The following is a 115,343-nucleotide window of genomic DNA, read 5'->3' on the forward strand; positions in this document are numbered from 1 at the left end:
GCGCCTGCGCCAGTTCCTCGTTGACCCGGGTCAATTCCTCATTGACCCGGGTCAGCTCGATGGTGCGCGTCTTGACGCGCTGCTCCAGCGATTCATTGGCGCGCTTCAACGCCAGGTCCTGCTCGACGCGCCCGGAAATGTCGGCATAGGTGGCGACGATGCCGCCGTCCGGCATTGGATTGGAGCGCAGTTCCAGGATGCGGCCGCTGGTCTTCAACTCCATCTGCCAGGGGCTGACAAAGCTGGTCAGCCGGTTGAGCATCGCCACGCGCTGGTCGGCGGGTATGTCGCCGCGCTCGGCCAGGTGCCGCAGGATACGGTCGAGCGAGACGCCGACCTGACCCATCTCGTCGGGCAGGTCGAACAGCGACCGGTATTGCCGGTTCCAGCAGATCAGCCGGAAATCGCGATCGAACACGGTGATGCCCTGTTCCATCTGGTCGAGCGCGATCTGCAGCAGGTCGCGATTGTGCTGCAGCGCCTCGGTGGCGTCGTCGAGCAGGCGAAAGGCGTCACGAGATTCGCGGTCGTGGCGGCGAAACAGCAGCGACAGGATAAGCCGCGCCGAGGAGGAGCCGACGGCGCTCGCCAGCAACTGTTCGGAGAAGCGGATGACGTCCATGCTCGCCGGCTCCTTGCCGTGCAGCGTGGTGGCGCTGGTCTTCTCGAACGACTGGAAGGAGCGCTCGGTGCGCTCGACGCCGAGATAGCGCCCGATCGTGTCCTTGAGGTCGTTGACGGTGATGGCGGTGCGGAAGCGGCGCAGGCTGGGCATCGGGCCGGCGTCCCTGGGCACGAAGATCGATGCCTGGATGCGCTCCAGCGGCACCGATGCGCGCGACAGCGAGCCGAGCACGAAGAACACGGCGTTGATCGACAGGCTCCACAACACGCCATGATTGAGCGGTTCGGCAACGGTGCCGAACAGCGCCTGCGGCCGCAGCGCCTCGAAGCCGAACAGGCCATGCGCGATGATCTCGGTATCCGGCGCCACAAGCGATGGAAGAAGCAGCGTGTAGCCCCACACCAGAATGCCCGCCACCATGCCGAGTGCTGCGCCCCGGCCGTTGGCGCCCCGCCAGATCAGCCCGCCGACCAGCGCCGGCGCGAATTGCGCGATGGCCGCGAACGACATCAGGCCGATCGACGACAGGCGCGCGCTGTTGGTGCTCTCTCGGTAGTAGAGGAAGGCGATGAACAGAAGGATGAAGATCGCCCCGCGCCGCACGTTGAGGATCAGCGTCGACCAGTCTTCGGTTTGCGAGGTCGAGGTCTTGAGCAGGCGGCGCACGAACAGCGGAATGACCAGGTCGTTGGAGATCATGATCGACAGCGCCACGCTTTCGACGATCACCATGGCGGTCGCCGCCGAAAGGCCGCCGATGAAGGCTGCCATCGCCAGCAGATCATGGCCGCTGAACAGCGGCAGCGAAAGCACGTAAAGGTCGCTGCTGGTGCCGGTGCCGACCAGCGACAGCCCGGCAAAGGCGATCGGCAGCACGAACAGGTTGATCGCCACGAGGTAGAGCGGAAACACCCAGGTCGCCGTGCGCAATTCGGCTTCGCCCCGGTTCTCGACGATGGTGACGTAGAACTGCCGCGGCAGCATGATGATGGCGCAGCCGCTGAGGCCGGTCAGCACCAGCCATGTGGCAAGCGAGGTGTTGTAGCCCATCGCCTGCCGGACCTGCCCATTCTGGGCAAGCTTGTCGAACATGTCGCCCGGGCCGCCGAAGATCAGGAAGGTGACCATCAGGCCGATCGCCAGGAAGGCGGCGAGCTTGACCACGGTTTCCACGGCCACCGCCAGCACCAGCCCGTCCTGATGCTCGGTGGCGTCGGCGTGGCGGGTGCCGAACAGCACGGCAAAAAGCGCCAGGAGCATCGCTACGACCAGCGATATGTCGCTGACGAACGGATCGAACGAAGGCGGCGAGCCGGTATAGTGCTCGACCATCAGGCTGACCGAACCGGAGATCGCCTTCAGCTGGAGCGCGATATAGGGCACCGCGCCGATGGTGGCGATCAGCGTGGCGATCGCGGCGACAGTAAAACTCTTGCCGTAGCGGGCGCCGAGGAAGTCGGCGATCGAGGTGATCTTCTCGCTCTTGGCCAGCCGCACGATCCGGTTGAGCAAGGGAAAGCCGAACACGAACACCAGCACCGGGCCGGTATAGATGCCGAGGAATTCCAGCCCGCGCTCGGAGGAAAGGCCGACCGAGCCGAAGAAGGTCCAGGAGGTGCAGTAGATGGCGAGGCTGAGCGCGTAGATGAAGGGCCGTGCGCGGCCGGGCCCTGAAATGGCCGAGCGGCGGTCGCCCAGGCTGGCGATGGCGAACAGCAGCGTCACATAGGCGATCGCGATGAAGACGATGAACAAGCCCTGCACGCCGGCAACATCCTCCCTGTGCCGGATTTCCAACCCGGCTTGGCCGAACGCAACCACAGCTTGGCTGGCGAGTCCATCACGGCTTTGGGCGCATGGAGGCCGTGATTTGCGAAACTTGCCGCTGGGGAAGGATAAACCGGTTGTTTTCCGCTATTTACCCATGTTGCAACCAAAGGTTTTTGTTATGGTGTGCGTGGTCGGTGCCGGAAGGTGGGAACGGCAGTGCGGCCGGTCACGACAAGGAGGGTCTAATGCTGAAAGAATTCCAGGAATTCATTTCCAAGGGCAATGTGATGGACTTGGCCGTCGGCGTCATCATCGGCGCGGCATTCGGCAAGATCGTCGATTCCCTGGTCAACGACATCATCATGCCGATCGTCGGAGCGATCTTCGGCGGACTGGACTTCAACAATTATTTCTTCGGATTGTCCGCCGCGGTGACGGCCACCTCCCTGGCCGACGCCAAGAAGCAGGGCGCCGTGTTCGCCTATGGCAGCTTCATCACCGTGGTGCTGAATTTCCTCATCCTCGCCTTCATCATCTTCCTGATGGTCAAGGCGGTGAACAATCTGCGCAGGCGGCTCGAGGCCGAAAAGCCCGCGCCCGCCGCTGCGCCGCCGCCTGCCGACGTCGCGCTGCTGACCGAAATTCGCGATCTCCTCGCCAGGAAGTAGCCCAGCCGCCATCGCTGGACCAAAACCCCGGCCATTCACGGCCGGGGTTTTCTGTTTTCGCTTCTGATAAAGAGCGGCAACCCCAAGGGAAAACGGATTTGTCCATGAGCCTGATCGAGACCTTGCGCCCCGCGGCCCTGGCTGCACCGGAAAGCGGCATCGTCGCCGTCGTCAACTACGGGCGGCTCCGCGAGGGGTTGGTACCGCTCTGGGCCGGCGAGGGCGACCTTCCGACCCCTGCCTTCATCACCGACGCCGCGTCGAAGGCGCTGGCGGGTGGCGAGACGTTCTACACCTGGCAAAGGGGCATTCCCGATCTCAGGCAGGCGCTTGCCCGCTACTATATCAGGCATTTCGGCAAGACATTCCCCGAAGAGCAGTTCATCGTCACCGGCTCCGGCATGCATGCCATCCAGCTGGCGCTGGCCGCCCTCGCGGGTGCCGGGGACGAGGTCGTCTACCTCTCGCCGGCCTGGCCGAATTTCGATGCGGCCGCAGGTATTTCGGGGGCGGTGCCGGTGGCGGTCACATTGGACCATTCCGGCAACGGCTGGTCCTGCGATGTCGAGAAGATCGCCGCGGCGATCACGCCGCGCACCAGGGCCCTGTTCATCAACACGCCGTCGAACCCCACCGGCTGGACCGCCGACCACGAGACCTTGCAGGCGATCCTCGATCTAGCCCGCTCCCGGAACCTGTGGATCATCGCCGACGAAATCTACTCGCTGTTCCACTACGGCCAGGGCCGTGCGCCGTCCTTCCTTGACATCGCGACAACAGAGGACCGCATCCTGTTCGTCAACTCCTTTTCCAAGAACTGGGCAATGACCGGTTGGCGCGTCGGCTGGATCAAGACGCATCCGAGCCTGCAGCAGGTGTTCGAGAACCTGATCCAGTATTCGAACTCGGGCGTCGCCCAGTTCATGCAGCGTGGCGCGGTCGCTGCCCTTGACGAGGGCGATGCCTTCGTTGCCGAGCAGGTGGAGCGGGCGAGGAAGGCGCGCGACCTCGTCTGCGGCATTCTCGGTGACACCGGTAAAGCGCGTTTCACCGTGCCGCAGGGCGCCTTCTATCTGTTCTTTACGGTCGACGGCATCACCGATTCGCGGGCAGCCGCCTTCGAGATCGTCGACAAGGCCAATGTCGGCCTGGCGCCAGGCACCGCCTTCGGTCCCGGCGGCGAGGCCTTCCTGCGGCTGTGCTTCCACCGCCGCCTCGACCAGCTTGAGGAAGCGGCGAACAGGCTGGCGACGTGGATGAAGACCGTTTGAGTTGACCTGAAGCCGGACGAAAACCCGGTCCGGTGAGTCAACCGCAGCGGAAGGCCGTCGGACCAGAGCGTCAGACGGCTTCAGCCACCCGACTTGGGCACCAGCAGCGGAATGATCCGGTCGCTTTTTGCGACAGCGGGACGCCCGGAGCTTGCATAGGGGATGCCGAGCGCGTCCCAGGTCTCGACCAGGGCGTCCTGCAATTGTGCGATCAGCGCATCGGAATGGAACGGCGTCGGCGTGATGCGCAGCCGCTCGGTGCCGCGCGGCACGGTCGGATAGTTGATCGGCTGGATGTAGATGCCGTGCACCCCGAGCAGGCGGTCGCTGGCCATCTTGCAGAGTTCGGGATCACCGACCAGCACCGGCACAATGTGGGTCGCCGATTCCATGACCGGCAGGCCGGCGGCAGCGAGGATCTGCTTGGTGCGGCTTGCCTGCTGCTGCTGGGCGTCGCGCTCGGCCTGCGAGCGCTTCAGATGGCGGATCGAGGTGGTGGCCGCGGCGGCGATCGCCGGCGGCAGCGCCGTGGTGAAGATGAAGCCCGGCGCGTAGGAGCGGACTGCGTCGATCACCGCGCTGGTTCCGGTGATATAGCCGCCCAGCGTGCCGAACGCCTTGGCGAGCGTGCCTTCGATGATGTCGATGCGATCAGCCAGGCCCTCGCGCTCGGTAATGCCGCCCCCGCGCGGTCCGTACATGCCCACGGCATGGACTTCGTCGATATAGGTCATGGCGTTGTAGCGCTCGGCGAGCTCGACGATCTCCTTGATCGGCGCGATGTCGCCATCCATCGAGTAGACGCTCTCGAAGACGATCAGCTTGGCGCGTTCGCGGCCGGCCGCCTGCAAAAGACTCTCCAGATGCGCGACGTCATTGTGGCGGAAGATCTTCTTCTCGGCGCCCGAGCGGCGCACGCCCTCGATCATCGAGGCGTGGTTGAGCTCGTCCGAGATGATCAGGCAGTTAGGCAGAAGCTTTGCGATGGTCGAGATCGACGCTTCGTTGGAGACGAAGCCGGAGGTGAAGACCAGCGCGGCTTCCTTGCCGTGTAGGTCGGCGAGCTCGCCTTCGAGTTCGACCAGCGGGTTGGAAGTGCCCGAAATGTTGCGGGTGCCGCCGGCGCCCGAGCCCATCTTGCCCGCCGCGTTCTGGAAGGCGGCGATGACGTCGGCGTGCTGGCCCATGCCGAGATAGTCGTTGGAGCACCAGACGGTGATTTCCTCGGCGCGGCCGTTGGCGCGCCAGATGGCGCGCGGAAACTTGCCCGCGATACGCTCGAGATCGGCGAAGACACGATAGCGACGCTCCGCATGGAGCTGGTCGATCGCTTCCTCGAAGAACCGCTGATAGTTCATGTCGGCTTCCCAGTTTTGCGCGGGATAATAATGATTGCCCCAATGGTCGTCCACCGGGCCATTTTGGTCAAAATGCCACGCCCCGCACCTGTTCCTAACGACGGCGTATCATGGCCTATTCCCGTTTCACGACACGCTCTGTGGATCACTTTTGTTTCAGCACGATGCCACATCAAGTGAACGCCGGTTACCGGGTTGTAATGGCCATGATGCGGGCTTTCCAGTAAGGCGGTGGTTGAGACAGTTTCCAATAAATCTTGGGTAAGCGAGGACTTGGGATGACGGTTTTGGTGACAGGTGGCGCTGGCTACATAGGCAGCCATATGGTCTGGGAGCTGCTGGATGCCGGCGAAAGCGTGGTCGTTCTCGACCGCCTGTCCACCGGCTTCGAGTGGGCGGTGGCGCCGGAAGCCAGGCTGGTCGTCGGCGATGTCGCCGACAAGGAATTGGTCGGCTCGATCATCAGGGAGAACAAGGTCGACGCCATCATCCATTTCGCCGGCTCGATCGTGGTGCCGGAATCGGTCGCCGACCCGCTTGCCTATTACGAGAACAACACGTCGAAGACACGCACGCTGATCGAGACCGCGGTGCGCGAAGGCGTGCCGAATTTCATCTTTTCCTCCACCGCCGCCGTCTATGGCGGCGCCGGACTGGAGCCGGTGCGCGAGGATGCGCGGCTGGCGCCGGAATCGCCCTACGGCCTGTCCAAGCTGATGAGCGAATGGATGCTGCGCGACGCCGCGATCGCACACGATATCCGCTACACGGCGCTGCGTTATTTCAATGTCGCCGGCGCCGATCCCAGGGGCCGCACCGGCCAGTCGACGCCCGGCGCCACCCACCTGATCAAGGTTGCCTGCGAGACGGCACTGGGCAAGCGGCCCTTCATGCAGGTGTTCGGCACCGACTATCCCACGCCCGATGGCACCTGCATGCGCGATTACATCCATGTCAGCGATCTGGCGGCGGCGCACCGTCTGGCCCTGGAGCGGCTGCGCGCCGGCGGCGAAAGCCTCGTCGCCAATTGCGGCTACAGCCACGGCTATTCGGTGCTGGAGGTGATCGACAGCGTGCGGCGCGCCTTCGGCCATGATTTCGAGGTCAGGATGGGCGATCGGCGCCCCGGCGATGCCGCCGCGGTGGTCGCCAATTCCGATCTCGCCCGCGCCGAACTGGGCTGGACCCCGCAACGCGACGATCTCGACCAGATCGTCGCCGACGCGCTCGCCTGGGAGCGCATCCTGACCGGCAAGAACTCCGCGCGCGGCTGATCCGGCAAGCTGTTGGGCCAAGGGCTCGTGCGCCTTGCCGGGACACGCTATTGAGGACAGGTCGAAGCGACGCGTGGCGCGGCGCCCGATTTGATCCCTTGGGGGCGGAATGAAGGTATTGGTACTGGGAGCCGGTGTCGTCGGTACGGCGGCTGCTTATTTTCTTGCCAGCGACGGGCACGAGGTGACCGTCATCGAACGCCATGAGGCTGCGGCGCGCGGCACCAGCCAATCGAATGCGGGCCTGGTTTCGCCGGGCGATGCAACCGCATGGGCTTCTCCTTCCGCGCTGAAGACCTTTCTTCGCGGCCTCTGGAATCATGAACTCGGCATCAAGGTCAGGCCGAGCCTCGATCCCTATTTCTATGCCTGGAGCCTGCGCTTCCTGCGTGAGTGCACCGTGGCGCGCATGCGCGCCAACACGCGGGTCAAACTGCGGCTCGCTTTGTATTCGCGCGAGTGCATCAATGCCGTTTCCGAGCAGACCGGCATCCACTACGATGAACGCAAACGCGGCATCATCTATTTCTTTCGCTCGCAGAAGAGCCTCGACTCCGGCACCGACAATTACCGCTTCCTGGCGGAACACGGCCTTCCGATCGAGATCGTTGGGCGCGAGCGTCTGGTTGAGCTCGAGCCGGGCCTTGCCGCCGTGAAGGAAAAAATCGCCGGTGGTATCTATTCGCCGATAGACCAGACCGGCGATTCCAAGCAGTTCGCCGACAAGTTGGCCGCTTACGCCACTGAAAAGCTCGGCGTCAATTTCCTGTTCGGCACAAATGTGACAGGCCTGGACATCGACGGTGACAGGGTTCGCGCCGTGGTGACGTCGGCTGGACCGGTGGCGGCTGATGCCGTTGTCATTTCGATGGGGCCGGAAAGCGGGCTGCTCGGCCGCCGTTACGGCATCGACCTGCCTGTCTATCCGGTGAAGGGCTACACAATGACGGTGCCGCTCGAGGACGAAACCAAGGGACCGACCATGGGCGGGGCGGATGAGGATCAGCTTCTCGCCTATTCGCGCCTCGGCAACCGGCTGCGGATGTCATCGACCGCGGAGTTCACCGGCTTTGACCGCAGCTTCAAGCCGCGCGACTTCAACTCGATCCTGAAAACCGGCAAGGACCTTTTCCCGGGGGCTTTCGACGAGAAAAAGGCGCTTCTCTGGGCGGGCCTGAGGCCGATGATGCCGAATTCGGTGCCTGTCTTCGGCCGGGCGAAATACCGCAACCTCTATCTCGATACCGGCCACGGTCATCTTGGCTGGACGCTGGCTTGCGGTTCCGGCAAGTTGATCACCGACCTCGTCGCCGGCCGCAAGCCGGAGGTTGATCCGCAAGGATTGATCTACAAGGGATAAACGTATCGGATCGCAGATCATGTCGGCTTGCGGAGCGCCGGCATCCTGTGATCAGGCCTGCTCGCGGACCGCTTCGCGCCATGCGCTGACATAGCCGGCCCAGACCGGGTCCGCCGGCGGCTGAATTCGTTCGCCCTCGCTATGCCCCGCGACCTGATCCGTCGCCAGCAATGCGGCGCCGATGCTGGTGCCGGTGGCGGCTTCGGAGGCGATCACCGTGCGCATTGTCGCCGCGGCCAGCATGCCGACGAAGAGCCGGTTGCGGGCAAACGGCCCTTCGACCGTGGTCGGGCCTTCGGCGCCGATCAAGTCGAGGCAAGTGGCGGTCATCAGCGCCAGATAGAAGGAGATGGCGGCGAAGCGCTCGCCTTTGCCGATGCCATCCGCGCCGAGCCATGCGGAGGCATGGTGCGGGAACGGTCCCGAGCCTTGCTGGGTCGACGGCAGCAGCAAGATCTTCCTTGCCAGGACTGCCAGCACTTCGCTTCCGCTGCAGTCCTGTGGTTTATCTGCTGTTAGCAGCGAGAATTCTCGCCCTCCCATGAAGCGTGCCGACGGCACGGGATCGCCGAGCGCATTGACATTGACCAGCGTGTCGCGCGCCGGATCGAGCGCGACCTGTCTGCCGCCGACCGCCATCGACACCACCCAGGTGCCGGTCGAGACGACCGAAAAAGGCGCGACGTCGGACAGGAGGTGCGGCAGCAGCGAGGCGTTGGAATCATGCAGGCCGCAGAGGACCGGCGTCTGCGGATCGAGCCCGGTGCGCGCCGCAAGCGCGGCCCGGATCGGGCCGAGCCGCTCCCTGGCAGGCCGCACCGGCGCCATCAGGCGGCGCCAACCCAGATCGTCGACCATCGGCGAGAAGTCGGATTTCTCCGGCCTCCACAGATCGGTGTGGCAGCCGAGCGAGGTCACCTCGTTGGCCGCGACGCCGGTCAGACGCAGCGCCCAGTATTGCGGATACATGAGCATCGCCTTCGCCCTGGCGAACTCGGCCGGGAACCGCTTCTCAAGCCAGAAGAATTGCGCGCCGAGATTAAGGCCGGCCGGCAGCCGTGGCGTCCCCGTCTCGGCGAATGGCGATCGTACGGCGTCATAGTCCGCGGCCAGGCTGTCAGGCCCGTCGAACTCGTAGTCGAGCACCGGCAGCACCAGTTCGCCTGACGCGTCGACCAGTACCCCCGTCGCGCCATGCGTGGTGATCGAGATGGCGTCGATGCGCTGCTCGCGATTGAGGCTTGCAAGGCTGTTGAGGATGAACGTCCACAGCGCCTCGACATCGTGATGCGGGTAGGGCGCCTGCCGCAACGGGGCGTTGGCCGCGCGGCGCAACGCAACCTCGCTCGACGCGGCGAGATCGACCAGGGCCACCTTGGCGTTGGTCTTCCCGATATCGATCACGGCGATGTGGCGCAGCGTGCTCATTCCATATGGAACACTGTTTCCAGCGGCACGGCCACCGGCTCGTTGTCGGGCCTGGTTTCCATGAGGTCGGCCATGTGGGCCCACCAGCGCCGCATGACCGGATTTCCCGGCAGATCGTCCATGCCGTGGCCGTCGCGCCGCCAAAGCACGCCGAACAGGATGTTGGTCTCCTCGTCGAGATGGATCGAGTAGTCGGACACGCCGGCCTGTTTCAGCAGCGCGACCAGCGATGGCCAGATCTCGTCATGCCGCTTCCTGTATTCGGCCTTCATGCCGGGATTGAGCTTCATCTTGAAGGCGTATTTTTCGGCCATCATCCGTTACCCACGCAGCCGCCGCCAGACGATCGGCAGGGCGATGACGATGATCAGCAGCAGGCCGATGAAGATCGACATGACGATGCCGGGCACATTGAGCAGGCCAAGCCCGAAGGTGACCAGGCCCATGATGAAGGCGGCCAGGACCACGCCAAGGATGCTGCCGGCGCCGCCGAGGATCGAGACCCCGCCCAGCACCACCATGGTGATGGCCTCCAGCTCATAGCCCTGGGCAATCGAAGGCCGGGTCGAGCCGAGCCGCGAGGTGATCAGCACCGAGGCGATGCCGGACATCAGTCCCGTCAGGCAGAACAGGATGAACTTGATGCGGCCGACGCGCACGCCGGAGAATTGCGCCGCCACCGGGTTGTTGCCGATGGCAAAGATGCGCCGGCCGAAACTCGTGCGGTGCAGGAGGAACCAGTAGATGACGGCCGCTACGAGGAACAACACCAGTTCGAACGAAACCACCCACCAGACATAACCCTGGCCGAAAAAGGCGAAGCTCTCCGGATAACCCTTGTAAGCCTGGTCGCCGAGGATGATGAAGGCGATGCCGCGAAACAGGCTCATCGTGCCGATGGTGACCACGATGGAGGGCAGGCCGAGCCGCGTGACCAGCAGCCCGTTGAAAGCGCCGCAGGCCAGCCCCACCGTGACGCCTATCAGCACCAGCACGGGCGTTCCCGCGCCAGCCTGCACCGCCATGCCCATCAGGGTCGAGGCGAGCGCGATGATGGCGGCTACCGACAGGTCGATCTCGCCCGAGATGATCAGCAGCGCCATGGCGAAAGCGATCAGGCCCTTCTCGGTGAAGTTGAAGGTCAGATCCGACAGCGAATAGGGGTCGAGGAAATAGGGCGAGGCGAAGCTGTTGATGGCAAAGATGGCCAGGGCCACGACAACCAGCAAAGCTTCCCAGGAAAAGACCGCCGTGCTCAGGGGCCTGTCGAGCCGATCGGGTATATTGCGTGGAGCAGGGGTATCGGTCATGCCGCCTCGGCTCTCTTCAGGATGATACGGCCTTGCTGGCGCTCGCCGCGCGCGTTGAGCACGACGGCCAGGATGATGGCGCTGCCCGAGATCGCCATCTGCCAGAAGGGCGAGATGTTGATGACCGGCAGCGCGTTGGAGATGATGCCGAGGAACAGCGCGCCGAGTACGGCGCCCCCGACCGAACCGATGCCGCCGGCGATCGAGATGCCGCCGATGACACAGGCGGCGATGATGTTGAGCTCATAGCCGTTGGCGACCTCGACAGACGCGATCACATAGCGCGAGATCCAGAGATAACCGGCCAGGCCGCCGACCATGCCCGAAATACAGAAGACGATGAACTTCGTGCGCCCGACATCGATGCCGGTATAGACCGATGCGGTCGGATTGACGCCGATGGCATAGAACGAGCGGCCGAGCGCGGTGCGCGTCATGACTACGAAAAACAGCGCGATGACCAGGATCGCGATCCAGGACAGCACCGGTATGCCGAGGAAGGCGGCGCGCTGGAAGCCGATGAAATCAGGGCTCATCTTGTCGGCGTTGACCCAGGCGCCCCCGGAGATGACGAAGGTGGCGCCGCGATAGATTGTCAGCGTGCCCAGAGTCACCACGATCGAGGGGATGTTGAGCCGCCACACCAGAAGCCCGTTGATGGCGCCGAGCACCAGGCCGACCAGCAGCGCGATGAGGATCAACAGCGGGATCGGGATCGCCGGATGCGCCGCGTTCAGCATCGCCACCACCATGCCGGTGAAGCACAGATTGGAGGCCATGGACAGGTCGATCGAGCGTGTCAGGATGACCACCATCTGGCCGAGCGCCAGGATCATCAGGATCGAGGTGTCGTTGAACACCTGGCGCAGATTGCCGGGATCGGCGAAGCCCGGGAAGCGTGTCGAGATCAACCCGATCAACACGACGATGGCCGCAAGCAGCCAGAGTTCGCGGTATTTCAGCAAGGCCTTCATGCCGCGATCCCCGCCGCCGTCCTGACCAGCGTTTCGGCGTCCAGTCCCTTGTTGTCGTAAACCGCCGCGACCAGGCCTTCGCGCATGACCACGACCCGGTCGGACATGCCGAGGATTTCGGGCAGTTCCGACGACACCATGATCACCGACAGGCCCTGCGCCACCAGCTCTGCCATGAAGCCGTGCACGGCGGCCTTCGAGCCGATGTCGATGCCCTTGGTCGGTTCGTCGAGGATGATGACCTTGGGTGTGGTCGCCAGCCATTTGGCGATCACCACCTTCTGCTGGTTGCCGCCCGACAGCGTGCCGACATCCTGGCTGAGCGAGGAAGCGCGCAGGTCGAGGCGCTCGGTGTAGGAACGGGCGAGCGAGAATTCTTCCGCCAGCCGCAGCATGCCGGATTTGGAGGTGCGCTTGAGCGAGGGCAGTGAGACGTTCTGGAAGATAGGCAGGCCGATCACCACGCCTTGCTTGCCGCGTTCCTCCGGCACGTAGACGATGCCGGCCTCGATCGAATCCGCGGCCGATTTCGGCGCCAACGCCTTGCCTTCCAGCGTGATCGTGCCGGCCGACGTGCGGGTGATACCCGATATCGCCTGCATCACCTCGGAGCGTCCCGCGCCGACCAGCCCGTAGAAGCCGAGAATCTCGCCCCTGTGCAGCTCGAAGCCGATATTGTTGAATTCGGTCGGATGCGACAGGCCGGAAACCGACAGCACCGGCGCGCCGATCTCGGCCTTGCGCTGCGGGAAGATGTGGTCGACCGAGCGGCCGACCATCATGCGCACGATCTGTCCCTGCGCGGCGTCCTTGATCAGGCCTTCGCCGACCATCTCGCCGTCGCGGAACACGGTGTAGCGGTCGGCGATGCGATAGATCTCGTCGAACTTGTGGCTGATGAACAGGATCGCCTTGCCTTCGCTCTTCAGGAACTCGATCAGCAGGAAGAGCTCCTCGATCTCCTTCATCGACAGGGCTGCCGTCGGCTCGTCCATGATGACGATTTGCGCGTCGATCGACATGGCGCGCGCCACGGCGACAAGGTGTTTGTTAGCGATGCCGAGGTCCTTCAGCCGCGCATCGGCGTCGATATGGCCGGCATGCATTGTGTCGAGCACTTCGCGCGCATTCTTGCGCATGGTGCGCCAGTCGATGGTGCCGAGCCGCGTGCGCGGCGCATGGCCGAGGAAGATGTTTTCGGCGACGCTGAGATCGTCGAACAGCACGGTTTCCTGATGGATGGCGGTGACGCCATGGCCGAAGGCGGCATGCGCGCTGGGCAGGGTGACGGCCTTGCCGTCGATGCTGATGGTTCCGGCATCGGGCTGGTAGATGCCGGTCATGATCTTGACCAGCGTCGACTTGCCGGCGCCGTTCTCGCCGATCAGTGCGGTCACCTGGCCCGGATAAAGCGACAGGCTGACATCGTGCAGCGCGCGCACGCCTGGAAAGGTCTTGGAAATGCCGGAGAGCGTCAGGCGTGGAGCCACTTTACCCTCCCCCTTGTGGGGAGGGTCGCGAACAACGTGAGCGGGGTGGGGGTCTACTAGCATATCAAGGTCCTGGCACATGGAGATGTCGCCACCCCACCCCGTCTCGCCGGTTTTGCTTCGCAAGACCGCCTCGCCGACCCTCCCCACAAGGGGGAGGGTATTGGCGCTCCAGATCAGTAGATCTTGGAGAACTTCTCGATGTTGGTCTTGTCGAACTGGAAGGGAGGCGCCATGGCGGCCGAGTTGGTGTCGTCGAGCGTCACCTTGCCGACGCGGCCGATCGACAGCGTGGCGCCCGGCTTGGCTTCTTCCTTCTTCACCGCCAGGTCGTGGGCGAGATAGATGGCGGAGTAGCCGAGGTCGATCGGGTTCCAGAGCGCGACCGCCTGGCTGGCGCCATTGTCGATGAACTTCTTGAACTCGGACGGCAGAGCGAGGCCGGTGACATTGACCTTGCCGATCAGGTTCTCGTCGGTGACGACCTGCGCGGCGGCGACGACGCCGACGGTGGTCGGCGCGATGATCGCCTTCAGGTTCGGATAGGACTTCAACAGGCCCTTGGCTTCGTCCGTGCTCTTGGCCGAATCGTCATCGCCATAGACGGTGGCGACAAGCTTGATCTTCGGGAATTTCTCCGGCAGCACCTTCTTGGCCGCTTCGATCCAGGCATTCTGGTTGGTCGCGGTCGAGGATGCGGACAGGATGGCGACGTCGCCGCCTTCCGGCAGGTAGTCGGCGGCGAGCTTGATGATGGTCTCGCCGATCAGGCCGGTGTCGGACGGGTTGAGATGAAGCTGGCGGCCTTCCTTTGCCACGCCCGAATCCCACGAAATGACGGTGATGCCGCGCTCCATGGCCTTCTTCAGCACCGGCACCAGCGCGTCGGCGTCATTGGCCGAAACGGCGATCGCGTTGACCTTCTGCGCGATCAGCGAGTTGATCACCTCGATCTGCGCTTCGGCGGTCGCCTTGGTCGGTCCGGTATAGATGACGTCGACATCGCCCAGTTCCTTGGCCGCTTCCTCGGCGCCTTTGTTGGCGGCGTCGAAGAAGCCGTTGCCGAGCGACTTCACCACCAGCGCGATCTTGACGTTCTCGGCATAGGCGGCATTCACGAACATGGCGGCCGAGAACGCGGCCGTCACCATCAGTTTTTTCAAAAAGCTCATCGAATATCCTCCCTTGAGTGTTGCATTCCATCGCCGCTGCGGGCGTGAGGGTGTCTCAGGCCTGCAGTGAAGATTCTTCCTTGGTCGACTTGCGGGCGACGATCAGCGTCACGCCTGCGGTTTCCAGCATCTTTGCCTCGCGGTCCTCGATGCCGTCATCGGTGATGACTGTCGCGATGCGCGACAGCCCGCACAGGATCAGGCTGGAGCGCTTGCGGAACTTCGAGGAGTCGACCAGCACCACCAGTTCGTCTGCCTGGTCGATCAGTTTCTGCTCCGCCTGGATCAGCAGCGGATCGCCTTCCATCAGGCCGAGCGGCCCCAGCCCCTGAGCGCCCATGAACATGCGGCGCGCATAGAAATTGCGGGTCACGTCATTGTCGAAGGGCGACAGGATGATGTTCTGCTCGCGGTAGATCGTGCCTCCCGACAGCATCACCGTGTTTTTCGAATGCTTGAGCAGGTGCTCGGCGATCGGGAACGAATTGGTGAAGATCGGCATGCGGCGGCCGGTGAGGAAATGCACCATCTGGAACGTGGTGGTGCCGCCATTGATGATGATCGGCTCGCCGTCCTTGCACAGCTCCACCGCCTCGCGCGCTATGGCGCGCTTCTGCGCGGCGTTGAGCGTTTCATTGACGGAGAAGGGCCGGCCGGCAAGTCCGATGAACTGCGGCGGCGAGATCGCCTCGGCGCCGCCGCGCACGCGGCGCAGGCGCTTTTGCACGTGAAGAGCCGCGATGTCGCGCCGGATCGTCGCCTCGGAGGACTCCGTCAGATCGACCATCTCCTGAACCGTCACCACAGGTTTTTCCTGGACGGCGGACAGAATGATCCTGTGGCGCTCTTTTTCGTGCATGGTTCCTCCCTGCATGAGTATCTAGGCACCCAAAACAAGCAGTGTCAATCATTTCCGATCACATAATTTCATTGTGCAATGCAATATGATCGATATTGATCGTTTGTGATTGACAACAGATCGGCTTGCGTAGACATTCCGGCCAAACGGACAGCGCCTTTTCCGCGTCCCAGGGAGGATACCTATGCTCGACAAGCGCTCCGGCTCGCGCCTCGCCAATCTGTGGGATGACGCGAAGGCTGAGGGGATGAGCGGTCCTGAACTTCTGGTGTATCGCTCGAACACGCTTGGTTCCGACAAGCGCGTCACCAATTATGGCGGCGGCAACACCTCGTCCAAGGTCTGGCAGAAGGATCCGCTCACCGGTCAGGACGTGGAAGTGCTGTGGGTCAAGGGCTCGGGCGGCGACAGCGCCTCGATAAAGCTCGATGGCTTCGCCACCCTCTACATGGACAAGCTGCAGGCGCTGAAGGGGCTTTATCGCGGCGTCGAGCACGAGGACGAGATGGTGGGTTATCTCCCCCACTGCACCTTCAACCTCAACCCGCGCGCGGCCTCCATCGACACGCCGCTGCATGCTTACGTACCGAGGCCCTTTGTCGATCACATGCACCCCGATGCCATCATCGCCATCGCCGCGGCGAAGGATTCCAGGGCGTTGACCAGGGAGATATTCGGCGATGCCATCGGCTGGCTGCCGTGGAAGCGTCCAGGCTTCGAACTCGGTCTCTGGCTTGAGAAATTCTGCGCCGAGAACCCCGCCGCCAAGGGCGTGATCCTCGAAAGCCACGGCCTGTTCACCTGGGGCGACACGCCGAAGGAATGTTATGAGACGACGATCTCGGTGATCAATCAGGCGATCGAGTGGTTCGAGCGGCGTTCCGAAGGCCTCGCCATTTTCGGCGGCGAGGTGGTCAAGTCGCTCGCCGCCGCCGCCCGCCGCGCCGTCGCGGCCAAGCTGATGCCGAAAATCCGCGGGCTGATTTCGGAAAAGACCCACAAGCTCGGCCATTTCGACGATTCCGCCGCCGTGCTCGAATTCGTCAACTCCAGGGATTTGCGGCCGCTGGCGGCGCTCGGCACATCATGCCCGGACCATTTCTTGCGCACCAAGATCCGGCCGCTGGTCATCGAGTTCGACCCGGCAAAGCCCGACGTCGACGCCGTCATCGCGCGCCTCGCCGATGACATTGCCGACTATCGCGTCGGCTACCAGGCCTATTACGACAGCTGCAAGCATCCGGATTCGCCTGATATCCGCGATCCCAATGCCGTGGTCTACCTGATGCCCGGCGTCGGCATGTTCACCTTCGCCGGCGACAAGGCCACCGCCCGCATCTCCGGCGAATTCTACGTCAACGCCATCAATGTGATGCGCGGCGCCTCGACCGTGTCGTCCTATGTCGGCCTGCCGGCGCAGGAGGCCTTCGACATCGAATACTGGCTGCTTGAGGATTTGAAACTGCAGCGCATGCCGAAGCCGAAGTCGCTGGCCGGCCAGATCGCACTGGTCACCGGCGGCGCCGGCGGCATCGGCCGCGCGACAGCCAACCGCCTGTTGCGTGAAGGCGCCTGCGTCGTGCTGGCCGACATCGATGAAACAGCGCTCGCCAGCGCCAACGAGGAACTGGCGAAAGCCTACGGCAAGGATTTCGTCCGGCCGGTGCTCATCAACGTGACCTCGGAAGAGCAGGTCATCGCCGGCTTTGCCGAGACGGCGGTCGAGTTCGGCGGCATCGACATCCTGGTGTCCAATGCGGGTCTCGCCTCCTCGGCGCCGATCGAGGAGACGACGCTGGCGCTGTGGACCAAGAACATGGACATATTGTCGACCGGCTATTTCCTGGTCTCGCGGGAAGCGTTCCGGCTGTTTCGCGTGCAGAAGATCGGCGGCAATGTCGTCTTCGTCGCTTCCAAGAATGGCCTTGCCGCGTCGCCCAATGCGGCGGCCTACTGCACCGCCAAGGCCGCCGAGATCCACCTTGCCCGTTGCCTTGCTCTGGAGGGCGCCGAGGCGCAGATCAGGGTCAATGTCGTCAATCCGGACGCCGTGCTGCGCGGTTCGAAAATCTGGACCGGAGAGTGGAAGGAACAGCGCGCCGCCGCCTACAAGATGTCGACCGACGACCTCGAGGAGCACTACCGTTCGCGCTCCATGCTCAAGCGTTCGGTCTTTCCCGAGGATATCGCCGAGGCGATCTACTTTCTGGCCTCCGACATGTCGGCCAAATCGACCGGCAACATCATCAACGTCGACGCCGGCAACGCGCAAAGTTTTACGCGGTAGCTATAGTTTTGAGGGCGACGCTGCCCCTCATCCGCCTGCCGGCACCTTCTCCCCGTATAGTGACGGGGAGAAGGGAAGCGCTCCAACGCTGGCGACCCCCTCTCCCCGTTCTTCACGGGGAGAGGGTAAGGGTGAGGGGCAGCGCCGACCGAACGCATACTGGGGAGGAATTGCAGTGTCCGAATTGATCATCTCCGCCGACGTCATCGAACAGGACAACGCCTCCCGCCAGGCCGACCTCGAGCGCGACTACACCTCACTTGGCGAGCGCCTCGACCGGCGCGGCATCGCCATCGATGCGATCCGCGACAAGGTGGAGAAATTCGGCGTGGCGATCCCGTCCTGGGGCGTCGGCACCGGCGGCACGCGCTTTGCCCGCTTTCCCGGTGCCGGCGAGCCGCGCGACGTCTTCGACAAGATCGAGGATTGCGCCGTCATCAGCCAATTGACGCAGGCCACCCCGACCGTCTCGCTCCACATCCCCTGGGACAAGGCCGATCCGAAGCGGCTGAAACAGGCCGCCTCGCGCTTCGGTCTTGGCTTCGACGCGATGAATTCCAACACCTTCTCGGATGCTAAGGACCAGGAACGTTCCTACAAGTTCGGCTCGTTGTCGCATGCCGACGCCGGCACGCGCAGGCAAGCGGTCGAACACAATCTCGAATGCATAGAGATCGGCAAGGCGCTGGGTTCGAAGGCGCTGACGGTGTGGATCGGCGATGGCTCGAACTTCCCCGGCCAGGTCAACTTCGCCAGGGCGTTCGAGCGCTATCTCGATGCCATGAAGCAAGTCTATGACGGACTGCCGGACGGCTGGAAACTGTTCACCGAACACAAGATGTATGAGCCGGCCTTCTATTCCACCGTCGTGCAGGACTGGGGCACCAACTACATGATTGCCAAGGAGCTGGGCGACAAGGCATTCTGCCTGGTCGATCTCGGCCACCATGCGCCCAACGTCAACATCGAGATGATTGTCTCGCGGCTCATCCAGTTCAAGAAGCTCGGCGGCTTCCATTTCAACGATTCCAAATATGGCGACGACGACCTCGATGCCGGCTCGATCGATCCCTACCGGCTGTTCCTGGTCTTCAATGAACTGGTCGACGCCGAACTGTCGGGTGCCGAGGGATTCGATCCCGCTCATATGCTGGACCAGAGCCATAACGTCACCGATCCGATCGAGAGCCTCATGCTGTCGGCGGTCGAGGTGCAGCGCGCCTACGTGCAGGCGCTGCTGGTCGACCGCAAGGTGCTCGAAGGTTTTCAGGAGGCCAACGACGCGCTCATGGCGACGCAGACGCTGAAGGCCGCCTACCGCACCGACGTCGAGCCGATCCTGGCCATGGCGCGCCTGCGCACTGGTGGCGCCATCGATCCGGTCGCGGTCTACCGGGCGGCCGGCTATCGAGCCAAGGTCGCGGAAGAACGTCCGGCGGTCGCCGGCGGCAGTGGCGGCATCGTTTGAGATTAGCCAATCTCCCCCCTTGTGGGGGAGATGTCCGGCAGGACAGAGAGGGGCGCTGTCCCGCCAGCCTTTCAGTCAGTTCCCACAGAAGTTGGATTTCAAAGTATCGAAGGTCGGCGATCCTTGGGGCCCCCCCTCTGCCCTGCCGGGCATTTCCCACGTGGGGGAGATCATCAGCTCCGCGGGCGAACATCAATATGTGCTCGCCCATATTGATGATGGACTCGGCCGCCCCAAGTAGCTCTTCTAGGTACACTGCACCTGGAGCACCGATATGCCCTTGACCCGCCGGACGCTGATTGGCGTCACTCTTTCGCTCGCAATAGCGCTGACGCCATCCGCGGCAGTCTTTGCAGCCTCGCCCGCTCCCGCCAAGGGAGAGCACGGCATGGTGGTGACAGCGCAGCATCTGGCGTCCGAGGTCGGCGTCGAGGTTCTGAAGAAGGGCGGCAATGCCATCGACGCGGCGGTGGCGGTCGGCTACGCGCTTGCCGTCGTCTATCCGAACGCGGGCAATATAGGCGGTGGCGGCTTCATGACGATCCGTTTTGCCGACGGCCGGTCGACCTTCCTCGATTTCCGCGAGCGCGCGCCGCTGGCCGCCACCAAAACCATGTATCTCGACAAGGACGGCAATCCAGTGAAGGGCGCCAGCCTCGACGGCTATCTCGCGGTCGGCGTTCCGGGCTCGGTCGCCGGTTTCGAAATGGCACGCGAGAAATACGGCACCTTGTCCAGGCAGGATCTGATGGCGCCGGCGATTGCCTATGCGCGGGACGGGTTCGTCCTCAACCAGGGTGACGCCGCCTCCTTTGCCGCAAGCGCCGACCGGCTTGCCAAGGACCCGGCAGCGGCCTCGATCTTCCTGAAGCCCGACCACAAGCCCTACGGCATCGGCGAAAAGCTCGCGCAGCCGGACCTTGCGGCCTCGCTGGCGGCGATCTCAGATAAGGGACCGGACGCCTTTTACAAGGGCGCCATCGCCGATGCCATCGTCAAGGCGAGCGGCGCCAAGGGCGGCATCCTGGCCAATCAGGATTTCGAGCAATATGCGGTGCGCGAGTTGAAGCCGGTGACGTGCGACTACCGTGGCTACGAGATCACCTCCTCGCCGCCGCCGAGCTCGGGCGGCGTTATCATCTGCGAAATCCTCAACGTGCTCGAAGGCTATCCCTTGTCCTATCTCGGCGCCGGCTCCGCCGAGACAGTGCATGTCATGGTGGAAGCCATGCGGCACGCCTATGTCGACCGCAATTCGGCTCTGGGCGATCCCGATTTCGTCGACAATCCTGTCTCGAAGCTATTGGACAAGGCCTACGCCAAGGATATCCGCGACAAGATCGATCCGTTCCGTGCGGGCGTCTCGAAGGACCTGATGCCGAAAGGCTTTGGCGAGTCGAAGGAGACCACGCACTATTCGATCATCGACAAGGACGGCAACGCGGTCGCGGTCACCTACACGCTGAACGGGTCGTTCGGCGCGGGCGTCGTCGCCGACGGAACCGGCATCCTGCTCAACAACGAGATGGACGATTTCACCCAGAAGCCGGGCGTGCCCAACCTGTATGGTCTCGTCCAGGGCGAGGCCAATGCCATCCAGCCGAAGAAGACGCCGCTGTCGTCGATGAGCCCGACCATCGTCTCCAGGGACGGAAAGCCGTTCATGGTCATCGGCAGCCCTGGCGGTTCGCGCATCATCACGATTACGCTCGAGGCCATCGTCAATGTCATCGACCACGGAATGAACATCCAGGAAGCGATCGACGCGCCGCGCATCCATCACCAATGGCTGCCCGACACGATCTATGTCGAGCCGTTCGGCCTTTCACCGGACACCGAAAGGCTGTTGGCGGGGATGGGCTATCACCTTGACCTGGGCAACGAGACCTGGGGCCAGGCGGCGGGTATTCTGGTCGGCGGCAAAAGCCTGAGCGAGATCGAGAAGGGCGGCGGCGCGCGTTACAACGGCGCCATCGACAGCCGCGCCGCATCGGGCGAGGCGCTCGGATATTGAGATCGCGATCGGCTCCCGGGCGGGTGCCGGTCCACGGCCCGGCAAGCGGCGTTCAGATCAAAAGAGGCCTTCAGGTCACCAGCGTGATGGTCGATGCGATGAGCATCAGGGCGGCGATGCCGACGAACACCGCGTAGATGCGCGGCCGGTCGAGCAGGAGCGCGTTTCCGGAAATCCAGGCCGATGTGGCGCCGCCCAATGCGAACAGGAAGCCGTTGCGGTGTCCGAACGTCATCGACGCGGCCATCAGGCCGCCAATGATCAGGGCGCCGAACACGATGATCACCGCGACCGCGTATTTCTCGAAATCATTGTTGCCGATTCCCGGCCCGATCGCGTTCAGATTCGGCAAATCGTCCGGATCGAAAGGGTTTGCAGACCCGTATTCGTCTTGACCGATGGATTCTCGCATCACTCGTTCTCCGCTGCCCGGCAACAAACCATCAACACCTGCCGAGTGCAACCCGATCGTAAGTGCTCACCGTAACGGCTGTCATCTTCAACACGTTCCGGCAGCGCTTGTCACCGCTTTTTCGGGCTCCTGGCCAGATCACTTCCGCGATCCAGTGCAGCTCGACCAGATGGCAAGCCGCCATCCATCCATAGGCGATCTATGCGGAGAAAAGATGATGTCGCCGGTCAATTCGGCTTCAGGCGCCCCTGCGCGGCTGCGGCGGGGAGTCGCAGTGCCCGGCACAGGCCGGCCGGATTGCCTGCACTCCGCCGCATCTTAAATGTTGACTATGAAAGTCATGTTTCATAGTCAACCGGGAACGGCCGCTTGAGGCAGTGGTGCGCAGACAGGGACGCGACATTGGAAACACACCGGCAAACTGGTCAGGAAGGGGCACCCGGCCGCTCACGCGTGATGACCCGGCGCGCCGCGCTGGCGCTGTCCGCGTTTTTGCCCCTGGCCGGCGTCATGCCGCGCGCTGCTGGAGCCCGACCGCTGCGCATCGTCTGCCTCGATGACGGGCTGGCCGAGACCTTCCTCATGCTCGATGTCACGCCGGTCGCCGTCGCCGATCGCGAGGTCTGGGAAAAGTGGGTGGTCGAGCCGCCCCTGCCGCCTGAGGTCGCCGATATCGGTACGATCCTGGAACCCAATCTCGAATTCCTGCAGCAGCTCCGCCCCGACATCATCCTCTCGATCCCCTATCTCGACGGCATCAAGCCGCTGCTCGAACGGGTCGCGCCGGTGACGACGATCGGCATCTACACACCTGATGGCCAGCCCTATCAACGCGCGGTCGAGGCGACGCGTCAGCTGGCGGCCCTTGTCGGCAAGGAGAAGGAGGGCGAGGCGCTGATCGCGGCGACGGAGGCGCATTTCTCCGATGTCAGGCGCCAGCTGGCGCCGCTTTCGGCGCGGCCGGTCTACGTCGTCAACTTCCTCGATCCGCGCAATGTGCGCGTCTACGGCCGGATGAGCCTGTTCCAGGACGTGTTCGACCGCATCGGCATCCGCAACGCCTGGACCGGGGAGACCAATTACTGGGGGTTTGCCACTGTCGGCATAGACGGGCTCGCGACGTCGAGCGATGCTCGCCTTGCCTATCTCGAACCCCTGCCGGAAGGGGCGGGCGGCACTCTGACCGAGAGCCCCGTCTGGAACGCCATGCCTTTCGTGCGCAACCGCTCGATCATGCGCCTGCCGCCTGTGCTGATGTTCGGCACGCTGCCCTCGGCAAGCCGGTTTGCCCGTTTGCTGGCGCAAGCATTGATGGCGGAGAGCGCCCGTGGCTGAACAGACAGCGGCCCTGTCCGACGCCGAACGCTCGCCCGCCCAGCATGCATCGCCTAGCCGGTCTGGTGGCTTGCCTTGGGGCGCGACGCTGCTTTGCGTCGTGCTTCTGGCAGGCGCGCTTGCCGCGACCGTCTCCAACCTGCTCGTGCAGCTGCCGCCGGCGCATTGGTCTTCTGCGCTCGCCAGTCCGGATATGGACGACATGCGGCAGGTGCTCGTCCACTACGCCTTCCTGCCCAGGCTTGCCGTCAGCCTCCTGTGCGGCGCGGCGCTGGGACTGGCCGGCACCGTGCTGCAACAGGTCCTGCGCAATCCGCTCGCCTCGCCCGAAACCGTGGGCGTCTCGGCCGGCGCCTATCTGGCGCTGGCGCTGGCAACGCTTCTGGCGCCCTCGCTGCTGGCGTTCGGCCGCGAATGGGTAGCGCTTGCTGGCGCCTTCGCGGCTCTCTGCGCGGTGCTGGCGCTCTCCTGGCACAAGGGTTTGTCGCCGCTTTCGGTCGTCCTCGCGGGGCTCGTCGTCAGCCTCTATGCCGGCGCCATCGGCGCGGCTCTGGTGGTGCTGCGGCATGAATGGCTGGCCAGCCTGTTCATCTGGGGCGCCGGCTCGCTCGGTCAGCAGGACTGGTCGGCGACACTGTGGCTCCTGCCGCGCCTCGGCGCCGCCGCGCTGGCGATCGGCCTCATGGTGAGGCCGCTGACCTTGCTTGGCCTCGACGACGAAGGCGCGCGCAGCCTCGGCGTCCCGCTCGCCGCCTATCGTTTTGGCGGCCTGGCGGCGGCCGTTGCCCTGATCGCCTTTGTCGTCGCCGCTGTCGGCGTTATCGGCTTTGTCGGTCTTGCAGCAGCGACGCTGGCGCGCGTCGGTGGTGCCCGCCGGCTCGGCCAGCAACTGCTGATGGCGCCGCTGATCGGCGCCGCGCTGTTGTGGGCCGCCGACCAGGCTGTGCAGATCGCCACCGGGCCGCAGGGCGACCTGATCCCGACTGGCGCCATCACCGCTCTTCTCGGCGCGCCGCTGCTGCTCTGGCTGCTGCCGCGTCTCGGGCTTGGCGCCGAAACGCCGGCGCTCGGCGCGGAGCGGTTGCGGCGTGTCCATCGTCCCGTTTTTCTGCTCGCGGCAATCGGTGGGCTCCTGCTTGTGATGCTGGCGCTGGCGCTGCTCTATGCGCCCGGACCGGATGGCTGGACATTCGCTTCCGGCGATCAGCTGCAGGCGTTGCTGTCCTGGCGCTTGCCGCGCGTGTCCGCCGCTCTTGCCGCCGGCGCCATGCTGGCGCTGGCCGGATTGATGATGCAAAGGCTGACAGGCAACCCGATGGCCAGTCCCGAAGTGCTCGGCATCAGCGCGGGCGCGGCGCTCGGCATGATGGTGGCGTTGTTTTCGCTGTCGGACGCCACCCGCCCGGTGCAGATCGCCGCCGCCACGATCGGCGCCTTCGCCGCCTTGCTGGTGACGCTGGCAATAGGCCGTCGTGCCGCCTATGCACCGGAACGGCTGCTGCTTGCCGGCGTCGCTCTGACGGCCCTGTTCGACGCGCTGATCCTGGTTCTCACCGCCACCGGCGATCCGCGCGCCATGCTTCTGCTCAACTGGCTGACCGGCTCGACCTATGGTGTCGACGCCGCCTCCGCACTCTTGACGGCGAGTATCGCCTTCGGCCTGTTCCTGGCGGCGCCACTCTTCATGCGCTGGCTGGACATGCTGCCGCTGGGCGCCGTCGCGGTGCAGAGCCTCGGCGTCAATCTCGGCGCAGCCCGCTTGCTGGTGCTGCTGATGGTCGCCGCGCTCACCGCCGCCTCCACCCTCGTCGTGGGGCCGCTGACCTTCATCGGCCTGATGGCCCCGCATCTTGCCCGCCGTCTGGGCCTTGTCCGCGCGCTGCCGCAGGCCATCGGCGCCGTGCTTGTGGGCGCGCTGATCATGGTCTGCGCCGACTGGATCGGCCGCACCGCCATCTTCCCGCGCCAGATCCCGGCCGGCCTCGTCGCCACGCTGATCGGCGGGCCGGTGCTGATGTGGCTGCTGCGCCGCCGCTGAGTTTTTGCTTCCGAGGAGGAAACCGATGCCGAAATCGACGGCGGCACCCGCCCTGATCGCCGACACCACCGTTCATGATCTTGTTTCGAGAGACGGTGGCGACCCCTGGCGGGTCTTCATCCATGTGCCATCCGGGCCGGCGCCCGAAGCCGGCTGGCCGGTGCTCTATATGACCGACGGCAACGCGGTCATCGCCACCGCGGTCGACGCCATGCGCGCGCAGGCCTTCTATCCCTCGGGCACCAATGTCGGCTGGGGCGTCATCGTCGCCATTGGCTATCCCGTCGAAGGTGCCTACGATCCGCTGCGCCGCTCGTGGGACCTCGGCCCGCCGCCGGGCAAGACCTATCCCCCCTTCTACGAGGGCACGCCCGAAGTGAAGACCGGCGGGGCAGGGGACTTTCTGCGCTTCATCGAAGACGAACTGAAGCCATGGGTGGCCGGGCGCGCCAGGATCGATGAGACGCGCCAGGCGCTCTACGGCCACTCCTTCGGCGGCCTGTTCGCGCTCTACGCCCTGTTCACGCGCCCGCTGTCGTTCCGGACCTTCATCGCGGCTAGTCCCGCAATCTATTGGGAGGATCGCGCCATCGACCGCTTTCTCGAAACCTTTGAGGCCGATATCCCCGATGGCCTGACAGTCGATGTGATCCTGTCGGCGGGCGAGTATGAGACGGAGCGGCTGGCGCCGTTCCAGATCGGAGCCGAGGACGAGGAAAAGCGCCTGGCGCAGAAAAAGGTCACGCGCACCGACGAATTCGCCAGGGACATGGCCGAGCGCCTTGACACGGTTCTCGGCATCCATGCGAGCTTCGAATTGCACGCCGGCGAAAACCACATGTCGATCCTGCCGGTGACGGTCAACCGCGCGGTGCAGGCGGCGTTCGCGGTGCGGCAGGACGCCTAGAGCAATTCCAGGAAAAGTGCGTAGCGGTTTTCCGTCCGGAATTGTATCAAACAAAAAGATGGAGCGGTTCGGCGTTTCCGTGAAGCGACGAACCGCGCGCCTAGGCCGCGCGCGCCGGCGGCAACTCATACAGATTGGCCCCGTTCTCCCGGCCATGCTCGACATAACCGATGACGCTGAACCATCGCGCGACATCGGGCCCCTGCAGCCAGCTGCGTGAATGGACGGGAAGGTTGCCGGCGAGCGCCTGGACCTGGCGGATATGCCGCTTGCAGAAACGCACGGTCGAGGCCCGGAAGAAATCCTCCTGCGCGGCAAACAGCGTGTCGGCGGCGTCGCTGTTCTCATGCCAGGCGATGATCGCCACCGCCTTGTCGCCCTCGACCAGCGCGTGTGCCCGGCCTTCCTTCAGGTTCATCATCAGATTGTCGTAGGCGATCTTGCTGTCCTTGCCGGCTGCCGCGTATTCGTCCGACATCCGCTTGGACAGGCCGTGGAATACATCTTCCAAATCCCCGAGCGTCGCTGCACGTGCTCTCATTTCACCTCCTGCAGCCCCTTGGGAAGTTTGCCCCAGGGATGCAGGATCACCAAGCAAATTAAATCCGGATAGGAGGAGATGGGCGCAAAGTCATTTCACCAGTCGAGATGAGGGAGCAATCCTGCCAAACCGACGGAGGCGATCTAAAAAGTGAAATTTGAAGAGAAAAATGGTGCCCAGAGGCGGATTCGAACCACCGACACGCGGATTTTCAGTCCGCTGCTCTACCAACTGAGCTATCTGGGCCTGTTCCGGCTAACGAAAACTCGCGCTCCGGATTTCGGGGGCGCCGTGGGCGTCCCGTGAAAGCGCGTGGGTTATAGCATGGGAATCTTGCCTGTCCAGCGCCTAGGTGTGGATTTCCGGCAGGAAAAGAAATGCCGCCGCGGCAACGCTTTGGCGGCAGGCCATCGGCCTATCTGGCGCCGGGCAGACCCTTGCGAAAATCCGATGGCGTCATGCCGGCCAGCTTGCGGAACGATTTGTTGAAGGCGCTGAGCGAGCCGAACCCGGATTCCATGGCGACGCGCAGCACATTGGCGTCCTGGTGCATCAGCATGGCCTGCGCGTAGCTCAACCGCAGAAGGTTGACATATTCGTTGAGTGTCATGCCGGTCGATTTCTTGAACAGGCTCATGGCGTATTTGGGATGGATGTCGGCGGCCGCCGCGATCGTCACGCTGTCGATGTCGTAGAGAAAATTCTCGGCGATGAAATCACACATGCGCCCGACATTGCGCGATGATTGCTGATCGAAGGGACTGCCGGGCTCCTGTTCGGCGGCGTTTCCAGGCACCATCTGGTAGGGTTCGAACCGCACCCGTTCCAGCCGCAGCAGAAGCTCGTTGACGGCGTGCTCGGCCTTGGCCGGGTCGCCTGAACGGGCGTAACGGTTCCATCGGGCGAAATTGTCGTTGTCGGATTGGTCGGTGGCGCTTGTCACCAGCGTCGCGCCCGTCATCAGCCGGTGCCGCACGTCCGCCGGCAGGTGCAGCCGGAAGAAATGCACCAGCGGCAGATGCGCGCCGGCATAGATGGCATCGTCGGAGAGATCGTCCATCTGGTGCGGCAGGCCGCCCCAGAAGAAACACATCTGGCCGGCCGACAACGAAATCTCGTGCTCGTTCATACGGTAATGCACCGACCCACGGACGATGAAATTCACCTCGACCTGGGCATGCCAGTGCGGCTTGAGCATCACCAGCGGATTGGTGTGAAACATCTGCAACAGCAGCGGCAGGCCTTCCACGCTGCTGGCGCCAGGCTGGTAAAACGGCCGATCAGGCATCTTACTTTCCGCCAATTTCTTATTCCCTTTGTCGGGGACAAGCCTTCCGCGCCGCATAGTCTAGCCGGGCTCGCAGAGAGAGCAAATGAAATGGGAGGATTTCAATGCGCATCACACTGTCCTGCGCCGCGCTCGCGCTTGCCCTGGGCTCAGCCCCGGCCTTCGCGCAATCTGGCGAAATCACCATCTGGAGCTGGAACATCGCGGCTTCCTCGTTGAAGGCCACGGTTGCCGGCTTCAACAAGCTGCATCCCGACATCAAGGTCACGGTCCAGGACCTCGGCAACCAGCCGACCTACGACAAGTCGATCGCCGGCTGCGCCGCCGGCGGCGTCGGCCTGCCCGACATCGTCACCATCGAGAATGGCGAGGCCGAGAACTACTGGAGCCAGTTCCCCGACTGCTTCGTCGACCTGCACACGCTGGGCTACACGGCCGAGGACCAGAAGAAATTCCCCGATTTCAAGCGCACCGAACTGGAAGTCGGCGACAAGGCCTATGCCATGCCGTGGGATTCCGGTCCGGTCGCCGCCTTCTATCGCCGCGACTTCTACGAGAAGGCCGGGGTCGATCCGGCGTCGATCAAGACCTGGGACGACTTCATTGCCGCCGGCAAGAAGATCCAGACCGCCAATCCCGGCGTCTCGATGACCAACGCCGACTTCAACGGCGACACCGAATTCTTCCGAATGATCTCCAACGAGCAGGGTTGCGCCTATTTCGCCGAGGATGGCCAGTCGATCACGGTCAGCCAGCCCAAATGCGTCGACGCCATGACCAAGATCAAGGAGATGAAGGACGCCGGCATCATCTCGTCGGCCGACTGGTCGACCAAGATCACCAACAACACCGCCGGTGTCGTCGCCACCCAGATCTATGGCGGCTGGTATGAAGGCACCATTCGTACCGAATCGGCCGGCGAGAACGGCAAATGGGGCGTCTACCTCATGCCGAGCCTCACATCAGACGGACCGCGCGCGGCCAATCTCGGCGGCTCGTCGCTGGCCATCACCTCGGCTTCGAAGAACAAGGAAGCGGCCTACGAATATATGAAATACACACTCGGCACCAATGAAGGCCAGATCACCATGCTGAAGGATTTCGGCTTGGTGCCGTCGCTGGTCTCGGCGCTCAGCGACCCCTATGTCGGCGAAGGACTGCCCTATTGGGGCGGCCAGGCGGTGTGGAAGGATATTCTCGGCACCTTGCCCAAGGTCGTCCCCAGCCGCGGCACGCAGTTCCAGAGCGATGCCGAAATCATCGTTCGCGCGGTGCAGACCAAATATCTGGGCGGCGGCTATCCCGACGCCAAGGCCGCGCTCGACGACGCGGCCAAGCAGATCGCCGCGGCGACCGGGTTGCCGGTCAAGTGATGGGATGTTGGCGAGGTGGATAATGGGGCATCTTACCGGACCGTCTGCGCTGCCCCTCATCCCCCTGCCGGGACCTTCTCCCCGTATAGCGACGGGGAGAAGGAGCTGGCCGCAACCTAGGCGCCTATTCTGCGACGCAGCTGATTGGCGAAATCGTCGATGATGGCGCCCCTCTCCCCGTCCCTATACGGGGAGAGGATGCCGGCAGGCAGGTGAGGGGCGGCGCTGGCCTCGACAAATGATTGCCGCCAACCGTCAGCCGCATTGATAATCAACCGCCCCTGCGGCGTAGAGCAAAAACGAAAGGAGGCACCCATGCGCTACCGCAACGCCACGGCCTATCGCTTCCTCACGCCCTATCTGTTGATCTTCGCCATCTTCTGGGTGTGGCCGATCATCAGTTCTTTCATGATCTCCTTTCAGGCGACGCGCACCGTGCCGTGGCGCTTCGCCCCCGGTTTCAACTGGGGCCGGCTGATCGGCGACCCGGCCTTCTTCAACGCGTTGAAGAACACGCTGCTGATCCTCGTCATCCAGGTCCCGGTGATGATCGCGCTGGCCATGGTAATGGCGGTGCTTTTGAATTCGCCGCTGCTCAAGGCGCGCGGCCTCTACCGCTTCGCCTTCTTCGCCCCGGTCGTGGTCGGCGAGGTCGCTTACTCGGCCGTCTTCCGGCTGATGTTCAGCCTCGATTTCGGCATCGTCAACAAGCTCCTGAACAGCATTGGCCTGCCCAAGATCGACTGGTTCTCCAACGTCACGCCGGCCATGGCGCTGATCATGATCGCGGTGACCTGGCGGTGGGCGGGCTACAACGCCATCATCCTGCTTGCCGGCATGCAATCCATTCCCGAGGATGTCTATGAGGCGGCGACGCTCGACCGCGTCAGCAAGCTCAAGCAGTTCTTCTACATCACCCTGCCGCTGCTGAAACCGGTCATCGTCTTCTGTGCCGTGCTGTCCATCATCGGCACCATGCAATTGTTCACCGAACCGTTCCTGATCACCGAGCGCGGCGGACCGGGCGGCGGCACGGAGACGCTTGGTCTTTTGCTTTACCGCCAAGGCTTCCGCTCGCTCAACTTCGGCTATGCCTCCGCCGTCGCCTACACGATGGCGGCACTGGCGATCGCCATCACGCTGGTGCAGCTGTGGCTGACGAGGGAACCCAAATGAGTTCGCTTTCTTCCGCAAGGCTGAAACGCAGCATCGCGCTGCACCTCTTCCTCACGCCGCTGGCGCTGATCTGGCTGTTCCCGCTGTGGATGATGGTGGTGTTCTCCACCATGCCCGACAACGGCATCTTCAGCCCCGGCATCGAGCTTCTGCCACACGGCAATTTCGTCGACAATTTCAACAATCTGCAGCGCGACACCGACTTCGTCGGCGCCATCTTCATCTCTGTCTGCGTGGCGGTGACCTACACCGTCCTGTCGGTGCTGCTCACCTCGATGGCCGGCTGGGCGCTGGCGCGCTACCAGTTCTTCGGCAAGAGCGCGGTCGTCGCGATCATCCTGGGCACCATCACGCTGCCCTACGCGGTGGTGCTGATCCCGCAATTCATCATGGTGGCGCGCGACTTCCAGCTTGCCAACACCTGGGTGGCGCTGATCGTGCCGCCGCTGTTCAATTCGCTCGGCGTGCTGTTCATGCGCCAGAGCTTTTCGATGATGCCCGACGACCTGTTCGATGCCGCCCGCGTCGAAGGCGTCAAGGAATGGCGCATCTTCGTCTTCGTGGCATTGCCCCTGGCGCGGCCGATGTTGGCCGCGCTCTGCATCATCCTGTTCCTGGCATCTTGGAACAATTATCTGTGGCCGCTTTTGATCAACAGCCAGCCCGGTTCGATGACCGCGCCCGTGGCGCTGGGCACCCTGATCGGCCTCACCAAGGTGTCGTGGGGCGGCATCATGGCCGGCGCTGTCATGCTGACAGTGCCGATGCTCATCGTCTTCGTGCTGCTGCAGCGCCATTTCATCGCCGGCATCGCCGCCGGTGCGGTCAAGTAGAGGTCGGCATGGCAACCGTCACGCTCAAAAATGTCGTCAAGCGCTTCGGCTCGTTCGAGGTCGTCCACGGCGCCAATATCGACATCAGGGACGGCGAGTTCATCGTCTTTGTCGGCCCGTCGGGCTGCGGCAAATCCACTTTGCTCAGGATGATCGCCGGGCTCGAGGACATCAGCGGCGGCGAGATCGCCATCGGTGGCAAGGTGGTCAACGATGTCGAGCCGGCGGACCGCGGCATCGCCATGGTGTTCCAGTCCTACGCGCTCTATCCGCATATGAGCGTCGAGCAGAACCTCTCCTTCGGGCTGCGCATGACCGGCAACCCCAAGGCCGATACCGAAAGGCGGGTGAAGCGGGCCGCCGAGATTCTTCGCATCTCGGAATTGATGGACCGGCGTCCGAAGAAACTTTCCGGCGGCCAGCGCCAGCGCGTCGCCATCGGCCGCGCCATCGTGCGCGAGCCGCAGGTGTTCCTGTTCGACGAGCCGCTTTCCAATCTCGACGCCGAGCTGCGCGTCCAGATGCGGGTCGAGATCTCCCGGCTGCACAAGGAACTCGGCACCACCATGATCTACGTCACGCACGACCAGACCGAGGCGATGACACTGGCCGACCGTATCGTGGTGCTGCGCGGCGGCCATGTCGAGCAGATCGGCAAGCCGCTCGATCTCTACGACAATCCCGACAATCAGTTCGTAGCCGGTTTCGTCGGCTCGCCGAAGATGAACTTCATCAAGGCGCGCGTCGTCGGGCATGAGGCGCGTGGCGTCGTGGTCGAACTGGCCGGCGAGGAAAAGACCCGCATCGTGCAGCCGCTGGCCGATGCCGCGCCCGAGACCGGAAGCAAGGTCATCGTCGGCGTGCGGCCCGAACACTTCGGACTGGCCGGGGAGGGTGACGCCGATCTCCCTGTCGCCATCGACGTCGTCGAGCATCTCGGCGGCACCAGCTTTCTCTACGCCAGGACGGCCAATGGCGAGGACGTGGTCATCCAGCGCGACGCGACAAGGGTCCCCGACACGCCCGGGATCACCGTGTCGATCCGCAAATCCTATCTGTTCGACGAAAAAGGCTTGCGGCTGCGCTGACCGCCCGCCCCTTCCAGCTTTCAAGGAGAATGACCATGACTGCAACCGCGCCCATCCGCTGGGGCATTCTCGGGCCTGGCGGCATTGCCAAGGCCTTTGCCGGCGGCGTCGCCGGCTCGCGCACTGGAAAGCTGACCGCCATCGGCGCGCGCAATCCCGGCAAGCCGGGCCTGGCGGAAAGCTTTCCCGGCGCCCGCATCGTCGATGGCTACGAAGCCCTGCTTGCGGATCCGGACGTCGACGCGGTCTACATCGCGGTGCCGCATCCCGGCCATGCTCAGTGGGCGATCAGGGCCGCCGAAGCCGGCAAGCATGTGCTGTGCGAGAAGCCGCTTGCGCTGACCGCGTTCGAGGCCGACGCCATGATGCACGCCGCCCGCAAGGCCGGTACGTTTCTCGGCGAAGCCTTCATGTACCGGCTACACCCGCAGACGCTGCGGCTGGTCGAACTGATCAGGTCCGGCATCATCGGCGAGATCAGGATGATCAAATCGAGCTTCGGCTTCGCCATGCCGGACTTTATGCCGGAACATAGGCTCTATGCCAACGATTCCGCCGGTGGCGGCATTCTGGATGTCGGCGGCTATACCGTCTCCATGGTGCGGCTGATCGCTGGGGTGGCCGCGGGCCTCCCCTTTGCCGAGCCCGACAAGGTGGTGGGCACCGCCCATCTTGGCCAGTCCGGCGTCGACGAATGGGCCTCGGCGCTGCTGCATTTTCCCGGCGGCATCGTTGGCGAGGTGTCCTGCAGCATCTCGCTCAACCAGGACAATGTGCTGCGCATCTTCGGCACCAGGGGCCGCATCGAAGTTCCCGATTTCTGGTTTGCCGGCGGCGACCGCGACGTCGGCCTCGGCCGCATCGATGTGATCGCAGCGGACGGCGCGCGCGAAACCATAAGCGTCAACGAGACGCGCCATGTCTATTCCTTCGAGGTCGATGCCGCCGGCGAGGCCATCTTTGGCGGCCGCCAGGAATTCGCCTGGCCGGGCATGTCCTGGGCCGACAGTCTCGGCACCTTGCGTGTCCTCGACAGATGGCGTGCCGCGGCAGGACTGGAATACGGGATCGAGAAGGCCTCGCTGCGAACCAGCACTATCTCCGGCCGGCCGCTGCGCGCGGGCGGCACGGCGATCGGAAAGCGGGCCATTCCAGGCCTGGCGAAACCGGCGTCCGTGGTGGCTCTGGGCTTCGAGGATTTCCGTACCTTCTCCTCGGGTTCGATCCTGCTCGACGCCTTCTTCGAGGCGGGCGGCAATCTCTTCGACACCGGTTATGTCTATGGCGGCGGCTATACCGAGACGCTGCTTGGCCAGTGGCTGAGGAACCGTGGCGTGCGCGAGCAATCGGTGATCATCGCCAAGGGCGCGCATTCGCCGCTCTGCTATCCCGACGTGATCGGCAAGCAGCTTGCGCAGTCGCTCGATCGCCTGCAGACCGATCATGTCGATGTCTACTTCATGCATCGCGACAATCCGGACGTGCCGGTCGGCGAGTTCGTCGACGCCATGGATCGCGAGGCCAAGGCGGGCCGCATCCGTGGGCCGTTCGGCGGTTCGAACTGGACGATGCGGCGCATGGACGAGGCGATTGCCTATGCCGAGCGCACCGGCGCGCAGAAGCCGGGCGCGCTCTCCAACAACTTCTCGCTGGCCGAGATGTTGGAGCCGATCTGGGCCGGCTGCGTGGCCGCCTCCAGTGACGAGTGGAAGGCCTGGCTGACCTCCAGGCAGATGCCGAATTTCGCCTGGTCGAGCCAGGGGCGTGGCTTCTTCACCGATCGTGCCGGGCGCGACAGGCGCGACAATGAGGAATTGGTGCGGGTCTGGTACTCCGAGCGCAATTTCGGCCGCCGCGACCGCGCCATCGAGCTCGCTGCCCGTCTGGGCAAGAGCCCGATCCATATCGCTCTGGCCTACGTGCTCAACCAGCCCTTCCCGTCGGTTCCCCTGATCGGTCCGCGCACGCTTGGCGAACTCGACGACAGCCTGCTGGCCTTGAAGATATCGCTGTCGCCGGCCGAGCTGGCGTGGCTGGACGGCGGCAGCCTGCGCGCGGCATAGTCGAAGCCGCATCAAGCCCTGAACATATGCCGGAGATTGGCGTGGCAAGACATCCCAGGATCACGTTCATCGGCGCCGGCTCGACGGTGTTCATGAAGAACATCGTCGGCGACGTGCTGCAACGGCCGGCGCTGTCCGGCGCGACCATCGCGCTGATGGACATCAACCCGCAGCGGCTGGAAGAGAGCGCGGTCGTCGTCAGCAAGCTGATCGCCACGCTGGGCGTCAAGGCCAAGGCCGAGACCTTCTCGGATCAGCGCAAGGCCTTGGAAGGTGCCGACTTCGTCGTCGTCGCCTTCCAGATCGGCGGCTACGAGCCCTGCACCGTCACCGATTTCGAGGTGCCGAAGAAATACGGCCTGCGCCAGACGATCGCCGACACGCTCGGCGTCGGCGGCATCATGCGTGGCTTGAGGACCGTTCCGCATCTGTGGAAGATCTGCGAGGACATGCTCGCCGTCTGTCCGCGGGCGATCATGCTGCAATATGTCAACCCGATGGCGATCAACACCTGGGCGATATCGGAGAAGTTTCCCGACATCAGGCAGGTCGGCCTCTGTCATTCGGTCCAAGGCACGGCCATGGAACTCGCGCACGATCTCGACCTTCCCTATGACGAGATCCGCTACCGCTCGGCCGGCATCAACCACATGGCCTTCTATCTCAGCTTCGAGCACCGCCAGCCGGACGGTTCCTACCGCGACCTCTATCCCGATCTCGTGCGCGCCTATCGCGAGGGCCGTGCGCCCAAGCCGGGCTGGAATCCGCGCTGCCCCAACAAGGTTCGCTACGAAATGCTGACCCGGCTCGGCTATTTCGTCACCGAAAGCTCGGAGCATTTCGCCGAATACACCCCTTATTTCATCAAGGGCGGCCGCCCGGACCTGATCGAGAAATACGGCATCCCGCTCGATGAATACCCCAAGCGCTGCATCGAGCAGATCGAGCACTGGAAGGGGCAGGCGCAAGCCTACCGGTCGGCGAATCGCATCGAAGTCGAACAGTCCAGCGAATATGCTTCTTCGATCATGAACTCGGTGTGGACCGGCGAACCCTCGGTGATCTACGGCAATGTTCGCAACAATGGCTGCATCACCTCGCTGCCCAGGGAGTGCGCGGCTGAAGTGCCATGCCTGGTCGACGCTTCCGGCATCCAGCCGACTTACATCGGTGACCTGCCGCCGCAACTGACAGCCCTGATGCGCACCAACATCAATGTGCAGGAACTGACCGTGCGCGCGCTGATGAGCGAGAACCGCGAGCACATCTATCATGCGGCGATGATGGATCCGCATACAGCCGCCGAGCTCGATCTCGACCAGATCTGGTCGCTCGTCGACGACCTTCTGGCCGCTCATGGCGACTGGCTGCCGGCCTGGGCGCGCGGGCGGCGCGAGACTGAAGCTGCCTGAGCGTGAGCCCGGTGTCTATTGCGGCTCGTCGGCGTCGGGCTCGTCCTCGTCGTCGCGGGCCGCGATCACATAGGCGCCGCTCAGCCAACGGTTGAGGTCGATGTCCTTGCAGCGCTTCGAGCAGAACGGATAGGTCTCGCGCGCCGACGGCTTGCCGCATTCAGGGCAGGGGCGCTTGGGTCGCAGCGGCGTCACCTTGTCGTCCAGGCTCATGGCCGCGGGGACAGCCAGTTCTGGTGGATCTTGAAGCCTTCACCGGAAAGCAGAGCCACCGTCTCGTAGAGCGGCAGGCCGACGACATTGGTGTAGGAGCCGACGAGCTTCACGACGAAGGAGCCGGCGAGGCCCTGGACGGCGTAGCCGCCGGCCTTGCCGCGCCACTCGCCGGCCGCGACATAGGCGTCGATCTCCTCGCGCGGCAAACGTTTGAAGCGCACCCGCGTCTCGACCAGCCGCTGGCGCAGCTTGCCGCCCGGCGTGATCAGGCAGATGCCGGAATAGACCCGGTGCGAACGGCCCGACAGCAGGCCGAGGCAATTGGCGGCGTCGTCGAGCGTCTCGGCCTTGGGCAGTATGCGCCGCCCGACCGCGACCACCGTGTCGGCGGCCAGCAGGAAGCTCGGTGCATAGTCGGCCTCGGTCTTGAGCGACGCGAACGCCTTCTCGGCCTTTTCCTTCGACAGCCGCTTGGCCAGCGAGCGCGGATGCTCGGCGCGCAGCGGCGTTTCGTCGATATCGGCTGGCAGGATGCGGTCCGGCTCGATACCGGCCTGCTGCAGGAGTTCGATGCGGCGCGGCGAGCCCGAGGCAAGCACCAGCTTTTGCAGAATGCTCATCGCGAACCAGTCACGCCCTGATCTTACTTGAAGCGGTAGGTGATGCGGCCCTTGGTCAGGTCGTATGGCGTCATCTCGACCAGAACCTTGTCACCGGTCAGCACGCGGATGCGGTTCTTGCGCATGCGGCCGGCCGTGTGGGCGATGATCTCGTGTTCGTTTTCGAGCTTTACCCTGAACATCGCGTTGGGCAACAATTCCGTGACGATACCCGGAAACTCGAGGACTTCTTCCTTCGGCATTCTATACCTTTGCTTGGATGGCGGTTCCGGCGCCTAGAGCGTGATGCCGAAAAGTTTGAAACGGCTTTCGGACGACATCATGCTCTACTTCTTTGACCTGGAGGCGGATTCGGATTTCAGGTCGAACAGGCCTGAAATCATCCGACTCCAGCCGGAATTTCGGCGGAACCTATATGATAATCGTCCCTTTGTGAACACGCTTAATCCGTTGCTTTTTCCGCTTCTGGAAGCAAAAAACGTCGGTTTATGCGCAACTTCAGCCGCTCGCGCACGTCACGGTATGCCGCCATGATCTGTTCGCGCGTTCCGCCGGCGTCCGTTGGATCCGGTGTCGGCCAGTATTCGACCTCGACGGCAAGCGAGCGGGTGAGCTCGAGCGCGGCATGATGCGCCTCTGGAGCGAGCGTCACGATCAGGTCGAAATAGTCGTCCTCGAGCTCGTCCAGCGTCCTTGGATGCCGCTCGCCGAGCGAAAGGCCTTCCTCGGCGAGCGCGGCATCGACGAACGGATCGCGCTCGCCGGCACGCACGCCGGCCGAGGCGACGAAGATGGTTGCGGGCAGCATCCGGCGCGTCAGCTGCTCTGCCATCGGCGAGCGCACGGCATTCATGCCGCACAGGAACAGGATCGAGCGGGGCAGGGCGCCGGATACCAGGATCAGCCCCGCCAGTGCAGCACGCAGACCAGCGTGAACAGCCGGCGCGCCGTATCGAAGTCGATGTCGATCTTGCCGGATAGCCGGTCCATCAGTGTCTGCGAGCCCTCATTGTGCAGGCCGCGCCGTCCCATGTCGATCGCCTCGATATGGCTTGGCGTCGAGGAGCGGATGGCGTCGTAATAGCTTTCGCAGATCATGTAGTAATCCTTGACGATGCGCCTGAGCGGCGTCAGCGACAGGATGTGGGTGACGACGGCGCTGCCGTCCTCGCGGGCGACGGCAAAGACCAGGCGCTGCTCGGCCAGCGACAGTTTCAGCCGGTAGGGGCCGCTGCCGCTGTCGTTGACGGGCAGGAAGCTGTTCTCCTCGATCAGGTCGAAGATCGCCACCGCGCGCTCATGCTCGACATCCGGGGTCGAACGGCCGATCGATTCATCGAGTTCGACATCGATCAGTTTTGCGCGGGTTTGATCGGAGCCCGTCATATCAGCCTACATGTTCAGCCGTATGGCGACGGAGCGGCCATGTGCGTCGAGCCCTTCCGCCTGGGCGAGCGCGATCGCGGGCGGCGCCAGCAATCGCAACTGCTCCGGTCCGAGCTTCAGGACTGAGGTGCGCTTGACGAAGTCGAGCACCGACAGGCCGGACGAGAAGCGCGCCGAGCGGGCTGTCGGCAGCACATGGTTGGAACCGCCGACATAGTCGCCGATGGCTTCGGGCGTATGGCGGCCGAGAAAGACGGCACCGGCATTGCGCATCCGCGACAGGAAACCTTCGGCATCGTCGATGGCCAGTTCGACATGTTCGGCGGCAATGCGGTCGACCAGCGGCAGCGATGCCTCGATCGCTCGAACCTCGATCACCGCGCCGAAATCGCGCCAGCTGGCGGCGGCTGTTTCGCCGCGCGGCAAGCTCTCCAACTGGCGCTCCACCGCCTGCTCGACCGCTCTGCCGAAGGCCGGATCGTCGGTGATCAGGATCGACTGCGCCGACACGTCATGCTCGGCCTGGGCAAGCAGGTCGGCGGCGATCCAGTCCGGATTGTTGTTGCCGTCGGCGACCACGAGCACTTCCGAGGGGCCGGCGATCATGTCGATGCCGACGGTGCCGAACACCTGGCGCTTCGCCGCCGCGACATAGGCATTGCCTGGTCCCACGACCTTGGCGACCGGCTTTATCGTCTCGGTGCCATAGGCAAGGGCGGCGATCGCCTGCGCGCCGCCGACGCGGTAAATCTCCGAAACGCCGGCTATGTCGGCGGCCACCAGCACCAGCGGCGGTATGGCGCCGCCGGTGGCGGGCACGCAAATCGCGATGCGTTCGACACCGGCAACCTTGGCCGGTATGGCATTCATCAGCACCGAGCTTGGATAGCTCGCGGTGCCGCCCGGCACATAGAGCCCGACGGCTTCGATCGCCGTCCAGCGCCAGCCAAGTTCGACGCCCGCGGCATCCGTATAGCGATTGTCCCTGGGAAGCTGCTGCTCATGATAGGCGCGGATGCGGTCGCGCGCGAATTCGAGAGCCTTGATCGTCTGCGGATCGGCGCCCTCATAGGCGCGGGCGATCTCCTCCTTCGACACCGCGATGCCGATGCTTTTCAGGTCGGCGCGGTCGAACCGGCTGGAATAGTCGATCAGCGCGGCATCGCCCTCGGCGCGCACCCGCGCGATGATCTCGCGCACCGCGGCCTCGACATCGGCGGATACTTCCCGCTTGGTCGTGAGGAAGGCTGCGAAACGCTGCTCGAAATCGGCGTCGGACTGGCGCAATGTGATGGCCATGGGGCTCAGGCCCTGTGGACCGGGCGCGACGTGGCTTCCCACGCGCCGCCAATATCGGCAAGCCGGGCTTCGACGCACTCGACGTCGAGCATGATCGTGCCGCCCCCCGAAAAGATCAATTCGATGATGCCGGCGGGCTTGCTGATCTCGATGAAGCTGACGGCCAGCAGGGAGAGCACTTCGGCCGGCTTGTCGCGGGCGATGCCGTTGGTCTTGGCGCCGAGCACCCGGTCGAAGTGCAGCACGGCCTGCCGCCGCTCATTGTGCTGGCGAAACAGGCCGGATTTGGCCTCCCAGACGAAACGGTTCATGGTCAGCACGAAACGCTTGGCCGCGGGCAGGTATTCGAGGTCGCTGACTTTCAGGACGGCATCCTGAACATGGGCCGAAACGATGCTCAGATCCTGGTCGTCGAGCGCGATAAGCTTGAGGGCCATGCGGAATTCGTACCTAAGATTGGTTTCAGCCTTCTGTTAGGCGGTCTTGGCGATCCGTGCAACCGTTGGCGAAGCTGCTGATCTCCCCCCGCAAAGGGGGGTGATCAGCCGTCACCGCTGAAGCGCCTAAGCCGAAATCCGCTCGATCACCGCGCCGCAATTGGACAGCTTTTCCTCCAGCCGCTCGAAGCCGCGGTCGAGATGGTAGACGCGGTTGACGGTGGTCTCGCCTTCGGCCGCGAGGCCGGCGATGACCAGCGAGACCGAGGCGCGCAGGTCGGTGGCCATGACGGGCGCGCCCTTCAGCTTCGCCACGCCGTCGACGATCGCCGTCTGGCCCGAAAGCGTGATGTGGGCGCCGAGCCGGGCCAGTTCCTGGACGTGCATGAAGCGGTTTTCGAAGATCGTCTCGGTGATGCGCGACTTGCCCTTGGCCATGGTCATCAGGCCCATGAACTGCGCCTGCAGATCGGTCGGGAACGCCGGGAAGGGGGCCGTCGTCACGTCGACAGGCGAAATGCCGGCGCCGTTGCGCTTCACCCGGATACCGGAATTGGTCTGCGTGATCTCGGCGCCCGTCTGCGCGATCACGTCCAGCGCGGTCTGCAGCAGTTCGGGACGCGCGCCTTCCAGCACGACGTCGCCGCCGGTCATCGCCACCGCCATTGCGTAAGTGCCGGTCTCGATGCGGTCGGGAATGACACGCACGCGGGCGCCCGAAAGCGCCTCGACGCCGTCGATGGTGATGGTGGGCGTTCCGGCGCCCGAAATCCTGGCGCCCATGGCGTTCAGGCATTCGGCGAGGTTGACGATCTCGGGCTCGCAGGCGGCGTTCTCGAGAACGGTTTCGCCCTTGGCCAGCGAAGCCGCCATCATCAGCACGTGTGTGGCGCCGACCGAGACTTTCGGGAAGACATAGCGGTTGCCGACGAGGCGGCCGTTCTTGGTCTTGGCGATGACGTAGCCGGTGTCGACATCGAGATCGGCGCCGAGCGCCTGCAGTCCTTCGAGGAAAAGATCGACCGGGCGCGTGCCGATGGCGCAGCCGCCGGGCAGCGAGACCTTGGCCTCGCCCATGCGGGCCAGCAGTGGTCCGATCACCCAGAACGAGGCGCGCATCTTCGACACAAGCTCGTAGGGCGCCGTCGTGTCGACGATGTTGCGGGCGGAAAAATTGATGGTGCGCGAATAGCCCTCATTCTGCTTCTCGCGGCGCCCGTTGACCGAATAGTCGACGCCGTGATTGCCGAGAATGCGGATCAGCTGCTCGACATCGGCCAGGTGCGGCACGTTTTCCAGGGTCAGCGTGTCATCGGTCAGCAGCGAGGCGATCATCAGCGGCAGGGCGGCGTTTTTCGCACCCGAGATCGGAATGCTCCCGGCGAGCTTGTTGCCGCCGACAATTCTGATGCGATCCATGGAAGAACGTCCCTCTCGGCCGAAAAGGCCGGTTCAATCGTTTGAGTGTCGGCCCGTCTAGACCATTGGGCGATGTGGTTCAAGAAATAGGATTTCGCCCGTCCCGGGCCAAGAGTGGCCGATTTGAGTTAATCTTTCTGCATTTTTTCTGCCACGCCGAGCCCGTCCGCCCGCTGGTCGGCCTCGCCGGTGCGGCGCGAGCGTGACTGCGCCTTGCGCTTCTGCAGATTGGCGCGCAATTGCTCGGCGAGCCTGTTTTTGCGGTCCGTGCCGCCGTTTTTAGGTGATATCGTCTTGTCGCTCATCATCGTGCCCCTGCCGGCGACCGGCCAAACCGCCATTCAGGCATAGCCAACATTATGGCACCGCCATGTCCTGGAAAGCTATCCGGCAAAGGCTTCCACAGAAGCGTCGTTCTTGGCCTTGCGCTTGCCGGTTCGATATGGCAGAAGCCCCGCCATCAGCGGCTGCGGTAGCTCAGTGGTAGAGCACTCCCTTGGTAAGGGAGAGGTCGAGAGTTCAATCCTCTCTCGCAGCACCAGTCTCCTGAAAGCAAAATTCCCTGTCCAGCCGCCAAAGGCTGTAGATTCGGATATCGGAAACAATCAGGAGCGATCTGTACCGCTGTACGCGCAAAATCGATGCCAGGGAATCGGTCCGGCAATACCTCGCGAATCGCGGCTTCCGCTGCATGGTCTGAGACCGGGTCGCCAGGCGGATCATTCCGTTGTGCGCCGGAACGCGAGTCTCCCCGGTAGCGTAAGCATGCTCGTTACTCCGGCACCCGCCAAGCTTGGCATGAAGCGTGTTTGCCGCAAGGAACACGATTCATTAACCAAGATGCTGTTCTTCGTGTTCTGGAATGAATATCTGTGCGCCTGGCCTGGCGGCTGCTTTTGTCGGGTCGGCAGCACCGAAAGGAAGCGTCCTCATCCCGGCGAAGACGTGAAACGGCCCCAAATGAAGACAATGTGCAACGCATGAACCTGATTGAAAGCGAACAGAACGCGCCAGGCGCTTCCCGTCGTTGGACATGGTTGCCGGCTGTCGCGGTAGCGTTGCTATGCATGTGCGCCACCAGCGCGTTGGCCGAGACGCGTGCGCTCAGGATTCAACACCTGCATACGGGCGAGAAGGCGGAGATCGTCTTCAAGCGCAACGGGCGCTACGATCAGGCGGGATTGAAGAAGATCAACTTCATGCTGCGCGACTGGCGCCGCAACGAGCCGACCAGGATGGACCCTCGTCTGCTCGACCTTGTCTGGCAGGCCTACCGCGCCAGCGGCTCGAGCAGCTATATCCAGGTGGTCAGCGCCTACCGGTCGCCGGCGACCAACGCCATGCTGCGCAGCCGCTCCAAGGGCGTCGCCCGCGAAAGCCAGCATATGGTCGGCCGCGCCATGGACTTCTTCCTGCCTGACGTGCCGCTGAAGAAACTGCGCGACATCGGCCTCAGGATGCAGGGCGGCGGCGTCGGCTACTACCCGACATCGGGCTCGCCCTTCATCCATATGGACGTCGGCAATGTCAGGCACTGGCCGGGCATCAGCCGCCAGGAGCTCGCCAGGGTTTTCCCGGACGGCAAGACGCTGCATGTGCCGAGCGACGGCAGGCCGCTGCCCGGCTTCGACCAGGCGCTCGCTGCTTACAAGTCGCGCAAGGCCGCGGGCACGCCCAACATCGAACTGGCAAGCGCCGACAGCGGTCAGCGCAGGCCGGCGCGCGGCTTGCTGGCGACAATTCTGGGCGGTCGCGGCGCGGACGAAGCCGACGACGCCGCTGAAGCGGTGCCTGCGCCACGCAAACCGGCCCGGCCGGTTGAAGCCGGTCCGACACCGAAGATCGCCATCGTGGCGCCGGAAGCGGCCCAGCGCACTGAAATCCCGATGGCTCCGGCCGGCCAGGCGGAAGAACCGCCGGCCACGACGAATACGAACACGCCGGAGGCGATCGTTATGGCGATGGCGCCCGGCGCGGTGCCGCTACCCGCCTTCGCACCGCGCGCCGAGCCCGCCGCCAGCATTCCGACACCGCAAACCGTGCCGTTCGCAGTGGCCAGCGCATCCCCGGCGCGGGCCGAACCAGCGGCCACGCAGCCGGCGGCCAACACCGAAATTCCCGTGGCCAAGGCCGATGCCGCCCTGCCGAGCGTCGCGCCGGAGATGGTGGCGCTCAACGTTCCGTTGCCGACATGGCGGCCCCAAAACCAGGCAAGTGCGCCGCAGCCGGAACAGGCCAAGGCCGGCGAAGCGATTCACGCCTTGCTGGCCATGCGCCCCGCCGACAACGGCGTCGACGCGCTGGCCGGCCAACGTATTGCGGTTCCGGCGCCGAGACCCGAAGATGTCAGGACCAGCGCGAAGGCGGATCGTGTCCAGCCGCGTCTCGATCCCGAAGCCACTGCCGTTGTGGTGCCGGTGTCGGCAGGCCGGCCGCGCGAGACAGCTCGTGGCCTCGCCGGCGGAACTGGATCGACGGCGGCGCCGATCATTGCCGCCAATTATATCCGCACGGCGCCCGAGCAGGTTTATCTCGCCGGGTTCCAGCCGCGAGGACAGTCGGCCGATCACCGCCGCTTCACCGGCTCCGCCGTGAAATTCCTGCCGATCGCCAGCTTCAAATAGGGCGGGCAGCAACCGTCCGATCGGGCATGGAAAATGTGCTGTGCCGTATCGAGGGCGATGCCTGTCGCCCTGTTCCCGGGATGCCGCCCGGTTGCTCTGTAAGATATTTTCCAAATTTGACAAATGTGGGTGAAATTGTAAGGTAATCGTCTTCCCCTGGCGAGAGGCGATGACGATGTCGATCCGCGAAGAACTGGCCAACACGACCTTGGCGTTCACGTCGGCGGAAGAGAAGATCGTCCAGGTCCTGCTCGCCGACTATCCCATGTCGGGATTGGGAACGGCGACCAGGCTGGCGCGCCGCGCCGGGGTCAGCGATCCCAGTGTGACGCGCCTGATGACCAAGCTTGGCTATACCGGTTTCGCCGACTTCCAGGCGCGGCTGCTCGCCGAAGTCGAATCCAGGCTGCATTCGCCGCTCTTGATGATGGAGGCCAAGCGCCCGGGCGGCTCGAGCGAGAGCACGGCCCTTGCCTATTTCCATTCGGTTTCCGACAGCCTGGAGCGCACGCGCACGGCGGTGCCTCTGCAAGCCTATACCCGCGCCGTCAACCTGCTGCTGGAGACGAGGGGCCAGGTCGTGCTGCTGGGCGGCCGGTTCAGCCGCCATATCGCCTCCATGCTCGCCGGCTACCTCCTGCAGTTCCGCTCCGGCGTGCGCGACATCGGCTCGCTCAGCCCGGCCGATTTCGACCTTCTGATCGATCTCGGCAAACGCGATCTTCTGGTCGTCTTCGATTATCGTCGCTACCAGTCGGACGTCGTGCGTTTCGCACAGCAGGCGCATGAGCGCGGCGTCTCCATCCTGCTGTTCACAGATGTGTGGCTGTCGCCGATATCGGAAATCGCCGACCTGACCATGGTCGCGGCGATCGACGCCAATTCGCCGTTCGACACGCTGGCGACCGCTGTCGCGCAGATGGAAACCGTCTTTGCCCACGCATTGGAAGGCCATGGCGCCGGCGTGCGCAAGCGCATCGAGGACATCGAGAAGATCCGCCGCGCCAATGCCGTCACCCTCGATGCGGTCCTGTCGCCGCCGGACTCCGAAAAACCCAGAACCCCCAGGAAATAGCGTCGATAAATCGGGCGCTGCGATGCGAAGGAAGGAACAATCATGCCTGATATCAACACCGTCATCGATGCCGTGCAGGCCGGGATCGAGGCCGACCGCGACTGGCTGATCGGGTTGACCCGCGACATGGTCCGCATCCCTTCGGTCAATCCCAAGTTCGAGGCCAATCCGGCGATCAACCGTGAGGCGGACGTCCAGGCGCTGCTCGAACCGATCCTCAAGCAGGACGGCTTTGTCACGCAACAGTGGGACGCCTTGCCCGGCCGGCCCAATCTGGTCGGCGAATGGGCCGGCGACGAGGCCCGCAGCCTGATCCTGTGCGGACATATCGACGTGGTGCCGGTCGGCGAGGCAAAGGACTGGTCCGTCGATCCGTTCGGCGGCGAGATCACCAATGGGCGCCTCTATGGCCGCGGCGCGGTCGACATGAAGGGCGGCGTGGCGGCCTGCGTCGCCGCCGCGCATGCCATCAGGAAGGCCGGCATCACGCTGCAGGGACGGCTGGCGATCCATTCCGTCGTCGACGAGGAAGCCGGCGGCTTCGGCGCCATCGATGCCGTGAAGAAGGGCAAGCTCGCCAAGGCGGTGCTTGTCGCCGAGCCGACCTGGGGCGATGTCCTGCCGGTCGAGGGCGGACTGGAATGGGCGCGCGTGACGATCCGGGGCCGTAACGCGCATTCGGCGCTGCGCTACAACGAGATCTACCCGCAGCGCCATGACAAGGACCGCCTGAAGCCGGGCGTCAACGCGATCGAGATCGCGGCACGGTTCATCGCCGCGGTCCGTCAGTACGAGCTCGACCGCACGCGTGCCAAATCCCATCCGCTGCTGCCGCTCGGCATGAACACCATCAACATCGGCGTCGTGCATGGCGGAACGGGACTTGGCGAGCATGGCCTGCCGACGGTGATGACCAATCCGGCCATCATCCCCGATGTCGCCGTACTCGACCTCGACATGAAATTCCTGCCGGACGAGAACTCCGCCGACTATCGCCGCGATTTCGAGGCCTTCGTGCATCATTTCGCCCAGACCGATGCCTGGCTGCGCGACAACCCGCCGACCATACAGTGGGAACTCGGCGGTCTTCACTTTCCGCCGATGAACACGCCGGTCGACCATCCGCTGGTGACGTCGCTGATGAAGCGCAAGGCCGCTGTCGGCAAGGCGCCGGAGGCCCGCGGTTTCGTCGCCGTGTGCGATGCCGCCCACTATGCCGGTGCCGGCGTCGACGGCGTCATCTTCGGCCCGTCGGGCGACGGCTTCCATGGCGCCAACGAATATGTCGAAGTCGAGTCCGTTGTGGAAACAGCCAAGGTCATCGCGGCCTCGGTGATCGACTGGTGCGGCGTGCGCTGAAGCAAACCGGAGAGAGTGCGGATTGGGCTCCGCACTCTCATTTTCGGCGATGCTGGATCAGGCCGTGCGTTTGAATTTCCCGGCGGCGGCATCCCATACGGACCGGATCATGCCGGCGAGCCCGCTGGGATAGGCCAGCATCACGCCGATGATCAGCACCGCGGTGATCATCGGCCGCCATGCGCCGAAATCGGCCATCCACTCGGCGAAGATCGTCAGCACGAAGGAGGCGATGATCGCGCCGTAGATCGTGCTGGTGCCACCGAGCAGCACCATCGACAGGATGATGGTCGCGAGGCTCATGCCGAACACGTCGATCGAGGCGTTGCGCTGGTAGGCGGCGTAGAACGCGCCGGCAATGCCGGTGAAGAAGGCGCTTGCGGCAAGCGTCAGCATGCGCTGGCGCACGATCGAGACGCCGCGGCTGATGGCGTATTCCTCATTGTCGCGCAGCGCCACGATGCTGGCTCCGGTGCGTGAGCGCACGAACACGCGCAGGAACAGCGTGCTTGCCGCCAGCAGCGCCAGCGCGATGTAGAAATAGGCAAACTTGCCGTCGCGGACCATGTTGTGGTCGAACCAGTAGAGACCCGGAATGCGCACGATCCCTTGGGTGCCGCCGGTGATGTCGGACTGGCTGAGTATCACCTGCATGACCAGCTGCGCGAAGCCGAACGTGACCAGGATGATGTAGATGCCCTTCAGGCGCAGGATCGGGATGGTCACCAGGATCGCCGCCAGCGTGGCGATGATGCCGCTGGCAAGCAATCCGGCCCATGGGTCGATCCCGGCCAGCTTGGTCAGCAGGCTGTAGGCGTAGACGCCGATGCCGAACAGCGCCAGGTGGCCGAAATTGAAGACGCCGCCGTAGCCGAGGCTGAGATCCCAGTTCGAGGCGACGATGGCATAAATGAAGGCCATGATCAGGATGTGCCGGGCGTAGGTGTCGCCGAAGAGCAGCGGCAGCAGCGCCAGCACGGCGAAACCCAGCACGAAGCCGACGGCCTCGACCTTCCAGGGCGTGCGCCCGGGGGCGGCTTGGTTTGCCGCCCGCGTGCGGATCGGTGCGATCGGCGAGGTGGTGTCGGTCATGCCAGGCCTCGCGAGCGGCTGGAGAAAATGCCCTCGGGACGAACCATCAGGGTCAGGATGAGAACGCCGAACAGCAGCGCGGGCGTCCAGTAGAGGCCGAAATAGTAGCTGCAGGCGGCTTCGAAGAAGCCGATCAGATAGGCGGCGAAGATCGGTCCCGATATGCTCGATATGCCGCCGAAGACGACGACGATCAGCGCCTTGAGCAGCGGGTCGCTGCCCATGACCGGCGACATGAAGCGGTAGCCGCCCATGAAGATGCCGGCCAGGCCGGCCAGCGAGGCGGCGATGGCGAAGGCAAGACCGTAGAGCGCGGTGACGTTGAGGCCGACCAGATGGCTGGCATCCTCGTTCTGCGCCACGGCGCGCAACGCCAGCCCGAGCCGCGTGCGGTTGAGGAACACCCACAGCGCCGCCAGGATCAAGGGGGTGATGACGATGATGGCGATCTGGTGAAGTGAGACGCCGACGCCGCCGATCGTGGTGTTGCCGTCGATGAGCGCCGGGATCTGCTTGGAGCGCGGCCCCCATATGGTAAGCGCCCCGTTCTCGATCAGCGATCCGGCGGCCAGCGTGGTGATGACGACCACCAGCACGATGTTGGGCCGGCCGATGAGCGGCCGCACGACGCTTGCCTGGAGGATCCAGCCGACGCCGGCCATGACGACGACGGCGACCGGAAAGGCGACCGCGGCCGGCAATCCGAGTTCCACCAGCTGCCAGGCGATGTAGGCGCCCAGCATCATGAAGACGCCGTGGCTGAAGTTGAACACGCCGATCGTCGTCCAGACCAGGGCGAGCCCGACCGCCATCATGGCGTAGAGCGAGCCCTGGAACAGGCCGCCGAACAGGATTTCCGCCAATGCGCTCATTTCGAAATCCTAATGACCAAAATACATAGACATGATCTCGCCGTGGTCGAGGCTTTCGCCCGGCTTGATCTCGGTCGCCACCGCGCCGTGATTGACGAGGTAGAGTTGCTGCGTCAGCTCCAGCAGGAACTCGATGTCCTGCTCGACGACGATGAGCGGCACGCCGCCGCGCGAAATCTCCAGGACGGAGGCGCAGAGCTCGTCCTTGATCTTGGGCGCCAGACCGAGCGTCGGCTCGTCGAGGATCAAAAGGCGCGGATGGCTCATCAGCGCCGTGCCGATCGACACCATCTGGCGCTCTCCGCCCGACAGCGTACGCACCCGCTGGCGCCAGCGTTGCGCCAGCTTGGGAAACAGCTTGATGACCTTTTCCCGGTTCTCCGCCTCGTGCGGGCGGGCTCGCGCCGAATAGGCGCCGAGCGCCATGCAGTCGGCGATGGAAAGGTCGGGAAACAGCCGGTTGCCCTGCGGCACGTGGATCAGCCCGGTGCCGACAATGGCGCGCGCGCTCAAACCGGCGATGTCCTGGCCATCGAACCGGATGCTGCCGCCCCTCGGCTTCAGCAGGCCGGAGATCGCCCGCAGCAGCGTCGTCTTGCCATGCCCGTTGGGACCGAACAGGCCGACATTGCCGAAGCGCCCGGCTTCCAGTGAAATGTCGTGCAGCACGGTGACGCGACCATAGCCGGCGGTGACGCCCTCGACGGTAAGAACCGGGCTCATGCCGCCGACCTCCGCGTTCCGAGATAGGCCTCGATGACACGAGGGTCGGCGATGACGACAGCCGGATCCCCGGCTGCCAGAACGCGGCCATTGTTGAGGACCAGCAGATGTTGCGACAGGCTCATCAGGAACGTCAGCACATGCTCGATCAGAAGGATGGTTATGCCGCGTTCCGCAGTGCGGCGTATCAGGCTGATCGACGTCTCGATCTCGGGTTTGGTCAGGCTCGAGGCGGGTTCGTCGAGCAGGAGCATGCGCGGCTTCATGGCAATCGCTGTGGCCAGCATTAGGCATTTGCGCTCGAACACGGAGAGTTCGCCGGCCAGCCGTCCGAAGGAGGCCGATCCCAATCCAACGAACTCCAGGGCTTCCGCAGCCGTGTCACGGGCAACTGTCGCCATCTTTTCCCGCTTGCCGTAGCTGGCGCCGATCAGCGCGTTCTCGAACACGGTTAGGCCGTCGAAGCTGGTTTCCCGCTGAAAGGTGCGGGCAAGGCCCAGCCGCGCGATGGCGTGCCCGGATTTGCCGGCAATGGCGGTCCCGTCGAAGCGGATCTGACCTTTGTCAGGTCCGAACGGGATGCCCGTGATGATGTTGAACAACGTGCTTTTGCCGCTGCCGTTCGGGCCGGCGATGCCGAAGATCTCGCCGGCCTCGACCTTGAACGACACGCCGTCGACGGCCTTCAGCGAACCGAAGGCCTTCGAGACGTCGTCCAGTTCAAGCAGTGCCATTCCTCACTGCATCCAGGGCTGGAGCTTGAAGGCGCCAGTGGCGTACTTGTCCGGCGAGATCAGCGTGCGCTGGCCGTCCCAGATCTGGAAGAAGGTGATCGGGATGTAGTCGTCGCCCTGCGTGGCGAGGTGCGTCGCCGGGTCGAATTTCAGCCTGCCTTCGGCCACCTGCTTGTCTGTCTCCGACAGCGCCTTCATGATCGCCGCGTGGTCCGACGCGCCGCCGACCTTCTTGACGGCGTCGAAATAGACATTCGTCATTTCGTAGAGGCCGACGCCGTAGGTGCCGCTCTCGACGCCATACTTGGCCTTGAACTTGGCCGCCACCTCGTCGGCGCGCGGGTTCTTCGGCGTCGTCAGCGCGCCGCCGAGCAGATTGTAGATGACGCCGTCCGACTTCTTGCCGGTAAGTTCGACGAATTCCGGAACGCTCGGTGCGTATTGCAGGAAGACCAGGCTCTTGGTCGGCTGTTCCAGGAACTGGTTCAGGAAGGATGCCGAATTGCCCGGCAGGTAGTCGGTGTTGATGACGACGTCGGGCACGTCCCCGCGCACCTTGGCCAGGATTGGGCGCCAGTCGGTCACTTCGCCGAACGGCACGATCTCGTCGACGGTGATGGTCCAGCCCTTTTCCTTGAAGGTCTTCTTCATGCCTTCAGAGATGGTCTTGGAATAGGCGTTGTCGGAGGAGATGATCGCCACCTTCTTGGTCGGCAGCTTGATCTTGCCTTCTGCCTCAAGCTTCTCGACGAACAGGGTGACGTCGGTGTTGTAGGCGTCGAAGGATGGCGTCAGCGACCAGCAGCACATGTATTTTTCGGGGTTTGGCGCGATGATGTCCCGGGTCTGCTGCGAGGTCGCGGCCAACATGTAAGGCATCTCGGCCTCGGCCATGTTGTCGATTTCGAAATTGGTCAGGCTGGCATAGCCGGTGAGCATGAACTGCACGCCGGGGTCGCCGAGCAGGCGCTCGACCGCGCTGGTGACGTTGCCGGCGGACTGGTCCTTGACGTCGCCCACCACCAGTTCGAAGGTGTTGCCGGCAACGCCGCCGGCGGCATTCGCCTCGTCGATCGCCATCTGCACGCCGCGCTGGAATTCCTGGCCGTCGGCAGCCGCGGGGCCGGTGATCGGCGCCAGAAGGCCGATCTTGACGACATCGGCGAAGGCAGGCGCGCTTGCCGTGGCGAACGCGCCGATCAGCGCGGTGCTCATCAGCATATGGCGGATTCTGGTCGCGGCGGATTTGGATTTCATCGTGCGGTTCCCTGTTTTCCTCCCGTTCATCGGGAGTTGGATAATTGACAATCTACGCATAATTGTTCTTATTTGAAAAGGATTTTTCAACGCAACCTAACCGGGAAGCGGGTTCCCGCAAAGGTATAGAAGCCGTGGCGCTTTGTTGCGCATCTGCACTGAAACGAGGCAATTCCAGCCGGAGGCACCATGACGATCGCGCAGCATACCCTTGAAACCAGCCACGGCAGGATCGCCGTTCGCGACACCGGCGGCAAAGGCACGCCCGTGCTGCTGATCCACGGAAACTCTTCTTCCGGCGCGGTTTTCCGCAACCAGCTCGAGAGCCCGCTCGGCGAGCGCTACCGGCTCATCGCTCCCGACCTGCCGGGGCACGGGGCTTCCGGCGACGCCATCGATCCGGAGCGTTCCTACAGTATGGAAGGCTACGCCGATGCGATGACCGAAGTGCTGAGGCTGCTCGGCGTTGGCAAGGCGATCGTGTTCGGCTGGTCGCTCGGCGGCCACATCGGCCTGGAGATGATCGACCGCTACCCCGGTCTTCTGGCTCTGATGATCACGGGCACTCCGCCCGTGGCGCCGGAAGAGGTGGGCAATGGCTTCAAGACCAGCCCGCACATGCATCTTGCCGGGCAGGAAACCTTCAGCGCCGCCGATGTCGATGCCTATGCGCGCAGCACCTGCGGCGAGCCGTTCGAGCCTTTCCTCCTCGAGACCGTCGCGCGCACCGATGGACGCGCACGGCGCCTGATGTTCGAGAAGTTCGCAGCCGGCACCGGCCGCAACCAGCGCGAGATCGTCGCCGGCAAGACGCCGCCGATCGCCGTCCTCAACGGCATCGACGAACCGTTCGTCAACACTGACTTCGTCTCGGCCGTGAAGTTTTCCAACCTGTGGGAGGGCAAGGCTCATCTTCTCGACAATTCGGGCCATGCGCCGTTCTGGGATTCGCCGGATCGGTTCAACCCGATCTTCGCCCGCTTCCTGGCAAGCGTCGATAAGGGGTAGGCGGATCACGCTGGCATCTGGACTGCCCCCCGCCAAGAACGCGGCTCGCTTCGGCTCGCCATGCGCCGGCCGTGCTACCTTACCGCAGGTTGCGAGAAAACCTTGCAGAGGCGCAGGCACTGCTTGCCGGATTGCGTTGAGATGCGATCAGCCCGTATAGGCATTTGCGCCGGCGGCCGCTCCTGATCCAAGGCGGTGATGGATTGCCGGCAATCGCCTGAGCAGTTGGAGCGCTGAATGTCTCTTTTCACACGCCGCGGGCTCTTGAAGACCGCCGCCACGTTTGGCGCCGCTGGTGTCGGGTACGGAGCCATCGGCAGGTTTGGCGGCTGGGCCGCCGCAAGCCCGGATCCTGTCGTGCTGCGCACGGCGAAAATCCAGGCCACGCTGATGGATGGCAGCCAGACCAACAATGTGCTGACCTATGGCAGCGCCGGAATGCCGCCGGTGCTCAGGATGAGGAAGGGCGAGCCCTTCGCGGCCCGCCTCGTCAACGCCATAGATGATCCCACGACCATCCATTGGCACGGCATTCGCCTGCCCAACAAGATGGATGGCGTGCCATTCCTGGTGCAGCCCTATGTCTACACCGGCGATCATTTCGACTACGCCTTCACGCCGCCCGACGCCGGCACCTTCTGGTATCATCCGCACTGCAACACGCTGGAGCAGATGGGCCATGGCCTGACCGGCGTGATCGTGGTCGAGAACCCCGGCGATCAGCAATTCGATGCCGAAGTGGTTCTCAATCTGCGCGACTGGCGGCTCGGTGACGACGCCCAGTTCATCGAGCAGTTCCGGCCTCGCGATGCCGCCAGGACCGGAACCTACGGCACGGTGCGCACCGCCAATTGGCTCGACCAGCCGCGGTATGACGCGCCTTCCGGCGGGCTGGTGCGGCTGCGGGTGGCAATTTCAGATGTTACCCGCATCTACGCCTTTCGCGTCGAGGGCGGCGAGGCTGAAGTCATCGCGCTCGACGGCAATCCGGTGCCCCGGCGCTTCTCGCCCGATGCGCTGCTGCTGGGACCGGGCCAGCGCATGGAACTCGCCGTCCGGATGCCCGACGACGAGGGTGCGACCGTCAGCTTGCGCGACGTCAGGGGGACCAAGCCGAAAGTCATCGCGACTCTGCGATCGGTTGGGGCGTCCCTGAAGCGGGATGCTCGCGACGTGGCGCCCCTGGAGCCAAATCCGGTGCCCGAGGTCGACCTCTCCACCGCGCAGCACATCTCATTGGCGTTGAGCGCCACCGCCGAAAATGTTCCGAGCAACGGCATCTGCGGTTCGCTCGGCTACAGTTTCTGGGCCATCAACAAGGTGCCCTGGCCGGGCGATACGCCGGATCCCACCGCGCCGCTGGCCGAATTGAAGCTCGGCAAGAGCTACGTCATCGACATGGAGAACCTGACGCCGCAGTCGCATCCGATCCATCTGCACGGCATGAGCTTCAAGGTGCTGTCGTCCTCGACACGGCAGGTTGAGCCGCTGATTTCTGACACCTACCTCATCCAGGCCAACGAGAAAGTCAGCCTCGGCTTCGTCGCCGACAATCCCGGCGACTGGCTGCTGCATTGCCACATCATCGAGCACCAGAAATCCGGCATGACGAGCTACGTCAGGGTGGTTTGAAGCCCGCTTCGTCCGCGATCTATTTGCGCAGCTGCGCCTCGATCTCGTCGAGCACCTTGTCCTTGCCGATGCCGGTAAGGAAGGCGAGCCCCTTGATGACCGGCTTGGTCACCGAAGCAGAGATCGGCGTGGTGGCGACGATGAAGTCGACGCTGTCGGCCAGCCCGGGCACTTCGGTCGCCTTCGCCTGCTGCGCGTTGAAGGTAAGGCCGCGCTTCTTCATCGCCTCGGTGACGGCGACATTGACGGCCGTCGAGGTGGCTACGCCCGTGCCGCAGGCAAAGAGAATTGTTTTCTGTCTGGACATTTCTTGTTCCTCCTTTTTCAGCCGAGCACGGCGCGCACGTCGTCGAGCGTCCTGGCCGTCCTCAGCCCGTCCAGCGCTTCCGGATTCTGAATGGTGGCCATCACGGATTGCAAGGCTTCAATCTGCTTGTCCTTGTCGTTGATGGCAAGCAGGAAGACGAAGCCGACCGGCAGCTTCTCGTCGGGATCTTCCATGTTGGCGAAGGTCACCGGCTGCTTGAGCGTGCCCATCGCGATGCCGGGCTTCAGCACGTGTTCGGGATCGGTATGCGGGACGGCGACATTGTCGGCGCGCTCCAGCGGCAGTCCCGTCGGAATTGTGTTCTCGCGGCGCACGACGGCGTCGGCATAGGTGCTCTTGACGTAGCCGAGCTTTTCGAGCCGCCCGGCCAGGATGCGGATGATTTCCTCATTGGTCGAGGCGTCGGATCCGAGCACGATCGCGTCGGGATCGAGAAGCTGCATGAGGCCGTCGGACATATTCTACTCCGTCTATAAAGATCGTGCGCCCTCTCGATGAAAGAGATAGGGCGCACGATCATTTCGAAATGAAGGCGCGTCGCGGTTCAGGCGGTGCCTTCCGCCGGCTCGTCCTCGGCGCCCGCTGCCCGCTCCCAGCCCAGCGTGTTGCGGCGGTAGAGAAGGAAGAGTGCCGCGATCACCACCGCGATCACGATGATGCCGACGAGGCCGAGGCCCTGGATCGCTTCGATGATCACATAGGGAACCCACAGGAAGCCGTCGACCACGGAAGTGATCTGCAACGCATCCGCCGGCAGCTTGAAGCCCGAGGCGACGGCGGCACTGGTGAACAGCGGCGCGAGCGCGTTGGCGACATAGAAACCGATGGCCAGCGTGACGGTGCCGATCACCACCATGCGGAACACATTGCCTTTCACCAGCGGCGCTGTCATGGCGACGATGAACGGGATGACCGCCAGGTCGGCGAACAGGATGACGCGGTTGCCGGGCAGGATCACCGACAGGACGATCGCGATCGGCACCAGGATCAGCGACGACGAGATCGCGGCGGGATGGCCGATCAGGATCGCGGAGTCTAGGCCGACGAGAAGCTCGCGGTCGCCGGTACGCTTGCGCACGAATTCCTGCGCGGCGTCGGAAACCGGAAGCAGGCCTTCCATCAGGATCTTCACCATGCGCGGCAGAAGCAGCATCACCGCCGCCAGCGTCATGCCGGTGCCGAGCACCTTGGCGAGCACCGTGCCGAGATCGCCGGCATTGTAGAAGGCGATGGCGCCGAGCACGAGGCCGATGATCAAGCCGAGCACGACGGGCTCACCAAAGACGCCGAAGCGGCGCTCGATGGTTTCGGTGTTGATGTTGATACGGTTGATGCCCGGGATACGGTCCATGATCCAGTTCAGGATGATGGCGATCGGCAGGATCTGCGCCGAGGCCAGATGTGGCACCGAGATGCCGGGCACGCCGTAGAACTGCTGCACGGCACGCGCCGACCAGTCGGCGAACAGCAGCGACAGTGCGGCCACCAGCGCCGCGATGGCGATGCCGTAGGCCAGATTGTCGGTTGCCGCCACCACGAGCGAGCCGACGAAGGCGAAGTGCCAGAAATTCCAGACGTCGACGTTCAGCGTACGCGTCATGCGCGTCAGAAGCAGCACGATGTTGACCAGGATGCCGACCGGGATGACCCAGAGGCCGACCGACGAACCGAAGGCGATCGCAGCCGCCGACGGCCAGCCGACATCGATGATGTCGCGGTGGATGCCGGTGTTGGTCACGATGGCCTTCGCCACGTCGCCGATCGACGTGAACATCAGGCCAAGCACGAGGTTGATACCGATGAAGGCGACGCCGATGGTGACGGCGGCGCGGAAGGCCTTGCTCACCTTGGCGCCCAGGACCACGGCGATGATGAAAATGACGATCGGCAGCAGGATTGTCGCGCCGAGCGTGTCGATGGCCCCTTTGAGGCCAGCGAGAACAGTATCCATTGTTCCTCCCCTGGAGCCCGGGCCCTGCCCGAAGGTGCTCCGTTGATCTCGTCCATGCCTTTGCCACAACTTGGCGCAAAGGCTTCCCCAACCTAACGAGAGGCCGAATGCCCATCCGGAAAGCACCCCGGACTGAACATTTGCCTTTGTTAGCAAACGAATGTTTTATTGGGTCTGTTCACGGCAATGTCAATTGGCAACCCTTTGGGCCAATCCGGCCGGAAAATCCCCCTTTTTTCGACCGGATTTCGTTGGAAATCGCCGCTTGCCGGCGGTTTCGTTGGCACAGCCGGCCCGTCCCTGCTAATCCGGCCCCAAATCAAGAAGCTGTGGACATCCCCCGCATGACCAATGTCGCCCTGACCGGGCTTGCTCGCGATCTTGCGAACCGCGCAGCCGAGGGACGCCCGGTGCGCATCGGCGTCATCGGGTCGGGCGAGATGGGCACCGATCTCGTCACGCAAGGCATGCTGATGCCGGGCATCTCGGTCTGTGCCATCTCGACACGGCGCCCGCACACCGCGCGTGACGCCATCCGCATCGCCTATGGCGACGAGGCGATGGCGGTCGAGGCCGATACCGCCTCGAAAGTCACGGCGGCGATCGAAGCCGGAAAGATCGCCATCACCTCCAACGAGATGCTGGTCATCAACCCGCTGATCGACGTCGTCATCGACGCCACGGGAAAGCCCGGCGTCGCCGCCGATTTCTGCCTGTCGGCGATGGAGCATGGCAAGCATCTGGTAATGATGAATGTCGAGGCCGATGTCACCATCGGCTGCTATCTCAAGCAGCAGGCCGACCGGCTCGGCGTCGTCTATTCGGTAGGGGCCGGCGACGAGCCGTCGAGCTGCATGGAACTGATCGAATTCGCATCCGCGCTCGGGCTGACCATCGTCTCGGCGGGCAAGGGCAAGAACAACCCGCTCAACCGCGACGCCGTGCCCGACGATTATCGCGAGGAAGCCATCCGCCGCAACATGAACCCGCGCATGCTGGTCGAGTTCGTCGATGGGTCAAAGACGATGGTCGAGATGTGCGCGATCGCCAACGCCACCGGGCTTGTGCCCGACGTGCCGGGCATGCATGGCCCGAAGGCCGATCGCGATGATCTGGCCAAGGTCCTGATTCCGCGCGAGGCCGGTGGGCTGCTGTTGAAGAAAGGCGTCGTCGACTACACGATTGGCAAGGGCGTCGCGCCCGGTGTCTTCGTCATCGTCGAGGCCACGCATCCGCGCATCATCGAACGCATGGACGATCTGCATATCGGCCACGGCCCTTACTACAGCCTCTTCCGGCCCTATCACCTGACATCGCTGGAAGTGCCGTTGACGGCGGCCCGCATCATGCTGTCCGGCAAGCCCGACATGGTGCCACTGCCACGCCCGGTCGCCGAGGTCTGCGCCGTCGCCAAGCGCGATCTCGCCGCCGGCGAGACCTTCGATGCGATCGGCGAGACCTGCTATCGCTCCTGGACCATGACCGTCGGCGACGCCCGCACCCAGCGTGCCGTGCCGGTCGGCCTGCTCGAGGGAGGCAAGGTGTTGAAACCGGTCAGGAAAGGCGATTTGCTGACTGCCGACAACGCCGCGCCCGATCCGACGACGAAGCTGTTCGCGTTACGCCGGCTCCAGGACGAGATGCTTTACGGAAAACAGGTCGCTATGGCAGCGTCATGACAAATGCGCTATGTTGTAGTGACAGATGTCGCTGAGGATCGGCCAATGAATCTCCAGATCAGGGATCCGCGTGCGCGTGAACTCGCACGACGGCTTGCCGCCAAGCGCAAGATTTCCATGACCGAGGCGGTTATCGAAGCGCTTGAATCCGAATTGAAGCGGGAAAGCGGACGCATCCCTCTGGCGGAACGGCTTGCTGCCATCGCCAAGGATTTAAAGGCCAAAGCCGGCCAAGGCGGTCGGCCTGTAAGCAAGGACGAGATTGACGACATGTGGGGACATCCCTGATGTTTGTTGACACCTCTGTCGTTGTCGCAATTCTTTCGGAAGAAGGGGATGCCGGCGAATGGAGCAACCGAATCCAGGCGGCACCGCACAAGATCACTTCAGCACTGGTCGTGCTGGAAGCAGCGATGCGGCTTTCCACCATGCTTGCTGTAGAGCCGGTTGTCGTGGAAGCGGCGATAGAGGTATTTCTTCGCGAGGCTGAAATCGAAATTGTGCCGATCGGTGCTGGCGATGCCAAGCTCGCGATCCAGGCGTTTTCAGCCTACGGAAAAGGGCGGGGACATCCCGCCCAACTCAACCTCGCAGATTGTCTTTCTTACGCCTGCGCCAAGAGCCGCGGCTCGGTTCTGCTCTACAAAGGCAACGACTTCTCGCATACGGATCTCGCGTAGCGGCACACTCCGCTTACTTCCCCAACTCGATCGACCGCAGCCGCGCCGCTTCCACAGCCTGGGTGAGTAGATCGGTCAGCCGGTCCTCGCCCATCAGCACGCCAAGCGCCGCCGCCGTCGTGCCATTGGGGCTGGTGACCTGCTGGCGCAGCACGCCAGGGTCTTCCTTGCTCTCGGCGGCGAGCGAGGCGGCACCGTAGACCGTCTGCATGGCGAGCAGCCTGGCGGTCGCCGCTGGCAGGCCCGCTTTCTCGGCGGCCACCGTCAGCGCTTCGATGAAGTGGAAGATATAGGCCGGTCCCGATCCTGACACGGCGGTAACCGCATCCATCAGGCTCTCGTCGTCGATGGTCGCCACTTCGCCGCTGGCCGACAACAGATCGGTGACGAAACGCTTGGTGTCGTCGGAGACGAGCTTGTTGGAGAACACCACCATCATGCCTTTGCCGATGGCCGCCGGCGTGTTGGGCATGCAACGCACGACGGGCGCATGGCTGCCGAGGATCTCCTCGAAGGTGGCGGCGGGCGTGCCGGCGGCGATGCTGACGAAAGTCGTGCGGCCATCGCCGAAGCGCTTGTAGGCGGCGGTGACGTCGCGGATCACCTGTGGCTTCACCGCGATGACGACGAGACTGGGCACGGCATCGGCCGGGATCGCACCGGCATCGGCCGCGCTTGCGCAACCGAGCGCCGCCGCGCGATTGCGCAGATCGGCATTGGGCTCGACCACGAAGACCGCCGATGGCGCGAGCTTGCCGGATTTCAGCCAGCCCGAGAGCATGGCGTAACCCATATTGCCGCAGCCGGCGAGAACAAGCCTGATCGTCATTGAGAGCCCTCCAGAGGTAGGCCCTTCCCATAGACGTTCAGGTTCAGCCGTGGAAGCCCTGTCAGGTGGGGCGGGAAGCGCCACGCACCGGGATCGGTCGCAGCGATACTTGCCTCAAGCCAAGCACGCCGAGCACGAAGAACAGCCAGACCGGGTCGCCGCGATGGAAGAAGAAGCTTTCGAGGAAAGCATTGAGCGCGGTGAACAGCACCACCATCATGAAGAAATCGCCGAGAAAGATGTTTTCCCTGCGCAGCGGAATGCGCATGTAGTCGCGCAGCGGCGCGATGAGGAAGGTGTAGACCGCCACGCAAAGGGCGGGAATGCCCATCAGCACGGCGATGTCGAGATAGCCGTCATGGCCGTGCACGATGGTCCTGATATCCCAGGGGCGGTCGAAAGGCTGGTCCTGGTTGAGCAGCAGCGGCGTGCCCCAGAAGCTCTCATAGCCGTAACCGGTCCATGGCTTCTTCGCCAGCATCGAGCCGGCGAACTCCCACAGCGTCGTGCGGCCGGTATAGGTCATGTCGGGAAAATAGATTGCCGCCAGATGTTTGACCGGCGGCAGGAAGACGATGCCCAGCGTTCCGACCGCTGTCGCGATGATGGCCAGCGCAAACAGGATCGGCGTGCCAAGCCGCATGCCCATCAGGCTCGGGAACATCACGATCAGGATCGAGAATGGCACCAGGCCGGCGGTGGTCTTGGAGCCGGTGTGCAGCATGAAGATCATCGCCGCGCAGAAGATGCCCGCGCCCCACCAGCGCTGCCCGCGCCTGTAGAGATAGAGACCGGCGAAGCTGAAGCAGGCCATGATCGGGCCGGCGATGTTCTTGTGGGTGAACACGCCGCGCCACAGGCCCGCATGTTCGGGTTCCTGCGAGTCGGCCGTGTGCAAGGCCTCGTGCGGAAAGACGATCAGGCCGGCATAGGACAGACCCATCACCACAACGGCGGTGAAGATGATGACTTTCGAGAACGATTCGGCATCGCGCGGCAACGCCAGGATGGTCGCCATGGTCAGAATGCCGATCATGGTGAAGGACGCGGCGCGCATGGCTGACGGCGGGTCGGTGGCCATCACCACCGACAGGAAGAAGAAGCCCAGCATCAACACCCAGGACGGACTGAGCAGCGAGCGCACGATGCGTGGATCGGCGAAGGCCATCAGCGAGAAGATGGAAATGGCGCCAAGCGAGCTGAAGCCGAGCTGATTGACGATGTCGCCGCCGTCGCCGGTGAGCTCGGCGCCCGCCGGCTGGAACGGACGGAACGACACCATGATGACGGTGAACAGCAGCGCGGCGATCGCCGTCGCCACGCCGTCGCGCGTGAACGCGGCGCTGAGCGGGGCGCGCTCAGTTTTTCTCAGGCTGGCGGTATTGCTCATTGGCATATCCGAATTCGGCCAGCACACGGCCGAGCGCGACATGGAGGGGATAGACCGCGATCGCCGGTGATCCTGTCCGCGCCAGCCGGATCAGGCCGCGCAACGGCGATGCCGCCAGCAGCGCCAGGCTCTTGGCGAACACCCTGGCGCCGGCCAGCGGTGCGCCGTCGCGCTTCTTCTTCTCGACCAGGGTCGAGATGACGCCGTTGCGCAAGGATCGGGAGCGGATCCAGTCGGCCTCGACACGCCGGGCCGGAACGGTTTCGCGCACCATGGCCTGCGCGCACCAGCCAAGCACGAAGCCGCGCTGCGCGGACCGGCTGAGAAAGTCGGAATCGCCGCCGCCCATGAAGTTGAATCTGAGATCGAGGAAAGGCGGCCCCATGGCGGTCAGCACATTGCGCCCGACCAGGAGATTGCCTGATGAATAGAGCGCCGGCACACGCCCCGTCTGCCGATAGGGAGGTGCGAACACCGGATGGTCGGCCCATTTCGCATGGGTGGCGTCGGCAAAGACAGGCACCTGCGGGCCGCCGACAATATCGGCGCCGAGCGTTTCGGCAGCCATGCACATGCGTTCCAGCCAATCCGGATCGGCGATCTCGTCATCGTCGATCACCAGCAGGTACCTGAAGTTCGGAAAATGCAGGATCGCCGTTTGCCAACCGGCATTGTAGGCGCTGCAATTGCCGCGCTCATGCGCGATGATGACCATGCCCTGGATTTCGCCGCGCTCGAACAGCGGCAGCACCGCCTTGGCGCCCTCACGCGCCTCGGCTTCGTTCTCCATGACGATGATCGCAAAGCGCCGGCCGGTCCGCTGCGCGCTGAGCGACGCCAGCGTGTCCAGCACCTGTTTGGGCCGTTTGAAAGTCGGCAGGGTGACGACCGCCTCGACGGCCTCCACGTCCAGCCGGGGAGACCGCCCAACGATCGATACCGAACCGTCCGATGGCAAAGGGATCATCCGTCTCCAGCCGCGTCGCGAGATGGGTTCTGGTAGCACCACGGTTGATAAGGTTTCGTTAATCACCTTGCACGGAGAAGCCTGCCAGGCATCGGCTTTAGGCCATAGATCGTGCTCGCTTAATCAAGGGTTCACCGCGCTTTGCTACCGGCTACACCACTGGATAGGTGAGATGCATCTGCTGTTCGCCACATCGATCGTGCCCGATGGCGCTCTCGCCTCGGGCTACGAGATCGCCAACGCGGCCATCATCGCCGCCCTGCGGCGTGCCGGCGCGCGCGTCACCGTCATCGGCTTCACCTGGCCTGGGAAGGCCGCGGCCGATCCGCAAGACACCATCGTGCTGGGCGCCATCGACGTGCGTACCGAAAGCGCGTCGCCGCTGCAAAAGCTCGCCTGGGCGGGCAGGGCAATCCTTTCAGGCCTCACTTTCGCGTCGGTCAAGCTGCGCACGGTCTCCGATCAAGCCATCCGGGCCGCCATCGAACAAGACGGTCCGTTCGACGCCTATGTCATGAACTCCGTGCAGTTCGCCGGCGCCTTCGAAAACCTTTTCACCGATCGGCCTTCGATTTTCGTCGCCCACAATGTCGAGCATCTCTCGGCGCGCGAGAATGCGGCCGCCGCCAGCGGTATTTTCCAGCGCTTCCTGTTCCGACGCGAGGCCAGGCTGCTGAAGCTCATGGAAGAGCGTCTGTGCCGCCGGGCGCGCTTCGTCTTTACATTGGCCGAGGAAGATCGTGCGGCCCTCGGTGTCGCCTCCGGCGAGCGTTCGGCGGCGCTGCCGCTGGTGACCGGCGCCCGGGCGCAAACCCGCGAAGGTTCGCGCAGGATCGATTGCGACGCCGCTCTTATCGGCACCTGGACCTGGCAGCCAAACCGCATCGGCCTCGACTGGTTCCTGGGCAAGGTCGCGCCGCATCTGCGGCCTGATTTCCGCATCCGCATCGCGGGTCACATGCCTTCCGGCATAACCTCCACTCATCCGGGTGTGGAATTTGTGGGACGCGTTCCCGACGCCAGCGCTTTCGTACGCGGCGCCGCCGTCATCCCGCTGATCAGCACGGCGGGCAGCGGCGTACAGTTGAAGACCATCGAAACCTTCGAGCTTGGCCTGCCTTCGGTGGCCACCAGCCGCTCCTTGCGCGGGATCGATCATCGTCCCGCCAATTGCGTCGTCGCCGACGATCCGGCCGCCTTCGCCAGGGCGCTCGAGGCTGCCGCGGCCGACATCCATGACGTCGACGGCGCCGCGTTCCATCGCCAGCAGCTCAAGGCGCTCGATGCCGCCATTCGGCTCGGCCTGGCAAAGCTCGGTCCCGTCAGGCAGGAGGCGTTTGCATGAACATGCACACAGCCCGCGCCGCGTTCGGATTTGACAGTTTCAAGGCGATCCTCGGCATCCCAGTGCTCGCCATCCGCTGGAATGACGCGATTGCCCTGCTGAACCGCCTGATTGCCGAGAAACGCTTCACCAAGGTGAGTTTTCTCAACGCGCACAATGCCAACATCGCCTACACCGATCCGGTCTTCGCCGAGGCGCTTGACGACTTCCTCATCCTGCCCGACGGCATCGGGGTCGATCTCGCCGCCAAGCTCCTCTACGGCGCACCGTTTCCCGACAATCTCAACGGCACCGATTTCGTGCCGGCCTTCCTGCAGGCCTCGACGAGGCCGCTCACCGTGGGGCTTCTTGGCGCAACCCGCGTCAATGCCGAGGCGGCGTCGGTCCGACTGGCCGCCCTTGCCCTGCAGCACAACTTCGTCGTCATCCACGATGGCTATTTCTCGGCCGCGCAGGAGCCGGAGATCATCGGCCGGATCGCGGCGCTGCGGCCTGACATGCTGCTGGTCGCCATGGGCGTCCCGCGCCAGGAATTGTGGATCGCGCGCCACATCGATGAACGCCACTGCACCTTGCCGGTCGCAGTCGGCGCGCTGCTCGATTTCCTGAGCGGCTCGGTGCCGCGCGCGCCGCTGTGGATGCGCCGCCTGCGCCTGGAATGGCTGTTCCGGCTGGCGGTCGAGCCGGGCCGGCTCTGGCGCCGCTACGTGGTCGGCAATCCGATGTTTCTGTGGCGCGTCGTCAAGCAGAAATGGTCGCGCGACCGTGACGCCGTTGGAAACGCCCCCGGAGAGCTCCGTTGAACAAGCGGTTCGTTCCAGACGCTCTTGCCGGTTCGAACCTGTTGCCGCGCACGCCGGCGGCCGCGGTGGTGACGGCCAGCTATGCGCCGGACTTCGAGCGCTGCCGCCTGCTGTGCGAGACGCTCGACCGGCACGTTTCAGGCGTCGCTCGCCACTACATCCTGGTCGAACACCGCGATGTCGCGCTTTTCCGTCAGTTGGAGACCAGCCGTCGCACCGTCGTCGATGAGCGCGACCTGCTGCCGCGCTGGCTGCACGCGGTCGATGATCCGCTGAGCCTGTTTCGCCGGCGTGTCTGGCTCAGCTTCAGGACACAGCCGCTGCGCGGCTGGCATGTGCAGCAGCTGCGCCGCATCGCCATCGCGGCGCATGCCCGGGAAGACGTGCTGGTGTTCTGCGATTCCGACGTCGCGTTCGTGAAACCCTTCGACTGCGGCGCCTTCTGGCGCGACGGCATGACGAGGTTGTTCCGCCGCGACGGCGTGCTTGCCGATGACGGCCATGACGAGCACCGCGTCTGGTCGCGCAACGCCGGCGCGGCACTCGGCATCGAGCCGTCCATGGCATCGGTCCACGACTATATCTCGACGCTGATTGCCTGGCGCCGCGACACGGTGCTGGCCATGTGCGGCCGGATCGAGACCGTGCACGGTCGCGACTGGGTCGAGGCGGTCGGCAGGGCGCGCCAGTTCTCCGAATGCATGATCTACGGCCGCTATGTCGATGACGTTCTCGACGGCGCCGGCCACTTCCACGGCTCGGAAGAATTCTGCCGCGTCCATTGGACAGGCGAGGCGCTGTCCGACGACGAATTCCGCCGCTTCGTCGCCGGCATGGCGCCGGAACAGGTGGCGATCGGCATGCAGTCCTTCATCGGCACCGACATCGGCCGCATCCGCCGCCTGATCGGCCTCGACCGCGCCTGATCTCCGGTCAGATCGCCTTGGCCGGCCGGCGTAGCGCCGAGTAGGTGAGCAGCATCGACGCGAGATAGAGCAGCAGGAAGACGATGTTGAGCGACAGCACCAGCGTCGACGTGTCGGAAATCGTGGTCAACACATAGGTCAGCAGCAGCGCCTTCAGGCCGGCGAGCAGGCCGAGATTGAGTGCCCTAACCAGCGTCTGGCCGCGCGCGAAAAGCAGCTCGGCTTGGTATTCGACGAGGTTGCGCAGCCCCGGCACGCAGATCGCCAGTGCAACGAGGGGCGCGGCCTCCGAGACATTCTTGCCGAGCGCATTGGGAAAGAAATGCAGCACGACGCCAAGCGTCAGCAGGGCCAGCGTCGAGACCGCGAACACGCCACCCTCGATGCCGCTCTTCACCGCCAGCCGCGAGAGCAGTTCGGGCGCCCGCATCATGCGTTGCACCAGCATCATGGAGAAGGTGCGGATCGGGATCGCGGTCAGGTCGACCAGCCGCATGATGATGGCGTAGATACCGGCCAGATGCGGTCCGCCGATCGCCAGCACCAGAAGCTTGTCGAACTCCATCTGCAGGTAGAACAACACCTCGGCGCCCGCGACATAGACGGAATCGGCGAGCCGCCGCAGGTAAAGCTCGGTGCGCAGCCGCAGCCGCTGGCGTGGATAGAACCAGCCGAAGGCGAGCAGCAGCGAGGCTGCGTTGGCGCCGATATAGAACCATGACCACGCCGCGACGCTGTGCTGCGCCGAAACCATGAACAGCACTGCGCCGAGAGCGCGCAGCGCAGTCGCCACGATGGCGAGAAGTGCTGCCCGGCCGAACTTGCCGAGACCGTTGTTGACGATCAGCGCTACCTCCACGGGCCGCCATAGCAGCGCCTCGGCGAACACGATCGCGGCAAACACCGACAACGGCACGGTGCTGGCAAAGAAGATCAGATAGACCGCGTAGGAAGCCGCGGCCAGAAATGGCAGCGAAGCGGCGCCGAGCAGCAGGAAGCCGGCGGTGAAGGTGCCGATCAGGTTGGGCCGGATGGTGGCGGTGCGGTAGAGCGCAGAGATGAAGCCGAAGGCCAGGATTCGCGACAGCATCACGCCCGCCGCCGAGGCGGTGGCAAACATGCCGAATTCGGCGATGGACAGGGTGTTGGCGAGTGCGATGAAATAGGCGAGCGAAAAGACGAGCCGTCCTCCGGCGCCGCTGATTGCCGAAAAATAATCGCGAACCAGCCCCCGTCGCTCGGCCACGAAAGTGCCGATCCGGGCGAAAGTCCGCCTTTGCGGTATGCCGCGAGCCTCGCTCATGTGCCGTCAAGCCATAGGCAGGAAAGCTTAACGTGCCGTTCTGGCGCCCGAAGTGGCCGAAATACCCGCGTTTGAGGTTATGAAAAGCTTGCGCGCCCGCCGCCAAAATTAACCTTTTGTTTCCTATGCCTGTTTAGCTTGGCTTAACAAATGGCCGACCGCCGCTGCCAAGCGGCCAAGAGTGAAGCTCCACGACAATGGTCGACAGGGAAAACCGTGAGGACTGGAGGCGCGAGCGTTCGCTGCTGGCGCTCGGCCAGGCCATGCGCGGTGAGGATGACCCGTCGCTCGTCTCGATAGGGGACCGGGCGGATTCGTCATGGCGTGAGGATGCCGCCGAGCGCCACCGTCTGGCCCGCTCACGGCGCGAGGCCCGCGCGGAGCCGTCTTCGGCCGCCGGGACAGATCGGACTTTGCCTGAGAGTGAGCCTGAGGCGGCCTCGCGGCGGGACGCCTGGCGCGGGCAGGCGGACGTCGATATCGGCGATCCGCCGCCGGCCATGCCGCGCGAAAGCGCTGCCCGTGATGAAGAGGCCTCCGCCGGCGCTCGCGTCGCTGAAACGCCGGCAGCGTACACTGATGGCGAGGCAAGATCGTCTTTCCCCGGTCGCGACGATGACCAGCAGTGGAAGCCATTGATCGACCCGATGCAGGTGGTGCGCGGGGTCGCCAGGTCGAAGCTGCTCATCATCACCACGACGCTGATCGGCGCCGGGCTCGGCATTGCCATCGCGCTGTCGACGCCGAAGAAATATGAATCGATGACCGAATTGGTCGTCGATCCGCGCGACCTGAAACTTTCGGACCGTGATCTCACCCAGATGGCGGTTGTTCCTGACGCGACACTTGTCAACGTCGAGAACCAGATCAGATTGCTGACCTCGGGCACGGTGCTGGGCAAGGTCGTCAACAAGCTCAATCTCGCCGACGACCCGGAGTTCAATGGCGAAGGCACGGGCGGCCTGGGCGTCATGTCACTGATCCGCTCGATCCTGTTGCGCCATGACGGACCGGGCGGTGGCGATGAATCGCGTCGCCTTTCGCTTGCCGTCGGCAACCTGGCCGAAAGGCTTTCGGTCGAGCGCGCGGGCAAGACCTCCACGATCGTGATCGGCGTGACCACGCAGAACGCACAGAAATCGGCGCTCATCGCAGAAACGATGACGGATGTCTTTCTGCAGACATCGGGTGAATTTCAATCCCTCACCGCCGGCCGGGCCAACAACGAATTGACGGCGAAACTCGAAGAGATGCGCAAAAGCGTCGAGACGGCCGAGCGCAAGGTCGAGGATTTCAGAGCCACGCACGACCTTGTCGATGCGCAGGGCCACCTGATCAGCGATGATCAGATGCTCAAGGTCAACGAGCAACTGTCCGTTGCTCGTGCCCGTACTGCGGAGCTGAACGCCCGCGCTGCCTCCGCCCGCTCGATCAATGTCAATTCGGTGCTCGGCGGTACGTTGCCGGAAGAAATCAATTCCAACACAATGAGCGATCTGCGCGCGCAATATGCCACGCTCAAGCAGGAGGCTGATCGCGCGGCGGTTCGGCTGGGTCCGCGTCATCCCGAACTCCAGGCGCTCAACGCGCAGCTTGCCGGGGCGCGAGATCGCATCGCCACCGAACTCAGCCGCATTGCCTCGTCACTGCAGGTTGACCTGAAGCGCTCGATCCAGGTCCAGCAGGACCTTGCGTCCCAACTGGCGCAGATGAAGGTCCGTAGCGGTGACGTCAACAGCGACCTCGTCTCGATGCGCGAACTGGAGCGTGACGCCGCAGCCAAGCGTTCCGTCTATGAACAATATCTGTTGCGCGCCAAGGAGATTGGCGAGCAGAAGGGTATCAACACCGCCAATATGACCGTCATCTCGCCGCCCTCCGTTCCGCTCGAGCCGAACGGTCCGTCGCGGGTCGTGATGGCGCTTGCCGGCCTGCTCCTGGGCTTTGCCTCCGGTGTCGGCCTCGGCGCCATGCGCGGCGCCTATGAGAGCCTGCGTGAGACCGCGACATCGCGGTCGCGCCGCGACCGCAAGGCGCCTTTCGAGGGCCAGGCCTTCAGGGCGCCGCCGCCCGCGCCACCGATGCCGGCAACGCCAGTGCCGCCGGCGCCGCCCCCCGCGCCTCCGCCTCCCGCGCCGCCGCCTATGGAGGCCGAAGCGATCCCGGTCGAGCGCCCCGGAAGAGTAGCCGGACTGATGGCCCGAATGTACGAGGCGCTCTGGCGCAGGCCGTCGATCGAGGCGGACGACGACGTTTCCAGCGCGTTCCCCGAATTCGCCGCAAGCACGCATCCGGCGGATGCAGGCACTGCGGGCGCTTCTCCGCAGGGATCCGGTTTCACGCCTCGGCCAGAGATGCCGGAATATCCCCGTCCGCCTTTCCCGCCCGCCTTCGATGCCCATTATCAGGGAGCGATGGGCCTGCCCTCACGGTCGCCCCTGATGCCGCAGCCGATCTATCCGGCTCCGCCGCCCTATCCCCCGCAACAGGCTGGCTATCCCCAGGTACAGCCTTGGCAGGCGCCGTCGCCGGCCGCTTACCCCTACGCACAGCCATCCTATGACGGGCATGTGCCATACCCATCGCAGCCTGTTGCGCCGCAGCAGCAGGCGTACCCTGACCGGCCGATGGCGCAGCCCGTTCCTCCCATCGAAGAGAACGTCGAACAGGCGCCGATCGAGGAAATCCGCGCCAGCCTGCGCGAGTTTCGCGAGGCGGTCCGCGAACTCACCGAGAGCCGTGCGCGCCGCCGCTACTTCTGAGCCATCAAATACGTCGTCGAGGCCGAACAAAACCATTATGGTTTTCGCGTAAACGGCATGGAACGGCGTTCTGACGGGATTGCGTGCTGGAATTTTCGTGACAATGCCGCGCTGCATGCTGCCGGGGTGGCTGCTTTGTCTTTGCAGACAACGGCATAGGCAAAAAACGGTGTTGAGGATGGTCCATGGCCGAAGTGATTGACGGAAAAAGCGTTGCTGAAGACGTGGTGCGGACGGTCAAGGCACTGACCGCCGAACTGGTTGCCAAGGGCAAAGCCAAGCCCGGCCTGGCCGTTGTCATCGTCGGCGAGGATCCGGCGAGCCAGGTCTATGTCGCCTCCAAATCCCGGACCGCAAAGGAATGCGGCTTTCATTCGGTCCAGCACACGCTGCCGGCGGAAACTTCCGAGCAGGCCTTGCTGAAGATCATCGCCGACCTCAACGCCGATCCTGCCATCAACGGCATCCTGGTGCAGCTGCCGCTGCCCGGCCATATCGATGCCGGCAAGATCATCCAGGCCATCGCGCCGGAAAAGGATGTCGACGGCTTCCACTTCATCAATGTCGGCAAGCTCGGCACCGGCGAACTCGACACCGCCTTCGTGCCTTGCACGCCGGCCGGCTCGATGCTCCTGATCGAGCGCGCGCGCGGCAAGGACCTGTCCGGACTTGCGGTGGTCGTTGTCGGACGCTCCAATATCGTCGGCAAGCCGATAGCCAACCTTTTGCTAGCTGCCAACTGCACCGTCACCATCGCCCACAGCCGTACGAAGGACCTGCCGGCGCTGGCCCGCACGGCCGACATTCTTGTCGCCGCCGTCGGCCGGCCGGAAATGATCAAGGGCGATTGGGTCAAGCCCGGCGCCACCGTCATCGATGTCGGGATCAATCGCATTCCGGCGCCCGAGAAGGGTGAGGGCAAGTTCCGCCTCGTTGGCGATGTCGCCTATGCCGAGGCGGCCAAGGTCGCGGGCGCCATCACGCCGGTGCCTGGCGGTGTCGGGCCCATGACCATTGCCATGCTGATGGCCAATACGTTAGCTTCGGCCTACCTTGCGGCCGGATTGAAACGGCCCTCTTTCTGAGAGCGCCAGCTTTGCCGAACACCTCTGTTTCCCAGGAACGGCCGGTCACCAATGATCCCGTTCAGGGCGGGCGGCAGTTCGCCTTCCTGCTGGTCGACAAGTTTTCCATGTTCTCGCTGGCCGCCGCGATCGACACGTTCCGGTCCGCGAACCGCCTGCTGGGCCGCGATTTCTACGGCTGGACCACGGTATCGGCCGACGGCGACCCGGTGATGGCGTCCAACGGCCTGCCGTTGAAGATCGACTACAGTGTCGCAGACCTGCCGCCGGTCGACATTCTTTTCGTGTCGGTTGGCCTTACCACGGAATTTCCCGGCAAGAGCAAGGTTCTGGCGGCGCTGCGCAGCTGGGGGCGGCGCGGCAACGCGCTCGGTGCCCTGTCTGTCGGGTCATACCTTTTGGCCGAGGCCGGACAGCTCGACGGCTATCGCTGCACCATCCACTGGGAAAACCGCGCCGGTTTCATGGAGCGTTTCCCCGATATCAACTGCACCGGCAATGTCTTCGAGATCGATCGCAAGCGCTACACCTGCGCCGGCGGCACCACATCGATCGACCTGATGCTGGAGATCGTGCGTGGCGACTTCGGCTCGAACCTCGCCAATGGCGTCGCCAACCAGTTCCAGCACGAGCGCATCCGCTCGGCCGGCGATCGCCAGCGCGTCGGGCCCGAGCGCGACCTGACCGGCAAGTCGGAAAAGCTCAGGCGCATCGTCGAACTGATGGCCGACCATCTCGACGAGCCGCTCTCGGCGGTGCAGCTTGCCAAGTCGGCCGGTCTCTCGGTCCGCCAGGTGGAGCGCCTGTTCCTGCGCCACCTCAACGTCACGCCGGGCCGCTACTACATGCGGCTGCGGCTAGAGCGGGCGCGCGAACTGCTGCGGCAGACCAACATGCCGATCCTCGACGTGGCGATCGCGACCGGCTTCACCTCGCATTCCTATTTTGCCCAGAGCTACCGGCTGCAGTTCGGCCGCCCGCCTTCCGAAGAACGCCGCACCACCTACTGACCAACTTCGAGGGCAGTCCGCCTTTGCCGGCCCGTTTTTCCGCGGGCCCCTTTTTCGCCGGCCCCCCCCTTTTTCGCTGGGTTGAAAACCCCGGCAGGCCAAGCGATGCTTCCCGCCGGCATTGGCCGTCGGTGGCATCGGAGCTCTGTTGTCGATGGCGATGCTAGCGCGGCCTGGTGTTGGAGGGCACCAGGCGAATACGGGCAGATACGGGCGTTAGGGGACAAGTGGGACAGGCCTTGGCAAGCAAACGCGACCGCCGTCTTCGCGACTGGAAGGAAATCGCCGCGTTCTTCGGGCGCGACGAACGCACGGTGCGCCGTTGGGAACAACAGCGGGGGCTGCCGGTGCATCGGATTTCCGGCGGCGCCAGGAGCCTGGTCTTCGCCTATACCGACGAGCTCGAGGCGTGGCTGCGCGGCGGAGAGCCGGCGCAACAGGACGAGGCCGCCCCGCCGCCGGCCGAACTCGTTGCAGCGCCACCGGCCATGCCCGAAACGGTCGCTATGGCCGCGGCCCCGAAGTCGGTGGGATCGCGGCGGGTGCTGGTCTTCGGGGCGATTGCCATGCTGCTGGCGGCGCTGGCTGGCGCCCTCGTCACGCGTGATGTGGTCGCGCCGCCGCAGCGCATGATCTACCGGCCTGAGTCCCGGGTCCAGGACCTCTATCTGGATGCCGTCTATCATCTGGGCACAAGGCAGGCAGACGGCTTCACCCACGCGATCCAACTGCTGACCGAGGCCACGACCCTCGACCCGCACTATGCCGATGCCTACGTCAAGCTGGCCGAAGCCTACAACACCATCAGCCAGTTCACGCTGATGCCGGCGAACGAGGCCTATCCGCGCGCAGTCGCTGCCGCCGAACGGGCGATCACGCTCGATCCCGACAATGCCGGGGCCTATGCAGCCCTTGCCTTCACCACCTTCTACTGGACGAAGGACTTTCCCAGATCGCGGGAGCTGTTCGAGCGGGCCATCCGTCTCGACCCGAACGCGGCGCAGACACACCACTGGTATGCTTTGACATTGATGGTGTCGGGCGAGGTCGGTACGCCATTGGCCGAGATCAGCAGGGCGCAGGAGCTCAATCCGGAATCACGCGCTATCGTCGCCAACAAGGCGTTGATCCTGTTCTATGCCGGGCGCGTCGACGACGCCGTGATGATCCTCCAGCAACTGGCCAAGGCCGAGCCGAATTTGCGGTCTCCACCGGAGTATCTGGCTACCATCTATCTCGATCAGGGCCGCTTCACCGATTTCCTGCGCGAGTACCGGCGTGCCGCCGAGATCGCCAACAATGCTGCCCGCCTGGCCATTGCCGACGCCGCCGAGAAAGGTCTGCGCGAGGCCGGAGGCGAGGGCTTGCTGTCGGCCATGTATGCCGAGCAGATCCGCCAGTTCGAAAGGAACCTGGAGCCGGCCTACAAGGTGGCCGGCACGGCGGCCATGCTGGGGCGCAAGGACGAGGCCATCGGCTACATCCAGGAAGCGGTGCGGCGCAAGGAGGAGGACATGCTCGGTATCCGCATCGAGCCTCCGTTCAGGGCGTTGTGGTCCGACGCCCGCTATCGCGCCATCGTCGAACAGCAAGGTTTCAGGCCTGTCCAGGTGCCTGGCGCCTGAACGAGATCGCTACACGCTGGGCTTGTATCCCGGCGCGACGTCAAATAGCTTCCCGCTGCGGATGAGGGGGCTAACTCAGGAGATTTCGATGGCGGTACTGTCACGGAGCGTTGCTGCGGCGATCCTCCTGTTTTTCATGACGTCGGTCGGCTTCGCCGCCAACCGCGTCATCATCATTCTCGACGCTTCCGGCTCGATGTGGGCGCAGATCGACGGCAAGCCAAAGCTCGAAATCGCCCGCGAATCGCTCAGGACCGTTCTGCAGTCGGTGCCTGCCGACGACGAAGTCGGCTTCATGGCCTATGGCCATCGAGAAAAGGGCAGTTGCCAGGACATCCAGCTGATCGTACCGCCCCAGTCAGGTTCCGCCAGCGCCATCACCGCTGCCGCCGACAGTTTGAAATTCCTCGGCAAGACGCCGCTGACGGCGGCCGTCAAGCAGGCGGCGGAAGCGCTGAAATACACGGAGGACAAGGCGACGGTCGTCCTCATCACCGACGGGCTCGAGACCTGCGGTGGTGACCCCTGCGCGCTCGGCAAGGAACTGAAAGCCGCGGGCGTCGACTTCACTGCCGATGTCGTCGGCTTCGGCCTCACCGCCGATGAGGGCAAGCAGATCGCGTGCCTCGCCGAAAACACCGGCGGCAAATACATCCAGGCTTCGGACGAGAAGGCCTTGCAGGAAGCGTTGGTTGAAACCGTCGCCGCGCCGGCGCCGGCTCCCGCGCCAGCCCCGGCCCCCGAACCGGCCCCGGCTCCCGCACCCAAGGCCGCCGAGGTCGACTACAATCTCATCCCGCAAGCGTTCCTGAAGGAGGGCGGCGAGGCGCCGAAGACCGACGTCTATTATGAAATCTTCAAGGACGATGCCCAGGGAACGGGCGGCAAGAACGTCGATTACGGCTATAACGCCGTCAAGTTCCACCTCGCCGCCGGCAATTACATCGTCGTCGCCAGCAGCGGTGCGGCCAAGGCCGAGCAGAAGGTCTCGCTGACGGCCGAAAAAGCCACGGAGATAGCGCTGAACCTCAACGCCGCGGAACTTTCCATTCACGCACGGCCGTCGCCAGGCGCCGATGTCGACCGCAATGCCCAGATCAGCATCGCCTATCCCGGCGGCACCTCGGATGCGAACTACGGCGAGGTCAAGTTCGTCGTTCCGGCCGGCGAGACCAAGGTCACCGTGAAGCTGGGGGCCGGCGAATCGAGCGAGACCTTGCAGCTTGCCGCCGGCCAGGTCGTCGACAAGGACATGATCGTCGGGGTCGGCAAGGCCAAGGCCAACGCCTTCTATACCCAGGGCGGCGAGAAGGCCGAAACCGATGTGAGCTGGAAGGTCTACAAGGCGGCCAAGAAACTCGACGGCACCCGTGATCAGGTCACCTACGCCTACGGTGCCGACAGCCAGTTCGACCTGCCCCCGGGCGACTATGTGATGGGGGTCGATGTGCAGGCGGTTTCCACCGAACAGCCGTTCAGCGTCACGGTCGGCCAGATGACCGATGTCAATGTGACGCTGAATGCCGGTGTCCTGGCCGTGGATGCGCCGGGCGCCGATGGCTTCAAGATCTATGAGGCCAAGAAGAATATCCAGGGCGAGCGCAAGCAGGTGACCTACGCCTATGGAGAGAAGATGCAGACTACGCTGGCGGCGGGCGACTACGTGCTCGTCACCAACTTCACCACCGACAAGGCCGACAAGGAGACGCCGTTCACGGTCAAGGCCGGCGAGCGCAACGAGCTGAAGGTCGAGTAAATCCAGGTCCAGCAACGCAAAAAGGGCGCCCGATGGCGCCCTTTTTTGTTGGAAGATATCATCAGAGGTCAGGCGGTTCCGAATGCGCTGGCGCCGTGATCGGCACGGCCCACCAGCTGGCGCAGCCCGGCGAACAACTCGCGGCCGAAGCCGAACTCGTTACCGATGAGGTCGGCGTCGGCGGTGCGGCGCAACGCGAATTCCGCCGCAGGCACCAGCACTTCCAGCGTGCCGGCATCGGCGTCCAGCCGGATGACGTCGCCATCGTGGATCCTGGCGATCGGTCCTTCCTCGACCGCTTCCGGCGTCACATGGATCGCCGCCGGCACCTTGCCGGAGGCGCCCGACATGCGCCCGTCGGTAACCAGCGCCACGCGCTGGCCGCGGTCCTGCAGGATGCCGAGCACGGTGGTCAGCTTGTGCAGTTCCGGCATGCCGTTGGCCTTGGGACCCTGGAAGCGGATGACGGCGATGAAGTCGCCGGTCAGCGTTCCCGCCTTGAAGGCGTCGTTCAGGCCCTGCTGGCTGTCGAAGACCCTGGCGGGTGCTTCGATGATGCGCCGTTCCGGCTTGACGGCCGAGGTCTTGATGACGGCATGGCCAAGATTGCCTGCCAGGACCTTCAGGCCTCCGGTTGGCTGGAACGCCTTTTTGAATGGCGCCAGCACCTTCTCGTCGCCGCTCGCGCGCGGCGAGGCCTCGCGCATCACGTTGCCATCTTCGCCGAGCCTGGCCTCGACCGCATAGGAACGCAGGCCTTCGCCCCACACCGTCTGGACGTCGTCATGCAGGACACCCTCGTCGAGCAGTTCGCGGATGAGGAAACCGAGCCCGCCGGCGGCATGGAAATGGTTCACGTCGGCAAGGCCGTTCGGATAGACGCGTGCCAGCAACGGCACGGCTTCCGAAAGATCTGAAATATCCTGCCAGGTAAGGGTTATGCCGGCCGCCGCCGCCATGGCGATCAGATGGATGGTGTGGTTGGTCGAGCCGCCGGTGGCATGCAGGCCAACAACGCCGTTGACGAAGGAGCGCTCGTCGATCATCCGCCCGACCGGCGTATAGGCGTTGCCGAGCGCGGTGATGGCCAGTGCCCGCTTCGTCGCCTCGCGAGTCAAGGCGTCGCGCAACGGCGTGCCGGGATTGACGAAGGATGCGCCAGGCGTGTGCAGGCCCATGATCTCCATCAGCATCTGGTTGGAGTTCGCGGTGCCGTAGAAGGTGCAGGTGCCCGGCCCGTGATAGGATCTGGACTCCGCCTCCAGGAGCTCGGCGCGGCCCACCTTGCCCTCCGCATAGAGCTGGCGGACTTTGGCCTTCTCGTCGTTGGCGAGGCCCGTGGTCATCGGACCGGCCGGAATGAACACCGCCGGCAGATGGCCGAACGTCAGCGCTGCGATGACCAGGCCGGGCACGATCTTGTCGCAGACGCCGAGATAGACGGCGGCGTCGAACATGTTGTGCGACAGGCCGATGGCCGCCGCCATGGCGATCACATCGCGCGAAAACAGCGAAAGCTCCATGCCGGGCTGGCCTTGCGTGACGCCATCGCACATGGCGGGTACGCCCCCGGCCACCTGGGCGATGCCGCCGGCCTCGCGCGCGGCTTCCTTGATCAGGGCGGGATAGGTCTCGAACGGCTGATGCGCCGACAGCATGTCGTTATAGGAGGTGATGATGCCGAGATTGGCGACCTTGTCGGCGCCGAGCGCCAGCTTCTCGGACGGGCTGCAGACGGCAAAGCCATGGGCGAGGTTGCCGCAGCCCAGCACCGACCGGTTGGCAACCTGGCTCGATGCGCCGGCGATACGGCCGAGATAGGCTTCGCGGCCTGCCTTCGAGCGTTGGCGGATGCGCTGCGTTATGGCTTCGATATCGCGTCTTGCGGTCATGGCATCAGGTCCTTTCAGGCGAGGTCCCGGAAACATCCTCCCGCCGTTGCCGGGACCACGGTAAAGTTGAGATCAGGGCGCCCAGAAAACCTCTACGGCTCGGGGAGCGGCGTCGAGCACGGCGCGGATCGGCTTTTGCGGCCCGGGCGCGACCGCGCCGTCAAAGGCGGTTCGCTTGTCCTCGCCTTCTATGTGCAGCGCGATGAAGCCGGCATGGATGATGCGCGCCAGCGATAGGGTCAGCCGCGGCTCGCCGGCGCTTGCCGCATGAACCGGCAGGATGATCCTGTCCGAGGCCGGATCGAGCAGTCGCGGCAGGTCGTCGGCATCGGGAAAGAAGGAGGCGGTGTGGCCGTCCGGGCCCATGCCGAGCACCACGACGTCGAGCGGCCAGGGCAGCGACCGCAGCGCCGCATCGTCGGATGTCGCCGCATCCTCGATGCCGCCAGCGGTCTCATGGTACAGTGGCACGAAGCGCGCCGCCTTGGCCGCGTTCTGCAACAGATTGGCAGCCACAAGCCCGGCATTGGAGCGGGGCGAGGAAGCCGGCACGAAACGTTCGTCGACCAGTGTCACGATCACCTTGTTCCAGGCGATGGGGAGCGCGGAGAGTGCGGCGAAGAACTTGGCCGGCGTGGTGCCGCCGGAGACGGCCAGCAACGCCGTGCCGCGCTCAGCGATCGCCTTGGTCAGGCGCTCGGCGACGCGGCCTGCCAGGGCCGCCGCCAGCGCCGGCCGGTCGGGGAAGGCGTTCCAGTCGTAGCTGGCGCTGCTCAATTGCTCTCGTGCCATGTCCGTCCGTCGCGTTCGATCAGCGCTATCGAGGCCGAAGGCCCCCAGGTGCCCGCCGTGTAGCCTTGCGCTTCCTGCTTGGCGGCTTCCCAGGCGTTCTGGATCGGGTCGATCCACTTCCAGGCGGCCTCGACCTCGTCGCGGCGCATGAACAGCGTCTGGTTGCCGCGGATGACGTCCATGATCAGCCGCTCATAAGCGTCCGGCGCGCGGCCATCGAAGGACTGCGCGAAGCTCATGTCGAGCGAGATCTGGCGCAGCCGCATGCCGCCGGGGCCGGGATCCTTGATCATGATGAACTGCTTGACGCCTTCGTCGGGCTGCAGCCGGATAACGAGCTGGTTGGCGAAGATCGGTCCGGCGCTGTCACCGAAGATCGAGTGCGGGATCGGCTTGAACTCGATGACGATTTCCGAAACCCGGGTCGCGAGCCGCTTGCCGGTCCTGAGATAGAACGGAACGCCGGCCCAGCGCCAGGTGCCGATCTCGGCCTTGATGGCGATGAAGGTCTCGGTGTTGCTGTCCTTGCCGAGTTCCTCGACATAGCCCTTCACCGGGCCGCCGGCCGACGCACCGGCACGATATTGACCGCGCACGGTGTGTTTGGGGGCTTCGTTGCCGTTGATGCGCTTCAGCGCCCGCAGCACCTTCAGCTTCTCGTCGCGTACGGCGTCGGCGTCCATCGACGAGGGCGCCTCCATGGCAACCAGGCACAGGAGCTGCAGCATGTGGTTCTGCACCATGTCGCGCAGCGCGCCGGCCTTGTCGTAATAGGTGACGCGGTCTTCCAGGCCGACCGTCTCGGCGACGGTGATCTGCACGTGGTCGATATGGGCGGAGTTCCAAAGCGGCTCATAAAGCGCGTTGGCGAAGCGCAGCGCCATCAGGTTCTGCACCGTCTCCTTGCCCAGATAGTGGTCGATACGGAAGATCTGGCTTTCATGGAAGTCGTCGCCGACCAGGTCGTTGAGCGACTGCGCGGAGGCAAGGTCGCGGCCGATCGGCTTTTCCAGCACGATCCGCGAATTCGGCGTGATCAGATCGTGTTCCTTGAGCTTGTGCGAGATGTCGCCGAAAAGCGCCGGCGCCACGGCGAGATAGAAGGCGCGGATGCGGTCGCTCTCGCCGATCGCCTTCTTCAGCTTGTCGAAACCGGCGCCGCTGGTCGCATCGGCCGAGACATAGGAGAGCCGGGCGAGGAACGTCTTCAGCTCCTTGGCGTCAATATCGGCCGGCTTGACGTGGTCCGAAATCGCCTGCTTGGCGAAGGCCTGGAATTCCTCGTCGCTCATCTTCGAGCGCGACGTGCCGATGATGCGCGTCGGCTCGGAGAATTGATGGTCGCGCTGGCGGTAGTAGAGCGACGGGAGGAGCTTGCGTTCCGAAAGGTCGCCGGTGCCGCCGAAAATGATGAAGTCGAAAGGATCGACGGGGATGATCTGGCTGGTCATGGTCTGTCCGCTCTGACGCCGGTCACGAGTACGCGGCTGATATATTCTAATCGATTTAAATTTTCCAGTGCCATGGTGTCACATCGAGGACCAATCTCTGGCTGAAGCCTGGGTCCACGCGCGCGCTTGACACTGTCGCCGGCCGGAGGCTTGTCGGTGACGAGAGACTCCGGAAGCTTTCGCAGCCGCAGCATAGAACGCGAATGTGACGAAAGCTAAGGGAGAAATCGGCACGCCATTCGAGGAGCGGGAATCATGCGTCTGGAAAACAAGGTAGCCGTCATCACCGGCGCGGCATCGGGCTTTGGCGAAGGCATGGCCAGACGCTTCGCCGAGGAGGGCGCGCGGGTGGTCGTGGCCGATCTCAACGCCAAGGGCGCGGAGCGCGTTGCCGATGAAATAGGCAAGGCCGCGATCTGGACGCAGACCGATGTTTCCCTGCGCTCCGAATTCGACGAGATGATCTATGCCGCCAAAAGCGCCTTCGGCCGCATCGACATCATGGTCAACAATGCCGGATTCACCCACCGCAACGGCGACATGCTCAAGGTTGACGAGGAAACCTTCGACCTCATCACAGCCGTCAACATGAAGGCGATCTATCACGCCGCCCTCGCGGTCGTGCCGATCATGGACCGGCAGGGCGGTGGCGTCATCCTGACCACGGCATCGACCGCCGGTCTCCGGCCTCGGCCCGGTCTCACCTGGTACAACGCCTCCAAGGGTTGGGCGATCACCGCCACCAAGTCGATGGCGGTGGAACTCGCGCCGAAGAACATACGCGTCAACTGCCTTTGCCCGGTCGCGGGCGAGACCGGCATGCTGGAGAAATTCATGGGTGCCGACACGCCTGAAATCCGGGACCAATTCCGCGCTTCCATCCCACTCGGCCGGCTGTCGACACCGCTCGATATCGCCAATGCGGCGCTCTGGCTGGCCTCGGATGAAGCCGCCTTCATCACCGGCGTGGCGTTGGAGGTCGATGGCGGGCGTTGCATCTGAGCCGTGCCTGAGACAATGCTGATGTGACCGAGAGGCGCAAGTCGACAGGGTATTTGCAATGGCAGGCGTGGGAGCGAAGCTGCGGAAGATTCGCCAAACCGCGAGGCGCCGGTTATGGATCTCCCGCGCCAGGCAAGCGCGCGCGCAAAGTAAGGCGACTTTCATTGGCGTGACCGGGAGCTCCGGCAAATCGACTTGCGTCACTCTTCTGGCGCATTTGCTGGCAGCGCAAGCATCCGTCCACACCCAGGTGTTCACCAATTCCATCGACGCGCTTGTCTTCTCGCTGCGCAAACGTATCAAAGGCGGCAAGTTCGACTATGTCGTCTCCGAGGTCGGGGCGCGTGGCGAGGGCTCGATAGAGCCGATGGCCAAGCTGCTGCGACCCCATGTTGCCGTGGTCACCATGGTTCGGCTGGAGCATTTCAGCAGTTTCAGGACACTCGAGAACGTGGCGCAGGAAAAGCGCGCCCTCGTCTACGCGTTGCCCGCCAACGGGCTCGCCATTCTCAATGCGGACGACCCACATGTGAAGACCATGGCGGTGGGAGCCAGGTGCCGCGTCGTGACGTTCGGCATGTCTGATGACGCCGACTATCGCATCAGCGATGTGCGCGCCGGCTACCCCGATGCCCTGACATTCAAGATGCACTGGAAACGGAACAGCCTTCAGTTGAAGGCCCCGTTTCCCGCCGGCTATTTCTGGTTGCCGCTGGCCGCGGCAGCGGCCACGGCGCTCGAACTCGGCGTCCCGCCCGAGATCGTGGCTTCGCGGCTGGCCACATTCCTGCCTCGTCAAAACAGATGCGAACTTTTCGTCACCGGTGCCGGCCCGGAATTCATCATCGATACGGTAAAGGCGCCCTGGCACTCGATCGACCTGGCGATCGACATGATGTCGAAAGCTGTTGCCCCGCGAAAGCGCATCGTCCTCGGACAGATTTCGGACTATGCGGGTTCAAACCGCAAATACGCTAGAGCCTATAAATCGGCGCGGGAGGCTGCCGACCAGGTTATCTATGTTGGCGACAATGCCCATCGTTCCAGAGCCGGCGAGGACGATCGCAAGAGTGGCCGCTTCCAGGAGATCAGAAGCGTGCAGGACGTCTCCGATTTCATCAAGCGGACGGCCTTGCCGGGCGAACTCATACTGCTCAAGAGTTCGGCCAACCTTCACCTGGAGAGGGTTGCCTTGTCCTGGGCCCATGATGTCCGTTGCTGGGAAAGCGCGTGTGGCAAGGAACAGGGATGCCGTGCTTGCGGATTGTACGAGGTGCCCTTCGAGCAGCACAACGACTACATCCTCAGGCGAAGGCGCGCCAGGGTCTGGCGGTTTCTCCATCGGCTCGTGGGCGGCCGTCCATCGTCCTGATCCTGCAAGGCAGGAATCCGGTCCAATCCTGCATTCGGATGAAATGCGTCAGGCGCCGGGCTTGATGTAGCTCTTGTAGATCCAGCCGGTCTTGCCGTTGTAGACGATCTGGCACCATTGCTTGCAGCTCATCACCTGCACCGAGGTTCTGGCGGGCACGGTGCCGATCGCCGCCGCCCCCTTCTTCGGTCCGCTGCGCATCGTCACGGCTCTGAGGATACGTCCTGTGCCGACCGCTGCCACCTTGTGGGATTTGGCCTTCGGCTTGCCGCCATCATCCTCGGCGGCGGGCTGCTGGTCGGGTGTCTGCGGCTGTACCTCGGGGATGGCGGCGGTTGGTGCGCCATCGGGGTTGCCGCCCGCCGCCGGAGCCGCGACCTTGGCAAGTTCGTCCGTCGCATCGGTGTCGGCCGCTGGTTGCGTGAAAGCCGCCGCTTCCGCCGGTTTGTCCTGTGGCTGCTCGGCCTGGGCGACCCCTTGGACTGATGAAGCCGAAGCAGCAGTCGGCTTGGCCTGTGATCCGGTCCAGCGAGGATCATTGGCGGCCAGCGCCGGAATGGCGGCTTTGGCGACCGCCATGGTCGGCGTGACCTTGCTGGACTTGCGCTCGACCTGAGGTGCGGCTGCGGCGGCCGCTGTCGTCCCCGAGGAAGAAATCTTCGTCGTCTTCACCGGAATGGTTGGAATGCTCTGTTCCGTGCTGGCTGCGGCCTGCCGCTCATTGGTCGGCAACGCCAGCCATAGCGCCACTCCGGCCACGCCGAGCAACGCGGCTGTGCCGACCGCGGCGATCACCAGGTGCGAGTTCGACCGCACTTCCTGCCAGAAAGACGGGCGCATGTCATAGCCGAACTGCATGGCAAAGCGCCGACGTTCCGGAGCACCGAAACTGAAGGGCTCTATCACTCTAGCCACCTCCATAAGCGGGCCGATGTTCTTTCGATCGTGCCGGTCTTGCGGCATGTGATCGGCATCGGTCCCGAAAATCAACGCGGGTGGGCCCGCAAACAAATCCCCGACCAATCGCCCAGATGCGGACCTTTCGCCCGCGATTGTGGCATCACTACGCCATTATAAGGGATTCTGCGCCTTTACAGGCATTTTCGCAACGGATCGGCTGGGCAATAAATGTTACACGAATATTACAATATTACATTTATCCGTGATCGCATGAGAGCGCTGATACCGGTCAAAGCGCGCCCTGTCGGGACGAATTCATGCCCAGCGTTCCTGCCCTTTGTCGTCCCCAACCGAGATCGAGTTCAGCCGACAAGATCTAAGTCCCCGATGACTTATATCCTGTCGCGAAGCGCGAACCAGTTGAGGGCCAGGAACAGCAGCGGCGTGCGGAATCGCCGGCCGCCGGGGAACGGCGGGATTTTCAGCGCCTCGATCAGTTTCAGCCGGTCACGGTTTCCCGCGACGGTCTCGGCATAGAGCTTGCCGAAGTAGTTCGAAAGCATGACGCCATGGCCGGAATAGCCGCCGGCCGAGATCACATTCGGCATGACTTCGCGCACGAACGGCTTTCTCGGCACCGTGATGCCGACATAACCGCCCCAGCCATGGGTGATCTCGACATCCCTGAGGTCGGGATAGAGCTCCACGATCTGGCGGCGGATGTGAATGTGGATGTCCTTGGGGTCGTTGACGCCATAGACTTCGCGTCCGCCGAACAGCAGCCGGCCGTCTATGGACTTGCGGAAGTAGCGCACGACGAAGCGGGAATCGTCGACCGCCTCACCGCCCGGCAGCACTTTCGAAGCCGCTCCCAGCGGCACCGTCGCGCCGATGAAGGAGCCGATCGGCATGATGTGCGCCGCGCTTACCGGCTCGAGCCTTCCACCATAGGCATTGACGGCGATCAGGCACTTCTGCGCCGTCACCGTGCCCCTGGGCGTGGAAACCTTCACCTTGCCGCCATGGGAGACGATGCCGGTCGATGGTGTCCCTTCGAAAAGCTGAGCACCGGCCTGCGCCGCCACCCGCGCCGTGCCGATCACCAGCTTCATGGGATGGATGTGCCCGGTGCCGGTGTCCCGCGTGCCGCCGAAATAGGCTGTCGAGCCCAGCCGTTCCGCGGTCTCCTTCGCATCCATGAAGGAGATGTGCGGATAGGAGAAGCGGTTGGCCATGATCTCGGCATGGGCTTTGTAGTCGTCGACATAGCGCTGCTTGTGCGCGACCGAAAGCTGGCCCGGGGCGTAGTCGATGTCGATCTGATTGGCGGCGGCGAAATCAAGCAGGTGGGCTTTGGCTTCCTCCGCCATGTCAAAAAGCGCCCTGGCACGCGACAGGCCGTATTCGGTTTCAAGATCCTCCGCCCAGGCACGCTGCCCCGTGCCAAGCTGTCCCCCGTTGCGGCCCGAAGCGCCATCGCCGAAGCGGTAGGATTCGAGCAGCACGACATTGGTCCCTGCCTTGGCGAGATGCGTTGCCGCCGACAGGCCAGTGAAGCCGCCGCCTATGATGACGACGTCGCACGTGCGGTCGCCGTCCAGCGCCGGATATTCAGGGCGGGAGCCGGCGCTGTCCTCGTACCAGGATCGGCCGGGGGAGATTGGGGATTGGTAGGGCATGGTATGGTGGAGGCTCGATGTTCGAAGTGCGGTGCGGCCAATAGCGAGTAGGAAGTAGTGAGCAGGCGAGTGGCGAATCTGCTCACTACTGCCTACTCACTACTCACTCAATTATCAGACGTTGAGCAGCAGATACTCCCGCTCCCACGGGCTGATCACTTCCATGAAGGTCTCGAATTCCGCCCTTTTGATCGCCGCATAGGTCGCGGCGAAGGATTTGCCCAGGAGCGCGCCGAGTTCCTCGTCGCCCTCGAAGAGATCGACGGCCTCGAGCAGGCTGCGCGGCAAATCGATCTCGTCGGCATTCGCGGTCGTCAGCACCGGCGGCTCGGCCTTGATCTTGTTGGTGATGCCGATCAGCCCGCAGGCGAGCGACGCCGCAAGCGCCAGGTAAGGATTGGCATCCGAGGAAGGAATGCGGTTTTCGACGCGCCGCGCCGCCGGGTCGGAGCGTGGAACACGGAACGCCGTGGTGCGGTTGTCATAGCCCCATTTGTTGTTGACGGGCGCCGAGGCGGCCTGCGTCAACCGGCGATATGAGTTCACATAGGGCGCGAACATAACCAGCGCGTTCGGCACATGCTTCTGCATGCCGCCGATGAAATGGAAGAAGTCCTCGGTCTCCGAACCGTCCTCGGCCGAGAAGATGTTCTTGCCCGTCTTCTTGTCGATGATCGACTGATGGATATGCATGGCGGACCCAGGCTGACCCTGGATCGGCTTGGCCATGAAGGTCGCGTAGATCTCGTGTTTCAGCGCCGCCTCTCGAATGGTGCGCTTGAACATGAATACCTGGTCGGCAAGCTCGATCGGATTGCCGTGGCGCAGGTTGATCTCGAGCTGGCCCGCGCCTTCCTCGTGGATCAGCGTGTCGATCTCCAGGCCCTGACGTTCAGAGAAATGATAGATGTCGTCGATCAGCTCATCGAATTCGTTGACGCCGGCGATCGAATAGCCGGCTCCGCCGCCGATGGCACGGCCCGACCGGCCGACGGGTGGCGTCAGCGGATAGTCCGGATCCGGGTTCTTGCGCACGAGGTAGAACTCGATCTCGGGCGCCACGACAGGCTTCAGCCCGCGCTTGTCGTAGGCGGCAAGCACGCGCTTCAGCACGTTGCGCGGTGTGAACTCGACCGAGCGGCCATCCTGATGCACGAGATCGCAGATCACGGCGGCCGTCGGGTCTTCTTCCCAAGGCACCACGGTCAGCGTCGAAAGATCCGGCATCAGCTTGAGGTCGCCGTCGTCCTCGGGATAGTGGAAACCGTTGCCGTCCTCGGGATAGCCGCCTGATATCGTCGTCATGAAGACGGCCGAAGGCAGCGCCAGCGAGGTGTTGGAGGTGAATTTCTTCGACGGCATCATCTTGCCGCGCGCCACGCCTGCCTGGTCGGGCGTGATGCATTCGATGTCCTCGATGCCGCGCCATTCCAGCCAGGCGCTGACTTCCTTCCAATCTTTGACACCACGTTGGTTTTTGACGAAGGCAGGCGTGCGGACGCGTCCTCCGCGGCTCGACGGACGGACTTCCTTTTTTGCAGGCGGCATCATTCACCAGATGGAGTTTCAGATTTCCCAGTATAGCCGTGCCCCGCGATGGAAGGGAAGGGGAGCCGACCACGGCATTTGCCGCGAGGTTGAAAATCGCGCCCCGCTCAGCTTAGGTTCGGCTTGTCCTTTTTCGGGAAGCCGGCGATGCGAACCAGCAGTGAACTGACCACGATCGGCTTCGACGCCGACGACACACTTTGGCAGAACGAACAGTTCTTCCGCATGACGGAGAAGCGCTTCGCGGCAATGCTTGCCGACCATGGCGAGGAGAAACAGATTTCGGCGCGATTGCTCGAGGCTGAGCGGCGCAACCTTGCCGTCTATGGTTTCGGCATCAAGGGGTTCACGCTCTCGATGATCGAGACGGCGATAGAAGTCACCGACGGGCGCGTGCCCGCGTCGGTGATATCGCGGATTCTCGATGCCGGCCGCGAGATGCTGAGCCATCCGGTCGAACCCTTGCCGCACGCGCGTGAGACGGTGGAGAAACTCGCCGGCCTCTTCCGCCTCGTGCTGATCACCAAGGGCGACCTCTTCGATCAGGAGCGTAAATTGGCGGCATCCGGCCTCGGCGAGCTGTTCGACGCGGTCGAGATCGTGAGCGACAAGAATGCCGCGACCTATGCGCGTCTTTTCAGCCGCCACGGCGACGGTCCGGCAAAAAGCATGATGGTCGGCAATTCGTTGAAGTCCGACGTGGTGCCGGCAATCGAAGCCGGTGGCTGGGGCGTCCATGTGCCGCACGAACTGACCTGGGTGCTCGAGCATGTCGAGGCGCCGGTCACCGAGCCCAGGTTTCGCCAGATCTCCGATCTCGGGCAATTGCCCGAGCTGGTGCTAGGCATCGCGAGCGGGGGTTGACCGCGACCTCCGCTTATCCGCTTTCTCCCGATTTCGACTGGAAGCCCTGTTTCCTGAAATTGCGCCAGAGCCGGGTGATTTCGGGTCAGATCGAAATCTGAATCATGCCCTAGCGGCGGACCAGGCGGTCGATCACCGGCTGCAGGCGCTCGGGCGTAATCGGCTTGGCCACCACCACGTCGACGACGCTCGACAGGCCAAGGCTCTCCGGCGTGCCAGTCTTGGTTGAAAGCAGGATCACGGGCGGCAGCGATTTTCCTGAAGTCCGGCGCAGTGTTTCGATGCCGGGCATGAGATTGTCGCAGTCCCTGTTGTCGGGGCCGCCGTCCAGCACGATTGCCCCGGGGACCAGCGACCGCAAGGTTCTCGCCGCCATGTCGGGAGATTCCGAGATTGGCCTTAGTCCTGAACGCTCTACGATCTTCGATACCACCACGCGGTTGATCGGCGATTTCCCCACGACAAGCACGTGCGAGGGATCATGGATCGTCTCGGTGCTTGAACTCCGGATCCCCAGATTCAGATGGTTCGCGGTCTCGCCTTCACGGCTCACAGGGCACCCAAGTCGGACAAGAAAGTTCGCCCCTATTTCAATGCAGAGTTGAATCTGGCGCCAATTGGCGTGAGATCGCAGCCCATGTCAAGTTGAAATAAAAAATCCTCCGATATACCTGCCGCGACAGTGGATGCAAGCAACAGTACTGTACTGCTCTGTCCACGGTTCGGTTGCATGAAAATAAAATTCACCTGCGCAGATGTCTGCGCAGGTGAAGGGTACGGCTGCGACGATTTCGGGTCAGCCGTGGCTCTGCTGGGTGACGATCACCGGGATCAGAAGGTCGCCCCAGTTGCCGTCGCCGCCATGGTGTCTGGCCGAACGCACCAGCTCGACCGAGACGCCCGCCTCGACCGCCTTCATCACCGACTGGTTGAGCCGGTGCAGGTCGTTGGCCAGCATGCGGATCGTCGCCTGCTGGTCGACGCTCATCGCGCTCGACTGTTCTTCTGCCCGTTCCTTGACGCGGCTTATCGATGCCATTGGTCTTCTCCTGTGTCTGCGGCCCTGTTGGGCGTTTCCTCGGTGTTTCCCGCTCCGCTATTCGGCGGCGGGTTTGAACTGCGCGTGCTCGGTCGATTCATGCATGGCGGTCGTGGACGACTGGCCGCCGGTGATTGCCATCGACACGGCGTCGAAATAGCCGGTGCCGACCTCGCGCTGGTGCTTGGTGGCGGTGTAGCCGTTGGCCTCGGCGGCGAACTCGGCCTCCTGCAATTCGGAATAGGCCGCCATCTGTCGTGCCTTGTAGCCGCGGGCGAGCTCGAACATGCCGTAGTTGAGTTGGTGGAAGCCGGCGAGCGTGATGAACTGGAACTTGTAGCCCATAGCGCCGAGCTCCTTCTGGAACCGGGCGATCGTGGCGTCGTCGAGATTCTTCTTCCAGTTGAACGACGGCGAGCAATTATAGGCCAGCAGCTTGTCCGGGTGATGCCTGCGCACCCCCTCCGCGAACCTCCTGGCCTGCGCCAGGTCGGGCTTCGAGGTCTCGCACCAGATCAGGTCGGCGTGCGGCGCATAGGCGATCGCGCGGGCGATGCAGGGCTCGATGCCGTTCCTGACATGATAGAAGCCTTCGACGGTGCGGCCGGCGTCGTAGTCGACGAAGGGCTGGTCGCGCTCGTCGATGTCGGACGTCAGGAGTTTGGCGGCTTCCGCGTCGGTGCGCGCCACCACCAGGGTCGGCGTGCCCATCACGTCGGCGGCCAGCCGCGCGGCGTTGAGGTTGCGGATATGCGCCGCGGTCGGGATCAGCACCTTGCCGCCGAGATGGCCGCACTTCTTCTCCGACGCCAGTTGGTCCTCGTAATGGACGCCGGCCGCGCCCGCCTCGATGAACGCCTTCATGATCTCGAAGGCGTTGAGCGGGCCGCCGAAGCCGGCTTCGGCGTCGGCGACGATCGGCGCGAACCAGGTCTCGACCGAAAGCCCCTTGCCTTCGGAGGTTTCGATCTGGTCGGCGCGCTGCAGCGTGCGGTTGATCCGCTTGACGAGTTCCGGCGCGGCGTTGGCCGGGTAAAGCGACTGGTCCGGATACATTGCGGACGCCGTGTTGGCATCGGCCGCGACCTGCCAGCCCGACAGGTATATCGCCTTCAGCCCGGCGCGCACCTGCTGCATCGCCTGGTTGCCGGACATGGCGCCGAGCGCGTTGACGAAGTCCTCCTCATGGATGAGCTTCCACAACCGGTTGGCACCCATCTCGGCCAGACTCTGGCGGATCTGCACCGAACCGCGCAGCCGCTTCACATCGTCGGGCGAGTAGGGGCGTTCGATGCCGTCGAAGCGACCTTCAGGCGCCGAGGGAACAAGATTGTAAAAGTCGGTCATGGGTCACTCCGGGAGATTTCAGTTCGATTTCCAGGCGGCACATTTCTCTCCGCTGGAATGTGACTGAATTTACATTGCGGCGCGAAAGAGGACAGGGAAATCAACGCAAACGGCCAGAGATAAGGGAAAACTTGTATTGCGCTTGACAGGCTGGTACCGTAAATTTGTAATTATTGTAAAAGCCGGATCTGCAGGAGCGCAGCGGCGGCTGATGTAAATCTTGTCAAGGATCGCCGGGATGGCCGACCAGAAGATTTTCGCCGGACCGCGTATCCGCCGCATCCGCAATGCCAAGGGCCTGACGCAGACCGCCATGGCCGAAGGGCTGGGCATCTCGCCCTCTTATCTCAACCTGATCGAGCGCAACCAGCGGCCGCTCACGGTGCAATTGATTCTCAAGCTGGCGTCCGCCTACAAGGTCGATCCGCATGAACTGCAAGGCGAGGCAAGGGGGTCGGTCGCGGCCTTGAAGGAAGTGTTCGCCGATCCGCTGCTCGTCGGCGAATTGCCGGGCGACCAGGAACTGATCGAGCTGGCGGAGGCGGCGCCCAATGCGTCCGCCGCTGTGATAAAATTGTTCAGGGCCTATCGCGAGCAGGCCGAGCGGCTATCCGATCTCAGCGAGCTTCTGGCGCGGGAAGGCCGGGCGACCGCGCTGTCCGGCGCCCGCCTGCCGGTCGACGAGGTGCACGAGACTTTCGAGCGGCGGCCGAACCATTTCCCGGCCCTTGAGGGGGAGGCCGAGGCCTTCACCGCCGTGCTCGACCCTGGCGACGATCTGCTCGGCGCGCTGAAGGCGTGGCTGAGGCGCGAATACGGCATCGTGGTCAAGGTGCTGCCGGTCGCCACCATGCCGAACTGGCGCCGCCGCTACGATCGCCATTCGCAGCGCCTGTTCCTGTCTGAACGCCTGTCGCCGTTCGACCAGTTGCGCGAAGTCGCGATGGAGGCATGCCTGATCCGCATGACGGTCGCGGTCGCCGGCGAGATACAAGCCCTCAGACTGGGCACCGACGAAGCGCGCCGCCTTGCCCGCTTCGAACTCGGCCGCTACGCCGCGCACGCGCTGATGATGCCCTATCAGGCTTTTCACGCGGCGGCCCTGCGTTCGCGCTACGACATCGACGTGCTGCGCTCGCGCTTCGGCGTTTCCTTCGAACAAGCGGCAAACCGGTTGACGATGCTGCAAAGGCCGGGCGCTGCGGGCGTGCCCTTCTTCATGTTGGAGGTCGACAATGCCGGCAACCGCTTCCGCAGGGCCGGCAGCCAGGGTTTTCCGCACAGCCGCTTTGGCGGAAGCTGCCCAAAACTTCCCGTGCATGTCGCTTTCACCCAGCCCGGCCAGATCTTCGTCGAGGCTGTCGAAATGCCCGACGGGGCCGAATTCCTGTGCATTGCCCGCACGCTGGAGGGGCCGCAGGGCGCATTCGCGGAGCGGCCGCGCCGCACCGCGCTGCTGCTCGGCTGCGACATCGGCTTCCGCGACGATATCGTCTACGGCGCGGCTTTGCCCGCGACCGCCACTGCCGGAAAGCCGGCCGCGGTCGCGGCGACGCCCGTCGGGCCCGCATGCCGGCTTTGCGAGCGCGCCGGCTGCCTGGCGCGCGCCGAGCCGCCCGTGACGCGCCCGCTTGGCCTGGACGAGATGGTGACAGGCCTCAGCGCCTTCGATTTCCAGTAGCGCGGTGAAGTTCGCCGGATAGCGGCAGGTTGCCACAATTGTCGGCGGCCTCTGGATCACGCCCGGCCGACGGGTTTGCGTTTCGCGAACAGAGCAGTTTTTTGTCGCCCCTTGCGCATCGTCCCGTCCACAAAAGCTCGACAGTCGCGCTCATGACAGACGCAGCATCATCGCCGGGCCTTGTTGCATCCACCGCTCCGCAACGCGACGAGCGCCTCGGCATGCTCCTGGTGTTCCTGTCGGGGCTGATGTGGAGTTTCGGCGGCACCATTGCCCGCTTCATCACCGTCGGCGACAGTTGGACGGTTATCTTCTGGCGCTCGGCCTGGGCGGCCGCCTTCCTGATTTCCTTCATGGTCTGGCGCGACGGCTGGCGGGGCATGGTGAGAATGTTCCGTGACATGGGCCTGCCCGGCCTTGCCGTCGGCTTCTGCTTTGCCATCGCATCGACGGCCTTCGTCGTTGCGCTTGCCTACACCACTGTCGCCAACATCCTGTTGATGCAGGCTGGCGTGCCGCTTCTGGCGGCGCTGTTTTCCTGGCTGCTGTTTCGCGAGAAGGTCAGCATCGTGACCTGGGTGGCGATCGCCGCCGTCATTGCCGGTGTCGCCATCATGGTGTCGGAATCGCTCGATGGCGCGGTCTCGCCAATCGGCGACGGTCTGGCGCTGCTGATCGCGTTCATGTTCTCGATCGCCACCGTCATCACACGGCGCTTCGCCAATGTGCGCATGACGCCCGCGACCTGTCTCGGCACGATCCTGGCGGCGGGCTTCGCCGCATCGCAGGCATCGACCTTCACAGTGTCGGCTTCTGACATGGGCTTTCTTTTCGCCTTCGGCGTGGTCAATCTCGGCGTTGGACTTGCCTTCTTCGCCACCGGCGCGCGCCTGATCCCGGCGGCGATCGCGGCACTGCTCGGCACATTCGAGCCGATTCTGGGGCCGATATGGGTCTGGCTCATCCACTCGGAAGTCCCGTCCGGGCGCACCATCATTGGTGGTGCCGTCGTGGTAACGGCGCTGCTCGTTCATATCGGGCTCGAATTCAAGCGCCAGGCGCGGCCGCAACGCGCGGGAGTAACCGGGGTGCCGTCGCCTAATTGATGCGGCGCAGAAGCTTTGCCATTGACAACATCGCTGCCGCCCGGGCAGGCTGGGAACACGGCAACAACAAGACAGGCGTATCTTGCCAAGTCTCCCCGGCGGCCCGATCGAGACCGGACCATATTTCTGTACTTCTGTCCGCGCGGCGGCGAAAGCTTCTGACGGCGCCGTGATTCCTTCCAGCCCGGGACAGCCACGCGGCCGCAAAGGGGTTGCTGGCAAGCGGTTGTTGTCCCCTGGAAGGCTCAATAGTCTGAAGCAAACGCACGGCCGCGCGCAGCGCGCGACGAGCCGGCGATGGAACACTCACCAAAGGAGAATAGCATGATCCGCAAAGCGCTCTGGCTTTCGGCGACCTCGGTATTCCTGACGCTCTTCACGCCCGCCGGGCATGCCGAGGACCGCGTCGTCAACGTCTTCAACTGGTCGGATTACATCGACAGCTCGATCATCGACGATTTCACCAAGAAGACCGGCATCAAGGTCGTCTACGACACGTTCGATTCCAACGAGATCCTGGAGACCAAGCTGCTCGCCGGCGGCAGCGGCTATGACGTCGTCGTGCCGAGCGGCAACTTCCTGGCTCGCCAGATCCAGGCGGGGGTGTTCCAGAAACTCGACAAGTCGAAGCTGCCGAACCTCTCCAACATGTGGGACACGGTCTCTGAGCGAACCGCGAAATACGATCCGGGTAACGAATACTCGGTCAACTACATGTGGGGCACTGTCGGCATCGGCTACAACACCAAGAAAGTGCAAGCCGCCCTCGGCACCGACAAGATCGACAGCTGGGATGTGTTCTTCAATCCGGACAGCCTGGCCAAGTTGAAGGATTGCGGTGTCTATGTGTTGGACTCGCCGGCAGATATCATACCGGCCGCCCTGAAATATCTCGGCCTCGATCCCAACAGCACCTCGCCCGACGACATCTCCAAGGCCGAGGAAGCTCTCCTCAAGGTTCGCCCCTACATCCGGAAGTTCCACTCGTCCGAATACATCAACGCGCTTGCCAATGGCGACATCTGCCTGGCGGTCGGCTGGTCGGGCGACGTGTTCCAGGCCCGCAACCGCGCGGTCGAAGCCAAGCAAGGCGTCGAAATCGGCTATTCCGTGCCGAAGGAAGGTGCCCAGATGTGGTTCGATCAGATGGCGATCCCCGCCGATGCGCCGCATGTCCCCGAGGCACTTGAATTCATCAACTACATGATGACGCCGGAAGTGATCGCCAAATCGTCGAACTATGTCCTTTATGCCAACGGCAACAAGGCATCGCAGCAGTTCGTAGACAAGGCTCTTCTGGACGACCCGTCGGTTTATCCTGACGCGGCGACGCTGCAGAAGCTCTACACCGTCCAGCCATACGATCCCAAGACCCAGCGCATCATCACGCGCAGCTGGACCAAGATCGTCACCGGCCAATAAGCGGTTCGGCGCGACCCCGGCAGCCAACTGCCGGGGTCGATTTTTATTTTGGGGAATTCATTAAGCACGGAGTGGGGATATGAAATCGCTTGGCAGCATCCGCAGAGATTTTGCGCCATGGAACGACCCGAACGCCAAGCCATACATCCAGTTCGACAACGTCACCAAGAAGTTCGGTGACTTCACGGCCGTCAACAACCTGTCGCTGACCATATTCGAGCGTGAATTCTTCGCGCTGCTGGGAGCGTCCGGTTGCGGAAAGTCGACGCTGCTCAGGATGCTTGCCGGCTTCGAGGAGCCGACATCGGGCCGTATCCTGCTCGACGGCCAGGACCTGCGTGGCATCCCGCCCCATCGCCGGCCGGTCAACATGATGTTCCAGTCCTATGCGCTGTTCCCGCACATGACGGTGGAGAACAACATCGCCTTCGGCCTCAAGCAGGAAGGCATGCCCAAGCCCGATATCGAAAAGCGCGTCGCCGAGATGCTCAAGCTGGTCAAGCTCGAGCAGTTCGCCAAGCGCAAGCCGCACCAGCTCTCGGGCGGCCAGCGCCAGCGCGTGGCGCTCGCCCGCTCGGTCGCCAAGCGCCCGAAGGTGCTGTTGCTCGACGAGCCGCTGGGCGCCCTCGACAAGAAACTGCGCGAAGAGACCCAGTTCGAACTGATGGATCTGCAGCAGGAGCTTGGCCTCACCTTCGTCGTCGTCACGCACGATCAGGAGGAAGCCATGACCATGGCCGACCGCATCGCCATCATGGACAAGGGCGAAGTCATGCAGGTCGCGACGCCCGCCGAAGTCTACGAGGCTCCGACGTCGCGTTTCGTGGCCCATTTTGTCGGCAATGTGAACATGTTCGAGGGCAAGGTCGCCGAGCGGACGGCGAACACGACGCGCATCAAAGGCGCGACCGGGGCGGAGATCGTCGTCGACAATGCCGCCGAAAGCAGCAAGGGCGCCGACATCGTCTTCGCCATCCGGCCCGAGAAGATCAAAGTATCGTCCAAGAGGCCGGCCGACACGGTCAACGCCCTCGAAGGCGAGGTCTATGACGTGGCCTATCTCGGAGACATGACTGTCTATCACATCAAGCTCGACGATGGTCAGATCGTGCGGGCGAGCGCGCTGAACGCCTCGCGCATCACCGAGGACCCGCTGACCTGGAACGACCGTGCTTGGGTCTCCTTCCGGCCCGATGCCGGCGTCGTGCTGACAAGGTAGGAGGGGGATATGTCCAACATCGCCATCTCCGCCGCCGCCGCGCCGTCGGCCGCCTCCAAGCCGTTCCTGACGCGGCTTGGGACCGGCTTCGTCAACCGGCTCGTCATCATCGTGCCCTATGTCTGGCTGCTGTTTTTCTTCCTCGTCCCCTTTATCATCGTCTTCAAGATATCGCTGTCGCAGACGGCGATCGCCATGCCGCCCTACACGCCGGTGCTCGATTTCAGTGACGGCATTTCCGGCTTCTTCGCCGGGTTCCGCGAGCTCAACTTCGACAATTACGTCTGGCTGACCCAGGACGCGCTCTACTTCAAGGCCTATGTGACCAGCGTGGTCATCGCCGCCATTTCGACCGTGCTGACGCTGATCGTCGGCTATCCCATCGCCTATGGCATGGCGCGCGCGCCGGCCACCGTGCGCCCGACATTGCTGATGCTCGTCATCCTGCCGTTCTGGACGTCGTTTCTGATCCGCGTCTATGCCTGGATCGGCATCCTCAAGCCCGAGGGACTGCTCAACCAACTGCTTTTGTCGCTGCACATCATCAACCAGCCCCTGGTCATCCTCAACACCTACACGGCGATCTTCATCGGCATTGTCTATTCCTACCTGCCCTTCATGGTGCTGCCGCTCTATTCATCGCTGGAGAAGATGGACTATTCGCTGATCGAGGCGGCCAAGGATCTTGGCTGTCCGCCGACCGCAGCCTTCTGGAAAATCACCTTCCCGTTGTCGCTGCCGGGCGTCATCGCCGGCTGCCTGCTGGTGTTCATCCCGGCCGTTGGCGAGTTCGTCATCCCCGACCTTCTCGGCGGGTCGCAGACGCTGATGATCGGCAAGACCTTGTGGAACGAATTCTTCGCCAACCGCGACTGGCCGGTGTCGTCGGCGGTCGCCGTCATTCTGCTCTTGCTGCTGACCGTGCCCATCATGCTCTTCCAGCAGGCACAGGCGAAGGCACAGGAGCAGGGCAAATGAACACCACCTGGAGCCGTTTCAACGTCACCTCGATCGTGCTTGGCTTTGCCTTCCTCTATCTGCCGATCGTGCTGCTCATCGTCTTCTCCTTCAACGAATCCAAGCTCGTCACCGTCTGGGGCGGCTTCTCGACCAAATGGTACGTGTCGCTGTTTCACAATCAGGGCCTGATGGACGCCACCTGGGTAACCGCGCGCGTCGGCGTCATTTCGGCGACCGTGGCGACCGTGCTCGGCACGCTGGCTGCCCTTACCCTGACCCGCTACACGCGGTTCAGGGGCAGGGTGCTCTTTTCCGGTATGGTCTTCGCGCCGCTGGTCATGCCGGAAGTCATCACCGGCCTGTCGTTGCTCCTGCTCTTCGTTGCCGTGGGCCTCGACCGTGGGTTCTTCACCGTGACGCTGGCCCACATCACGCTGACCATGTGCTTCGTGGCTGTCGTCGTGCAGTCGCGCCTGGTGTCCTTCGACCGTTCCCTGGAGGAAGCGGCGATGGATCTCGGCGCAACGCCGGCAAAGACCTTCTTCCAGATTACGCTCCCGGTCATCATGCCGGCGATCGTGTCTGGCTGGATGCTGGCCTTCACCCTGTCGCTCGACGATCTGGTCATCGCCAGCTTCACCTCGGGGCCGGGCGCCACCACGCTGCCGATGAAGATCTACAGCCAGGTCCGCCTTGGCGTGACGCCGGAGATCAACGCCGCTTGCACCATCCTGATCGCGGTCGTTGCGGTCGGCGTCATCATCGCTTCGATCGCCAACAAGCGCCGCGAGGTGCAGCGCCAACTCGACGAGCAGGCGGCACAGCGCGGCTGAAAAGGAGCCGAGCCCGGGATCAAGGCGTTCCATCGTCTCATCAGACGGTGGAACGCAATTCCTGGTATGGCGCTATTCCCCCGACACGCCCCGGCTGATCGGTGAAATGAACGGCGTGCTCCACGTCCCGCCGACAAAGAAGGACGACTGGTTGGGGCCTTGCTGGCCGGCCTTTTGCGCGGCGGCCTGGTCCGGCTGGATCACACCGCCCGACAGCGCCAGCCCGCGTCCGGCATAGGAGGCGATGCCCGAAAGCCAGATCTTGTACTTGGCCGAATTGGCTTCGGCCTTGTCCAGCCTTGCCACGCCCCTGGAGATGGTTGCCTTCACTTCGGCGCCATCGATCGGCAGCGTTCCATCCGAAACGTCGTCGAGCGCGAAGAAGCCGCCCTGTTCGGTGTGCTTGAGGAACGCCGGCAGATTGAATTTGCTGAGCGCGCCGGGGCCGAAGGTCGCCGAGACCGAGCCGTCGGCGTTCTCGAAGATCGAATCCCAGGTTCTGCCGGGTCCCTTGAGGATCACCGAGACGGTCCCCGTGCCGACGGGCACCAGCCGGGTCATGCCGGCCGCCGTGCCGAACGCGCCGCCATCGACATCGGAAGCCAGGAGCCGGATTTCGACCTGCGTGCCTTCCGGCTTGCGGTCGAAGCGAAGGCTGGTCTGGAGATTGCCGCCGAAGGCCGAGGCGTCGGAGATATCGAAGACGGAAAGGCCGTCCTTGACCTGCGCGGTCGCGGCGACATCGGCGAGCTGGATCGGACCTGCCGTGGCGTGCGCCGCCGACAGCCTGAGATCGAGGTTGATCCGGTCGGCGAAACTCGTGTCGACCTCAGGTCCTGAACCGCTGGCCGGCCCCAGCGGGGTAAAGGCGGACAGAAACGACCTGAGGTCGAGCGTATCGAAAGCGAGCGTGCCCGAGATCACCGGCTGCGCGTCGCCCAGCGAGACGTCCAGCGCGCCCATGCCCGGATTGTTGTCCAGCGCCAAGGCCGTGTTCTCGAACTTGACGCGTCCGGCAGACGCCGTGACCTTGCTCGAAATGCTGACCGAACCGATCGCGGCGCTCGGTGCGATGCCGGCTTGCGACCATTCCAGGACCCGGCGCAGCGAGGGTGCGGCGAACTTCACCTGGCCGTCGAAGTAACCATTGTTGGACATGCTGGCCGTGCCATCGAACGAGAAGGTGGCTGGTGCCGCCTTGAACGACAGAGTGAGCGGTGCCATGCCGCCGGCAAACAGCACCAGCGGCTTGGCCGAAGTGGCGTCCACGGTCACGCTTTCGCCGCGCCATATTCCGGTCGCCGACAGCGTTGCGTCGCTGTTCATCGCCGCCCAGGTCGCCTTGCCGTTGAGGCTGCTCAGGATTTCCACGTCTTTGCCGTTGACGGAAGCGACCATTCGGCCGTCCCTGAACTCCACCGTGCCGAAGGCATCGGCCGGCAGCTTGGCGAGATCCGGCTTGGCGGGGTCGGCATTGACCACGCCGCGGGCCGTGTCGATGGAGCGCGCGATGCGGCCGCCCGTCGGGGCCGTGGGCAGGAACAGGCCGTCCGTGGTGCGCTGAACGCGGATCGTCGGCCGCACCAGCCGCGCTGTCGAAAACACCACATCGCCTTGCAGCGCCGCCATTGCCGAGAGGTCGACTTCGACCCGTTCGGCCTCGACCACCGGCGGCGCGTCGCCGTCCGTCCACTTCGACAGCGTCACATCGGTCAGGATGGCGCGGAACTTGGGCCAGACCTCGATGCGCGGCGAACCGTCGATGGCGACCCGAAAACCGCTCCAGGCGCTCATCTCCCAGGCGATCCGGTCACGCACGATCCGCGTCGAAGCGATCAGCGGCAGGGCGGCGACCACCAGGGCAATAACGATCACGGCAGCGCCGATCGCCCATATTCCACGGCGGATCAAGGATGATGGCATATCGCCCCGTATGCTTCCATTCCGGCAAAAATCGTCCGGCGAGTGTAATCCCCCGGTCGTCACTACGACCTTGGGCCGAGGCATTTCAAGTCTTTATGGCCCGGCGATGGCATTTGCGCACATCTCACCACATCGGCTGAACAAAATCTTGCTCTGCTGCGCTGCAATATGCATAAGCGGTGACGACCTGGGAGGATCGATCATGGCTGCTGAAGTACCGCTCTGGACCCCCTCGCAAGACCAGATTGACGCCGCGCCGCTCACCGCTTTCATCAAGTCCGCGCAGGCGGCTACTGGTACGGCATTCCCCTCCTACAGCGATCTCCACCGCTGGTCGGTCGAGAACCGCGAGGCGTTCTGGAGCCTCGTCTGGGATTTCTGCGGCATCGCGGGTGACAGGGGCGAGCATGTTCTTACCGATGGCGACAGGATGCCCGGCGCTGCGTTCTTCCCCGATGCGACCCTGAATTTCGCCGAGAACCTCCTGAAAAAGACCGGTACCGGCGAGGCGATCGTGTTTCGCGGCGAGGACAAGGTCGAGCGCCGGCTGTCCTGGAGCGAACTGCATGGCCTGGTGTCGCGTCTGCAGCAGCTTTTCGTCTCGCTCAAGGTCAAGAAGGGCGACCGCATCGCCGCCATGATGCCCAATATGCCCGAAAGCGTCGCAGCCATGCTGGCGGCGGCGTCCATCGGCGCGGTGTGGTCATCCTGCTCCCCCGATTTCGGCGAGCAGGGCGTGCTCGACCGCTTCGGCCAGATCGAACCCGTCATCTTCATCGCGCCCGACGGCTATTGGTACAATGGCAAGGCGATCGAGGTCGCCGACAAGGTGGCGGCGGTCGCGGCCAAGCTTGGCCGCGTCCGCAAGGTGCTGCTCGTCGACTATCTCGGCACCTCGACGGACGTGGCCGATACCATCGACAAGGCCGTGGCGATGGAGGAGGCGCTGTCGCCCTTCGCCGTCAAGCCAGTCACTTTCGAGCGGCTGCCGTTCTCGCATCCGCTCTACATTCTGTTTTCGTCGGGAACCACAGGCATTCCCAAATGCATCGTGCATTCGGCTGGCGGAACGCTGATCCAGCATGTCAAGGAACACCGCCTGCATGCCGGTCTCTGCGATGGCGACCGCTTCTTTTATTTCACGACCTGCGGCTGGATGATGTGGAACTGGCTGGTGTCGGGCCTCGCCTCCGGCGCCACCTTGCTGCTCTACGACGGCTCGCCTTTCTATCCCGACGGCAACGCGCTGTTCGATTTCGCCGATGCCGAGAAGATGACCTTCTTCGGCACGTCGGCCAAGTTCATCGATTCCGTGCGCAAGGCAGGCCTCAAGCCGATCCGCAGCCATGACCTGTCCACGGTGCGCGCCATCTCCTCGACGGGCTCGCCGCTGTCGCCGGAAGACTTCCGCTTCGTTTATGACGGCATCAAGCAGGACGTGCACCTGGCCTCCGTATCCGGCGGCACCGATATCGTCTCGTGCTTCGTGCTCGGCGTTCCGATCGAGCCCGTCTGGACCGGAGAAATCCAGGGACCCGGCCTTGGCCTCGCGGTCGATGTCTGGGACGATGACGGCAAGCCGATCAGGCAGGAGAAGGGTGAACTGGTCTGCACCAGGGCATTCCCGTCGATGCCGATCGGCTTCTGGAACGATCCCGACGGCAAGAAATATCGGGCCGCTTATTTCGAACGCTTCGACAACATCTGGTGCCATGGCGATTTCGCCGAATGGACCGGGCATGGCGGCATGATCATCCATGGCCGTTCGGACGCAACGCTCAATCCGGGCGGCGTGCGTATCGGCACGGCCGAGATCTACAACCAGGTCGAGCAGATGCCGGAAATCCTGGAAGCATTGTGCATCGGCCAGGATTTCGAAAACGACGTACGCGTCGTGCTGTTCGTGCGGCTGGCCGCGGGCGTCAAACTGGACGAGGATCTGGAAAAACGCATCCGCGCCAAGATCCGGACAGGCGCCAGCCCGCGCCATGTGCCGGCGAGGATCGTCGCGGTGTCGGACATTCCGCGCACCAAGTCTGGCAAGATCACGGAGCTTGCCGTGCGTGACGTGGTTCATGGCCGCGCCATAAAGAACAAGGAGGCGCTCGCCAACCCGGAGGCGCTGGAACTGTTCAGAAACCTGCCGCAGCTTGCGCAATGACGCCGCAGGCATGGTTAATGAAATCTGTCGCGCGAATTTACCTAGATTTCACGAGTGGTACACATTCGTAAATTTTCCGGCGGCCCGGTAAGGAGTTGTTAAGGCCCGACGCCGATAGTCGCACATAACTTGAGGGAGAAATCCCGTTCCTCAGCCCCCGGAGGATCTGAATTCGCTCAAGCCCCCGTTGTGACAGCAATCCCATCTCTTAAGGCGTCCGTTTGGACGCCTTTTCTTTGTCTGGGCGGCTGCTTTTGAAGCTGCGGCCTACTCCGCCAGCACCCGGGTGGATGGGAAGGCAACCTCCACCAACGTGCCTTCGCCGGGCGTCGAACTGATGGTGAAACGGGCGCGGTTCGCCTCCACCATCGCCTTGGTCAGCGGCAGGCCGAGGCCGGTGCCGTCGCCGCGTCCGCGCTTCAGCGCGTTGATCTGCTTGAACGGCTTCAGCGCCTGCTCGATCTCGGCGTGGCTCATGCCGATCCCGGTGTCGCGCACCCGCATGACGACGTCGCCCGAGCTCTCATAGGCGGTCGAGACGATCACCTGGCCGCCGGCCTGGGTGTAGCGGATGGCGTTCGACAGGATGTTGAGCGCGATCTGGCGCACGCTGCGCAGATCCGCCACCACTTCGGGCAGCCGCGAGGCGAAGCTGGAGCGGATGATGACACGTTCGCGGTTGGCCTGCGGCTGCATCATCGCAACGGTCTCGGCCAGCGTGTCGTTGAGCGACACCGCTTCATAGGCCATTTCCTGCTGCCCGGCCTCGATCTTGGAGATGTCGAGCAGGTCGTTGACCAGGTCGAGCACATGGTTGCCCGAGCGGTTGATGTCTCTGAGATAGTCGCGGTAGCGGTCATTGGCCACCGGACCGAACTTCTCGTCGACCATCAGTTCGGAAAAGCCGATGATGGCGTTGAGCGGCGTGCGAATCTCGTGGCTGATGCGGGCGAGGAAATCGGTCTTCTGCGAGGACGCGCGCTCGGCCACCGCGCGCGCCTGGGTCAGATCCTCCTCGGCCCGCTTCCATTGCGTGATGTCGCGCACCACGGCGCAGAAGCCGCTGTCGTTCGGCAGCCGGCCGATGGTCATGAACAGCGGGATGAAACGCCCTTGCGCTTCGCGGCCGATGACCTCGCGGCCGTCATTCAGCACGCTTGCCACGCCGGGTTCCGAGAGGCCGCTGAGATAGTCGCGCGCCGCGCGCTGGCTTTCGATGGCAAACAGCGAGGCGAACGGCTTGCCGGTCACCTCGTCGCTGTCGAAACCAAACAGCGCTTCGGCCGGACGGCTGATCGAGCGGATGGCGCCGTCACTGCCGATCAGCACGACGCCATCGGTGGCGGTGTCGATGATGGTGCGCATCTCGGCGATGCGTGCCTTAAGGTCTGAGATATCGGGCTGCGTCTGCTCCTCGCCCACGGCGTGCAAGGCGACAGGCGCTTCGTCCTCGCCGGAACGGCGCACCACCAGCATCAGCGCCTTGCCGTCGCGCCAGGGCACGGACCGCAGGATGGCGTCGATCGGGAATTCCTGTCCGTCGTGTGTCCTCAGCCGCAATGCCCGGTCGCTGCCATCGGATGCGCTGTCATCGGCATAGGGATCGGCAAACAAGGCGCCAAGGCCGCCGGCATCCTCCAGATCCTCGAGCGTGTCGTAACCGGTCAGGTCGAGGAATTCCTCATTGGCATAGTGCAACTGGTCGCCCGAATGGATGAGCAGCGGCACCGGCAGCTTGCCGAGCAGCGAGGTATCGGGAGCCTTGTTCTCGTCGCCGACGGAAAAAGCCGACGGCACGAAGCCTTCGGTCCTGAGCGGCGGCACTTGCAGGCGCGGGCGTTGTATCGCGGCCGCGTCGCTCGTCGTTACAGTCTCCGTGGCAGCGACGGCCGACGGCGCAGCCTGGCTGTGTGTCTCAGCCCCACTGGGCGTCGCTTCGGTGCCTTCGGCCCAATCCTCGCTGTCCTCGGCATCGCGGAAGTCGGCCGAGGTCATGCTGTCATCGTCATTGGCGGCCGCATGGCCATCTTCCGAGGATGCCGGTTCGCCGTCCATCGCGGCCGGTTCGGTACTGGCGGCCTCCGTGCCTGTCGGTTCGGAGGCCGTCGGCGTGCCCGCGCTCGAATTGGGTTCGTCGTGGCGATCGGCGTAGCTGAGCAGTGAGCCACTGGCCGCGGACGGTATCTCCGTCTGCTCCCCATGGGCCACGTCATCGGGATGGGCGCCGTCGAGCCGTGCAAGATCCGCTTCGTCCTGGGCATCGGCATCGGATGCCTCGGGCGGCATCGCGTCGTCCTCGGGCCGCGACGGGGAGCTCTCGTTGTCCTGTGCTCGCGGGCTGGCCTCGGGCGTCGCCGCAACCACGCCGACGGGTTCGACCGGCGCTTCCGCCTTCGTTGCCGGCGCCTCTGCCACGGTTTCGGCCATCGGCTCGGCTGTTGCATGAACCACCGATTCCGGGGCGCCTTCGACGGCCGGCGCCTCAGCCTTCGGCGGCTCGGCCGGAGGATTGTCCTTCTTCAGCCGCTCGCCGATCTCCCGGAAGGCGCTGCGCTCCAGCGTCGACAATCCCTTGTCGTTGGCCGGTTGCCGGTGCTCTGCCAGCCGGATCACCTTGTCGGCAAAGCGGCGCTCCGGTTTCGGAACGATGGTCAGCGCCGGCACCTCGCCTTTGAACGGATCGTCCGCCTTCGGCTCCAAGGTCTTGGGCGGCTCTTCCCCGGCCGGTTCAAGCTTGGGTTCGTCGGCCTTCGGCTGCTCGGCTGCCGGTCCGGCGTCCTGCGTCGCCGCCACCTCGCCATTGGGCACCAGCGCCATGCCGATCGCTTCCGGATCCACCACGGCATCGCCGCTGCGGGCAACGCCAAAACCACGGAATCCCTCGAAGGCGCGGCTGCGGCCATAGACGGGCAGGGCGGCCAGGTCGACCGGTATCTTCATGTCGGTGCCGACGACCGGCCACAGCACGGAACGGCCCGACCAGGTGTCGCGCCGTTCCAGAAGGCCGGCGATCTCGCCCGACGCATCGAGGCCGAAAGCGGCCGCGACATCCCTGAAACGCCGGCCGATCACATCGGCGGCCGGTTTGCCGACGATGTCGGCAAATTCCGGCGACAGGGCGCTGAATTTACCCTCGGCGTCGGTGCGCCAGACAAAGCGCAATGGCGCCGCATTGCGGTCTATCGTCCTGGCCGTCGGTGTTGCGGCTGGCGCAGGCACGGCGGGTTCATCCTGTTTCGCGCTTTCGGTCGGAGTGTGGGAACCGGTCGCTTCGGCCACGCTTTCCGTGTCTGGGGCGACTGGCTCGGGACGCGCATCGTCTTCGCCGGAATTGAAGTACCAATGATCGTGCTGCGCCGGCGTGACATCCGTAATCCGCTGGTCATCCACGGCGGCGACCTGCGCCGGCTCGGGCTGCTCCTCGATCTTGTGCGCTGCTGTCTCCGGCGCGTCCTCGGCCGCCGGCTCGGAGGGGGCGGGTGCTTGCTCGGCCTCGGCGACAGGAGGCGACTGCTCCATCGGCTCCGCCCGTGGCGCCTCCGCTGCCGGCTGGTTGTCTTGCCGGGGGCCGGGGTCCGCGAGGGCCTCTTCGGTCGCCGCTGCCGCGTCATCGATCCTGTCGGCGGGGCCTGCCGCGACGGTCAAAGGGCCATTCTCCGGCGGCATTGGCGCCGTGGCATTGTCTTCGAGCTGATCTTCATCGATCACGACCAGCAGATGCCGCTCCGGCGTCAGCTGCGCCAGTCCAGCCGGGTATGATGTCTTGCCACCCGGAACCAGGCGCTTGACGATCCGCTCGCCTTCGGCGGCCACGTCGGCCACCAGCGCGGCCAGCGTCGCCGGCTGGATGCCGAGTGCCGGAAATCCGTCGGAGGCCGCCTCGACATTGCCCCTGGCGTCGACAAAGGCGATGAAGTGGCCGTCCTCGGTAAAGCCGCTGATCGCCTTGGCGGCGATTTCGGCCGCGCTTCGCGAGCCGGTCTGCGCCGCGGGCACGGCCAGCATGATCGCCTTCTCGCCATCGGGCAGGGTCACGGCACTTGCCAGGAAGCCGACGGCGCGGCTGGTCATGCCGGTCGCAAGCCGGACGGTGATGGCGCGGTCGCTGCCGATCTCGGGAAAACCGCTGGTCGCCGTGATCTGGCGGCGGGCGATCAAAGGCAGCCGCGCCGAGGCGCCGATGATCGCTTCGATATCGGGGTAGCCGAACACGGCGGCTCCCGGCCCGTTGGCCCAGATCACCTGCTCGAGGTCCACCGACAGAATCGCGATCGCGTCGCCAGCGGCAAAGCGCTGGCGGACCGCGTCAAGCACGGCGACGTCAAGGAAGGAGTATTCGGACGGCATGCGCTTGGCGAATCCTCACGGGCAGCGAATTTGCAGTTAACGCTTTGTTAATAAAAGCCTCGGCCGCGAAGGTCCACAAGCCAGAACGTGCAAAGCCTGGAATTTGGGCTTTTGGTTAACGCTGGGAAAGATTCTTTTTGTGCACTGCAACAAAGATATTGCAATGCACAAAATTTGCCTTTATATTGCCACCATACATGAACGAGACGGCTTTCTGTCAAAGCCGCTGCCGCTGAAAAGGATGGAAAATGTCCAGGACCAAGACTGCCGAGACGATCGAAAACGTTGAATTCCCGAGCTTCGACGCTTCCAAGGCCACCGACCAGATCCGCGCTTTCGCCGAAAAGGGCGTTGAGCAGTCGAAAGAGGCCTACGCCAAGCTCAAGACCGGCGCCGAGGAGACCCAGAAGGCTCTGGAGTCGACCTACGAGACCGCCAAGACTGTTTCCAGCGACCTGTCGCTCAAGACCATTGCCGCGCTGCGCGCCAATGCCGAAGCCGGCTTCTCGCATCTCGAAGCCCTGATCGGCGCCAAGTCGCTATCGGAAGTCGTCGAGCTGCAGACCGCCTTCCTGCGCAAGCGCGTCGAGATGGGCGTCGAGCAAGCCAAGGACTTCCAGGCTGTTGCCTCCAAGGCGGCCGAAGAGGTCTCCAAGCCGATCAAGACCGCCTTCGAGAAGGCGATCAAGGAAGTTAAGGCTGCCTGATATCTGCGCATCGTCTGCGGATGCAACAAAACGTCGCATTTTGTCAGACAAATAGATGTGAGATATTGACGGTCAAATGAATACCCGGCGGGCCGAACCTCCTCCCTCTGCCTCCGGGGTGACCAGCCAGCACCTCCTCCCGCTGGCTCGTAACAGGAAAAGGCCGGCACCTCCTCCCGCCGGCCTTTTTCTTTGCCCTGCGTTTCTCTCCGGGTGGCCGAACCGGATGTGGGCAAGTGCGCTTTGCTTTCCAAAGGCCTTGAATTAAAATCCATAAGCCCGTAAGGACGCATCGCCGAACGACAGAGCGCGGAACGAGTTCTCCTTGATCCCCGCTCAGGCAAGTGTGCCGTTGTAGCTCAGCTGGTTAGAGCGCCGGATTGTGGATCCGGAGGTCGCTGGTTCGATCCCAGCCAACGGTACCATCGGCTTCTCCGATAAATCATTGAAATTAATGAGGAATTCTACGCGTCGAGCCGCCTTTTGTGCCGTAGTGGCTTTTTGTGATACAAACGGTCTCTTTAAGGCATAGGACGCGTGGTCTACCGTCCGATCCGTGCTCCGGGCGCTGAGTTGCCTTTGAACGCGGTGACATCGAACCCGATTGATACCCAAGCTTTAAGAAGTTTTCTGAGGATCGCGTCCCTCACCCACACCCTTCACCGCGAGGATAGGGGTAGACCGGGTTGGCCGGCGGATGCTTCCTGGCGCAGTCTAAAGCGGCAACCGGTTCGACCGCTTGATCTGCGCCAGGGCAAAGCTCGATTCGATAGACGCAACGCCATCCAACCGGGTCAACTTTTCCTTCAGGAAGCGCTCATAGGCGTGCAGGTCGCGCACGACGACGCGAAGCAGGTAATCGCGCTGACCTGTCATCAGGTAGCAGTCGACGACCTCCGGCCAGCGCGTGATCGCCGCGTTGAAGCGTTCGAGCTCGTCTTCGCGCTGACGCTCCAGCTTGATTGATGCGAATACCGAAATCGGCAGGTCAACAAGATCCTGGTCGATGACGGCGGTGTAGCTGGTGATGACGCCCATGTCCTCCATCAACCGCACCCGCCGCGCGCAGGGCGATGCCGACAGGCCGACCTTTTCGGCAAGCTGTTGCGCCGTCATGCGCCCGTCGATTTGCAGCGCATCGATGATCTTGCGGTCGATATCATCGAGCCTAGTTTTTGGCATGAAACACCATTCTTGATGTCAGAATTGACGAGAATACCTAAACTGGCCTCGTTGGAGGTGCAAGTTTGGCGAAAACCGCCTGTAGGCCTGACATATGCTGTGCAGGTTCAGAAGCGGGAGGAAGGTGCTTGGACAAAGGGAAATTGCAGGCGCTTTCAGCGCTGGAGAAAAAAGTGCTCTGGCTGGCGGCGTGGATGATCCACAACGCCAACCATCTGCGTGAAAACACCGACGGCCTGAAGGTTGGCGGCCACCAGGCGTCCTCGGCTTCGATGGCGACGATCATGACCGCGCTCTACTTCTCCGCGCTCAGGCCTGAAGATCGCGTCGCGGTGAAGCCGCACGCATCCCCAATATTCCATGCCATCCAGTATCTGCTGGGCAACCAGACACGCGCGAAGTTGGAGCAGTTCCGTGCCTTCGGCGGCGCGCAGAGCTATCCTTCGCGAACCAAGGACATCGACGACGTCGATTTCTCCACCGGCTCCGTGGGGCTCGGCGTTGCCCAGACGCTGTTTGCCTCGCTGGTGCAGGACTATCTGCGCGCCCGCGACGAGAATTTTGCCGAGGGCCGCATGGTGGCGCTGATCGGCGACGCCGAGATGGATGAGGGCAACATCTTCGAGGCGCTGCTGGAAGGCTGGAAGCATGGCCTGCGCAACTGCTGGTGGATTGTCGATTATAACCGCCAGAGCCTCGACGCCGTGGTGCGCGAGGGCCTGTGGGAGCGCTTCGAGAGCATCTTCCGCAATTTCGGCTGGGATGTCGTCATCCTGAAATATGGCTCGCTGCAGCAGGCAGCCTTCGCCGAGCCGGGCGGCGAGACATTACGTGCCTGGATCGATGCATGTCCCAACCAGCTCTATTCGGCGCTGACCTTCCAGGGCGGTGCCGCCTGGCGCAAGCGCCTGCTTGCCGACATTGGCGAGGAGCCAGGCATCGCGGCCCTGCTTGAACGTCGCCCCGACGCCGATCTGGCTGCAATGATGACCAATCTCGGCGGGCATGATCTGCCCTCCCTGCTCAAGGCGTTCGAGACGGCGCGCGGCAACGACCGGCCGACCTGCTTCATCGCTTACACCATCAAGGGCTTCGGCCTGCCGCTCGCCGGCCACAAGGACAATCATTCCGGCCTGATGACCAAGGACCAGATGGCGACATTTCGCACGTCGATGTCGGTCAGCGAGGGGCGAGAGTGGGATCACTTCGAGGGGCTGGACATCAAGGAATTGGAACTGCGACGGTTCCTCGATGCGGTGCCGTTCGCGGCCAAGGGCCAACGTCGGCGTCACGCACAACGCATCATCGTGCCCGACCGTCTTGTCTCGGAGGCCAAGGGCAGCGTTTCCACGCAGGTCGGGTTTGGCCGGATCCTGGACGAGATAGGCCGCGCCGGCGGGCCGCTCGCCGATGCCATCGTCACCACGTCGCCGGATGTGACGGTTTCGACCAATCTCGGCCCTTGGGTGAACCGGCGCGGGCTCTTCGCCCGTGAATCGCTGGCGGACACGTTCCGCAACGAGCGCATCGCCTCGGCGCAGAAATGGGAGTTCGGCACGTCCGGCCAGCATATCGAGCTTGGCATCGCCGAGAACAACCTGTTCATCCTGCTGTCGGCGCTCGGCCTGTCGCATTCGATCTTCGGCAAGCGGCTGCTTCCAATCGGCACGCTCTACGATCCGTTCATCCAGCGCGGCCTCGATGCGCTCAACTATGCCTGCTACCAGGATGCCCGCTTCCTGCTCGTCGCCACGCCGTCGGGCGTGACGCTGGCGCCCGAAGGCGGCGCGCACCAGTCGATCGCCACCCAGTTGATCGGCATGGCGCAGGACGGGCTTGCCGCCTATGAACCGGCCTTCGTCGACGAGTTGAGCGTCATCATGCGCTTTGCGCTGGATTACATGCAGCGCGACGGCGACGCCGTGCAGTCGGAGCGTACATGGCTGCGCGACGAGACCGGCGGTTCCGTCTATCTGCGCCTGTCGACGCGGCCGGTCGAGCAGATTGCCCGTGCCATGACGCCGGACCTCGAACAGGACATTGTCGACGGCGCCTACTGGCTGCGACGTCCGGGCCCGAATGCCGAACTGGTCGTCGGCTATACCGGTGCGGTCGCGCCCGAAGCCATCGATGCGGTCGGCATGATGGCGGAGGATCGCCGCGATGTGGGTCTGCTGGCGGTGACCTCGGCTGATCGGCTGAACGCCGGCTGGACGGCGGCAAGCCGTGCCCGCGAACGCGGGCTCGTCCATGCCAGAAGCCATGCCGAAAGGTTGCTTGCCGACCTGCCGTCTCATTGCGCCATCGTCACGGTGACCGACGGTCATCCGGCATCGCTCGGCTGGCTGGGTTCGGTCCACGGCCATCGCACGCGCAGCCTCGGCGTCGAGCATTTCGGCCAGTCGGGGACGATCGACGATCTCTACCGCCATTTTGGGATCGACGCGAACTCGATCGTCGCCGCAGGCAGCGGCATGACGGCCGGGCGGCCGATGCGCTATCTGCGCGCATTGGATTGATACTACCGGCGAGCATCGGCTCTCGGCACGGTCTTCACGTCCGTGCCGGGCCTGCAACGATGCTGCGATCATGCAGCCGTCCGATCTCGCCGTCGCTCAATCCCATCCCAGCCAGGATTTCATCGGTGTGCTCGCCTGGTAAAGGCGCCCGCGTTGCGCCGAGGCGGTTCGCTGAGGAGAAGTAGAGCGGCGACGCCGGCGTCAGCAGGGAGCCGATGCCGGGGTGATCGACCCTGGAGAAGAGCGGATTGTCCGTTGAGCAGCGTGGGTCTTCCGCCAGCAATTGCTGAAAGGTCTGGTAAGGCCCCCACGAAACGCCTGCGTCGGTGAGTATCCGCCGCACCTCGGCAAAGCTTCGTGCCGAAAACCACGGCGCCAATGCCGCGCCGATTGCACCGCGTACCGCAAAGCGTCCGCCTTCCGTGGCAAGGTCAACTCCGGTTTCCGCCGTGAGGCCGGCCACGTCGAGACCTGTCGCCCGCTGTAGCGCGACCCACTGCCGGTCGGTCAAGGCCATCACCATCACGCGTCGGCCATCCGCGGTGGCGAAGTCGCGTCCGAAGGCGCCGTAAAGGAAGTTTCCATCCTTCTCCGCGTTCTCACCGAGTTCGGATTGCGCAAGTCGTCCAAGGTTGGCGACCATTGCCAGCGCTACATCCGATAGCGCCAGCTTCACCAGCGACCCCGTGCCGGTGCGGCGGCGGTGCCGGTCCGCCGCCAGTACCCCCACCGCGGCCATCTCGCCCATGGCAATGTCCCACGCCGGCAGCACGCTGTTGGTTGGCTCGTCCGCGCCACGCGGTCCCGTAATCTCGGGAAAACCGGTCGCGACATTGACTGTGTAATCCACCTCGCTGGTCCCATCGGGATTGCCGCTCAGCGCGACCATGATGATATCGCCACGACGCGCCTTCAAGGCTTCGTAGGCGAGAGCGCCGCGGGCCGGCAGGTTGGTCAGGAAGATGCCGTGATCAGGCCCCGGGCGGGTGATCAACGCTGAAACGATATCCTGCCCTTCCGGCGAGCGCAGGTCGACCTGTATGGAGCGCTTACCCTTGTTCATACCGGCCCAGAACAGGCTCTGGCCGCTATCCGTCACCGGCCAGCGGCGATGGTCGAGCCCGCCGCCGATCTGGTCGAAGCGGATGACATCGGCACCCAGTTGCGCCAGCGTCATGCCGCCGAGTGGCGCCGCCACGAAGGCCGATCCTTCGACGACGCTGAGGCCGGCCAGGATGCCACCGCTCATGCGAACAGTCCGATCAGCCGCCAGTGGAGTACGTCGGAAACCTTGCCCGCGAGATCGGTCGCCTTTGCGAATGACCGCAGATGGACAAGCCCTCCACCGGACGGCAGTGCCTCACAGCGCTCTATCGTGACCTCGGAATGGATCGTATCGCCTTCATGCACCGGGCCGAGATGGTCGCAATCATGCCAGCCGAGAATGGTGACCATCGATGGGAAGACACGGGTCAGCTGCGCCGCGGCCAGCCCGATCGTGTGGCCGCCATATACAAGGCGTCGCCCGGACTGGGTACTGTCATGATGGATGGCGGCCAGGTTCATCGTCAGCCGTGCCAGCTCCGGCGCGCTGCTGACCACGTCGCCGCCAGCCAGGCGATGCACCATCCCGGCATGCAGGTCGTTGAAATGCGGGCCCTGGACCGCCTTGCGATAGGCTTCGAGATTCCAACTCCCGACGGCTGCTGATGTCTGCATGGCAGTCAGTTCGGATCGCGGCAAATCGGTCTCACCTCGTGCATCCCTGTCATCGGCTTGCCGGGCCGGCAGCATGGCGCAACGACAGAAGTCGAGCACCGGCTGATCGTCCTGATCACTGGTCGCGATCCGCATGGTGACGAGGCCGCGCGGTGGCCGGCCGGCCTTGGCGCTGGCCGGCCGCAATCCGATGATCGTGGTGATGGTCTTGAGCGTATCTCCGATAGACGGCGCCCGGCGGAAGAACAGGCCGCGATAGAAGAGGTTGGCGATCGCCCGCTGGGTCACCAGCGTCGATTGGCCGATCGCGATGTCCCAGACCAGGGCCGGCGCGGCGAATGGCTGCTGCCTGCCGGTTACCGACGCAGACACATCGGCGTCGAAGGCCAGCCTGAGCCGGCCGCCGACAATGGCATGATGAACAGCGGCAAGACCGTCCGTCAGTCGCATCGCCGGTGCTGTATCGAACCGATCGCCGATCTTCAGATCGTCATAGAACGGTCCGTCGATGCCGATCGCGGAAGATTCGCTTGTCATCCTTCGTAAGCCTGGATGCTATCGGGACCAGAAATGCCACCTCTGATCCCCTCCGGCCGAAGAGGCGCCGACATGCGACAGGATTTCTCCGAGATCAGGTGCCGCCGAGTCCAGCACTTCGGCGGTTGCCCGTTCCACCGCGTCGCGCGTCTCGGCCTTCAACTGGTCGAGACCACCCGGCGCCAGAATGCTCTCGCTGACCAGCCTGTCGGCAAGAATGTCGATGGGGTCGCGCTTCAACCAGGCGTCCAGTTCGCCGGCCGGCCGGTAGGTTGCCGGGTCGGACCGCGAATGGCCCGAATAGCGATAGGTCTTCATTTCGATCAAGGTCGGACCTTCGCCACGGCGCGCCCGCGCGACCGCGACGGCCATCGCCTCAGCGACCTTGTCGACGTCCTGCCCGTCGACGATGACGCCGGGCATATTGTAGCTGGCGGCGCGCACCGCGATGTCCTCGACCGGTGTCGACAGTTCGATGCGCGTGTACTCGCCATAGAGATTGTTCTCGCACACGAACACCACCGGCAGTCTGCGGATGGCCGCGAAATTCAGTGATTCATGGAAGGCGCCGATATTGGCCGAACCGTCGCCGAAGATCGAGACGGCGACGCGATCCTTGCCGCGCGCCCGTGCGGCCATCGCCGCTCCGCAGGCGATGGGCAACCCTGCGCCGATGATGGCGGCGGTCGGCAGCAGGCCAACCTCCGGCTCGACCAGATGCATGGAACCGCCAAGGCCGCCGGCACAGCCGATGACGCGGCCGCAGATCTCGCCGATCACGCCTTCCGGCGTCACGCCAAGCGCGAGCGCGTGACCATGCCCGCGATAGGTGCAGGTGACGACATCGTCGGGATCGATCGAGCGGGCTATGCCGACCGAAACCGCTTCCTGACCGCTGGCCAGATGCGTGCTGCCGCGGATATGGCCTTCGGCAAACAGCTTCTGGATGCGGTCCTCGACGAAGCGGATCTCGATCATCCGCGTGAGCTGCTCCAGCCTGTCCTGCAGGGCTTCGCGGCGGGCGATGGGCGAATTGGAATTGGAAATCGTCATGCTGCATTCCTCCACCAGGGCAAGGGCGGTTTGTTGGTCGAGACCAGTGCGGCCACCTGGTCCGCCACATAGGCCGGGCTTGGCAGGAAGCGGGCTTCAAGGGCGCCGCTGTAGGGCACGGGCGCGTCAGGAAGGGTGATGCGATGCGGTGCGGCCTTCAGCTTGCCGAACGCCTCGACTGCGATCGACGAGACGACGTCGCCGCCCCAGCCGCTGCCGGCCGGCGCCTCTTCCAGCGTGACCAGACGGCCGGTGCGGGCAACCGAGTCCATCACGGTCTTGCGGTCCCAGGGCCACAATGTCAGGAGATCGATGACCTCTATGTTGGCGCTGCTTGCCTCCGCCGCCGCCAGCGCGACACGTCGCATGGCGCCGCAGGTGACGAGCGTTACGTCGGTTCCCGGTCGCGCGATCTCGGCGTGGCCGAGCGGAATGCGGTAGTCGCGGTCGAATTCATATTCTTCGCGCTCGGCGTAGAGCACGCGCGGCTCGAGGATCACCACGGGATCCGGATCCTCGATCGCGGAACGCAGCAGGCCGTAGGTCGTGCGGGCGTTGCTGGTCACGGCGACCTTGAGGCCCGGCGTGCCCCGGAACCAATGGTCGAGCATCTGCGAATGCTGGCAGCCGAAGCCCTGGCCGGCGCCGGCCGATGCGCGCACGACGAGCGGCGTCGTCAGCCGGCCGCGCGACAGATAACGCATCGTCGCCGCCTGCGTCGTCAGCTGGTCGAGCGCGACGCCGATGAACTCTATGAACATCATCTCGACCACCGGCTTCAGGCCGCAGACCGCGGCACCCACCGCCGCACCCATGAAGGCCATTTCGGAAATCGGCGTGTCGATCACCCGTTCCGGTCCGTGCGAGGCAAGCAGGCCTTCGGTCACCTTGAACGGGCCGCCGGCCACGGCGACATCCTCACCCATGACGATGACGCTCGGATCATCCGTCATCGCATCGTCAAGGGCCCTCAGGACCGCCTGCCGTATCCAGATTTTAGCCAAGGTTCAAACCTCCCAATACGCTGTTCAGCCGTGTGTGCAGGGCATGAAGCTAGCCCAGTCGAAAAAATTTGGAAACGTTTTTATTGATGCCGGACATCACTCTGTTTATAGCTGTGGAAGAGCCGCGTGCTTTCGATGGATTGATGCGGTCACAGCCCTCTGGCGAATTCGCGCGTCCACCGTACGACCTTCCGGCGACCGGTGGATTCCCCTCAGTACTGGCGTTGCACACGGAGAATAGACGATGCGTTCCACCCTTAAGATGCCCAAGGTCGGCGACGCCGTCGACGAAGTCGTGATTAACGATATCCAGGCCCAGATTGGCGCCAGGGTCGTTGAGGGGCAGACGCTGTTCGTTGTCGAAACCGACAAGAGCCAGATCGAGATTCCCGCGCCTTTTGGCGGCACTGTGGTGGAGATCCTGATTGCTGTCGGCGATGACGTCAAAACCGGCGCCCCGACACTCGTGCTCGAGGTCTGACAGGCGGGCAGGCCATTGGGCTTGACCGAAAACTGCAGCGGCGATCATGACGAGATCGCCGACATGTTCAAATCGCGGCGCAACAGTTTGCCATTGGCGCTGCGCGGCAGGCTGGGAACGAAGAACACCTGCCTCGGGCATTTGTAGGCGGCTAGGCGTTTGCCGGCCATGGCGACGATGTCTTCTGCGCTGACATCGACGCCTTCCTTGCGCACCACATAGGCGGCGATCACCGAAACGTCACCGCGCACACGGTGTTCGGCGACCGCGATTTCGGCGATGCCGGGGCAGGGCGCCAGCGCTGCCTCGACCTCCAGCGGCGAGACCCGGAAGCCGCCGGCATTCATCATGTCGTCGGCGCGGCCGTGATACCAGAGATAGCCGTCTTCATCGAAAGCGGCGAGATCGCCGCCGGCAAACCAGTCGCCGCGAAAAACCTGGCTTTCTTCATCAGCGCGCCGCCAATAGCCACGCATCAGGCCGGCATCGCCGCGATGGATGGCAAGCAGCCCGATGTTCCCGGTGGGCAGCGGCTCGTTCGAACCCGAAAGCGGCAGAATGGCGATGCGTCGTCCGCCCTGCGGCTTGCCCGGACTGCCCGGACGGATCGGCATGCCCGCGTGGTTGGAGATGAAGGTCGAGCATTCGCTCATGCCGAACGCCTCGTAGATCTCCCGCCCCGTGGCGGTCCGCCAGCCGTCGAGGACGGCAGGGCTGAGCGCCTCGCCTGCGGCAAGACCGTGCCGCAGCGTTGGCAGGCTGCTCGGTGTCAACGAACAGTATTTCTGCATCTGGCGATACAGCGAAGGCACGGCGGCGAACAGCGTGGCGCCGACGGCGTCGATCAGCTTGGGCCACACCTCGATATCCTTCGGCCCGTTGTAGAGCACGGCGGTGGCGCCGCAGGCCCAGGGGTCGAGCAGCCCGACGCCCAGCGTATAGCTCCAGTTGAACGCGCCGGCATGCAGCATGACGTCATCGGCGGTCAGCCCCTGCCAGTCGCGGTGCATCGGTGTGCGACCAAGCGCGGTACGATGCGCGTGGACGACTCCCTTGGGGCGGCTGGTCGTGCCGGATGTGTAGATCATGTAGGCCGGCGCTTCTGCCTCCGTGTCCGCATGGGTCGGAAGCGGTGGCGACGCCTTGAGACGGCCGATCACTTCTTCGTCGATGATCTTGCAGTCCGACGGGATCGAAGCGATTGCCAGCGGCCCGGTCTGTGTGATGGCCGAGGCGGCGGAATCGTCGAGCAGAAAAGCGGCTTCGCCTTCCGTGAGTTGCGAGGAGACGGGGATTGGCACGAGGCCGGCCGAGATGGCGCCGAAGAACAGCAGGGCATAGTCGCTGGTGTTGGGCAGGCGCAGCAGGATCCGGTCACCACCAGTGAGACCTTCGGCAAGCAGCCCCGCGGCGACACTGCGCACGGCAAGGTCGAGGGCCGCATAGGTCCAGCGCTCGGCTTGTTCGGGTTTGCCGGCATCGCCGACCACGATCAGCGCCGCCTTGTCAGGCGTCGCGCGCGCGGCGCGACCGACGCAATGATCCGCGAGATTGAAGGATTTCGCGATCAAGAGACCCGCAGCCAGTCTGCAATGTGCACCATGCCCTGCACGGTCCAGCCGCCGTCAACGACCAGGGTCTGGCCCGTGATGTAACTGGCCCGGTCACTGGCGAGATAGACGACCGGATCGGCGATCTCGACAGGCTCCGCGAGCCGCCCCATCGGAATGCGTTCGACCTGCCATTCGCCACGGATGGAGCCATCCTTCAGCCCTTGCTCGATGAGCTTGGTGCGCGTGGAGCCGGGGGCCACCGCATTCACGCGGATGTTGGCGGAAGCGACCTCCGTGGCGTAGACGCGCGTCAGGCTTTCGATGCCTGCCTTCGCGGCGCTGTAGGGTCCACGGCCGGGGATGCCGACAATGCCCGCCGCCGACGCGATGCTGACGATGGCGCCGCCGCTGCCTCGCTCCCGCATGCGCCGGATCGCCTGTGCGCTGCACAGATGCATTCCGGTCAGGTGGGTGTTGAGAACCAGATGCCAGTCCTCGATCGGCATGTTCTCTGCCAGGGCGACCCGTTGCACGCCGGCATTGTTGACCAGCACGTCGACACATCCAGCCGTCCGGTCGATCTGGCTGAATGCCTTCGCGACGCTCTCGGTATTTGCAACATCGGCGGTCAGATAGGTCACGCCTTCGCGCTTTTCGTCGGGCTCGCTGAGATCAAGGGAGAAGACCCTCGCGCCTTCCTCGAGGAAGCGAGCCGCGATGGCATCGCCGATGCCGCGTGCCGCCCCGGTTATGGCGGCGACCTTTCCCAACAGAGCTTGCGTCATGGCTTGCTCCTCCTTGCCCGCTAGTACATCAGCCAGCCGCCGCTGACATTGATGGTGGCGCCGGTGATGTAGCTGGCGTGGTTGGATGCCAGGAACAGCACGGAGCCGGCGAGTTCAGAGGGTGCGGCCATGTAGCCGAGCGGTATCTGCGCGACGGTAGCGGCCAATGCCGCATCGTCCATGCCCGAACGCATCATCGCGGTGTCGGCCGCGCCCGGCGATACCGCATTGACGGTGATCTTGTCCTTGGCCAGCGAGCGCGCCAGGCCTCGCGTCATC

The 115,343-nt window shown here is 64.0% G+C and carries 97 protein-coding genes and 3 tRNA genes (2 of these 100 only partly in view); 47 read left to right on the forward strand and 53 right to left on the reverse strand.

Annotated features, from left to right (window positions below):
* On the reverse strand, positions 1-2,389 hold the 5' portion of the coding sequence (locus FFS37_RS03465; protein WP_137929523.1) for a PAS domain-containing hybrid sensor histidine kinase/response regulator. Its footprint begins 1,121 nt before the window's first position; 2,389 of the gene's 3,510 nt are visible here — the first part of the coding sequence; its start codon is at positions 2,387-2,389; the stop codon falls past the left edge of the window.
* Between the two features lie 251 nt (positions 2,390-2,640).
* On the opposite strand from FFS37_RS03465, the gene mscL reads away from it, so the two are divergent.
* Together mscL and FFS37_RS03475 are read left to right on the forward strand one after the other, a co-directional pair.
* A complete protein-coding gene (gene mscL, locus FFS37_RS03470; protein WP_137929524.1) occupies positions 2,641-3,063 on the forward strand; it encodes a large conductance mechanosensitive channel protein MscL in 423 nt (140 codons plus the stop codon).
* Between the two features lie 104 nt (positions 3,064-3,167).
* Entirely contained in the window at positions 3,168-4,334 is a 1,167-nt protein-coding gene (locus tag FFS37_RS03475) for a pyridoxal phosphate-dependent aminotransferase (protein WP_137929525.1), read from the forward strand.
* 80 nt (positions 4,335-4,414) lie between these two features.
* Here the strand turns inward: FFS37_RS03475 and hemA are convergent, their stop codons facing one another.
* Positions 4,415-5,692 carry a 5-aminolevulinate synthase gene (gene hemA, locus FFS37_RS03480; RefSeq protein ID WP_137929526.1) on the reverse strand — a complete coding sequence of 426 codons (1,278 nt, stop codon included), beginning with the start codon at positions 5,690-5,692 and terminating at the stop codon, positions 4,415-4,417.
* A gap of 278 nt (positions 5,693-5,970) precedes the next feature.
* Between hemA and galE the strand changes: the two genes are divergently transcribed.
* Complete coding sequence (gene galE, locus FFS37_RS03485) at positions 5,971-6,966, forward strand: UDP-glucose 4-epimerase GalE (RefSeq protein ID WP_137929527.1); 996 nt, start codon at positions 5,971-5,973, stop codon at positions 6,964-6,966.
* Positions 6,967-7,075: 109 nt separating this feature from the next.
* Positions 7,076-8,326, forward strand: coding sequence for a D-amino acid dehydrogenase (locus FFS37_RS03490; RefSeq protein ID WP_137929528.1), 1,251 nt, complete (start codon positions 7,076-7,078; stop codon positions 8,324-8,326).
* A gap of 51 nt (positions 8,327-8,377) precedes the next feature.
* On the opposite strand, the gene FFS37_RS03495 is transcribed toward FFS37_RS03490, so the two are convergent.
* The 7 genes from FFS37_RS03495 to FFS37_RS03525 all read right to left on the reverse strand — a co-directional run bounded on the left by FFS37_RS03495 (position 8,378) and on the right by FFS37_RS03525 (position 15,559).
* Positions 8,378-9,754, reverse strand: coding sequence for an FGGY-family carbohydrate kinase (locus FFS37_RS03495; RefSeq protein ID WP_137929529.1), 1,377 nt, complete (start codon positions 9,752-9,754; stop codon positions 8,378-8,380).
* Positions 9,751-10,068 (reverse strand): L-rhamnose mutarotase, encoded by a 318-nt coding sequence (gene rhaM / locus FFS37_RS03500; protein ID WP_137929718.1) that lies wholly within the window; start codon positions 10,066-10,068, stop codon positions 9,751-9,753. Before rhaM ends, FFS37_RS03495 begins: the two co-directional genes overlap by 4 nt.
* 6 nt (positions 10,069-10,074) lie before the next feature.
* On the reverse strand, positions 10,075-11,064 hold the full coding sequence (locus FFS37_RS03505) for an ABC transporter permease (protein WP_137929530.1): 990 nt from the start codon (positions 11,062-11,064) through the stop codon (positions 10,075-10,077).
* Complete coding sequence (locus tag FFS37_RS03510) at positions 11,061-12,038, reverse strand: ABC transporter permease (protein WP_137929531.1); 978 nt, start codon at positions 12,036-12,038, stop codon at positions 11,061-11,063. The genes FFS37_RS03505 and FFS37_RS03510 overlap by 4 nt, the downstream gene beginning before the upstream one ends.
* Positions 12,035-13,591, reverse strand: coding sequence for a sugar ABC transporter ATP-binding protein (locus tag FFS37_RS03515; protein ID WP_232375555.1), 1,557 nt, complete (start codon positions 13,589-13,591; stop codon positions 12,035-12,037). Before FFS37_RS03515 ends, FFS37_RS03510 begins: the two co-directional genes overlap by 4 nt.
* 113 nt (positions 13,592-13,704) lie before the next feature.
* Positions 13,705-14,700 (reverse strand): rhamnose ABC transporter substrate-binding protein, encoded by a 996-nt coding sequence (gene rhaS, locus FFS37_RS03520; protein ID WP_137929533.1) that lies wholly within the window; start codon positions 14,698-14,700, stop codon positions 13,705-13,707.
* Positions 14,701-14,755: 55 nt separating this feature from the next.
* Entirely contained in the window at positions 14,756-15,559 is an 804-nt protein-coding gene (locus FFS37_RS03525) for a DeoR/GlpR family DNA-binding transcription regulator (protein WP_027145694.1), read from the reverse strand.
* 184 nt (positions 15,560-15,743) lie between these two features.
* Here FFS37_RS03525 and FFS37_RS03530 point away from each other — a divergent pair, with 184 nt between their 5' ends.
* The 3 genes from FFS37_RS03530 to ggt all read left to right on the forward strand — a co-directional run bounded on the left by FFS37_RS03530 (position 15,744) and on the right by ggt (position 21,328).
* Positions 15,744-17,846, forward strand: coding sequence for a bifunctional rhamnulose-1-phosphate aldolase/short-chain dehydrogenase (locus FFS37_RS03530; protein ID WP_137929534.1), 2,103 nt, complete (start codon positions 15,744-15,746; stop codon positions 17,844-17,846).
* 175 nt (positions 17,847-18,021) lie between these two features.
* Complete coding sequence (gene rhaI / locus FFS37_RS03535; protein WP_137929535.1) at positions 18,022-19,314, forward strand: L-rhamnose catabolism isomerase; 1,293 nt, start codon at positions 18,022-18,024, stop codon at positions 19,312-19,314.
* A 274-nt stretch (positions 19,315-19,588) separates the two neighbouring features.
* Complete coding sequence (gene ggt, locus FFS37_RS03540; RefSeq protein WP_137929536.1) at positions 19,589-21,328, forward strand: gamma-glutamyltransferase; 1,740 nt, start codon at positions 19,589-19,591, stop codon at positions 21,326-21,328.
* Positions 21,329-21,398: 70 nt separating this feature from the next.
* Here the strand turns inward: ggt and FFS37_RS36110 are convergent, their stop codons facing one another.
* Positions 21,399-21,740, reverse strand: coding sequence for a hypothetical protein (locus tag FFS37_RS36110; RefSeq protein ID WP_137929537.1), 342 nt, complete (start codon positions 21,738-21,740; stop codon positions 21,399-21,401).
* Positions 21,741-22,196: 456 nt separating this feature from the next.
* Between FFS37_RS36110 and FFS37_RS03550 the strand changes: the two genes are divergently transcribed.
* The 3 genes from FFS37_RS03550 to FFS37_RS03560 are packed head-to-tail and all read left to right on the forward strand — an operon-like array spanning position 22,197 to position 26,020.
* A complete protein-coding gene (locus FFS37_RS03550; protein WP_137929719.1) occupies positions 22,197-23,075 on the forward strand; it encodes an ABC transporter substrate-binding protein in 879 nt (292 codons plus the stop codon).
* Positions 23,068-25,113, forward strand: coding sequence for a Fe(3+)-hydroxamate ABC transporter permease FhuB (gene fhuB, locus FFS37_RS03555; RefSeq protein ID WP_137929538.1), 2,046 nt, complete (start codon positions 23,068-23,070; stop codon positions 25,111-25,113). The genes FFS37_RS03550 and fhuB overlap by 8 nt, the downstream gene beginning before the upstream one ends.
* A 25-nt stretch (positions 25,114-25,138) precedes the next feature.
* Complete coding sequence (locus tag FFS37_RS03560; protein ID WP_137929539.1) at positions 25,139-26,020, forward strand: alpha/beta hydrolase; 882 nt, start codon at positions 25,139-25,141, stop codon at positions 26,018-26,020.
* 100 nt (positions 26,021-26,120) lie between these two features.
* On the opposite strand, the gene FFS37_RS03565 is transcribed toward FFS37_RS03560, so the two are convergent.
* The 3 genes from FFS37_RS03565 to FFS37_RS03575 form a co-directional block, all read right to left on the reverse strand.
* On the reverse strand, positions 26,121-26,561 hold the full coding sequence (locus FFS37_RS03565) for a hypothetical protein (RefSeq protein WP_137929540.1): 441 nt from the start codon (positions 26,559-26,561) through the stop codon (positions 26,121-26,123).
* Positions 26,562-26,731: 170 nt separating this feature from the next.
* Positions 26,732-26,807 (reverse strand) — tRNA-Phe (locus FFS37_RS03570).
* 169 nt (positions 26,808-26,976) lie between these two features.
* Positions 26,977-27,849, reverse strand: coding sequence for a helix-turn-helix domain-containing protein (locus FFS37_RS03575; protein WP_137929541.1), 873 nt, complete (start codon positions 27,847-27,849; stop codon positions 26,977-26,979).
* A gap of 104 nt (positions 27,850-27,953) precedes the next feature.
* Between FFS37_RS03575 and FFS37_RS03580 the strand changes: the two genes are divergently transcribed.
* The 6 genes from FFS37_RS03580 to melA all read left to right on the forward strand — a co-directional run bounded on the left by FFS37_RS03580 (position 27,954) and on the right by melA (position 35,794).
* Positions 27,954-29,222, forward strand: coding sequence for an ABC transporter substrate-binding protein (locus FFS37_RS03580; RefSeq protein ID WP_137929542.1), 1,269 nt, complete (start codon positions 27,954-27,956; stop codon positions 29,220-29,222).
* Positions 29,223-29,537: 315 nt separating this feature from the next.
* Entirely contained in the window at positions 29,538-30,398 is an 861-nt protein-coding gene (locus FFS37_RS03590) for a carbohydrate ABC transporter permease (protein ID WP_137929543.1), read from the forward strand.
* Entirely contained in the window at positions 30,395-31,231 is an 837-nt protein-coding gene (locus FFS37_RS03595; protein ID WP_137929544.1) for a carbohydrate ABC transporter permease, read from the forward strand. The genes FFS37_RS03590 and FFS37_RS03595 overlap by 4 nt, the downstream gene beginning before the upstream one ends.
* Before the next feature lie 8 nt (positions 31,232-31,239).
* A complete protein-coding gene (locus FFS37_RS03600; protein ID WP_137929545.1) occupies positions 31,240-32,319 on the forward strand; it encodes an ABC transporter ATP-binding protein in 1,080 nt (359 codons plus the stop codon).
* Positions 32,320-32,354: 35 nt separating this feature from the next.
* Positions 32,355-34,382 carry an aldo/keto reductase gene (locus FFS37_RS03605; RefSeq protein WP_137929546.1) on the forward strand — a complete coding sequence of 676 codons (2,028 nt, stop codon included), beginning with the start codon at positions 32,355-32,357 and terminating at the stop codon, positions 34,380-34,382.
* 41 nt (positions 34,383-34,423) lie between these two features.
* The gene (gene melA / locus FFS37_RS03610) at positions 34,424-35,794 is read left to right on the forward strand and encodes an alpha-glucosidase/alpha-galactosidase (protein WP_137929547.1); all 1,371 of its coding nucleotides are present in this window, start codon (positions 34,424-34,426) and stop codon (positions 35,792-35,794) included.
* A 15-nt stretch (positions 35,795-35,809) separates the two neighbouring features.
* On the opposite strand, the gene yacG is transcribed toward melA, so the two are convergent.
* From yacG to FFS37_RS03660, 9 genes are all read right to left on the reverse strand, one after another.
* Entirely contained in the window at positions 35,810-36,007 is a 198-nt protein-coding gene (gene yacG, locus FFS37_RS03615; protein WP_137929548.1) for a DNA gyrase inhibitor YacG, read from the reverse strand.
* Positions 36,004-36,630, reverse strand: coding sequence for a Maf-like protein (locus FFS37_RS03620; protein ID WP_137929549.1), 627 nt, complete (start codon positions 36,628-36,630; stop codon positions 36,004-36,006). Before FFS37_RS03620 ends, yacG begins: the two co-directional genes overlap by 4 nt.
* 23 nt (positions 36,631-36,653) lie before the next feature.
* Positions 36,654-36,872: a translation initiation factor IF-1 gene (gene infA / locus FFS37_RS03625; protein WP_006329283.1), complete on the reverse strand. Its 219-nt coding sequence runs from the start codon at positions 36,870-36,872 to the stop codon at positions 36,654-36,656.
* Positions 36,873-37,072: 200 nt separating this feature from the next.
* A complete protein-coding gene (locus FFS37_RS03635) occupies positions 37,073-37,543 on the reverse strand; it encodes an arsenate-mycothiol transferase ArsC (protein WP_137929551.1) in 471 nt (156 codons plus the stop codon).
* On the reverse strand, positions 37,531-38,016 hold the full coding sequence (locus FFS37_RS03640) for a UPF0262 family protein (RefSeq protein WP_137929552.1): 486 nt from the start codon (positions 38,014-38,016) through the stop codon (positions 37,531-37,533). The genes FFS37_RS03635 and FFS37_RS03640 overlap by 13 nt, the downstream gene beginning before the upstream one ends.
* A gap of 6 nt (positions 38,017-38,022) precedes the next feature.
* On the reverse strand, positions 38,023-39,315 hold the full coding sequence (hisD, locus tag FFS37_RS03645) for a histidinol dehydrogenase (RefSeq protein ID WP_137929553.1): 1,293 nt from the start codon (positions 39,313-39,315) through the stop codon (positions 38,023-38,025).
* Positions 39,316-39,320: 5 nt separating this feature from the next.
* Positions 39,321-39,752, reverse strand: a complete 432-nt coding sequence (locus FFS37_RS03650) for a DUF2948 family protein (protein WP_137929554.1) — start codon at positions 39,750-39,752, stop codon at positions 39,321-39,323.
* A 126-nt stretch (positions 39,753-39,878) separates the two neighbouring features.
* The gene (murA, locus tag FFS37_RS03655) at positions 39,879-41,171 is read right to left on the reverse strand and encodes a UDP-N-acetylglucosamine 1-carboxyvinyltransferase (protein WP_137929555.1); all 1,293 of its coding nucleotides are present in this window, start codon (positions 41,169-41,171) and stop codon (positions 39,879-39,881) included.
* Positions 41,172-41,299: 128 nt separating this feature from the next.
* Positions 41,300-41,476 (reverse strand): hypothetical protein, encoded by a 177-nt coding sequence (locus FFS37_RS03660; protein ID WP_137929556.1) that lies wholly within the window; start codon positions 41,474-41,476, stop codon positions 41,300-41,302.
* 161 nt (positions 41,477-41,637) lie between these two features.
* Between FFS37_RS03660 and FFS37_RS03665 the strand changes: the two genes are divergently transcribed.
* The 4 genes from FFS37_RS03665 to FFS37_RS03680 all read left to right on the forward strand — a co-directional run bounded on the left by FFS37_RS03665 (position 41,638) and on the right by FFS37_RS03680 (position 46,229).
* A tRNA-Thr gene (locus FFS37_RS03665) sits at positions 41,638-41,712 on the forward strand.
* A gap of 439 nt (positions 41,713-42,151) precedes the next feature.
* On the forward strand, positions 42,152-43,795 hold the full coding sequence (locus FFS37_RS03670; RefSeq protein WP_137929557.1) for a DUF882 domain-containing protein: 1,644 nt from the start codon (positions 42,152-42,154) through the stop codon (positions 43,793-43,795).
* A gap of 175 nt (positions 43,796-43,970) precedes the next feature.
* Positions 43,971-44,870: a MurR/RpiR family transcriptional regulator gene (locus FFS37_RS03675; protein WP_137929558.1), complete on the forward strand. Its 900-nt coding sequence runs from the start codon at positions 43,971-43,973 to the stop codon at positions 44,868-44,870.
* 42 nt (positions 44,871-44,912) lie between these two features.
* Entirely contained in the window at positions 44,913-46,229 is a 1,317-nt protein-coding gene (locus tag FFS37_RS03680) for a M20 family metallopeptidase (RefSeq protein ID WP_137929559.1), read from the forward strand.
* A gap of 57 nt (positions 46,230-46,286) precedes the next feature.
* Here the strand turns inward: FFS37_RS03680 and FFS37_RS03685 are convergent, their stop codons facing one another.
* Genes FFS37_RS03685 through FFS37_RS03705 form a run of 5 tightly spaced genes read right to left on the reverse strand, consistent with a single transcriptional unit; the run spans position 46,287 to position 50,907 of the window.
* Positions 46,287-47,321 carry a branched-chain amino acid ABC transporter permease gene (locus tag FFS37_RS03685; protein ID WP_137929560.1) on the reverse strand — a complete coding sequence of 345 codons (1,035 nt, stop codon included), beginning with the start codon at positions 47,319-47,321 and terminating at the stop codon, positions 46,287-46,289.
* Positions 47,318-48,193 carry a branched-chain amino acid ABC transporter permease gene (locus FFS37_RS03690; protein WP_137929561.1) on the reverse strand — a complete coding sequence of 292 codons (876 nt, stop codon included), beginning with the start codon at positions 48,191-48,193 and terminating at the stop codon, positions 47,318-47,320. The genes FFS37_RS03685 and FFS37_RS03690 overlap by 4 nt, the downstream gene beginning before the upstream one ends.
* A 9-nt stretch (positions 48,194-48,202) precedes the next feature.
* On the reverse strand, positions 48,203-48,916 hold the full coding sequence (locus FFS37_RS03695; RefSeq protein WP_137929562.1) for an ABC transporter ATP-binding protein: 714 nt from the start codon (positions 48,914-48,916) through the stop codon (positions 48,203-48,205).
* A complete protein-coding gene (locus FFS37_RS03700; protein ID WP_137929563.1) occupies positions 48,913-49,650 on the reverse strand; it encodes an ABC transporter ATP-binding protein in 738 nt (245 codons plus the stop codon). Before FFS37_RS03700 ends, FFS37_RS03695 begins: the two co-directional genes overlap by 4 nt.
* Before the next feature lie 3 nt (positions 49,651-49,653).
* On the reverse strand, positions 49,654-50,907 hold the full coding sequence (locus FFS37_RS03705) for an ABC transporter substrate-binding protein (RefSeq protein WP_137929564.1): 1,254 nt from the start codon (positions 50,905-50,907) through the stop codon (positions 49,654-49,656).
* Positions 50,908-51,096: 189 nt separating this feature from the next.
* Between FFS37_RS03705 and FFS37_RS03710 the strand changes: the two genes are divergently transcribed.
* Both FFS37_RS03710 and FFS37_RS03715 read left to right on the forward strand, forming a co-directional pair.
* On the forward strand, positions 51,097-51,915 hold the full coding sequence (locus tag FFS37_RS03710; protein WP_137929565.1) for an alpha/beta fold hydrolase: 819 nt from the start codon (positions 51,097-51,099) through the stop codon (positions 51,913-51,915).
* A gap of 237 nt (positions 51,916-52,152) precedes the next feature.
* Positions 52,153-53,547 carry a multicopper oxidase family protein gene (locus tag FFS37_RS03715; RefSeq protein ID WP_137929566.1) on the forward strand — a complete coding sequence of 465 codons (1,395 nt, stop codon included), beginning with the start codon at positions 52,153-52,155 and terminating at the stop codon, positions 53,545-53,547.
* A gap of 19 nt (positions 53,548-53,566) precedes the next feature.
* On the opposite strand, the gene FFS37_RS03720 is transcribed toward FFS37_RS03715, so the two are convergent.
* From FFS37_RS03720 to FFS37_RS03730, 3 genes are all read right to left on the reverse strand, one after another.
* Positions 53,567-53,854, reverse strand: a complete 288-nt coding sequence (locus FFS37_RS03720) for a PTS sugar transporter subunit IIB (protein ID WP_137929567.1) — start codon at positions 53,852-53,854, stop codon at positions 53,567-53,569.
* Positions 53,855-53,871: 17 nt separating this feature from the next.
* On the reverse strand, positions 53,872-54,333 hold the full coding sequence (locus FFS37_RS03725; RefSeq protein WP_137929568.1) for a PTS sugar transporter subunit IIA: 462 nt from the start codon (positions 54,331-54,333) through the stop codon (positions 53,872-53,874).
* 86 nt (positions 54,334-54,419) lie between these two features.
* Positions 54,420-55,826 (reverse strand): PTS galactitol transporter subunit IIC, encoded by a 1,407-nt coding sequence (locus FFS37_RS03730; RefSeq protein WP_137929569.1) that lies wholly within the window; start codon positions 55,824-55,826, stop codon positions 54,420-54,422.
* A gap of 344 nt (positions 55,827-56,170) precedes the next feature.
* On the opposite strand from FFS37_RS03730, the gene FFS37_RS03735 reads away from it, so the two are divergent.
* Genes FFS37_RS03735 through FFS37_RS03745 form a run of 3 tightly spaced genes read left to right on the forward strand, consistent with a single transcriptional unit; the run spans position 56,171 to position 58,185 of the window.
* Positions 56,171-57,505 carry an NAD(P)H-dependent oxidoreductase gene (locus tag FFS37_RS03735; RefSeq protein ID WP_137929570.1) on the forward strand — a complete coding sequence of 445 codons (1,335 nt, stop codon included), beginning with the start codon at positions 56,171-56,173 and terminating at the stop codon, positions 57,503-57,505.
* Between the two features lie 45 nt (positions 57,506-57,550).
* The gene (locus tag FFS37_RS03740) at positions 57,551-57,793 is read left to right on the forward strand and encodes a type II toxin-antitoxin system VapB family antitoxin (RefSeq protein ID WP_137929571.1); all 243 of its coding nucleotides are present in this window, start codon (positions 57,551-57,553) and stop codon (positions 57,791-57,793) included.
* Complete coding sequence (locus tag FFS37_RS03745; protein ID WP_137929572.1) at positions 57,793-58,185, forward strand: type II toxin-antitoxin system VapC family toxin; 393 nt, start codon at positions 57,793-57,795, stop codon at positions 58,183-58,185. Before FFS37_RS03740 ends, FFS37_RS03745 begins: the two co-directional genes overlap by 1 nt.
* A gap of 13 nt (positions 58,186-58,198) precedes the next feature.
* Here the strand turns inward: FFS37_RS03745 and proC are convergent, their stop codons facing one another.
* The 3 genes from proC to FFS37_RS03760 all read right to left on the reverse strand — a co-directional run bounded on the left by proC (position 58,199) and on the right by FFS37_RS03760 (position 61,371).
* Positions 58,199-59,014, reverse strand: a complete 816-nt coding sequence (gene proC / locus FFS37_RS03750) for a pyrroline-5-carboxylate reductase (RefSeq protein ID WP_137929573.1) — start codon at positions 59,012-59,014, stop codon at positions 58,199-58,201.
* Between the two features lie 61 nt (positions 59,015-59,075).
* Positions 59,076-60,404 (reverse strand): O-antigen ligase family protein, encoded by a 1,329-nt coding sequence (locus tag FFS37_RS03755; RefSeq protein WP_137929574.1) that lies wholly within the window; start codon positions 60,402-60,404, stop codon positions 59,076-59,078.
* Complete coding sequence (locus tag FFS37_RS03760) at positions 60,373-61,371, reverse strand: glycosyltransferase family 2 protein (RefSeq protein WP_137929575.1); 999 nt, start codon at positions 61,369-61,371, stop codon at positions 60,373-60,375. Before FFS37_RS03760 ends, FFS37_RS03755 begins: the two co-directional genes overlap by 32 nt.
* A gap of 172 nt (positions 61,372-61,543) precedes the next feature.
* Here FFS37_RS03760 and FFS37_RS03765 point away from each other — a divergent pair, with 172 nt between their 5' ends.
* Genes FFS37_RS03765 through FFS37_RS03775 form a run of 3 tightly spaced genes read left to right on the forward strand, consistent with a single transcriptional unit; the run spans position 61,544 to position 64,445 of the window.
* On the forward strand, positions 61,544-62,716 hold the full coding sequence (locus tag FFS37_RS03765) for a glycosyltransferase family 4 protein (RefSeq protein WP_137929576.1): 1,173 nt from the start codon (positions 61,544-61,546) through the stop codon (positions 62,714-62,716).
* Positions 62,713-63,519, forward strand: coding sequence for a WecB/TagA/CpsF family glycosyltransferase (locus FFS37_RS03770; RefSeq protein WP_137929577.1), 807 nt, complete (start codon positions 62,713-62,715; stop codon positions 63,517-63,519). The genes FFS37_RS03765 and FFS37_RS03770 overlap by 4 nt, the downstream gene beginning before the upstream one ends.
* Complete coding sequence (locus tag FFS37_RS03775) at positions 63,516-64,445, forward strand: DUF6492 family protein (protein WP_137929578.1); 930 nt, start codon at positions 63,516-63,518, stop codon at positions 64,443-64,445. The genes FFS37_RS03770 and FFS37_RS03775 overlap by 4 nt, the downstream gene beginning before the upstream one ends.
* A 7-nt stretch (positions 64,446-64,452) precedes the next feature.
* On the opposite strand, the gene FFS37_RS03780 is transcribed toward FFS37_RS03775, so the two are convergent.
* Positions 64,453-65,748: a lipopolysaccharide biosynthesis protein gene (locus FFS37_RS03780; RefSeq protein ID WP_137929579.1), complete on the reverse strand. Its 1,296-nt coding sequence runs from the start codon at positions 65,746-65,748 to the stop codon at positions 64,453-64,455.
* Positions 65,749-65,945: 197 nt separating this feature from the next.
* On the opposite strand from FFS37_RS03780, the gene FFS37_RS03785 reads away from it, so the two are divergent.
* The 5 genes from FFS37_RS03785 to FFS37_RS03805 all read left to right on the forward strand — a co-directional run bounded on the left by FFS37_RS03785 (position 65,946) and on the right by FFS37_RS03805 (position 73,986).
* Complete coding sequence (locus FFS37_RS03785) at positions 65,946-68,510, forward strand: GumC family protein (RefSeq protein ID WP_137929580.1); 2,565 nt, start codon at positions 65,946-65,948, stop codon at positions 68,508-68,510.
* Between the two features lie 185 nt (positions 68,511-68,695).
* The gene (gene folD, locus FFS37_RS03790) at positions 68,696-69,595 is read left to right on the forward strand and encodes a bifunctional methylenetetrahydrofolate dehydrogenase/methenyltetrahydrofolate cyclohydrolase FolD (RefSeq protein ID WP_137929581.1); all 900 of its coding nucleotides are present in this window, start codon (positions 68,696-68,698) and stop codon (positions 69,593-69,595) included.
* 11 nt (positions 69,596-69,606) lie between these two features.
* Positions 69,607-70,605, forward strand: coding sequence for a GlxA family transcriptional regulator (locus FFS37_RS03795; RefSeq protein ID WP_137929582.1), 999 nt, complete (start codon positions 69,607-69,609; stop codon positions 70,603-70,605).
* Between the two features lie 239 nt (positions 70,606-70,844).
* Positions 70,845-72,230 (forward strand): tetratricopeptide repeat protein, encoded by a 1,386-nt coding sequence (locus tag FFS37_RS03800; RefSeq protein WP_137929583.1) that lies wholly within the window; start codon positions 70,845-70,847, stop codon positions 72,228-72,230.
* A gap of 88 nt (positions 72,231-72,318) precedes the next feature.
* Positions 72,319-73,986: a vWA domain-containing protein gene (locus FFS37_RS03805; RefSeq protein ID WP_137929584.1), complete on the forward strand. Its 1,668-nt coding sequence runs from the start codon at positions 72,319-72,321 to the stop codon at positions 73,984-73,986.
* A gap of 68 nt (positions 73,987-74,054) precedes the next feature.
* Here the strand turns inward: FFS37_RS03805 and edd are convergent, their stop codons facing one another.
* The 3 genes from edd to zwf form a co-directional block, all read right to left on the reverse strand.
* Positions 74,055-75,878 carry a phosphogluconate dehydratase gene (gene edd, locus FFS37_RS03810; protein ID WP_137929585.1) on the reverse strand — a complete coding sequence of 608 codons (1,824 nt, stop codon included), beginning with the start codon at positions 75,876-75,878 and terminating at the stop codon, positions 74,055-74,057.
* Between the two features lie 72 nt (positions 75,879-75,950).
* Complete coding sequence (gene pgl / locus FFS37_RS03815) at positions 75,951-76,670, reverse strand: 6-phosphogluconolactonase (protein WP_137929586.1); 720 nt, start codon at positions 76,668-76,670, stop codon at positions 75,951-75,953.
* Entirely contained in the window at positions 76,652-78,121 is a 1,470-nt protein-coding gene (gene zwf / locus FFS37_RS03820) for a glucose-6-phosphate dehydrogenase (RefSeq protein ID WP_137929587.1), read from the reverse strand. The genes pgl and zwf overlap by 19 nt, the downstream gene beginning before the upstream one ends.
* Positions 78,122-78,376: 255 nt before the next feature.
* On the opposite strand from zwf, the gene FFS37_RS03825 reads away from it, so the two are divergent.
* Both FFS37_RS03825 and FFS37_RS03830 read left to right on the forward strand, forming a co-directional pair.
* Complete coding sequence (locus FFS37_RS03825; protein WP_137929588.1) at positions 78,377-79,123, forward strand: SDR family oxidoreductase; 747 nt, start codon at positions 78,377-78,379, stop codon at positions 79,121-79,123.
* 169 nt (positions 79,124-79,292) lie between these two features.
* The gene (locus tag FFS37_RS03830; RefSeq protein WP_232375558.1) at positions 79,293-80,495 is read left to right on the forward strand and encodes a Mur ligase family protein; all 1,203 of its coding nucleotides are present in this window, start codon (positions 79,293-79,295) and stop codon (positions 80,493-80,495) included.
* Positions 80,496-80,543: 48 nt separating this feature from the next.
* Here the strand turns inward: FFS37_RS03830 and FFS37_RS03835 are convergent, their stop codons facing one another.
* The 3 genes from FFS37_RS03835 to FFS37_RS03845 form a co-directional block, all read right to left on the reverse strand.
* Positions 80,544-81,401, reverse strand: coding sequence for an SH3 domain-containing protein (locus FFS37_RS03835; RefSeq protein ID WP_232375559.1), 858 nt, complete (start codon positions 81,399-81,401; stop codon positions 80,544-80,546).
* Between the two features lie 386 nt (positions 81,402-81,787).
* Positions 81,788-83,074, reverse strand: coding sequence for an NAD(P)/FAD-dependent oxidoreductase (locus tag FFS37_RS03840; protein WP_137929590.1), 1,287 nt, complete (start codon positions 83,072-83,074; stop codon positions 81,788-81,790).
* Between the two features lie 114 nt (positions 83,075-83,188).
* Positions 83,189-84,625 carry a glutamine synthetase family protein gene (locus FFS37_RS03845; RefSeq protein WP_171026150.1) on the reverse strand — a complete coding sequence of 479 codons (1,437 nt, stop codon included), beginning with the start codon at positions 84,623-84,625 and terminating at the stop codon, positions 83,189-83,191.
* 144 nt (positions 84,626-84,769) lie between these two features.
* Between FFS37_RS03845 and FFS37_RS03850 the strand changes: the two genes are divergently transcribed.
* Positions 84,770-85,486 carry an HAD family hydrolase gene (locus FFS37_RS03850; protein ID WP_137929592.1) on the forward strand — a complete coding sequence of 239 codons (717 nt, stop codon included), beginning with the start codon at positions 84,770-84,772 and terminating at the stop codon, positions 85,484-85,486.
* Between the two features lie 109 nt (positions 85,487-85,595).
* Here the strand turns inward: FFS37_RS03850 and FFS37_RS03855 are convergent, their stop codons facing one another.
* The 3 genes from FFS37_RS03855 to aceA all read right to left on the reverse strand — a co-directional run bounded on the left by FFS37_RS03855 (position 85,596) and on the right by aceA (position 87,872).
* Complete coding sequence (locus tag FFS37_RS03855; protein ID WP_232375573.1) at positions 85,596-86,009, reverse strand: response regulator; 414 nt, start codon at positions 86,007-86,009, stop codon at positions 85,596-85,598.
* A gap of 273 nt (positions 86,010-86,282) precedes the next feature.
* Positions 86,283-86,525, reverse strand: coding sequence for an SMc00767 family acetate metabolism repressor (locus FFS37_RS03860; protein ID WP_137929594.1), 243 nt, complete (start codon positions 86,523-86,525; stop codon positions 86,283-86,285).
* A gap of 57 nt (positions 86,526-86,582) precedes the next feature.
* Complete coding sequence (gene aceA, locus FFS37_RS03865; protein WP_137929595.1) at positions 86,583-87,872, reverse strand: isocitrate lyase; 1,290 nt, start codon at positions 87,870-87,872, stop codon at positions 86,583-86,585.
* Positions 87,873-88,110: 238 nt separating this feature from the next.
* Here aceA and FFS37_RS03870 point away from each other — a divergent pair, with 238 nt between their 5' ends.
* The 6 genes from FFS37_RS03870 to FFS37_RS03895 all read left to right on the forward strand — a co-directional run bounded on the left by FFS37_RS03870 (position 88,111) and on the right by FFS37_RS03895 (position 95,093).
* Positions 88,111-89,553, forward strand: coding sequence for a helix-turn-helix domain-containing protein (locus FFS37_RS03870; RefSeq protein WP_137929596.1), 1,443 nt, complete (start codon positions 88,111-88,113; stop codon positions 89,551-89,553).
* Positions 89,554-89,705: 152 nt separating this feature from the next.
* Positions 89,706-90,659: a DMT family transporter gene (locus FFS37_RS03875; protein WP_137929597.1), complete on the forward strand. Its 954-nt coding sequence runs from the start codon at positions 89,706-89,708 to the stop codon at positions 90,657-90,659.
* 324 nt (positions 90,660-90,983) lie between these two features.
* The gene (locus tag FFS37_RS03880) at positions 90,984-92,081 is read left to right on the forward strand and encodes a polyamine ABC transporter substrate-binding protein (protein ID WP_137929598.1); all 1,098 of its coding nucleotides are present in this window, start codon (positions 90,984-90,986) and stop codon (positions 92,079-92,081) included.
* Between the two features lie 79 nt (positions 92,082-92,160).
* Positions 92,161-93,300, forward strand: coding sequence for an ABC transporter ATP-binding protein (locus FFS37_RS03885; RefSeq protein ID WP_137929599.1), 1,140 nt, complete (start codon positions 92,161-92,163; stop codon positions 93,298-93,300).
* 9 nt (positions 93,301-93,309) lie between these two features.
* Entirely contained in the window at positions 93,310-94,278 is a 969-nt protein-coding gene (locus FFS37_RS03890; protein WP_137929600.1) for an ABC transporter permease subunit, read from the forward strand.
* The gene (locus FFS37_RS03895) at positions 94,275-95,093 is read left to right on the forward strand and encodes an ABC transporter permease (RefSeq protein ID WP_137929601.1); all 819 of its coding nucleotides are present in this window, start codon (positions 94,275-94,277) and stop codon (positions 95,091-95,093) included. The genes FFS37_RS03890 and FFS37_RS03895 overlap by 4 nt, the downstream gene beginning before the upstream one ends.
* A 72-nt stretch (positions 95,094-95,165) precedes the next feature.
* On the opposite strand, the gene FFS37_RS03900 is transcribed toward FFS37_RS03895, so the two are convergent.
* Positions 95,166-97,016 carry an AsmA family protein gene (locus tag FFS37_RS03900; RefSeq protein WP_137929602.1) on the reverse strand — a complete coding sequence of 617 codons (1,851 nt, stop codon included), beginning with the start codon at positions 97,014-97,016 and terminating at the stop codon, positions 95,166-95,168.
* Between the two features lie 202 nt (positions 97,017-97,218).
* Here FFS37_RS03900 and FFS37_RS03905 point away from each other — a divergent pair, with 202 nt between their 5' ends.
* Positions 97,219-99,177: an acetoacetate--CoA ligase gene (locus FFS37_RS03905; protein ID WP_137929603.1), complete on the forward strand. Its 1,959-nt coding sequence runs from the start codon at positions 97,219-97,221 to the stop codon at positions 99,175-99,177.
* Between the two features lie 267 nt (positions 99,178-99,444).
* On the opposite strand, the gene FFS37_RS03910 is transcribed toward FFS37_RS03905, so the two are convergent.
* Complete coding sequence (locus tag FFS37_RS03910) at positions 99,445-103,524, reverse strand: PAS domain S-box protein (protein ID WP_137929604.1); 4,080 nt, start codon at positions 103,522-103,524, stop codon at positions 99,445-99,447.
* 248 nt (positions 103,525-103,772) lie between these two features.
* On the opposite strand from FFS37_RS03910, the gene FFS37_RS03915 reads away from it, so the two are divergent.
* Both FFS37_RS03915 and FFS37_RS03920 read left to right on the forward strand, forming a co-directional pair.
* A complete protein-coding gene (locus tag FFS37_RS03915) occupies positions 103,773-104,231 on the forward strand; it encodes a phasin (protein WP_137929605.1) in 459 nt (152 codons plus the stop codon).
* 348 nt (positions 104,232-104,579) lie between these two features.
* Positions 104,580-104,656: transfer RNA gene (locus FFS37_RS03920), tRNA-His, on the forward strand.
* Between the two features lie 289 nt (positions 104,657-104,945).
* On the opposite strand, the gene FFS37_RS03925 is transcribed toward FFS37_RS03920, so the two are convergent.
* Positions 104,946-105,413, reverse strand: coding sequence for an Lrp/AsnC family transcriptional regulator (locus FFS37_RS03925; RefSeq protein WP_137929606.1), 468 nt, complete (start codon positions 105,411-105,413; stop codon positions 104,946-104,948).
* Between the two features lie 194 nt (positions 105,414-105,607).
* On the opposite strand from FFS37_RS03925, the gene FFS37_RS03930 reads away from it, so the two are divergent.
* Entirely contained in the window at positions 105,608-107,932 is a 2,325-nt protein-coding gene (locus FFS37_RS03930) for a transketolase-like TK C-terminal-containing protein (RefSeq protein WP_137929721.1), read from the forward strand.
* Positions 107,933-107,966: 34 nt separating this feature from the next.
* On the opposite strand, the gene FFS37_RS03935 is transcribed toward FFS37_RS03930, so the two are convergent.
* The 4 genes from FFS37_RS03935 to FFS37_RS03950 are packed head-to-tail and all read right to left on the reverse strand — an operon-like array spanning position 107,967 to position 112,245.
* Complete coding sequence (locus FFS37_RS03935) at positions 107,967-109,181, reverse strand: CoA transferase (protein ID WP_137929607.1); 1,215 nt, start codon at positions 109,179-109,181, stop codon at positions 107,967-107,969.
* On the reverse strand, positions 109,178-110,188 hold the full coding sequence (locus FFS37_RS03940; protein ID WP_137929608.1) for a MaoC family dehydratase: 1,011 nt from the start codon (positions 110,186-110,188) through the stop codon (positions 109,178-109,180). Before FFS37_RS03940 ends, FFS37_RS03935 begins: the two co-directional genes overlap by 4 nt.
* A gap of 18 nt (positions 110,189-110,206) precedes the next feature.
* On the reverse strand, positions 110,207-111,241 hold the full coding sequence (locus FFS37_RS03945) for a thiamine pyrophosphate-dependent dehydrogenase E1 component subunit alpha (protein ID WP_137929609.1): 1,035 nt from the start codon (positions 111,239-111,241) through the stop codon (positions 110,207-110,209).
* A complete protein-coding gene (locus tag FFS37_RS03950; protein WP_137929610.1) occupies positions 111,238-112,245 on the reverse strand; it encodes an alpha-ketoacid dehydrogenase subunit beta in 1,008 nt (335 codons plus the stop codon). Before FFS37_RS03950 ends, FFS37_RS03945 begins: the two co-directional genes overlap by 4 nt.
* Before the next feature lie 244 nt (positions 112,246-112,489).
* On the opposite strand from FFS37_RS03950, the gene FFS37_RS03955 reads away from it, so the two are divergent.
* Positions 112,490-112,726 (forward strand): biotin/lipoyl-containing protein, encoded by a 237-nt coding sequence (locus FFS37_RS03955; protein ID WP_137929611.1) that lies wholly within the window; start codon positions 112,490-112,492, stop codon positions 112,724-112,726.
* A 44-nt stretch (positions 112,727-112,770) separates the two neighbouring features.
* Here the strand turns inward: FFS37_RS03955 and FFS37_RS03960 are convergent, their stop codons facing one another.
* The 3 genes in view from FFS37_RS03960 to FFS37_RS03970 are tightly spaced (at most 20 nt apart) and all read right to left on the reverse strand, a layout consistent with a single transcriptional unit that may run on beyond the window.
* The gene (locus FFS37_RS03960) at positions 112,771-114,297 is read right to left on the reverse strand and encodes an acyl-CoA synthetase (protein ID WP_232375560.1); all 1,527 of its coding nucleotides are present in this window, start codon (positions 114,295-114,297) and stop codon (positions 112,771-112,773) included.
* Positions 114,294-115,064, reverse strand: a complete 771-nt coding sequence (locus FFS37_RS03965; protein WP_137929613.1) for an SDR family NAD(P)-dependent oxidoreductase — start codon at positions 115,062-115,064, stop codon at positions 114,294-114,296. The genes FFS37_RS03960 and FFS37_RS03965 overlap by 4 nt, the downstream gene beginning before the upstream one ends.
* A gap of 20 nt (positions 115,065-115,084) precedes the next feature.
* On the reverse strand, positions 115,085-115,343 hold the 3' portion of the coding sequence (locus tag FFS37_RS03970; RefSeq protein ID WP_137929614.1) for an SDR family NAD(P)-dependent oxidoreductase. It continues 509 nt past the right edge of the window; 259 of the gene's 768 nt are visible here — the last part of the coding sequence; its start codon lies beyond the right edge, outside the window; its stop codon occupies positions 115,085-115,087.

It is taken from the genome of Mesorhizobium comanense (assembly GCF_005503535.1).
GTDB lineage: Bacteria > Pseudomonadota > Alphaproteobacteria > Rhizobiales > Rhizobiaceae > Mesorhizobium > Mesorhizobium comanense.

Coding starts and splice junctions, on each gene's coding strand:
- FFS37_RS03940 (WP_137929608.1), bottom strand. CDS start 110,188: ATGACAAGCGAATCTTCCGCGATCGGCATCGACGGACCGTTCTATGAC.
- FFS37_RS03640 (WP_137929552.1), bottom strand. CDS start 38,016: ATGACGGGCTCCGATCAAACCCGCGCAAAACTGATCGATGTCGAACTC.
- ggt (WP_137929536.1), top strand. CDS start 19,589: ATGCCCTTGACCCGCCGGACGCTGATTGGCGTCACTCTTTCGCTCGCA.
- FFS37_RS03490 (WP_137929528.1), top strand. CDS start 7,076: ATGAAGGTATTGGTACTGGGAGCCGGTGTCGTCGGTACGGCGGCTGCT.
- FFS37_RS03510 (WP_137929531.1), bottom strand. CDS start 12,038: ATGAAGGCCTTGCTGAAATACCGCGAACTCTGGCTGCTTGCGGCCATC.
- murA (WP_137929555.1), bottom strand. CDS start 41,171: ATGGATCGCATCAGAATTGTCGGCGGCAACAAGCTCGCCGGGAGCATT.
- pgl (WP_137929586.1), bottom strand. CDS start 76,670: ATGGCACGAGAGCAATTGAGCAGCGCCAGCTACGACTGGAACGCCTTC.
- FFS37_RS03915 (WP_137929605.1), top strand. CDS start 103,773: ATGTCCAGGACCAAGACTGCCGAGACGATCGAAAACGTTGAATTCCCG.
- FFS37_RS03590 (WP_137929543.1), top strand. CDS start 29,538: ATGCGCTACCGCAACGCCACGGCCTATCGCTTCCTCACGCCCTATCTG.
- FFS37_RS03845 (WP_171026150.1), bottom strand. CDS start 84,625: ATGATGCCGCCTGCAAAAAAGGAAGTCCGTCCGTCGAGCCGCGGAGGA.
- hemA (WP_137929526.1), bottom strand. CDS start 5,692: ATGAACTATCAGCGGTTCTTCGAGGAAGCGATCGACCAGCTCCATGCG.
- aceA (WP_137929595.1), bottom strand. CDS start 87,872: ATGACCGACTTTTACAATCTTGTTCCCTCGGCGCCTGAAGGTCGCTTC.
- FFS37_RS03730 (WP_137929569.1), bottom strand. CDS start 55,826: ATGGATACTGTTCTCGCTGGCCTCAAAGGGGCCATCGACACGCTCGGC.
- FFS37_RS03685 (WP_137929560.1), bottom strand. CDS start 47,321: ATGACCGACACCACCTCGCCGATCGCACCGATCCGCACGCGGGCGGCA.
- FFS37_RS03755 (WP_137929574.1), bottom strand. CDS start 60,404: ATGAGCAATACCGCCAGCCTGAGAAAAACTGAGCGCGCCCCGCTCAGC.
- FFS37_RS03860 (WP_137929594.1), bottom strand. CDS start 86,525: ATGGCATCGATAAGCCGCGTCAAGGAACGGGCAGAAGAACAGTCGAGC.
- edd (WP_137929585.1), bottom strand. CDS start 75,878: ATGACCGCAAGACGCGATATCGAAGCCATAACGCAGCGCATCCGCCAA.
- folD (WP_137929581.1), top strand. CDS start 68,696: ATGGCCGAAGTGATTGACGGAAAAAGCGTTGCTGAAGACGTGGTGCGG.
- hisD (WP_137929553.1), bottom strand. CDS start 39,315: ATGGCCATCACATTGCGCCAGTCCGACGCCGATTTCGAGCAGCGTTTC.
- FFS37_RS03690 (WP_137929561.1), bottom strand. CDS start 48,193: ATGAGCGCATTGGCGGAAATCCTGTTCGGCGGCCTGTTCCAGGGCTCG.
- FFS37_RS03550 (WP_137929719.1), top strand. CDS start 22,197: ATGACCCGGCGCGCCGCGCTGGCGCTGTCCGCGTTTTTGCCCCTGGCC.
- FFS37_RS03765 (WP_137929576.1), top strand. CDS start 61,544: ATGCATCTGCTGTTCGCCACATCGATCGTGCCCGATGGCGCTCTCGCC.
- FFS37_RS03515 (WP_232375555.1), bottom strand. CDS start 13,591: ATGCTAGTAGACCCCCACCCCGCTCACGTTGTTCGCGACCCTCCCCAC.
- proC (WP_137929573.1), bottom strand. CDS start 59,014: ATGACGATCAGGCTTGTTCTCGCCGGCTGCGGCAATATGGGTTACGCC.
- FFS37_RS03600 (WP_137929545.1), top strand. CDS start 31,240: ATGGCAACCGTCACGCTCAAAAATGTCGTCAAGCGCTTCGGCTCGTTC.
- FFS37_RS03575 (WP_137929541.1), bottom strand. CDS start 27,849: ATGCCTGATCGGCCGTTTTACCAGCCTGGCGCCAGCAGCGTGGAAGGC.
- FFS37_RS03495 (WP_137929529.1), bottom strand. CDS start 9,754: ATGAGCACGCTGCGCCACATCGCCGTGATCGATATCGGGAAGACCAAC.
- FFS37_RS03840 (WP_137929590.1), bottom strand. CDS start 83,074: ATGCCCTACCAATCCCCAATCTCCCCCGGCCGATCCTGGTACGAGGAC.
- FFS37_RS03880 (WP_137929598.1), top strand. CDS start 90,984: ATGATCCGCAAAGCGCTCTGGCTTTCGGCGACCTCGGTATTCCTGACG.
- FFS37_RS03695 (WP_137929562.1), bottom strand. CDS start 48,916: ATGAGCCCGGTTCTTACCGTCGAGGGCGTCACCGCCGGCTATGGTCGC.
- FFS37_RS03680 (WP_137929559.1), top strand. CDS start 44,913: ATGCCTGATATCAACACCGTCATCGATGCCGTGCAGGCCGGGATCGAG.
- rhaM (WP_137929718.1), bottom strand. CDS start 10,068: ATGGCCGAAAAATACGCCTTCAAGATGAAGCTCAATCCCGGCATGAAG.
- FFS37_RS03530 (WP_137929534.1), top strand. CDS start 15,744: ATGCTCGACAAGCGCTCCGGCTCGCGCCTCGCCAATCTGTGGGATGAC.
- FFS37_RS03935 (WP_137929607.1), bottom strand. CDS start 109,181: ATGAGCGGTGGCATCCTGGCCGGCCTCAGCGTCGTCGAAGGATCGGCC.
- FFS37_RS36110 (WP_137929537.1), bottom strand. CDS start 21,740: ATGCGAGAATCCATCGGTCAAGACGAATACGGGTCTGCAAACCCTTTC.
- FFS37_RS03720 (WP_137929567.1), bottom strand. CDS start 53,854: ATGTCCAGACAGAAAACAATTCTCTTTGCCTGCGGCACGGGCGTAGCC.
- FFS37_RS03760 (WP_137929575.1), bottom strand. CDS start 61,371: ATGATCCCTTTGCCATCGGACGGTTCGGTATCGATCGTTGGGCGGTCT.
- FFS37_RS03890 (WP_137929600.1), top strand. CDS start 93,310: ATGTCCAACATCGCCATCTCCGCCGCCGCCGCGCCGTCGGCCGCCTCC.
- FFS37_RS03740 (WP_137929571.1), top strand. CDS start 57,551: ATGAATCTCCAGATCAGGGATCCGCGTGCGCGTGAACTCGCACGACGG.
- FFS37_RS03715 (WP_137929566.1), top strand. CDS start 52,153: ATGTCTCTTTTCACACGCCGCGGGCTCTTGAAGACCGCCGCCACGTTT.
- FFS37_RS03725 (WP_137929568.1), bottom strand. CDS start 54,333: ATGTCCGACGGCCTCATGCAGCTTCTCGATCCCGACGCGATCGTGCTC.
- FFS37_RS03965 (WP_137929613.1), bottom strand. CDS start 115,064: ATGACGCAAGCTCTGTTGGGAAAGGTCGCCGCCATAACCGGGGCGGCA.
- FFS37_RS03770 (WP_137929577.1), top strand. CDS start 62,713: ATGAACATGCACACAGCCCGCGCCGCGTTCGGATTTGACAGTTTCAAG.
- zwf (WP_137929587.1), bottom strand. CDS start 78,121: ATGACCAGCCAGATCATCCCCGTCGATCCTTTCGACTTCATCATTTTC.
- FFS37_RS03670 (WP_137929557.1), top strand. CDS start 42,152: ATGAACCTGATTGAAAGCGAACAGAACGCGCCAGGCGCTTCCCGTCGT.
- FFS37_RS03735 (WP_137929570.1), top strand. CDS start 56,171: ATGACCAATGTCGCCCTGACCGGGCTTGCTCGCGATCTTGCGAACCGC.
- FFS37_RS03605 (WP_137929546.1), top strand. CDS start 32,355: ATGACTGCAACCGCGCCCATCCGCTGGGGCATTCTCGGGCCTGGCGGC.
- rhaS (WP_137929533.1), bottom strand. CDS start 14,700: ATGAGCTTTTTGAAAAAACTGATGGTGACGGCCGCGTTCTCGGCCGCC.
- FFS37_RS03475 (WP_137929525.1), top strand. CDS start 3,168: ATGAGCCTGATCGAGACCTTGCGCCCCGCGGCCCTGGCTGCACCGGAA.
- FFS37_RS03660 (WP_137929556.1), bottom strand. CDS start 41,476: ATGAGCGACAAGACGATATCACCTAAAAACGGCGGCACGGACCGCAAA.
- FFS37_RS03710 (WP_137929565.1), top strand. CDS start 51,097: ATGACGATCGCGCAGCATACCCTTGAAACCAGCCACGGCAGGATCGCC.
- FFS37_RS03900 (WP_137929602.1), bottom strand. CDS start 97,016: ATGCCATCATCCTTGATCCGCCGTGGAATATGGGCGATCGGCGCTGCC.
- FFS37_RS03870 (WP_137929596.1), top strand. CDS start 88,111: ATGGCCGACCAGAAGATTTTCGCCGGACCGCGTATCCGCCGCATCCGC.
- FFS37_RS03945 (WP_137929609.1), bottom strand. CDS start 111,241: ATGACGATTTCCAATTCCAATTCGCCCATCGCCCGCCGCGAAGCCCTG.
- FFS37_RS03780 (WP_137929579.1), bottom strand. CDS start 65,748: ATGAGCGAGGCTCGCGGCATACCGCAAAGGCGGACTTTCGCCCGGATC.
- galE (WP_137929527.1), top strand. CDS start 5,971: ATGACGGTTTTGGTGACAGGTGGCGCTGGCTACATAGGCAGCCATATG.
- FFS37_RS03580 (WP_137929542.1), top strand. CDS start 27,954: ATGCGCATCACACTGTCCTGCGCCGCGCTCGCGCTTGCCCTGGGCTCA.
- FFS37_RS03955 (WP_137929611.1), top strand. CDS start 112,490: ATGCGTTCCACCCTTAAGATGCCCAAGGTCGGCGACGCCGTCGACGAA.
- FFS37_RS03565 (WP_137929540.1), bottom strand. CDS start 26,561: ATGAGAGCACGTGCAGCGACGCTCGGGGATTTGGAAGATGTATTCCAC.
- FFS37_RS03785 (WP_137929580.1), top strand. CDS start 65,946: ATGGTCGACAGGGAAAACCGTGAGGACTGGAGGCGCGAGCGTTCGCTG.
- FFS37_RS03650 (WP_137929554.1), bottom strand. CDS start 39,752: ATGGCCCTCAAGCTTATCGCGCTCGACGACCAGGATCTGAGCATCGTT.
- FFS37_RS03620 (WP_137929549.1), bottom strand. CDS start 36,630: ATGAGCATTCTGCAAAAGCTGGTGCTTGCCTCGGGCTCGCCGCGCCGC.
- FFS37_RS03910 (WP_137929604.1), bottom strand. CDS start 103,524: ATGCCGTCCGAATACTCCTTCCTTGACGTCGCCGTGCTTGACGCGGTC.
- FFS37_RS03875 (WP_137929597.1), top strand. CDS start 89,706: ATGACAGACGCAGCATCATCGCCGGGCCTTGTTGCATCCACCGCTCCG.
- infA (WP_006329283.1), bottom strand. CDS start 36,872: ATGCCGAAGGAAGAAGTCCTCGAGTTTCCGGGTATCGTCACGGAATTG.
- FFS37_RS03925 (WP_137929606.1), bottom strand. CDS start 105,413: ATGCCAAAAACTAGGCTCGATGATATCGACCGCAAGATCATCGATGCG.
- FFS37_RS03805 (WP_137929584.1), top strand. CDS start 72,319: ATGGCGGTACTGTCACGGAGCGTTGCTGCGGCGATCCTCCTGTTTTTC.
- FFS37_RS03560 (WP_137929539.1), top strand. CDS start 25,139: ATGCCGAAATCGACGGCGGCACCCGCCCTGATCGCCGACACCACCGTT.
- FFS37_RS03525 (WP_027145694.1), bottom strand. CDS start 15,559: ATGCACGAAAAAGAGCGCCACAGGATCATTCTGTCCGCCGTCCAGGAA.
- FFS37_RS03825 (WP_137929588.1), top strand. CDS start 78,377: ATGCGTCTGGAAAACAAGGTAGCCGTCATCACCGGCGCGGCATCGGGC.
- mscL (WP_137929524.1), top strand. CDS start 2,641: ATGCTGAAAGAATTCCAGGAATTCATTTCCAAGGGCAATGTGATGGAC.
- FFS37_RS03745 (WP_137929572.1), top strand. CDS start 57,793: ATGTTTGTTGACACCTCTGTCGTTGTCGCAATTCTTTCGGAAGAAGGG.
- FFS37_RS03700 (WP_137929563.1), bottom strand. CDS start 49,650: ATGGCACTGCTTGAACTGGACGACGTCTCGAAGGCCTTCGGTTCGCTG.
- FFS37_RS03705 (WP_137929564.1), bottom strand. CDS start 50,907: ATGAAATCCAAATCCGCCGCGACCAGAATCCGCCATATGCTGATGAGC.
- FFS37_RS03895 (WP_137929601.1), top strand. CDS start 94,275: ATGAACACCACCTGGAGCCGTTTCAACGTCACCTCGATCGTGCTTGGC.
- FFS37_RS03675 (WP_137929558.1), top strand. CDS start 43,971: ATGTCGATCCGCGAAGAACTGGCCAACACGACCTTGGCGTTCACGTCG.
- FFS37_RS03850 (WP_137929592.1), top strand. CDS start 84,770: ATGCGAACCAGCAGTGAACTGACCACGATCGGCTTCGACGCCGACGAC.
- FFS37_RS03905 (WP_137929603.1), top strand. CDS start 97,219: ATGGCTGCTGAAGTACCGCTCTGGACCCCCTCGCAAGACCAGATTGAC.
- FFS37_RS03595 (WP_137929544.1), top strand. CDS start 30,395: ATGAGTTCGCTTTCTTCCGCAAGGCTGAAACGCAGCATCGCGCTGCAC.
- FFS37_RS03885 (WP_137929599.1), top strand. CDS start 92,161: ATGAAATCGCTTGGCAGCATCCGCAGAGATTTTGCGCCATGGAACGAC.
- FFS37_RS03505 (WP_137929530.1), bottom strand. CDS start 11,064: ATGACCGATACCCCTGCTCCACGCAATATACCCGATCGGCTCGACAGG.
- FFS37_RS03930 (WP_137929721.1), top strand. CDS start 105,608: ATGATCCACAACGCCAACCATCTGCGTGAAAACACCGACGGCCTGAAG.
- yacG (WP_137929548.1), bottom strand. CDS start 36,007: ATGAGCCTGGACGACAAGGTGACGCCGCTGCGACCCAAGCGCCCCTGC.